Here is a 111,777-nt window from a genome sequence, read left to right on the forward strand (position 1 = left end):
TCGTAATTCGTAATGACGGGGTCGGGGGTTCGAGTCCCTCTTGCGCACCATTTAACGGTCTGAAATCTAACGTAGCCTCGGCTTATCGTCGCCGGTGCGGTTTACGCGTTGGAGAGTCTGTTCCGGTAATGGCCCGATACCACGCGGCATCCGATTGAGCGCGCGCTTGAGCAGCGGCAAGGTCTGATTTTGCCCGATAGAACTGGCTTAAGGCGAGATAGCAATCGGTGCGCGCCGGTCCGAGAGCCATCGCGGCGCAGTTTCCTTGCGCGCTCGCGACCGCGGGAAAGCTCGCCAGCAAGATTGCGACAACACTCGCGCTGCAACGTGTGATGCCGCCTGCAAAGCGGATTTCAGCTTTCTGCTCCGGGTTTTGGGTCCAAGCCGACATGCCCCCCAGCGAGAAATTCCGAGTGAGGTGGTTGAGGGAGACCGGGCTGCTGTACATTCTCGCCTCGTTGTGCGGCACAAGCCGACGGGTGCAACTCATACCACCGACGTAATCGACTTGTTCACATTCCAGGACGGAAAAATTATCGAGCTGGTGGAAGCCGCGGATAACGCATTGATCAAATGCTTCGGGGGCGTCCTGGGTTCGCCGCGAAGGCTCGCGGGGTGGCCGTTGGTAGCCTGACGCTAACTCACATTCCGTAGAATTTTGCGTGCTGCCACAAGATCGCTGGTTTCAAAGCCTTCCGTGAAGCGCGAATATGCGGCTTCAAGTACCTCTCGCGCCACGTCGGCCTTTCCCTGATCAATCCACACTCGACCAAGCGAGAGTGCTGCCTTCAGCTCCCACGTGAGAGCTGACTGCTTTCGGGACGTTTCGATGGCAAGAAGCAAGCTCGCCTCTGCTAACGAGTGCTCGGAACCAGGTCCGCTTAGCAGTATCTCGCCCCGAGCGCGCAGGAGCTCGGGTTTCCACCAATTTTCGCCGCAATGCTCCGTCCGCTCCAGCGTCCGTTCAACAAGAGATCTCGCTTCCTGAGTTGAGCCTACCTTGCACAATGCCTCTGCGAGCGAACATACAGCTGGCGTCTTCGCGCAAAGATACTGTTCGGCATCCATTGCGCCGAGCGCACGCGTCAGCAGTGCTATGCCCGACCGCGGATCATCACGAGCGAGCTCTAGTTCACCTTTGAGCGCAAGCGCAACCGCCTGATAGGCTGGAAGTGAATATTTAGCGGCTTGCTGAGTGACAAGATTGATGGCTGTCTCTACGCCTTCGAGAGAATCGCTCCTGAGAAGGATCAGAATCGAATAAACCAACGCAATGCAGTATGAAACAGGATGGTCGTACGCTGCTGCGTTATCGATCGTACGTCTGGCGATTTGGTATGCCTGGTCCTTGAATCCGCACAACCACAAACTCATGCAAAGAGTAACCTGTGCTCGTACCTGGTGGTCATAGCCAAAAGAATTCAATCGCTCGGCGGCCACCTCCTCGGCAAGCCTGAAGCCCCGCCGAGTATGATGAAGTCCAGCATACTGTTCACCTGCAAAAAAATAGGCGTTACCAAGCATCCATTCCTTGAGTACGGCTTCGGCCGTTCCTGTCAGGTTTTCGGCGACCGCCACAGCACGCTTTGCCGTGTTCAAAGCGCCAGTGATATCACCGCGGCGAACAAGCAAGTCTTTCAGACCAGCCAGAAGGTATAATTGCAGCCTGTGTTCGTTCAGCGGCTCTGACAGACCGATAGCTCGCTCGATAGCCAACGCCACCTCTTTGCTATCAGAGCGGGTAAATGTCGATGAAATTGCCCACGCTTCCAGAAGCCTGAGCTCCAGTCGTGTTTGTCCCCCCGCGCTATTCAACGCGTTTAGCGCCTTACGCGACCAATCGCGACACTCCTCCAATTGGGAAAGTCCGAGGAAAAGCGGCGCGGCCCGGGCAGCAAGTTCGCAGGCTATTGAAGCATCCCCGCCCGTTGAGAAACACCAGGACAGGGCCTTGCGAATATTGCCGATATGCGAAGCGTATGCGGCGATGGTTTCCCGGGAAAGGACGGGTCCTTCATCCAGAAGAACCTTAAGAAGGTCCGACAAATAAAGCGCGTGACGTCGCGCGATCAACCCGCTATCGCCCCTCTCGGCGAGCAAAGTCTGCGCATAGACGCGAGTCGTATCAAGAAGACGATAAAGAAAGACAGGTTCCGTTGAGGACACTGAGACGAGAGATTTATCGATCAGGCCGGCGATCGCCGTTTCGATCACGTATTCATCAAAGTTAGAATCGTTGCCTATTGCGCGGGCCGCCTCCATCGAAAATTCGCCCGCGAACACCGACAATCGACTGAGGATCACCTGCTCGTCCGCCGACAGGAGCTTGAAACTCCAATCGAGCGTGGAATACAGGGTTTGATGACGCGGCGATTCACCGCATTTGCCAGGCAAGAAAAGCTCTGCACCGACGTCGAGGAGCCTTGCAGTGCCATTAATCCCGAAACCTCCGACGCGACTGGCCACAAGCTTGATCGCCAGCGGAATACCGTCCAGGCGATGACAGATTTGGCTGACAATTGCTGCATCCGCATCACTCAATGGGACGTCATATCCGCTCGATTTCGCATCCTCCATAAACAGCTGGATGGCCGACGAAGTAAGTGCTTGCTCGGAAGTCGGGATCTGCTCGCGCGGCATATCGAGCGGTCGAAGCCGATATACGGTTTCTCCTTCAGCTCGCATTACTTCACGGCTGGTTGCTAGCAGATATACCGCAGGCGCCTCACGAAAGATTCGTGCAGATATCGCCGCAACCGTCTCAATGACGTGTTCACACCCATCGAGCAAGATCAGGCGTTTTTTGTCGGCCAGGAAGCCGCAGACGAATGCCTCAGGATCTAACCCTTGTGCTGAACATCCCAGCGCGGCAGTTAGAGTACCGAGTACTTGCTCACATTCGGTGATCGAACCGAGGTCTACAAAGCAGACCCCATCGTCTCCAAACCGATGGCGAAGTGCATTGGCGATCGCCACGGCAACGCTCGTCTTTCCTATACCGCCTGGTCCGACCACGTTGAGAAATCGCCGTGAGAGCAGGAGATCGGATAACGATTGGACCGCATCACCTCGTCCTATCAGCAGTTTTGGCCCCGGCGGAAGGTTGAGCCGTGGTATTGGGCCTGCGGAGGTGGTCGCGGTCGCGGCTTCGATCGCTTCTCGTCGAATCGGCGCTACAAAAGCGTAACCCCGGCCAGTCACATTGGCGACATAGTGGGCGTCGTTCTCGTTGCCGAGCGCTCTGCGAAGCGCAGCAACGCACACGCGAAGGGAACCTTTCTCGACCGTGCGGCCCTGCCACACTTGTTCGAGCAACACGCGGTTACTTACTGTCTCTCCCGCTTGGTCGGTCAACGCAATCAGAAGATCCAAAGCGCGGCTGCCAATAGAGACCGGTATCTCGTCTCTTAATAGGAGCCGCTGAGATTTGATTAGCCGGAACGGACCGAAAGATAACGAGTCGGAAAGCCTTTCCTCACTTTTCAATTTGCCTATCATGCTTCGCTCTCTGTTTCCCGCTCGTCTAAACGGAGAGTCTGCTCTCCTGATCATTGTAACGGAAGCTTCATCGCACGGAATAGCGGATAATTTTGTCGCGTCGTTTGGAACCAGCCCGTTCGTAGCGCCGCAGGGCTTCCTCCTGTAGTCCCACAAAATCTGTAGACATGGCCTCTGGCGAGCCATGCGAGAAATGCATTTGGGTTAAGTGTGACCGCCTGGTCGGCCATTCCGATTGCGCTTTCACAATCGTCAACGATGCACGCCGAGATTGCAGCGCCGCATGCCAGTACGCGACGAATTGATGCTGAATACCGCCGCTGCGCGCATTGATTTGCGTCAGTGGCTATTGAGAGCCTCGCACCGCTTCTGCTAGATGAGCGGCAAGTGAGGTCTCTGACGTCTCGACCCGCCAATGGCCCGCAACATCCTGCAAGATGCCGCCAACACCCTGCCGCGCATGATCATGGGCGAGCGGATGTCTTACGCCGATCTCGAAACGCTCGCGCAACGGAGCGACGGCACGCTTTCGATCGATCTGTTGAAACGCGAGGCGCGGGATATCTCGGGTGTGCTCGTGCCGCTTTTGATCGTCGATCATCTCGCCGACTGGATGGTGCATCGGCTCGGCAAAAACAGTGTTGACGTTAATGATCTTTCGCGGGCGCATCTTGCGCTCACCCTTCGCACCGACTTGGTGCCGACGGTTCGCGCGCGCGCGATCCTGTTCGACTGGAGTTGCGTGAGCGGATTCGTGCCGCGCGACGGCTCTCCCAGGCGAGGTGAGGCGAGGGGGCGCACCTGGTACGATCGCGACCGCGGCATGAAATAAAGGTGATGTCGCTCCGGACAAGTGAGCGCGAATTAGCTCCCGGTTCTTTGTGTGTTCTCGCGAGAACTGTGGTTGCGGGTCCCTGCTTTCGCAGGGACGAGAGAGAGAGAGAGAGAGAGAGAGAGAGAGAGAGTCTGCGCCCCCCCGCGTGATTTCCATCACATAAGCCGGTTTCGCATCCCCCTAGTCTCCCCGCGTCCATCAGGTCAGGACCTCAAACAGGGAGACCTCACATGCGAAAGCTCATTCTGATCTCAGCGTTGGTTTTGATTTCCGCCTCTGCGCAGGCCGGGGCCTCCCGCGGCCTGACCATGGCCGCGAACGATCCGCCCCCCGCTGCCGATCAGCCAAAGGCCACAGACGTTCCGAACGCCGAATATCCAAAGACCGAGGCGCCGCGCGCCGCAGCGCCGAAAATCGATGAACGGCCAGCTGCCGAAACGCCTTCGGCCGCGCCGCAAGCCGGTCAGGCCAGGCCGGCGCCGGACAGGAAGGCCGAAAAGCCGAAGCACAGGCGCGAATCGACCGAAGCGCGTGTGATTGACGAACTGCATCGCCACGGAATCTATTGGTAAACACCGCTGCCGCATTGATTTTGACCGGCCGGTTCTGGGATCGGCCGGTCGCGCTGGTGCGCCGGTCCGGTCGATCCTCACGCCGAATTGAGGGCGGCATCTGTGAAGCCGTTCACAGTCGAATCTTGCGATCGCCCTTAAGAATCAAAGGCGAACCCGGTCGAGGGAGACATTTCGTGGCATCACCCGTGAACAAGACCACCGGCGCCCAAGGCTTTTGGGCGTCGATTGCGCGAATCTTGCTGGTCCAAGTCCTGGTCCTGATCGCGCTCTCGGGCGCCATCGTTTTCTATGTGGACTGGTCGTCCAAAGTTGCCTTTGCCGAATTTCTTGCCACGAGCCAGCAGACGACAGGGTCAAATCCGGTGATCCACCCCATGACGTTGCAGGGACCTTGCGAACGCGGCGCGATGGCGCGCCTGCATGGCTCGGCGTGATCTCCGCGCAAACCCGTTCCAGCGTTTGTCGCGAGTTAAAACCGGTTTCCACTTTGCGCTAACGCGGCCCTTCGGGTCCGGATCATGCGCTAAGCCGCGCCAATTCCAGCTTGAGCTACTGCGAAACCGTCTGAACCACGCTGCCGACCGGTCGCGTGCTCGCGACCGGTAGCTTGATTTCCTTGATCAGCGCCTCGTCATATTCGGGCAGGGTCTGGACCGTCGTTCTCGCCTTCATCTGTACGACCTTGTAGCCGCCGGCCTTCAGGCGCCGCAGCAAGGTCGGCATCGCTTCGGCCGTATGCTTCTGGAAGTCGTGCATCAGGATGATGCCCTTGCCCTGCTTGTCGAGTTTGGTCATGACGGTAGCTACGATCTGCTCGGCGCTCTTGGCCCTGAAGTCGAAGGAATCGAGGTCACATGAAAAGATCGCGATGTTGCGCGTGCCGAGATAGGCCATCGCCGCTGGCCCGTGCTGCAATTCCGGGAAGCGGAAGAACGGCGCCGGTGCCGCGCCAAGCGCCAGGCGGACCGCGCTGTAGCCCTTCTCGATCTCGTCCTTGGCGAGTTGTTCGGTCATCTTTTTCGAATTGAGGTTCGCGTGCGACCAGGTATGGGCACCGATGGTGTGACCGGCGGCGGCCACCTGTTTGAGAATTTCCGGGTGAAAGGTCGCATGCTTGCCGATCGGGAAGAACACCGCCCTGGTGCATTCGTCGGCGAGCGCCTTGAGCACGGCCGGCGTATTGTTGGGCCACGGCCCGTCATCGAATGTCAGCACGACTTCCTTGTCGGTCAGGAAATCGAGCTGCTTGAAATGCTCAAAACCAAAGCCCGGCCCGCCGGTGGTGTCGATTTCCACGACGCGCGCCACGCCGAGCGCGTCGGGATTGGCGCATGCGGGCTTCGCCTGCACCAGAGGAGCGGCGGCGAGCTTTTCCGCAATACTGCCGGTGGTTTCGATCTCGTCGCGCGGCGCGCCTGATCTGGCCGGGTTTGCGGCTGGAGACGGTGGAAGCAGTTTGGCGGGCGCCGCGGCGATGGTCTGCGGGGTGCTGACGTGGGCGTGCCGCCCGACCGTCCAGAACCACACGGCAGTGATCACGACAGAGGCCACAACACTCGCCAGCATCAGACCTAACGCGCTACGCATGGTTACTCTTTCTTAAATATCGAGCCTGAAAAAATCGTCAGGTCATTTATCGGAAATAGTCGTTAACGACCTGCCAACGCGCCGCCTGTTCCCTTAAACACCCTGCCGTGTTCGGTATTTGCGTGCCGATCCCCGACGGGTCTTAAGTGAGCGACGTCACTGTCTGGTGGCGGAGTGACCGCCGTCACAGTCCAAAAGCCGGGGTTCATTCACCTTTCGCGCATCACCACGCGCCAACGGTTTTGGCGATAGCCAAGGGAGCCCAGGGATGACCGCACCACTCACCAGAACGCTTCGCCAGGCCGGTTTCGCGCTGGCTGCCGTTGCTGCCTTCGTTTCGTACTCGCCGACTTCGAGCTTCGCCTATACCGCCGAACAGGCGCAGATGTGCACCGGCGATGCATTTCGTCTCTGCAGCTCCGAAATTCCGGACATTCCGAAAATCACCGCGTGCATGGTCAGGCATCGCACGGATCTGAGCGCGGGCTGCCGCGCCGTGATGGATCGCGATCTGGCCCAGAAATCCAGCAACGTTGCGGCCCGATAGCGCCTGTCTTGCCGGAAGTCTCTTGCGCTGAAGCGGCTTGCTAAAGCGCGATGAATTCAGGTCGAATCGCCATCGCGCTTTAGTTTATTGTTTACGCATGATCTTTTCGGAAAACCGCTGCACACTTTGCGCTAACGCGGCCCTTCGGGTCCGGATCATGCTCAGGCGCCGGCTTGCGCGGCATCGCGCATTGACAAACGTTGCCGCAGCGGATTTTGATCGTGCGAAAGCACGATCAAAGGCACCATCAGATGTCCAGGATGCTCTTCGTTTTGCCGCTTGTTGTGGTCGCCTCATCGGCTTTGGCGCAGCAGGGCCATGACGCCTGCGCGCGCGACGTTTCGCGCCTTTGCCGGGCGGTGATCAACCAGGGCGATCAGGTTGTTTTGGGCTGTCTCAAGCAGCATCGTGGCCGGCTCAGCCGCGCCTGCGAGCGGGTTTTGACCGAAAACGGTCAGTAAATCCGGCCGCGGATTCCCGCGAACCATCCTCACTATTTCCGAAGAAACCAGGGACTCATCGGGGGATTGAACGAGTCTGATCCCGAACCCATGGCTTATTTCTCTAAATGGCTTATTTCTCTAATTCAGATGCGTGCGATCCATTGTCGGGTTCGCCAGCCTTGGCCGTGCGCGATGCCGCTGCCAGCTCACGCACTTTTGCGCGGATCGGTTCGAATGGGCCGTATCTATGCTGCTCCAGACTGAAGCCGTCGACGTAGGGGCCGTACGGAGTATCGATCGGCTTTTGGAGGCGGGTAGGAAAATCCCTGTCGAGGTTTGCCATTTGTGGCCGCTTCTGGTTGATGACATAGGCTGCCACGTCATAAGCCTCTTCATCCGTGAGCACCGGGGCGTTGAACACAGTGCCGATGGGCATGTTGTGCATCGCATAGGCCGCGGCGGTCAAAAGGCGGCTCATCCCAGCGCCAGTGTTGTAGCTGTCGGGACCCCAAAGCGGTGGGAACAGATATCCGGCGCCGGTTTGGGCGCGTTGCCCCGATCCATCTGACCGGTGGCAAGCCACGCATAGCCGAGAAAAAACCTCCGCGCCGCGGCTGGGATTAGCAGCGCGGGCAGGCTCTTTTATCTTCAAGGTGCCCGCGCCGACGAGCTTTGCGCCGTCCGGAACCCCGGTCGACAGCCAGCGCATGTAGGAGGATAACGCCCTCATCTCGCGGCCATCGAGCGGCAGCGCCAGACCATTCATGCTCCGCTCCATGCAACCATTGATACGATCCTCGAGCGTGTCGACTGCGCCTTCCCTCGCGCGGTATTGCGGGAATTGTCCCCAAATACCTATGAGCGGCATCGCATACGGCTGGGTCCCGCCCCGCAGATGGCAGTTTTGGCACGTAAGATTATTGCCCGCGAAACGTCTCGTCGGATCCGACACAGTGGGCCCGATCTCATTCGCCGTATCGGCAAAAAGTGCGTACCCGTATTTGACAAGCCTGCCGAACGGATCGTCCGCGACCGCGGCGATGTCCGGCGGTGTCCAGTGGGTGAGGTCGATGTTGCTGTCCTCTGCGATCGAGCGGCCCAAGCCCGCTACCGAGGCCGTGATGCACAAGATCGCAGTGAGCCTGAAGAGCCACGTGCGTTTCATGGCGGACTCTGCGTTGGACTCTGCGTTGAATCGGGCTCAGCGAAGCCAGCGTCGGCTGTCGCTGGACGCATCATAGGTCCGGCGCGCCGAAAATCTACCGGGACTTGTTGCGAAACCGGAGCAGGAATGAGGGCGATCTCATCTCTCCAGACCATGAGCCGGGACCGCGAGGGCTAGACTTGTACACACTACGTGCTGCCGCCGGCCGCGGCCGAGGCAATCGGCAACACCTCGCTGGCGGCGCGGTCGGGGGTGTCTTCCTTCCAGCGAACCGATCCGAATGGCCGTTCCAGCATGCGGCGAATCCGCACCTGATCGGGTCCGAGGTGAAAATCCATCGCGCGCTGATGCAGCGCGCGTTCGGATTGCGTCGAGCGATTGCGCTGGCGCAGATAATCGAGCCAGGTCGGGCAATGATAGCGTTCCGTCCAAAGCTCGGGATCGGCGATGTCGCGCGCGATCGACCAGCCATAGGCGCCATTGCGCTGGCGGCTGAGCTGCACCTCCTGCATGACGTTATGGAAAACGCGGGCATTTTCCTGCGCCACGCGATACTCGATCTCGACCACCAGCGGTCCGCTGCGCGCGGTCAGCGACAACTGCACTTCGGGGTCGGCAAGCACCGCGGCATCCTCGTTGCGCGCGCCGACGCGCGGCATATGCAGCCAGAGCCCGAGCAGCGGCGAGGCCAGCATCAGCGCGCCGGAAACCAGTAGCGCGATTTCGACGCCGACCGCGTCGGTGAGACGTCCCCAGCCCCAGCTTCCGATGGCGATGCCGCCGGCGATCGAAGCCTGAAACGCCGCGAGCGAGCGGCCTGCCACCCAGCGCGGCGCCGAAAGCTGCACGCCGATATTGAACAAGGCAACCGCAAGCATCCACACCGCACCGGCAATTACCAGCGCGGCTGCGGTCAGCACCGGCTCACGGCTCAAGCCGACCGCGGCAATGGCGCCGCCCATCGCTATCGCGCAGGCGCGGATCGCGGCCTCGCCGCTTAAGCGTTTGCGCACCTCGCCGATATTGAGCGCGCCGACCACCGCGCCCATGCCGAACGCACCCAGCATGATGCCATAGGTCTGCGCGCCGCCGTGCAGGAGATCGCGGGCGACCAGCGGCATCAGCGCCGACACCGAGCCGCCGATAATGCCGGTCACGAGCGTGCGCGCCAGAACGATCTTGATCGACGGCGAGTTCGCAATGTAACGCACGCCCGACACGATGGCGCGGTTGAGGCGCTCGCGGGGCAGCCGCGACGGCTCGCTGGTGCGGCGCCACAGGAAGAGGACGACCAGGAGCGGGATGTAAAGGATGGCGTTGGCGGCGAAGGCTGCGACCGCGCCGGCCGTCGCAACCACGATGCCGCCGATCGCCGGGCCGAAACTGCGCGCGATATTGTAGCTGATGCCGTTGAGCGCGACCGCCGAGGGCAGCGTTTCCGCCGGCACCTGCTCGGTCACCGACGCCTGCCATGCGGGACCGAACAGCGCCATTCCGCTGCCAACGATGAAGCAAAAGACAAGCAGGATTTGCGGTGTAACAAGGCCGAGCCATGCCAGCACCGTCAGCGCCGTCGCCCCCGACAGTGCGATCGAGAGCGAAACCAGCGCCACGATGCGGCGGTCATACATGTCGGCGATCGCGCCGGCCGGCATCGAGATCAGCATCACCGGCAGCATCAACGCGGTTTGCACCAGCGCGACCTTGTCGGCGGACGATGTCATCTGGGTCATCGCCCAGGCCGCGCCGACCGCCTGGATCAACAGGCCAAGATTGGAAAGCAGGCTCGCCAGCCATATCCGCCGGAAAACGGAATGCCGCAGCGGGGCTGCGACGCCTTCGGCGGCGAACATCGAGCGTTTTGATGAAGCAGTCATGTCCTCTTCCGTGGTGCCGGCCGATCAGCCGGCGTCATTTTCTTTAGCAATGCTTGAGCGAAGCCCGCTCCGGCCCGAGGGCCGTGCAGGTTGGCTCGCCAAAATACCCAAAATCGTCCGGGCGTCATATTGGCCGCCGCGATGCCTCAATCGTGATCCTCGCATGCCGGTAAGCCGGTGGTTGCACGGCTTCGTGGCTTCTGGTTTTCGGAACTGATATGCTTAGATAACGCCCGCTCCGTCGTGGCTTTTGCGAGGACGCATTTGAGCATAGCCGAATCCTGGAACATTCCACCCACGCATCAGCCGCTGGTGCCTCCGAGCCCCCCGCGCGCGCCGGAATCGATGACCGCACTCGGCCGGTTGGCGGCGCTGCGAGACAACGCCATCGCAACCTGGGGCCAGCGCGCCTACGAAGAAGATAACATCCAGGGCCGCTTCCTCCTGCGCTCGAGTTTTATTCTCAACACGCCGGATGCGATCCGCCATGTGCTGGTCGACAATTACGAGAACTACACCCGCACCGCCGCTGGCATCAGGGTGCTTCGTCCCGTGGTCGGCGAAGGCCTGCTGATTGCCGAAGGCCGCGCCTGGAAGCATCAGCGGCGGACCTTGTCGCCGGCATTTACGCCGCGCGCGGTGTCGCTGCTCGTTCCGCACATGGTTGCGGTGACCGACGAAACGATAGCAAAGCTGCAGGCGGCGGCTGGCGCGCCGGTCGATCTGCGCGAAACCATGCAGCGCATGACGCTGGAGATCGCCGGCCGCACCATGTTCTCGTTCGGGATGGAACGGCATGGAGCGACGCTGCGCAATTTCGTGATGGAATATGGCGATCGGCTGGCGCGGCCGCATTTTCTCGACTTGATCTTGCCGCTGGGCTGGCCGAGCCCTCAGGATTTTTCCCGCGCGCGATTTCGCAAACGGTGGACGCAGTTCGTCCGTCTGCTGATGGCGGAGCGCCGCGCCGCCGGGAAGAACGAGGGCGCGCCGGCGCGCGACCTGTTCGACCTGATGGATGCCGCGCACGATCCCGAAACCGGAAGGGCGTTCAGCGACGAGCAACTCGGCGACCAGGTCGCGACCATGATCCTGGCCGGCCACGAGACCACCGCGACCGCCCTGTTCTGGTCGCTGTACCTGCTCGCGCTCGATCCCTCGACGCAGGAAAAATTGGCGGCTGAGGCGCGTCGGGTCGCCGCCAACGGCAGTCTCGATGTCGAGCAGCTGAAATTCGCCCGCGCGGTTGTCGACGAAACCATGCGGCTCTATCCGCCGGTGTTTCTGATCGCACGCGCCGCCTTGGCAGGCGACACCATCGCCGGCATGCCAATCCGGAAGAACGACGTGATCCTGATCGCGCCCTGGCTATTGCACCGCCATGAAAAGCTTTGGCGCGATCCCAACGCATTCATCCCCGAGCGCTTCATGCCGCCAGCGCCGCCGCCGGACCGCTTCACCTATTTGCCGTTCGGGGTCGGCGCGAGAATCTGCATCGGTGCGCATTTTGCGCTGGTCGAGGCGACGCTCGCGCTCGCCAGGGTCATTGGCGCGTTCCGCGTCACGCTCGTGGACAAGGAGCCGGTGATGCCGGTCGGCGTCGTGACCACGCAGCCGGACCACTCGCCGATGTTCCGTATTGCTGCGCGTTGACGGGTATTGTCGGAGCTGCCGGCAATCCCCAACTAAAGCGCGATGGTTCAAGGTCGAATGATTGCGGTGCGTTGGATTATTGTTTGGGCATGAGATCGGCGCAAACGCGTTTTCGCGCTTGTCGCGACGGAAAACGGGTTTCCGCTGTTCCGGGTCATGCCATAGGCTGAAGCCATGAGCGACATAGAGGCCCAGTTTTCGGTTCTGAAGCAGACGGCCGATCCGGCCGTGACGGACGCGATCGCTGAGCTCATCGCCAAAGGCGAAGACCACGAGCTCAATCGCATCAACGCCCTGGATTTCTCCAGCCGTCGCGGTCTTGACGAAGAGCAGGTAATTTCAGCCTTCCTGCACGCCTCGCGGCTCGGCCTGTTCGATCTCACCTGGAACGTGCTCTGCCCCGGCTGCAGCGGCGTACTCGATGCGCACGACACGCTGAAGTCGCTGCGCCATGAGGACTATCAGTGCGGCCTGTGTGCCTGCGGCTACGAGCCTTCCGTCGACGAACAGGTCGAGGTCGCCTTCACCGTCAGCCCCAGGATCAGGAAGATCGCCGCGCACGATCCGAACACGCTGCCCTTGTGGGAATATTACAAGCAGGTTTTCTGGAGTTCGGGCATCGACCTTAACAGGGACACCTTCCCCTCCCTTGCCGATGAGGTGACGCTCGATGCGCTGGAACTGCCTGCCGGGGAAAAAGCGGTGCTGTCGCTGCAGCTTCCACAGCAATTCATCATCGCGTTCGAGCCGGTGACTCACTCGGCGCATTTCATCGAGGTGCAGGGTGAGCCGACCAAGGAGCGGCAGCAGCTCGCGCTGGTCTACAACAAGGCGCACCCGCCGACCGGCTCGATCAGCCTGCGACCGGGCCCTTTGCGGCTTTCGCTCGACAATCAGGCCGGCGTGCGCACGCTGCCTACCGTTTTTATCGCGGGTGAAGCGCTTCATGAAATGCTCGGCAAGCGCCGGCGGTTTCTGACCGCCAAGCGGATGCTGTCCAACCAGACCTTCCGCGACGTGTTCAAGGCCGACAACCTCAATATCGACCAGCGTCTGAAGATCACTTCCCTGACCTTTCTGTTCACCGACCTGAAGGGATCGACGGCGCTGTACGAGCGCGTCGGGGATCTCGCGGCCTTCGATCTGGTGCGCGCGCATTTTCAGGCGCTTCTGGGAATCATCTCCTCCGAGAAGGGCGCGGTGGTAAAGACCATCGGCGACGCCGTGATGGCGACCTTCGTGCGGCCCGAGCATGCCATCATCGCGGGCTTGCGGATGCGCGCCGCAATGGACGAGCTCAACGTCCAGCGCGGCAGGGACGATCTGGTGGTCAAGATCGGCATTCACGAGGGCCCGTGCCTTGCCGTCATGCTCAACGAGCGGCAGGATTATTTCGGCCAGACCGTCAATATCGCGGCCCGCGTTCAGGGCCTTTCCACATCGCAGGCGATCCACGTCACCGGACCCGTGATCGATGCGCCGGCGGTAGCCGCCATTCTGGAAAAGGAGGCGATCACGCCGATCCAGAAACAGGCAGCCCTTCGCGGCATCGCCGACAAGGTTTTGGTGTACGAAATTCCCTGACAGTCATCGTGAGAAGCGATTCAAGCTACGCTTTATGCGGGAGGCTTCCTCGCAATACCGCTTAAATTGCCGAAACGTAATCTCGCACAAGGGCGTTTGCGCATTGTGCGACTTGCGTTTTCGACTCATATATGGTGGCAAGCGGTGTCCCCGCGTACCGGCAAACCCTGGATGCGAACATCATGCTCGACGGACTACGCCAATTCATCGCCGACGTTATTTCTCCAAGCCCGAACGAGCATCGCTCATTCGACGATCGCGGATATCGTCTGGCCGCCACCGCGCTGCTGGTTCACGTCATGTCGCTCGACGGCCAGCCGTCGGAAGCCGAAAAGCGCAAACTTCACAGTCTGATCGAAAGCCGCTTCGGCCTTGATCCCGGCACCGCGGGCCAACTGATTGCGTCTGCCACGCAGGTCGAGGGCGAAGCGGTCGATCTCTACCACTTCACCAGCGTCATCATGCGTTCGGTGGACGAGGCGGGCCGGCTGCGCATTGTCGAGATGATGTGGGAATTGGTCTACGCCGACGGTCAGGTGAGCGAGTTTGAAGATAACGTCATATGGCGCGCCGCCGACTTGCTGGGCGTGTCTTCCCGCGACCGGATCGATCTCAAGCACCGCGCTGCCGCAAGCGCCCCGATTCCGAACCTCGCATCATCGTGATGCGATCTTGAAGTTCTGATCCGCCACGCCGGGCCGACGACGCCCGTTTCGGTCCATCAGGCGCGCTTCGGATTCTTCAAGAAAATAACGGCACAAGGCGGAGCGCGCGTTCGCGGCACTGCAAATGACAAAACTTTAATGTGCCTGCGGCCGCCGAAACGGTCACGCTCCAATAGCTGGTATTCGATTCTGGTGGGCGCGAGGATGCCGAAGCGCTTGCGGGCCGCTTGCATCCCGCCTAAGGCGTAGGCTCTCGCCCCGGGGAGGCGGCTATAGTTGTGTTCAAGAGCATTGAATCGTGACTGAACGGGTGACGCTGATTACCGGCGCCTCGGCGGGGATAGGCGCCGAACTGGCGCGGGTCTTCGGATCCAACGGCCATCGCCTGGCTCTGGTGGCGCGGCGGGCGGACCGTCTGTCGGCATTGGCTAAAGATATTACTGCGGTGGGGGGTAAGAACCCGATCGTGGTTCCCTGCGACCTCGAACAGACTGACGCTGGTGATCGGATCGCCGCCGCACTCACTGCCGAAGGCGTGGAAGTTCAATATGTCGTCAATAATGCCGGCTTCGGCTTGTCCGGCCATGCCGCCCAATTGGATCGCACGCAGCAGCTTGGCATGATCGCGGTCAATGTCCGCGCGGTGACCGATTTGTCGCTGCGGTTTTCCGAGCAACTGATCCGCCATCGCGGCGGCATTCTCAATGTGGCATCGATTGCAGGCTTCCTGCCGGGGCCCGGAATGGCGGTGTACTACGCCTCGAAGGCCTATGTCCTGTCGCTGACAGAAGCCCTGCGCGCCGAGCTCGGTCCGCACGGCGTGCGGGTGACGGTGCTTTGTCCGGGCCCGGTGCCGACCGAATTCCAGGAACGGGCGGGATTTAAGCCTGGATTTGATTCGACGGTGCTTAGCGTTTCGGCCGCCGATGTTGCTCGCGCCGCCTATCGCGGCTTGATGGACAACAAGCGGGCAGTGCTGCCCGGATTCGGCATCAAGGTGGTGCCGCTGATGCTGCGGCTGTTTCCCCGCGGCTTCATTCTCGCGGCCGTCTCCGGCTTTCAGCTGCGCAAGCGCTGATATGACCTCAATCCGAGGCCATTTTGGCCCGTAGCTTGCTTGTCCAAGGATCGTGTCTGGAGCTCGCACTCACCCAAAATTAACGATCACCTCGCTACCATCGCCTCCTTGGGCCTGCGAAAAGACAGCTTGATGTCGTTCCATGCCAATAACATCGCCACCGGACCTGTGTGGCGCGTTCCGGCCGGCGCCAAACCAGCCGCCGATCGCCCCTTGGCTGCCACATCCCTTCTGCCCGTGCTGATGGTCCTGCATCAGGAAACGTCGACTCCGGGCCGGGTCGGCAACGCGCTGCGAGAGCTCGGATATCCGCTCGATATAAGGCGGCCGCGCTTTGGCGATGCGCTTCCCGAAACTCTGGAGGGCCGTGCGGGCGCCGTGATTTTCGGCGGACCGATGAGCGCGAACGACGGTGATGAGTTCGTTCGCCGCGAGATCGACTGGGTCGCCGTCCCGCTGGCCGAGCAGCGTCCATTCCTGGGAATCTGTCTCGGCGCGCAGATGCTGGCAAGGCAACTTGGCGCCCGGGTCGCGCCGCATGCTCAGGGACGCGAGGAGATCGGCTATTACCCGATCCGGCCCACGGCGGCCGGGACCAAGCTGTGTCCGGACTGGCCCGATCATGTCTACCACTGGCACCGCGAGGGATTCGAACTGCCTCACGGTGCCGAATTGCTGGCGGAGGGCGGCGACTTCCCGGTGCAGGCGTTCCGGGCGGTCAATTGCTTCGGCTTGCAGTTTCATCCCGACGTGACCTACGCAATGATGCATCGCTGGACGACGCGTGGCGCGGCGCGGCTCGAATTGCCCGGCGCTCACCCGCGGCATCAACACTTCGCCGACCGCGCACAATATGATGTGGCTGAGCGCGCCTGGTTGAAGCGATTTCTCGATGGCTGGCTGAGCCTCGTGCCGGCGTCGATGATGTCACAGGCCGCGGAATAGGCGGGGGCTCTCGTAAATCTCGAACTGTGCATTGGAGACCGGCATGACGCCTGTCCTCGTCATGGCCGGGCTTGACCCGGCCATCCACGTCCTTGTCTCCTTTAGCAGAGCAAACAAGACGTGGATCACCGGGACAAGCCCGTGATGACGCCAAGTTTGTGGCGGGGATTCCATGCGCGCGTCAGATTGCTTACATGTTGAGTCCAGTTCAGCGGGCGCAAAGGACAGCGACATGACAAACGATGAGTTCGCACAATTGTTGAAGGAGTTCACGCGCTCGGCGGAATCCGGCAAAAGGCTCGCACTGAGACGCCTGAAAGTGCTGAGCGAAAATGAACCGGCCGCGGTCTTTTGAGCCCGTCGCCGCCCTTCGGGCTACGCCGGGCACGCTTCGCCCTTCGGGTTTGTCATGGCCGTGCCGCGCGAAGCCCGACGGGCGAAGCGTGGTGGAGCCAGGCGGGATCGAACCGCCGACCTCGTCATTGCGAACGACGCGCTCTCCCAGCTGAGCTATGGCCCCGTCGTGGCCGCCTCGATGAACATGGGCGACCGAGTGTGGGCGCCATTTACAATCCGCGTCAAGGTCAAGTCAAGAACGGTGAAATCGCGGGCTTTTTCGGGGCTTTTTTGCAAGGAACTTCCCTTGTTTGCACGAGGTGGAACCGATATCTAGCAGACGGTCCGATCCGCGGCCTGTCCCATCGAGCAAGCCCCACCATGCGTGCCCTTCTCGACATCGTTCTCATTGTCCTGGATCTCTATGTCTGGCTTCTGATCGCCGCGGCCATCCTGTCCTGGCTGATCGCCTTCAATGTCGTGAACACGCGCAACCAGTTTGTCGCCGCGGTGGCCGAATTCCTTTACCGGATCACCGAACCGCTGCTGGCGCCGATCCGCTCGTTCCTGCCGAATTTCGGCGGGCTCGATATCTCGCCGATCATCCTGATCCTGATCATCATGTTCATTCAACGGGTGATCACCTATTACGTCTATCCGAGTGTGTTCTGATCGCGTGCCTGAATGGCCGATCCTTAATGGCCGATCCTTGGCGTTATTCCGCCCAAGGCGTCAGTATGGCGCTTCGGGTAACCCCGCGCGGCGGCCGGGACGCTGTTGATGGTGTCGAGACCCTTGCCAACGGCCGCACCGTGCTCAAGGTGCGGGTTCGTGCCATCGCCGAAGGCGGCGAAGCCAATCGCGCGGTGACTAAACTGCTGGCCAGCGCGCTGGGCGTGCCCAAGGCGAGCGTACGGATTGTCTCGGGAGAGACCTCGCGCCTCAAGCAGGTCGCCGTCGATGGCGATCCGGAAAGGCTCGGGCAAGCGCTGCGCACGCTTGTTTCGGCGAACCAATGATGGGATCGATATGACAGCCCGGATCATCGATGGAAAACGCATCGCCGCCGAACTTCGTGCCCGCGTCGCCGACGAGGCTGGGCGGGCGCGGCGCGACCATGGGTTGACGCCCGGTCTCGCCGTCGTGCTGGTCGGCGACGATCCCGCGAGCCAGGTTTATGTGCGTAGCAAGCACAGGCTGACGCAGGAAGCCGGCATGGCCTCGTTCGAGCATGTGTTGCCGGCGGACGTCGCGCAAGACGAACTGCTGGCGCTGATCGCCCGGCTTAACCGCGATCCCCTCGTCCATGGCATTCTGGTGCAATTGCCGTTGCCGAAGTCGCTCAATACCGAAGCAGTGATCAACGCCATCGACCCCGCGAAGGATGTCGATGGCCTGCATCCAAACAATGCCGGGCGCCTGGCGAACGGATTTGCGGCGCTGTCGCCTTGCACGCCGCTCGGCTGCATCATCCTGACCAAAAGCGTTCACGCCTCGCTTCAAGGCATGAATGCGATCGTGATCGGCCGCTCCAACCTGGTGGGACGGCCGCTCCTGCAGTTGCTGCTCAATGAGAACGCGACCGTGACGATCGCGCATTCGCGTTCGCGCGAACTGGCCACGCTGTGTGCGCGCGCCGATCTGGTCTATGCCGCCGTCGGCAAAGCGGAAATGGTGCGCAGCGACTGGATCAAGCCGGGCGCCACCGTGATCGATGTCGGCATCAACCGGCTGGTCGATGCCGACGGCAAGGCCCGCCTGGTCGGCGATGTCGATTTTGCCGAAGTGTCGCAAGTCGCCGGTGCCATCACGCCGGTGCCGGGCGGCGTCGGCCCGATGACGGTGGCCTGTCTTCTGGTCAACACGCTGCGCGCGGCCAGCGCCATTGCCGGATTGCCGAAGCCGGCGGTGTGAGAGCCGTCGTTCCGGGGCGCGAGCAAAGCGAGCGAACTATGGTGCGCGATTGCGCACCTGAGAACCTCGAGATTCTCTGATGTGCAATTGCACACCACAGTTCGATGCTCTGCATCGCCCCGGAATGACGGCTAGAGCCGTTTCGGTTCTGATTGAATCAGAACCGAGGCTCTGATCTTTTGTTTTGACGCGTTTTCTTCACGCGAACCGGTATCCACTTCGCTCGAAAACGCTATAGGCCATCACTTCTTCCCGCGCGCGATGCCGTCCGCGATCAATTGATGCGCTTCTTCCGCATCGCCCCAGCGCAGCACCTTCACCCATTTCCCGGGTTCGAGATCCTTGTAGTGCTCGAAGAAATGCCGGATCTGCTGCAGCGTGATGTCGGGCAGGTCGCTATAGGTCCTCACCTTGTCGTAGCGCTGGGTGAGCTTGGAGGACGGCACCGCGATGATCTTCTCGTCGCCGCCGGCCTCGTCTTCCATCAGCAGCACGCCGACCGGCCGCACGCTCATCACCGCGCCGGGAACGATTGCCCTTGTGTTGGCGATCAGCACGTCGCAAGGGTCGCCATCGTTCGAAAGCGTGTGGGGAATGAAGCCGTAATTACCGGGGTATCGCATCGCGGTGTACAGGAAACGGTCGACGACGAGCGTGCCGGCTTCCTTGTCGAGTTCGTACTTGATCGGTTCGCCGCCGACCGGCACTTCGATGATCACGTTGACCTCGCGCGGCGGATCGACCCCGATCGAGATGGCGTCAATGCGCATGGCTCGCCTCCCACAAGGTTTTTGGTCTGATTCCGCCCCGAAGCTCGAAAGGTTTGAGGCGGCCTGTTTGCGCCACCCCGCGTTAGCTTCTCTCAAAAAAATCCGGATCGGGCGTGCTTCGAACGATCGAAGTTTTAATTGGTCCAGGCGAAGGCGACCTTATCGAGCGACTTCGGCCCGAATTTCTCCGAGGAACGCGCCACCATGCGGCCACCGAGCGCGCGGTAAAACTCGGTCGCAGCCTCATTGTCGGAAAGCGCCCAGATCACCATGCTCTTCAAGCCGCTCTGCAACAGGTCACGCCTTGCGGCGGTGAACAGCCGCCGACCGAAGCCGAGGCCCTGAAATTCAGGCCGCAGATAGAGCTCGTAGATTTCGCCTTCGAAATGCAGGCTGCGGGCGCGGTTGCGGCCGTAATTGGCATAGCCGGCGATCTTGTCGCCGAACACGAGCACGCTCACGCGGCTGCCCTTGCGGATCGCGCTGTCCCACCATTGCGGACCGCGCCGGTTGATCAGCTTCTCAAGCTCCGCGCCGGGAATGATGCCCTGATACGCCGAACGCCAGGCTTCGTCATGGGTGGAAGCCACCGCAGCCGCGTCCGCAGCTTTGGCCGGTCGTACCTCGATCAGGGTTGTGCTCATGTTCGGATCAAAGCAAGTCGGCGCGTCGGCTTCAAGGTCTATCGTTAATTATCGGTTAACCTGTGGATTTTCTGCATCAGTTTACCGACCGAACTGTGCCGAAAGTGGACAGACCGATGGCGTTGCGGCATTTGGCCGGGCGCCGCCGGGGCTTGCCGGGAATTTGACAGCCTGTGCAGGGTTGTCGCCTTCACCAAAAAGGCCGTCTTCACCAAAAATTGCACCGATTGATTCGGCGCTGATGGAGGGGTTCGCGACCACCCGGCTGTGGGCACAATTTGCAAAAGTGTCCGCGGCAATGGGAAGCGAATGTTAGAATCGGCCCATTCCGAAGTTCACAACCGTGGCGGGCAAGGTTCATGGCATCCTTAAAAGCGTTTTTCCCCTTGGCCTTGCTTGGGTTGGTTTGGGCGCACGCCGCAGCCGCACAAGCGCACCTCGGTCCGCAGGGGGCAGAGGGCGAACCCAATCGCGAACAGCAATGGCTGGTGCCGTCGCCCGACCCGAGCCTCGCCGCGCATGCGGTATTGTTTCGGCCGCCGGGCGAGGGACCTTTTCGCCTGGCAGTGATTGCCCATGCCACGACCCAGAACGTGCTGCGTCGCGCCCAAATGCCGCAGCCGGAATACCGCGCGCTTGCCGCGTGGCTGGTGGCGCGAGGCTTTGCCGTTCTGGTGCCGGAACGTCCGGGCCATGGTGCAACCGGCGGAAAATATTTCGAGGACCAGGGCGGCTGCGACGAGGCCGACTATTCCCGCTCGGGGCGCGCCACCGGCGAGGAAATAGCGGCGGCGCTGACCTATATGCGGGAACAGTCCTTGATCCGGCAGGATGGTGCGGTCGTGGTCGGGCATTCGGCCGGCGGCTGGGGTGCGCTGGTGCTGGCAGCCGGCGATCCGGCTGCCATTTCCAACATCATCGTCTTCGGCGCGGGCCGCGGCGGTCACGCCAACGACTTCGAAAATCAAATCTGCGCGCCGCACACGCTGATCGCGGCGGCCGGCGAGTTCGGCCGCACCGCGCGCATTCCCGTGACCTGGCTGGTGGCGGCCAATGACAGTTATTTCTCGCCGCAGTTTTCCAGGAAACTCGCCGACGCGTTTCGCACCAGCGGCGGAAGGGTCGATTTTCGGGTGCTGGCGGCCTCGGGCAGCGAGGGCCATTGGTTGCCGGAGACGGAGGCCGGCGTCAAAAGCGCAAGTGCGGAGCTCGATCGCGCGCTCAAGCTGCGCACGCGCGGCGCGGCCGCCAAGTGATGACGGCCTATTTCCTCATCAAATATTTGCACGTGCTTGGCGCGATCGTCATTCTCGGCACCGGGATCGGCATCGCCTTCTTCATGCTGATGGCCCATCTCAGCGGTGACAGAACATTCATCGCGCGCACGGCAGCTACAGTCGTGATCGCGGATATCGCGTTCACCTTGAGCGCGGTGATTCTGCAGCCCATTAGCGGCGGGATATTGATGGCATTGTCGGGAACGAGCTTGGCCGAGCACTGGCTTCTGGCTTCGATCGCCCTCTATGCGCTCGCCGGACTGTTCTGGATTCCCGTGATTTTCATGCAGATCGAGATGCGCGACCTCGCCCGCGCCGCCGCGACAAAGCACGAGCCCTTGCCGAAGCGCTATTTCGAGGTGTTTCGCCGCTGGTTTGCCTTCGGCATTCCGGGTTTCGGCTCGGTGATGGTCATCCTCTGGATGATGATCGCCAAACCAGATTTTTGAGCAAGCCGGCATGGTTGGGACCAAAAAAATTCTTGTGCTCGGCGCCTCCGGCCTGATCGGGCGCTTTGTCACCGACGATCTGCGCGCGCGGGGTTTTCATGTGGTTGGGGTTGCGCGGCGCTTCTCGTCTTCGCAAGCCGCCGGCGCCGACGATCTGGAGATGCCCCTTGTTGCGATGGATTCGGGCGCTTTGGCGCGGCTGATCGATACCCACGACATTGACGTCGTCGTCAATTGCGTCGGTCTGTTGCAGGATGTGCCGGGCAGCGATGTCGGCGCCGTGCACCGCGATTTCGTCGCGCGGCTGGTGCGGGCGATCCGCGAAAGCGGCCGCTCGATCTACCTTGTGCACATCTCGATCCCGGGCGAAGTGGTCAGCGACCGCACCGACTTTGCCACCACAAAACGCGAGGCCGAGCGTCTGATCGCCAGTTCCGGGATTCCTGGCGCGATCCTGCGGCCGGGTTTTGTCATCGCACCTGCCGCTTACGGCGGCAGCGCCATGGTGCGCGCGCTCGCAGCACTTCCGTTTCAACTTCCCGCCACCGAATCAGGGGTGCCATTCCAGCCGGTGATGGTCGGAGACATCTCCGCGACCATCGCCTTTCTTGCCTCGCGAGAGGGCGGCGACAAGAGCACCGACGCCGTGGTCTGGGATCTCATGCAGCAAGAGCCCGTCACGCTCGGCGGCGTCATCGATTCATTTCGCTGCGCGCTTGGTACAAAGGCTTTGCCGCGCATCACCATTCCCGCCTTCGCGCTCGATCTCGGCGCCAGACTCGGCGATTTCGCAGGCCGGCTCGGCTGGACGCCGCCGATCCGAAGTACCGCGCTCGCCGAATTGCGGCGCGGCGTCCGCGGCGATCCGTCGGCCTGGATGGCGGCAACCAATATCGTGCCGGCGGATGCCGTGCGAGCGACGGGCCTTCGCGGCGCGACCATCCAGGACAAATGGTTCTCCCGCCTCTACCTGATCAAGGCGCTGGTGATCGCAAGTCTCGTGGTGTTCTGGAGCCTCTCCGGCTTCATTGCCCTGTTCGTCTCTTACGATGCGGCTACCGATATCCTTCGCAGCCACGCCTTTCCGCCCGCGCTGGTCGCGCCGATCACGGTCCTTACCAGTGTGATGGATATCACGATCGGTGCGCTGATCGCCTTTCGGCGCACTGCGGCATTCGGTTTGATCGCGGGCATCGCCGCGTCTTTCGGCTATATGATCGCCGCCGCGATCCTGACGCCGGATCTGTGGATCGAGCCGCTGGGAGCGCTGGTGAAGACCGCACCCGCGGTCGTCCTGATGCTGGTCGCGCTTGTGACGTTGGATAACAGATAACAGGATATGAAGCATGTCCTCGGGCTTGACCCGAGGGTGGGTGCCGGCTCGCGTGAAGAAAACGCGTCAAAATAACGGGTGATCACGATGCGCCCATGGCCCGACGACGACGTGATCCTCTATGACGGTGTTTGCGTGTTCTGCTCGCGCTGGGTGCGTTTTGTAGCCGCGCGCGACAGGGAGCGGCGCTTTCGCTTCACCGCGATTCAGTCGCCCTACGGCACGCGGCTCGCGCGAGCGTATCGCATCGATCCGCAGGATCCCGACACCAATGCCGTGATCCATGGCGGCGTCGCCTATTTCAAATCCGACGCGGCGCTGACGGTGCTGGGTCTGTTGCCCGGCTGGAGCTGGGTGCGCGTGTTGTTCGCGGTGCCAAAATCCCTGCGCGACGCCATCTACAACCTGGTCGCGCGCAACCGCTACCGGATTTTCGGGAAGTATGAGGCGTGCTTTGTGCCGGATGCGGAGTTCAGGGACCGGGTGATGGAGTAGCGGGTGGCAGAGAAATAGACCTCGACAATCGCACAATCCAGGGTGATAGTGGCTGACATTTCAATCGGTAATATTTCAATGTCCGAGATCGCTGTCCCGTCACAGACTGTTCCGGGGCCTGGAGCTGTCGACAAGATTGAACCACCAGTGCGCCGCACCGCAGTGCTTGTGGTGCACGGCATGGGCAGTCAGCGGGCGCTGGACACAGTCCGCGGGGTCATCAATGCGGTATGGCTCGACAAGGACACTGAGCCCGGCCCGAACGACAAGCGCTACTGGCTGCATCCGGAACGCAAGAGCGACGATTTGGATCTGTCAGTCCTCACCACCAATGAGGTTCCAGGCACCGTCGACAAGCGCAGTGTCGATTTTCACGAACTCTACTGGGCGCATCTGATGAGCGAGACGCGGGCGGTCGCGGTCTTGCTCTGGTTGTTTGAGCTCGTGCGCAAGGGGCCACGGCTCAAGCGCGGCATGCGCGCGCTGTGGTGGGGCGCGACGATCTTTTTGTGTTTGCTGGTGCAGTCCGTGGTGCTTCTCGTTCTGCATGGGATACTGCTGTTGCTGGGCAATCCGCCGCTCATCGATGACAAGGTTCAATTCGCCGTCACCAAGGGGGCGAGCTCGATCTTCCTGTGGAATCATCCCTATCACGAACCCGAAGCCTTGCTGCTCGCGCCTTTCTTCGTGCTGTTCATGGCGGCCACCTTTGCTGTCTTCTTTGCGGCCTCGCGCGGGGCCTGGAAAATCCTGGTGGGCGCCGTGGTTCTGGCAGCGATATCCGGAGCGATTTTCTATACCGGCATTGCCCATGAGACCCTCGCCTGGCTGACGTCCCTGTTCCTGCCGATCCTGATTTCGCTGTGTGTCGCCGCGATCGCCATGGGCAGGTGGGGTGCGATCGCAATGATGGCCACCTACCTGCTCTCATCGGGCTTTTTCGTGCTTTACCTGAATGCACGATATCTCTTCGATTGGAGCGGTCTCAAATCTGCGGGCAATATCTTTGCACTAAACGGCGGGCCGTTCTCCGACATCCTGCAGCACGGCTGGATTTTCTGGAGCCTGAACGAGCGCTACAGCGCGGTGATCGCATTCGCCGTCATACTCTTGTACCTCGCGCTTTATGCCTTGTTCCTTCAGCCCTATCTCGGCGATGCGGCGCGATATTTTCGTGCTTCGCCAGGCAATGTGCTGGTCAGGCGAGAAATTCGCAGGCAGGCGGTCGAAATGCTCGACACCTTGCACAAGTGGGGCACCTACGACCGAATTGTTGTGGTCGCGCATAGTCTGGGGACGGTGGTTGGCTACGACATGCTGCGTGCCTATTTCAGCAGGGTCAACAACCGTCTTCCTCGCTCCGATCTTCTTGAACCGGAGTTCTCCCAGCTCGACCAGCACGATCCGGAAAACCCTTCCGGCGCGATCACGAGCCAAGCCGAATTCTGCGCGAAAGGACGCGCCCTGATCGGAAAAATCGCGGCAGAAACCATCAACAGTCCGACCCCCGCCAATCAAAAGCTCCCGACCTGGCTGGTCACGGATTTCGTCACGCTGGGCAGTCCGCTGACCCACGCGTACTATTTGATGTGTGACGGCAGTACGGAGGAGAAACTTGTCGACGATTTTCATCGCAGGGTGAAGCAGCGGGAATTTCCCGTTTGCCCGCCGAAAAAACAGGATGGGGATGGGCTGCTGTCGTTCACGAACCCGAACACCAGGCGAAAAGAGTTTCATCATGCCGCGCTGTTCGCAATGACTCGTTGGACCAACCTGTTTTTTCCGATGAACCAGATGTTCTGGGGTGATGCGATTGGCGGCGCCCTCAAGGACATCTTCGGCCGCTATATTGGGGATACTCCGGTCTCTACCGTGAGCCCCGCGGCCCCCAGGTTCTTCACCCATACGGCCTATTGGAAGACCAGCTGCCCCGATGGACGGGCTGCGCCGCACATTGTTGCCTTGCGGCAGGCAGTGGATCTCGAGGACGTCTAGTCGCGCGCAACCGCTGCCGGATTTTCGGGAAGTACGAGGCGTGCTTCGTGCAGGATGCGGAATTCAGAGACCGGGTGTGAGAGCGACACAGAACGCGACGAGCGGTGTTCTTGGATCACTAATCCCAACAAAATTGGTGCTCCATTCACCACGAAAGCATTCGCTTGCCCACCACCGTTCCAAAGAATGTTTTAAAACTGAGGACATTACTGTGACGCTCGTATTCGGTTTCTTTCGATTTTTTCAAGTGTTCAGGGACCACAAGGATAATTCCCATGGATTCCATTTCCTCGATCGCGTTCGCAGCTATGTTTTCATCAACAGTGCCGAGAAAGAGTTCACAACCGTGCATCTCCCGTTCGACCTGCTTCCACCGCTCGCGCAGCGTGGTCTTCGCGCTTAAAATTAAACCCCGGTCCTTACCTTTTCGAGGTTTGGCAAGGTGAGCAAACGACGGAAGGACAAAGTCTGGTCGCTTGCGAGCTTGGATCACTACTTGCTTCCCGAAGGGGACTTTCCCGTCCAAAAGCATACGTTCAATGTGGTGTTCAAAGGACACTCCGGCACGGGCTTTGCGCTGCTGACCAGCTGATAGCATGTAGCGATCAATCTCGGGCAGGCGATCAACGAGTGCGTGGATAATGCTGGCGATTGGGGGGGCCTGGAACGTCTCCAAGAACAATTCTAACCAGCCCAACTGCCCTTTCGCGAAGCTGGTAGCTGCGAAAAAGATCCCATTCAATCGCTCGACTGATTTCCCGAAGGGCGTCGCCCGGCGCCTCCATGTCAAACGGGTTTAAATCACTCCGAGCATGTTTCCTCAGATAAGCGTCTCGCGCCTCACCGGCCAGTGCCACACGGTAATCTCCTAGTCCAATCGGAATTCACTATCCTTTCCGCCGGTGTCGCCCGAAAATCGCGACTTGGCCGCATCGAGCTCTTTTTGGAGCGCTCGAAAGATCTTCTTGGCGTCTTCGTCGGTGTACTCGTAGGCGCTTCTGTTCGCGAGGTTCCCGATCAACCGCACGTCCTTGATCGCGCGGTTCACTCGCGCCTCAGCCAACTCCACGAATTTTTTCCGCTTGTCGCGCAAGGCGTGCTCCCCAGCCCCCTTTTTTTGCCAGCGCGGGAGCCTTCTGTCAACAATACTTCGCAAATATATGCGAAATATCACGAATGTGTTTGGATGCGCTTGTTATAAATAGTTGACTTTTAAAGGAAAATCATCGTAGGTGATCGGTTCGGCTTGGTAGCAAAGACGTCCCAGCCGGGCCGAGCTTCGCATCTACAAGCGCCCCCATCACCTCCCGCGCCGCCCTCTCCCCCGAATCCTTCGCTCCATGGGCGGTTGAGAAAAAATTCGGCGAAGTCGCTTCGCCCGCAAAGAACAGGCGGCTGTCGACGGGAGCTGCGAGCGCGGCGCGCATCCCGGCGTGTCCGGGCAGCGCATGCGAATAGGAGCCGCGGGCGAACGGGTCTTGAGCCCAGCGCGATTCGGCAAGCGGCTTGAGCCGACGGCGGTAGTCCGAACCAAGCATCGCCACGATCTCGTCGATGGCTTCTTCGGCGAGCGCGCCTTCGCCGGCCTCTTCCAGTTCGCGCGCGAAACGCCCGCCGAAAAAGCCCTCGATGCAGGGCTGCCCAAAGGGACGCAGATGATAGGCGCCCATCGCCGTGCGCATGGTGGCGCCGCGCAAATTGCCGTCCACGGGCAGATCCTCAGGCTTATCCAGCGCCAGCGTCACCTTGTCGGCGAGCCCGAGCGGCAGGGCGCGCGCGGCATCGACCTTCGCAGGCAATGCCGGGTGGAAACGGATCGCCTCGTCCGCGATCAGGTTGGTCGGCACCGTGACGATCACGCGGCCAGCAGAAAGCACGCCCTTTGAGGTCTCGATCCGCACGCGCGTGCCCGAATGGTCGATCAGCGTGACTTCGGTTTTCAGCGCCAACGGGCAGGGCGCGCCATAGGCGGCCATCAGTGCGCCGTAGCCCTCCCGCACCCGCCAATTGAGCCCGGTGTCCTCATAGGCGTCCATGTCGAGGATCGAAACACGATCGAGCTCGGTGCCATTGATATAGGTCGAGATCGCATCGATCATCTCGTTCCAGCGGTTACCCGGTTCAAGACAGGCATTCGCTGGGCCGTCGCGGCCGCTTTTCGCGGCTTCCTCGGCGCGTTCGTAAAAGGCGTCGATCGCACGCATGAATTCGCGGCGCTGCTCGGGCGGAAAGACCGCATCAAATCCCCGCTCGCGCCACGGCGGACGGTTTTTGTCGATTTCGAAATTCAATTCTTCCGCAACCGCGACAAAGGAATTCTTGTCCGCCGAATGCAGCCAGCCGCAGCCGACGTCGAAGTTGATTTCGGGCGAGGGCATGATGGTATGACCGCGTCCGCCGACGCGGTCGCGCGCTTCCACGACCAGCAGCGAAAGACGGGAATTCTCCAGCGCACGCGCTGCGCCAAGGCCGGCGGCCCCGGCGCCGATAATGGCTACATCGACTTCGGAAGGAAGGGGCATGGTTAAAGTGTAGGGGGCGAATGGTGAGTGGCGAACAGCGAGTAGGTAAGACGCTCTTGCTCTATTCGCCACTCCCTATTCGCCATTCGCCACTTGCCTACGCCACCGCCTGCCTGGCCTTTTCGGCGCGCTTGCGGTCATTGGCATCGAGAAACTTCTTGCGCAGCCGGATCGATTTCGGCGTCACCTCGACCAGCTCGTCGTCCTCGATATAGGCCAACGCTTTCTCCAGCGTCATTTTGATCGGCGGCGTCAGGCGCACTGCTTCGTCCTTGGCGGTAGTGCGGATGTTGGTGAGCTGCTTGCCCTTGAGCACATTGATCTCAAGATCGTTGTCGCGGGTATGCTCCCCGACGATCATGCCCTTGTAGACCTTCCAGCCGGGCTCGATCATCATCGGACCGCGATCCTCCAGCTTGAACATGGCGTAGGCCACGGCCTCGCCCTGGTCATTGGAGATCAACACGCCGTTGCGCCGGCCCTGGATATCGCCCTTGAAGGGCGCATATCCATGGAACAGCCGGTTCATGATCGCGGTGCCGCGGGTGTCGGTGAGCAGTTCGCCCTGATAGCCGATCAGGCCGCGGGTCGGCGCATAAAACACCAGCCGCAAGCGATGGCCCCCGGAGGGGCGCATCTCGATCATCTCGGCCTTGCGTTCGCTCATCTTCTGCACGACCACGCCGGAATGCTCCTCGTCGACGTCGATCACGACTTCCTCGATCGGCTCCTGCCAGCCGCCGGTGGTCTCGTCCTGCTTCAAAACGACGCGCGGACGCGACACGCTGAGCTCAAAGCCCTCGCGACGCATGGTCTCGATCAGGATCGCGAGCTGCAACTCGCCGCGGCCCGAAACTTCCATCGCATCCTTGTCGGCGGATTCGGTCACGCGCAGCGCGACGTTGCCTTCGGCTTCGCGCAGAAGCCGATCGCGGATCATGCGGCTCGTCACCTTGTCGCCTTCGGTGCCGGCGAGCGGTGAATTGTTGACGATGAACGACATCGACACTGTCGGCGGATCGATCGGCTGCGCCTTCAGCGGCGTCTCGACGGTGGGATCGCAGAAGGTATCGGCCACGGTGCCCCTGGTGAGGCCGGCAATGGCGACGATGTCGCCGGCCTCGGCCTCCTCCAAAGGCGTGCGCTCGATGCCGCGGAACGCGAGGATCTTTGTCAGCCGTCCCTGCTCGATCAGCTTGCCGTCGGCATGGAGTACCTTGACGGTCTGGTTCGGCTTGATGCTGCCGGAGGTGATGCGGCCGGTGATGAGGCGGCCAAGATAGGGGTTGGCCTCCAGGATGGTGCCGATCATTCGGAACGGCCCGTCCTCCACCGTCGGCGGGGCGACGTGGCGCAGGATCAGGTCGAACAGCGGCTGCATGCCCTTGTCCTTCGGGCCCTCCGGGCTTTCCGCCATCCAGCCCTGCTTGGCCGATCCGTAGAGAATCGGAAAATCGAGCTGCTCTTCGCTGGCATCGAGCGCGGCGAACAGGTCGAATACCTCGTTGATGACCTCGGTTGGGCGCGCGTCGGGGCGGTCGACCTTGTTGATGACCACGATCGGCTTCAGGCCGACCTTGAGCGCCTTCGACACCACGAACTTGGTCTGTGGCAGGGGGCCTTCGGCGGCGTCCACCAGCACCAGCGCGCCGTCCACCATGTTCAGAATACGCTCGACCTCGCCGCCGAAATCGGCGTGGCCGGGCGTGTCGACGATGTTGATGCGGGTGTCCTTCCACTGCACCGAGGCCGCCTTGGCCAGAATCGTGATGCCGCGCTCGCGCTCCAGATCGTTGGAATCCATCGCGCGCTCAACCACGCGCTGGTTTTCACGAAATGTGCCGGATTGCTGCAGCAGGCGATCGACCAGCGTGGTCTTGCCGTGGTCGACGTGGGCGATGATGGCGACGTTGCGAAGCTTCATGGGTCACTTCTTGTTCGATCTCGACAATGGTCTTGGCGCGATCTCGCGGGAAAACCGGGACCTTTGCCTCGCGATGACGCTTTAAAAAACCTGAATTTCGGTGAGGCTCTTGCCAAAAAGGAAGCCCGGCCGAAGCGACCGGGCACGCCTTTACTAGTTGCGACGCAATATAGTCAGGAATTGCCGGGAAACAATGGCTTGTTTCGGGTTTGGTTAGCCGATTTTGACCCAAAACAGCCGTGAGTTACGCAACGTTGGACGTTTCTGTCGGGTAGACCCCGCGCAATACTTCCTCAAAGTGATTTTTGACGTTTTCGTTACACAGGCAGGCTCGCTTCTGCAACGCCTCTCGGTTGCGGACCAGAATCGAGCCGCGGCGGGTCTCCAGCACGCCCTCGCTCTTGAAAATCTGGATAACCCGGCTGGCATAGCTGCGGCCGACGCCCAGTAACGTGGCGAGTTGCTCATGCGTCAGCGGCACGACATTGTCGCCGTTGGTGCGTTCCATGGCCGAGATGATCCACTTCGCCGTGCGCTGCTCGATCGAATGGGCCGCGTTGCAGGCGGTCGACTGAAACATCTGGGCCAGCAGGCAATCGGCATATCGCGCAAACACATTGCGCAGCGAAGGCGAGGTGGTTTTCGCCTCATCCAGCCTCGCGATGGGCAGGCGCACAAACGGCCCGCCGAATTTGACGGTCATGCGGGTATAGGCCGGCAGGTAGCCGAGACTGACGATTCCGCCAACCGCGCCCTCGCGGCCGACAAGAATGGTCTCGACGTCGCGGCCATCCTCGCTCGCGACCAGATAGGAAACGAGGCTGGCGCCGCAGGGAAAATGGACCGTGTCGACATCGTCGCCGGGATTGTAGAGCGGCGTGTTGGACCGGGCCTCTTCGCGCACCAGATGCGGCGCGATCAGCGCGAAGTCGCCGGCGCTGAGCCGGCGCAAGAGATTGTTGCACGGCCGATCGGCGCCGTTGCCAGCGTGCGACGTCATTCGGAGTCCCTTGGGTTTGCGGTCCTCACAATAAGCGCTCAACCTTCGGCGGTTCCGTCTACTAGTGCACAGACAAACGCCTGAGGCAGTGGGAAGGTTTCGCCAGAGGAACCTGCTAGAATGCGTTTCTTTCATGCCTTTGGTCGGAACTTTTGCCAGTCCCCAAGATGAGTTCATGGATATTTTGAGCGATCGCCTGCCCGACGACGTGCTGATCGTCGAGGACGACCCCATCATCGCGCTCGGTTTTGAAGATACGATTGTCGGCTTCGGCGTCAGCGTGGTCCGCACCGCCGCTAGCGTCAGCCAGGCACTGAAGATGATTGAAGAGCGTGCGCCGGAGTTTGCGCTGCTCGATGTCGCATTGGTCCGGGAGATGAGCTTTGAGATCGCCGAGCGGCTCGATGCGCTCGCAATTCCGTTCGCCTTCGTCACCGGATACAGCGCCGATGTGAAGGTCCCCGTGGCGTTTACGGAACGGCCGCGATTGCCCAAGCCCTGCACGGCCGATGCGTTGTTGGCTGTGTTGAAAAGCTATCGCCTGGCGCAGTGATTGAACTGGAGATCGGAATTTTGAGCCTTACGCCGGGTCGAGCGTGGTCGACCACAGCGCAACGTCGGCGCGATCACGCAGCGTCACCGTCATCTGGCCCGTTGCGCCGTCGATCCTGACGTGACCGAAGAACTGCATGTTGGCGGAGGGCGGCAGGTTTGGTTTGTCGACGCCGGCGGCTTTGACGAACCTGACTTCCGGTCCGAAGGTGTTGTCGAGTTCGTTCGGCCCAAAAGTTCCCGCGTTCAAGGGACCAGCGACAAACTCCCAGAACGGCGTGAATTCCTGGAATTGCGCCTTGTCGGGGTTGTAGAAATGCGCTGCCGCGTAGTGCACGTCCGCCGTCAGCCACACCGTGTTGGTGACGCCCGCATTCCTGATGAAGCGCAACAGGTCGGCAATCTCGAGCTCGCGACCGCGCGGCGGGCCGTCGCCCTGCGCGAACGCCTCCGAACCTCTCTTGTTGGCGGCGTCATCGTACACGATCAGGCTGAGCGGCATGTCGGAGGCAATCACCTTCCATGTGGCGCGTGAGTTCAACAGGCCGCATTTCAGCCAATGCAACTGATCCGGCCCGAGGAAATAGCAGTCGGGGCCGTAACTGGCCTGCAAATTGGGACCGTTCGGCCCGCGATAGCTGCGTTCATCGAGCATGAACACGTCGAGATGCGGCCCATAGCCCAGCGCGCGGTAGACCCGCCCGGGCTCAACAATGCTCTCGCGCATCGGATACATTTCGTGGAAGGCGCGTGCCGCCCGCGCGGCCAGCAAATGGATGTCGCGAACCTTGTAGGCCTCGGGAAGTTCCTTCGATGGCGACCAGTTGTTGGTGACCTCGTGGTCGTCCCACTGCACGAAGATCGGCACCTCGGCGTTGAAGGCGCGCAGGTTTTCATCGAGTAGATTGTACCTGTGCGCGGCGCGGAATTCATCGAGCGTCTCGGCGACCTTCGCCTTCTCCGGGATGGTGAGGTTTCTCCAGAGCTTGTCATCTCGCAATTTCACCTCGGACGAAATGATGCCGTCGGCATAGATGGTGTCGCCCGAATGCAGGAAGAAATCGGGTGCGTGCTTGCGCATGGTGGCAAAGGTGACCATGCCGCCATCATCCGGATTGATGCCCCAGCCTTGTCCGGCTACATCGCCGCCCCACACAAAACTGACGTCGCGGCGATCGGCGGGCGCGGTGCGAAAACGGCCGGTGATCGCCTCGCTTAAAATGTCGGGATGGGAGAGGTCGCGGAATCTGACGCGGTAGAAGACATCCTGACCAGCGGGCAGGTTTTCGACCAGCATCTTTGCCGTGAAGTCGCTCTCCGGCAGCGCAGCGATCGGCGGCAATGCCCGGCAATCGCGAAACGACTCCGTGGTGGCGACCTCGACCATCATCTGCGAGGGCCGGTCCGCGCGCGCCCATACCACGCCGCCATCGGTCCCGACATCGCCGGACTGCACGCCATGCGTGATGATCGGCCGGTCGGCGGCGCGGCTGAGATACGGCATTGCCACGGTGGCGATCGCGCCGGCGGCCGTGCGAAAAACGTGTCGGCGGGAAATCCTGCGCGGGATCGTCATGCGGAGGTTCATATCGCTCAAAATTCGCGGGAAGATCGCGAGACAGGGTTAAAGGGAAAATGTGACGATGCGATTGCAGAAGGCACGATTGCAGAAAATGCGCCGGCCCTGATCGACTATAACGTTCCGGTCGCGCGGAACTGGGCGCTCGCCCGTTGCAGATTTTGCGGCATTTGCAGCAACAGCGCCTTGCGGTCGGCGACGGCGTGATGGAATTGTTCCAGCGCGATGTTGAACGAAGTCAGCGCGCCCTCTTCGATGGCGCCGTGTTCGAAGCAATGCAGTGTATCGCGCAGGATACCGTCCGCCTCAGACTGCATCTGATCGAGTTCCTCGAGCGAATCGGAGCGGCGGGCGCTTGCGATCATTTCCAGCAGCCGTTCGCGAAGCGTCGAGTTGTTGTTGCGTTCGTCCTTTTTAAGATAGCCGGCAAACCACGCGCCGACCGAGCCCATCGCGGAAAGGGCCATCAGCCCCCACCAGATGAAGTCGCTGTAGCGATCAAGGAACGTCTTCTCCTCGCCATCGACGAAGGCCGCAGCTCCCGGATGCACGGGGATATAGGCATCCTTGTCGGTATCCGGTGTCTCGATCTTCGCGGCCAGCGGGAATTCGGCCACCAGGTTCTGGCGGATCGCAAATAATTGCCGCGTGAAAGCCGCAACCGTGGTTTCCGAAAGATCCTTGCGCGCCACGATGTGGTGCGAGAAGCTGATGGTCTTCACTTCCTCTTCGGGGCGGTCAGGCGAGCCGCCAAAGGCGCCGGCTGGAATTTCCGAGGACTCGTACATCGGGTGATTCTGCGCAATCGCCTCGGCCGAATCGATGGCGAGGAAGGTCGGAGAATGACCGTCGCGCGTCGATGCCGCGATCGCTTCGATGGTGATCTTGCTGTTGACGGGACCTGCGGCGAGCCAGGCGTCCGCCTTCTGGTTGCGAATGGCGTCGGCAGCCTCGGTAGTGGGAAACTGGACGACTTCGACCTTGTTCGGATCGACGCCATATTGCTGCAGGATCACCTTGAGCAGGTCGACATTGGCCTGGGTACGGCCGATCACGCCGACCCGTCGTCCCGCGAGCTGCGCGATCTTGGTGATTTTCGGGCCCGACTTCTTGCCCTTCATGGCTGCAGGCACCCAAAGCACCGCCACATTCTTGCGCAGCGTCGCCACGGCTTGCGCATTTTTCGGAACGTTGAGGTCGCCGCGGATAATGGCGAGATCGGCCTTTCCTTCGGCAAGCGCCTCGGCGCTCGCGGTGGCGCCCTCGGTCTGAATGGGCCGCAAACGGATCTGGCTGTGGGACTGGGCGGCAAAGGCCTGGGTCAGGGCCTGGACGACCCTGAGATCGTCGCTGTTGGCCGGACCGACCGCGATGCGCAAGCTCACCGGCCGCATCGCAAAGTAATATCCCGCCGCGAGCGTACCGATGATCGCGAGGGTTCCCGCAATCGCGATCAGCATCCCGCTCCGCCCCGATGGACGGGAAGGCGGCGGCTTCGGCGCCTCGGCGAGGTCAAGACTGCTGGTCATCGATCGAACAACAACGCCTTCAGGTCCAATTTTCGTCTGCCGGGATGGTTATATCGATATTGTAACAAATTTCGCACCGCCGCGTAGTGACATCCCCGTCATGGTTACCGGGAGCTTCGAAAAGCGCCTTTTTGAGCCGGCATGAAGTCCGCGACGGCCTGCAGCGGCCGGACCATCTCTGGGTGATATGGTAAGTTTAGGGTCAAAGAGGAGGCAATTATGGCGGAACGGCTGTCGGCCGAGGCAAGAAAAGCGGCCCTGAGGGGCTTGCCGGGTTGGACCGAGGTGGCGGACCGGGAGGCCGTCGCGCGAACCTTCATGTTCAGGGATTTCAACGAGGCATTCGGGTTTATGGCGCGCGTGGCACTGGTTGCCGAAAAACGCGACCACCACCCGGAATGGCGCAACGTCTACAAGACGGTGGAGGTCGTTCTGGCGACGCACGATGCGGGCGGCGTCACTGCGCGCGACATCGAACTTGCCAAGGCGATGAACGCGATCGCGGCGCAGCTCGGCGTTCCCTGATTTGCGTTCTTGCCGATGTCTTGAAGGTCAGGGGTGAAATGCCCAGCTATCTGCGTGGGCCGTGAAGGTGGGCCAAGGGGTTTTTCGGCTGGAAATCGCAAGCAGGATCGGCGTGGCGGGGTTCAGGGAGCCAGGCGATGATATCGGGACATACCGTTGGATTTGAGCCTGCGGACGAGTTGGCGAAAGATCCGGAAAGCGTGCGCCGCCGCTTCTGGATCAAGTTCAAGCGCGTGATGTCAAAACTGCCCTTCGCAGAAGATTTGCTCAGTGCCTATTACTGTGCGTTCGACAAGGAGACGCCGCGCCACGTCCAAGCGGCGCTCCTGGGTGCGATCGCCTATTTCGTCCTGCCGTTCGACTTCATCCCCGACATGCTGCCGGTGCTCGGCTTCACCGACGATGCGGCCGTGCTCGCCACCGCGATTCGCATGGTCGCGACCCATATCAAACCGGAGCATCGCGACGCCGCCCGCGCCGCGCTGAGGCGAGGCATCGAGCCGGAGATCTAGGCGCAAGCCGTGCCGAGGCGATCCGACGGAGGTGAGATCGTCGGGGAGCCGATGCTGGCCATTTTCCCGATTGGCGATAATCCCGCGCAGATGAGGTGCAGGCGAACGGAGCGCCTTGCATAAGCCCGTAAAGAAGCCGGGGTGATTCACCCCGGCTTCTTGCGTCCTGCAAGTATCTCCCGTCCGCCTATCGCTGTCTTGGCGACACCTGGGCGCGGGCGTTTTGTTCGGCTTCCCAGGCCTTGTACTGCTTGAACAGGGCTTCCTTGTCGGTGTCGGCGAGCCTTCCTGACGCCGAGCTCTGCCTCAGGAATTCGTCGAACCTGTTGCGCGCGACCGGCTCAATCCCGTGAGAATCAAGCCACTGCTTGGCGGAGGGCAGACGCTGCCAGTCGGCAAGCGGCGCCGACAGCGACACCTCCCTCCACTTCGGATGGAAGGGCGGATTCTGGAACTGCGGGAATTTCGTGAAAAACGCATCCACGAACAGGGAGAGCTTGCGGTACCGGTCGGTGTTCGGCGCCCAGTTGTAGGCGGCGAGCACGGCGGGAACTGCGATGGTGTCTACCTTCTCGCCCTCGGCGATCAGGTTCGGATAGTCCTTCGAGGTCAAGGTCGCCGGCAGGTAGTCGCCCTGCAGCGGTTTCGAATAGTCGACCGTCACGAGATGGAAGCGGTCGTCCTTGAAGTTGCTCACCGACTTGTACGGCTTGCCGCCGCAGACGATGACGGCATCGATTTCGCCGTTCTTCATCTTTTCCATAGCGATGCGCTGCTCGATATAGACGACGTTCGGTTTCATGCCGAGCCGCTCGAACACGGTCAGCGCGGTGACGAAGGTGCCGCCATTGGGAAGATCGACGCTGATAGTCTTGCCGTCGAGATCCTTCAGGCTCTGGATCGACTTCGAAGCCATCACGTGCAGCTCTTCGTTGTAGAGCTTGGTCACGTAGGTGAATTGCTTCTTGATGTCCTTGGCGAAGCCTTTTCTTTCGAGATAGTCGAGCGTGTCGGCTCGCACGATCCCGAGGTCGACGCCCTGCAGGAACAGGATGTCTGCGACGCTCTGCACCGAGCCGCGCCCGACGATCGGAAGTACGCGCAACTTGTTTCCGTCGTCGAGCACGGAGGCAAGGTCAGCCCCAAACTGCACATAGGTGCCGCCGATCGTGCCCGAGATCAGCGTCACCGTGTTCGCGTTCAGCGCCTGCTTTGTGGCAGCCGATCCGAACTGAAAGATCGCCTTGAGGCTGTCCGAAACTCTGGCCGGGTCGTAAACGCCTTCTTCGGCCCGGGCCGCGAAGCCGCAAGCCATCAACGTGGCAGCGAGTGCCAATCCAATCAAACGTCGCATTTTGCTGGTCCCTGGTTCGAAAACTTTATTGCAATTGGCTGAGCCGCCGCTGAGCATCCGCCGAGCCGAGCTGCGCGGCCCGCTGATACCAGGTGCGCGCCAGCACCGGATCGGTGTTGATGTTGCGGGTGTCCTGCGTTCCCAGCACCGAGGGATCGTAAGTCTGCGCCAGCATCAGCGCCGCGCTCGCCTCCTGCGCCTCCGCTGCACGTTCCAGCAACAGGCGGGCGGGCGGGATGTCACCCGAGGCCAGCAGGGCCCTCGCCCGCGTCATCAGAGTGGCGAGTTCGTCAGGGGCAAGCCTTCTTGGCGGCGGTACGGCGACGACCGGCGGAGCTGCGGCTGCTTGCGGAGCCGCGGCCGGTGGCGGAACTGCGGCCGGTGGCGGAGCCGCGGCTGCGGGCGGAGCGGCGGCGACGGTGAGCGGAGCTACGGCGGCCACCGGAGCGGCGGTTTCCGCCGGGGCGACGTTCTGTTGTGCCGCCCTGAGGGCAACGGCAATTTCGTTGCGCGTCGGCGGCTGATTTGAAGCCGGCGAAGTTGCGCGCGCGCTAACCGCCGGTTGAACTTCGGCGGCCGTTGCGGCGGCCGATCGGGAATCCGACGTGCCGATCAGGGAAGCGGTTGCGTTGGCAAACACGGTGAAGGGGTTCTTCACCGTGACGGCGGTGAAGGCGGCCACCGATGCCGCGATCGCCAGGATGCCGGTCTTCAACAACCGCGATGACGTGCTTTTCCGCGCGCTTCCGAATCTCGGCCCCCTCGCGGATCCCTCGGGTCCGGACAGAAAAAGAGGAACGGAATCGTCAGGGAGGAATTCTTCCCTCGTCACGATCGATCGTGTGGGATGGTAAGACCGCAGCTGTGAACCGAACTCGTCGAGGTCGACTGGCTCGGCATACTGGTCGTCGTAGTACCGCTGATCGTACGGATCGTCGTGCGGACCGTACCTGGTGTCCTGCGCCATAGGATGCCTCCCGCTACAAACGCAACTTCGGGCATACCGGCTTTCGTTTCTCGATGTTCTTGGTGCCCAGCCGCCCGCTACTCAGCCCTTAGACTCGCATTTTGAATCCGTCCAAAAAGCGACAATCACCGGTTGGATTTAGGAGATATCTTGATTTCATTTGGGCAATATCGTGCAACCAGCCGGTCGGATTGATGACAAACTGATGACATTTGACACAATCTGGGACAGCCCGACCCTGTCCCTGATCTCGGCGAGGCCTGCGAGGCGTCCTGTTCAGGGATGCAGGATCACCTTGCCCATGGCTTTGCGGCCGGCAAGTACCTTCAGCGCATCAGCGGTTTGTGCCAACGGGAAGGTGCGGTCGACATGGCAGGAGATCTTGCCTTCCGCGGCCCATTTCACGAGCTTTTCCAGATTGGCGCGATTCTTGTCCGGATTGAGGCGCGCCCACGCGCCCCAGAACACGCCGCGGATATCGCAGCCCTTCAACAGCGCCAGGTTGAGCGGCATTTTCGGGATGTCGCCCGCGGCGAATCCGATCACCAGAAAGCGGCCTTCCCAAGCTATCGAACGCAGCGCGGCCTCCGCGTAAGCGCCGCCGACGGGATCGAAAATGATGTCGACCCCCTTGCCGCCAGTAAGCCTTCGAAGGCCTTCCTTGAGGTCTTCCTTGCTATAGTTGAGGCCGAGCTCGGCGCCATGGGCCTTGGCGAATTCGAGCTTTTCATCCGAAGAGGCGCAGGCGATCACCTTCACACCGAGGTGCCTGCCGAGTTCACATGCAGCCAGACCCGTGCCGCCAGCTGCGCCCAGCACCGCCATCGTTTCGCCGGGCCTGACCCCGGCGCGGTCTTCCAGCGCATGCAAAGCCGTGCCGTAAATAATGATGATGCCGGCTGCGCGGTCGAAATCCAGATTGTCCGGAATCTTGACAATGGTACCTGCCGGCAGCGCGATCTTTTCACGCGCTCCGTTGTGACCGCACGAAGCCATGACGCGGTCGCCGGGCTTGAGCTCCGTCACGCCTGCGCCAACGCTTTCGACGACGCCGGCGACTTCCGCCGACGGCGAAAACGGGAAGGGCGGCTTGATCTGATATTTGCCCTGGATCATCAGCAGGTCGAAAAAATTCAGCGCGGCGGCCTTGATTGCGATGACGGCCTCACCGGGCGCAGCTACGGGGTCGGGCACCTCGGTCAGAACGAGATCGTCGGGGCCGCAAAATTGCGAACAGAGAACGGCTTTCATGGACACACCTGATGAGGTTCGAACGCGCCAGTGGAATCGATTCGACGTTCGCAGCCGTGCTGATCGCGAGTTCGAAAAGCGAAAGTCAAATCCGTTGCCTGCCGGGATGGAATGCGAATGGTGAAATCGGACGACCAGCCAACAGGCTCCATACTTCATGCCGGATTTGAGGCCGCTTCACAATAGAAGGCGGTGAATCCGAACTGTCGCGGTTGGCCAAACTGCCTTCACAATCAGACATTTACCCGCTATCCAAAGGGATCGTTACCGTTCTGTGCCGGGCCATCTTGCAGTCACAATGATGAGGGACCAGATTTGGCGATGTCCGTACGGCGAATGCTGACAGTTGCAATGGCGGGTGCGCTGATGTGCGGGGTAGCCAGCCTTGCACATGCGCAGAACGCGTCGCCGAAAACCACCAAGCCTGCGGCGGCTACGCCGCAACCCGCACCTGCACCCGCAATCGCAGGTGGCGCCGAGCCGACGCTGATCGGCCAGTTCGGCACCTGGGGCGCCTACACCGCAACTCCGAACGGAAAAAAGGTGTGCTTCGCGCTGGCCAAACCGGCATCGTCGAAGACCAATCCGCCGAATCGGCCGCGCGATCCCGCTTATGCTTTCGTTTCCTCGCGTCCGTCGGAGAAAGTCATCAACGAAGTCTCGATTATGATCGGCTATGCGCTGAAACCCGGCTCGGAATCGACCCTTGAGGTCGGGGGCGCTTCCTACGCTATGTACGGCCAGGGCGACGGGCTGTGGATCAAGAATGCCGCCGAAGAAGAGCGAATGGTCGATGCCATGCGCAAGGCTGCCGACGCCACGGTCAAGGGCATCTCGGCCAAGGGCACCGAGACTACCGACGTCTTCTCGCTGAAGGGGCTTTCGCAAGCGCTCGACCGGCTGGCGCAGGATTGCAGGCGATAGAGCATGGTTCGGGATCCGAAAGACCCGGTCAGCGCATAATGGAAACTGGTTTTTTGGAACAGGAGCAGACCGTTGCGCTCCGGCCTCTTCACAACTTCAAGTTCACGGCTTTTGTACCTTTCCAGCCACCCCGGGAAGGCCTATCTGATGCGCCATGAATGAGACGATGACAGCCACTCCAGCACAATCCGGCGCCACCGCCAATGCGCCGCTCGAAAAGATCGCGCTAGAATCCTACGTGCCGCCGGCAAAGCCTTCGCTGGTCGGCCTGTCGCGCAGCGAGCTTGCCGACCTTCTGGGCGAGATCGGTGTGGTTTCCGCGCAGCGCAAGATGCGCGTGCAGCAGCTGTGGCACTGGACCTATGTCCGCGGCGCACCGCAATTTGCGGACATGACGAGCATTTCCAGGGAAATGCGCAAGCAACTCGAACAGCATTTCACCGTCGCGCGACCCGAGGTCGCCGCCGAGCAGATTTCCAGCGATGGCACCCGCAAATGGCTGTTGCGCCTGCCAAGCGGCGACAAGCTCGAGAGAGCGCATGAAGTCGAGTGCGTCTATATTCCGGAGACCGATCGCGGCACGCTGTGCGTTTCATCGCAGGTCGGCTGCACGCTGAATTGCTCCTTCTGTCATACCGGAACGCAGCGGCTGGTGCGCAACCTCACCGCGGGCGAGATCGTCGGCCAGATCATGGTGGCGCGCGATCGCCTCAACGACTGGGCCGACCGCGACACGCCGAACGGCGGCCGCCTCATCACCAACGTAGTAATGATGGGGATGGGCGAGCCTCTTTATAATTTCGAGGCGGTGCGCGATGCGCTGCTGATCGTGTCGGACAATGAGGGCATCGGCATCTCCCGCCGCCGCATCACGCTGTCGACCTCCGGCGTGGTGCCGAACATCGTCCGCACCGGGGAAGAGATCGGCGTCATGCTGGCGGTTTCGCTGCATGCTGTCCGCGACGAATTGCGCGACGAGCTGGTGCCGCTGAACCGCAAATATCCGATTGCCGAATTGCTGCAGGCTTGCCGAGACTATCCCGGTTGCTCCAACGCGCGCCGCATCACCTTCGAATATGTCATGCTCAAGGGCGTCAATGATTCGCTTGAGGATGCCAAACTTCTGGTGAAATTGCTGAAGGGGATTCCCGCCAAGATCAACCTGATCCCGTTCAACCCGTGGCCGGGCACGCGGTACGAGTGCTCGGACTGGGAGCAGATCGAGAAATTCTCCGAATACATCTTCAACGCCGGGTACTCCTCGCCGGTGCGTACCCCGCGCGGCCGCGACATCCTTGCTGCATGCGGCCAGCTGAAATCGGAAAGCGAGAAATTGTCGGTGCGCGAGCGGCAGGCGCTGCGCGCGATGGCGATGACGGATTAGAAACATGACTTCGGCGTCATGGCCGGGCAAAAGCGCGAAGCGCGTCTTCGCGCCAGATGTCCCGGCCATCCACGTCCTCACAGGTCTGGCCGAGTAAGACGTGGATGCCCGGGATGAGGCCGGGCATGGCGGTGATGGGCCGGTGGTCTTGTTAACGGATTGATGATGGCACTGATCGGCCGCCTGTTCGTCATTCTCTTCGGCTTCTTCGCGGCCTGCCTGGTCGCGGGAGCGGTCGTGGTCGGCGCGATCATGTTTCCGGAATTCAGCGATCTCGGTGCCGGCCCGGTAGACCCGGGCGCGCTGAACGTCCTGTTCGGCTTCGGCTTCATCTTCGTCAGCGGCTTTGCGCTCGTGCCGGCATTGATCGTGGTCTTGATCACCGAGGCCTTCAATATAAGGGGTGTGCTGACCTACGCGGTCGGCGGGGGTCTGGTCGGTCTGGCGTGCTATCTCGGCCTTGTTCCGTTCGACCCGGCTACGTTGAGCTTCGAGGGTATCGTGCGCCGCCATCTCGAAATCCTGACCGGGGCGGGCATCGTCGCCGGCGTGGTTTACTGGATGATCGCGGGCCGCAATGCCGGCCTGTGGCGGGAACCGCCGCCCCCGCTGCGCCAACCGCCGCCATTGCCGTCGCATTCGCCGCCGCGATCGTGAACAGGCGTGCAATGCCTTTTCAATGCGAGGCGTCTCGGCTAAACCCCGCGCCATGAACCGGACCGGATTGATCATCGCGCTCATGCTCGCGCTCATCGTCGGATTGCTGTTTGGAATCCATCCCGAACTCGATTTGAAGCTTGCCGCGTGGTTCTACGATTCCTCCAGTCGCACCTTCCCGTTGAAGCTCAACACGCTCGCGGCGATCGCGCGCGACGGCGCGATGTGGATCGCCTGGGGCCTGGCGCTACCGGCGCTCGTTGCATTGCTCGTGAAGCTGGCGCGGCCGGACCGTCCGCTCCTGATGTCGGGTCGCGCGGTCGTCTTTCTGCTGGTCACGCTTTTTCTTTCCGCGGGTCTTCTCACCAATTTCACGTTCAAGAGCTATTGGGGCCGCCCGCGCCCGGTGGTGGTGACACAATTCAACGGTGATCAGCCGTTCGTGCCGTGGTGGGACCCTCGCGGCCGCTGCGAACGCAACTGTTCGTTCTTTTCCGGCGAAGGCGCGACCGCGTTCTGGACTTTCGCGCCGGCGGCGTTGGCGCCGCCCGCATGGCGGCCGCTCGCCTATGCCGCGGCGACGCTGTTTGGCGTGACCACGAGCCTGCTCAGGATGGCCTTCGGCGGGCATTTCTTCACCGACGTGGCCGCCGCCGGGCTGGTCACGTTCCTGGTCGTTTGGCTCGCGCACGGCTTCATTTACCGCTGGCCCTCGACCCGGCTCTCGGACGCCGGCATCGATGCGGCGCTGACGCGGCTGGCCTGGCCCGTTTACCGGGCGACGCAGCGCTGGCGCGGCCGCGATATCGGCGAAAAGCCGTCGGTGTAAGCGACTTCATCGCGCCAGCCGTGATTAACTAATGGCCAGGGCTGGTGGAGGACCACCGGCGAATGTGATATCGCGCTACCTAAGCCGCATGCGGCATCAGCAATTCGACCGATTGGAAGCTCCATGAGCACGATTCTGAAAAGCCTGCCCAAAGGGGAAAAAGTCGGCATCGCTTTCTCTGGCGGCCTCGACACCAGTGCGGCGCTGCTTTGGATGAAGCAAAAAGGCGCGCGCGTCTTTGCCTATACTGCCAATCTCGGCCAACCTGACGAGGCCGACTACGACGAGATTCCGCGCAAGGCGCTGGAGTTCGGCGCCGAAAAGGCCCGACTGGTGGATTGCCGAAGCCAATTGGTCCACGAAGGCATTGCTGCCATCCAGTCCGGCGCCTTCCATATCTCCACCGGCGGCATCGCCTACTTCAACACCACGCCACTCGGCCGTGCCGTCACTGGCACGATGCTGGTGTCGGCCATGAAAGAGGACGGCGTCAACATTTGGGGAGATGGCTCGACCTTCAAAGGCAACGATATCGAGCGGTTCTATCGTTATGGCCTGCTGACCAATCCGGACTTGAGGATTTACAAGCCCTGGCTCGACGCGCAGTTCATCGACGAACTGGGCGGACGCGCGGAAATGTCGGCGTTCCTCACCGCCAACGGATTCGATTACAAGATGAGCGCCGAAAAGGCCTACTCGACCGACAGCAATATCCTCGGTGCAACCCACGAGGCCAAGGACCTCGAGCGGTTGGACAGCGGCATCAACATCGTCAATCCCATCTTGGGCGTGCCGTTTTGGCGCGACGCCTGTGTTGTCAAGGCCGAAAAGGTCGCCGTGCGTTTCCTGGAGGGCCAGCCTGTTGCGCTCAACGGCGAGAGGTTCACTGATCCGGTCTCGCTGTTTCTGGAGGCCAACGCGATCGGCGGTCGACATGGCCTTGGCATGAGCGACCAGATCGAGAACCGGATCATCGAGGCCAAGAGCCGCGGCATTTATGAGGCCCCGGGCATGGCGCTGCTGCACATCGCCTATGAGCGCCTCATCACCGGAATCCACAACGAAGACACCATCGAGCAATACCGGATCAGCGGTCTGCGGCTTGGCCGGTTGCTGTATCAGGGGCGGTGGTTCGATTCTCAAGCCCTCATGCTGCGCGAAACCGCGCAGCGTTGGGTGGCTCGCGCCATCACCGGTGAGGTCACGCTCGAGCTGCGACGTGGCAACGACTATTCGATTTTGCGCACCGAGAGCCCCAATCTGACGTATCAGCCCGAGCGGCTGAGCATGGAGAAGGTGGGCGATGCGGCGTTCACGCCGGCGGACCGCATCGGCCAGCTGACAATGCGCAACCTCGACATTGCCGACACCCGCGACAAGCTCGACCTCTATGCAGAAACGGGCTTGCTGTCGATCGGGGAAGGCTCAGAGATATTCAAACTAGACAGCGACAAGGAGTGATCCGCGCACTCTCCTCCATAGCGTTTTCGAGCGAAGTGGAGACCGGTTCGCGTGAAGAAAACGCGTAAAACAAAAGAGTAGAGCCCGGTTTTGATTCTATCAAAACCGATAGGCTCTAGTGGTCCCGGACAAGGTTTGTAGGGTGGGCAAAGGCGCGAGGCGCCGTGCCCACCATCTCGACAGGCGATATCCTGAACGGTGGGCACGCGTCGCTTTGCCCACCCTACAAGCGACCGCAAACAAAAATGGCCGGAATCGCTCCCGGCCATTTTGCGTTTGATGGCTTTCGACTCACCGCGGCGGCGCGATGCCCGGAGGCGGCGGTGGCAGCGCTGCCGCGCCGCCGTTGAGCAATGGCGTGATGCGGCGGACGGTGACGCGCCGGTTGATGCGGCTCGGCCCGTCGGTCTGCTCCTTCAGATATTGTGCGCCGTAGCCCTGCGAGGTCAGGTTCTCCGCCGGCACGCCGAATTGCTGGGTGAGCAACTCTGCCGCCGACTCGGCGCGCCGGTCCGAGAGCGAAAGGTTGTCGACGGGGTTGCCTACCGCGTCGGTGTGACCCTCGATCAGGAACACCTCGCGCGGGTTTCGCGCCATTGCCCGATTGAGTCCGTCGGCGATCACCTGCAGGCGCGCCGCCTGATCCGGCGGAATGTCCCAGGAGCCGGTTTCGAAGTTGATGGTGTTGAGATCGATGCTCGGCATCAACTGGCGCACGGTCGGGCTATAGCGGATTTCGTCCAGCGAATAGCGCCGGTCGATCCGGTCGACCGGCGGTGCTTCCAGCGTCTCGTAGATCAGCTCCGGCGCCGCCACGTCGGCTTCCACGATGTAGCGGTTAAAGGGAATCCGGATGATCGGCGGAGGCAAGTCGACATAGAAGCCGCCGACGGCGCGAGGATCGCGGTAGCTGTTGTCGATGATGATGATCTCCCGGCCTTCGCGGTCGCGCCGAATCCGGCGCACCAGCTGTCCGTCGCCGCCGACCACGTTGATGATCTGCGAACCATCGGGACGGATCACGACGGTACGCGTCTCGCCGCCGACCCTCTCGGTGCGGATGTCGCGCGCGCCGAAGCGGAAGCGGTCCTCTTCGTTGTGGCGGATGAACGACTGGCCGGTCGGGTCGACCACGATGACACGCCCCGGTTCGGTGAAGACCTTGCGGCCGCCCTGGTCGGTTTCCTGCCTTTGGCCACGGAAATCCTCCAGCCGGCGCGGGCCCTGCGGCGCCGCGCCCGGGGCCACGGGAGTCATCGCCTGCGCTGGCGGCGGGGGCGGTGGAATCGGCGCCGTCACCGTTGGCGGCGGTGGACGGCGTGCCACCGGAGCGCCTCCCGGCGGCAACGCGGTTTGACCTCCGGGAGCGGCCGGAGCGGCGCCCGGCGCCGGAGTGGCCGGCGCCGGAGTGGCCGGAGCTGCGTTCGGCGCAGGAGCTGCCGGAGCGGGCCGCGGCGAGGGGGCTGCCGGCGCCGGGGTTGGTGTCGGCGCTGCGGGCGCAGGTCCGGTGCGTGGCGGTGGAGGCGGCGCAGTCGGGCTCGCGGTTGGCGCGGCCGGTGCCGGTCCGGTGCGCGGCGAAGGTGGAGGCGCAGTTGGCGCAGGGGTCGGCGTCGCTCCACCCGCGGGCGGTCGCTGTGACGGCGCAATCTTCTCCCGCTCCATTTCCCTTTCCCGCTCCTGCTGTATGGCAGGTCCTGCCGGTGGCTTCGGAGCAGCAGGCGGCGCCGCCGCTGGAGGCGGCGGGGGCGGCGTTGGACGCGAAGGCGTTGGTGCCGCAGGCGGGGGGACATGTTGTGGTGCCGCAGCCGGCGGTGGCGGCGGCGACGGCCGCGCAGCAGGAGGCGGAGCCGCCGGAGGTGCCGGTCGCGCCGGTGGCGCGGCCTTGGGTGCTTCCTTGGGCGCTTCCTTCGGCGGCTGCTTGGGCTTTCCATCGGGGCCGACTTCCTCCCTGGCCTGCGCGACGACCAGTGGCGTGGTCTGTGCGTGCGATGGAGGCGCCGTGAACTGCAGGGCTGAAAGAGCTGTCGTGGCAAGCAGCAGAGACGAAAGTTTTGTCATGATAATTTGGGTCCTGGAAGGATTCTTGGCAGGGTGCAAACGCTAGCGTGCCGGATCGCCAGTCGATCAACAAACAAGGGTTAGGCCGGATTGTGGCGGCCTTCAAACGAGATTTTGCATTTATTTGCCATGGCGCGAGCCGCAGAAGCGCGATTATTCATGACGCGTTCACATCACCAATCAAATCGAGGTTCCAAATCGCCTATCGGGCATAAGATTGCGATCGGACGGCGCTAACGAATGCTCGGATATCGGTTGCGGGTGATGGCGTCGTCGGCCCCTGCGGTCCGCGCACCGGAAATTCGTCGGGCGCGCGCGATGGCAGTTCGTCGGGCCGTGCAGGCGCGTCTGGTTCCTGCGCCGGGGGCGGCACCTCGGGGCGAGGGTTTCCCGGCGGGCTCTCTGGCGGCGGCTCCGTCGGTTGTCCCGGCTTGAGTGGCGGTTCTTCGGGTGGGTCGATCGGCATGTTCTGCGCTTTGCGGAATTTCGGGCATCGTGGTGCCGAGCCAATTGCGCCGAACTGATAATGTTCCCTCCGCGGGCGGCCTCAGAGCATGATCCGGACCCGAAGGGCCGCGTTAGCGCAAAGTGGAAACCGGTTTTCCGAAAAGATCATGCTCAAACAAAGAGAGATAATGATGCGATTCCCACTTAATCGCATCATGATCTAGAGGCGCACCAGCATCGCGTTGCTGCGGTTTCGGCGGCTTTCCGAATAGCCGATCGAGCGCATGCCGGCGATGCAATCCTTCAGCCATTCGTTGCGCGACAGGTGTTCGATCACCACCGCGCGCGGCCAAAGGCTTGGCGGTGCTTCGGCGAAAAAACCGGTCAGCACGCGATCCTCAAATCCCTCGACGTCGATTTTCAGGGAATCGACATGATCGACGCCGGCTTCGACAAGGATGCGCTGCAGCCGCAGCGAAGGCACCTGGATCGCGCTGCCTCGTTCCTCGTTCGATACGACGCGGCTGGCCGCGAGATTGTCACCGTCGGTGCCGATCATCAACACGCCATCGCAAGCACCCGCCGCAGCGGCCACGATGTGAACATGCGCCAAGCGCGAGGCGGCACGGTTGAAGGCGAGCCTTGCAAGGGTGACGGGATGCGGCTCGATCGCGATCACCGTTCCGGACGGACCGACATGGCGGGCCATGACCATGGCGTAGGTGCCGACATTGGCGCCGACGTCGACGAATACGCCGCCACCGCGCGTGTTCGCCCGCAGAAAATCCAGCTCTTCCCGATTGTAGTCGGGATTGAACAATGCGCCACGCTCGGTGGCGCTTGTCTGGTGGTACAGGCGGAACGACGCGCCATGAAAATGCACGTCGATCGGTCCTGCGCGCAACCGGTCGATCAGCCGCGACAGCATCGGGCGGAACACGCCGCGTCTTACCCGCAGGCGATGCACCATCGCGATGATGGCCGCTTGCGCGCGCGTCGGCGCGAACGCACCGAATGGCGGAAAGGCCGGATCGTTGGCCGGAGCCGTGCCTGGAAGCAGGGGTGCGGTCAAAAACGTGCTCGTTGAATACCGCATCTTGATAGCCGAGTTTTGCCTGCCACTCCAACGACGTGCGATTGCAATCGCGCCCGCGGCTGTGGCTTTCGTTTCCTTGGTTATGTCTGAGGCTTCTGCCGGAAGCGCTGGGAACAGACACTGCCGATCAGACCAAGGGTCATCGACGGTGCGCCGGTGCCATTCGAATCCTCGGCGTTGAATTGGGTGACGATCCCTTCCGGCGACGTGACGACGCTGATCCTGCAAAATCGCGGGTCGTCGGACATCGAGCCGGGGGTACGGCCGTCGCCATAAAGACCTGCATGACCGGTGTAGGATGTCTGGTTGCCCGGCAAGTCCGCTGCGGAAAATTCCCAGACATAGGTCATTTGATCGTTGTCCATCTTCTTGCGCCCGGTCGGCTTGCCGAAGCGGGCAACGACGGTGTCGACATTCTGCCCGACGAATTGATCGCCGGGCCGATTGGCGGTAGCCGCATCCTGCCCCGATGTCCAGCAGCCGCCAAGCGCAACGCACGCGGCGACGATCGTCAGAATTCGCATCTTGGTTGTTCCTCGCCGGCCGGATACTTTCTCAACCGCAAGGCGGGAGCAAGGCAATTTCGCCTGTTGCGCGGGCCGCACTCGCACCGGATCGCGGTACGCTTGGCGACGCCATGCAAAGGCTGCAGCGCAAATTCAAATCGTTTTACGCTCGAGCGCAAGCAAGCGGGGCGCTGTGCCCTCACATCTGCCGCTCAACCAGCTTGAGCTTGAGTTCGGCGATCGCCTCGGAGGGATTGAGCCCCTTCGGACAGGCCTTGGCGCAGTTCATGATGGTATGGCAGCGATAAAGCCGAAACGGGTCCTCGAGATCGTCGAGCCGCTCGCCGGTGGCCTCATCGCGCGAGTCGGCGACCCAGCGGGTGGCCTGCAGCAGCGCAGCCGGTCCCAGGAAGCGTTCGCTGTTCCACCAATAGCTCGGGCAGGAGGTCGAGCAGCAGGCGCAGAGAATGCATTCGTAGAGGCCGTCGAGCTTTTCGCGATCCTCATGGCTCTGCCGCCATTCCTTTTGCGGCGTCGGCGAGCTCGTCTTCAGCCACGGCTCGATGGAGGCATATTGCGCGTAGAAATTGGTCAGGTCGGGCACCAGGTCCTTGACCACGGGCTGGTGCGGCAGCGGATTGATCTTGACCGCGCCGTCCTTCACATCGTGCATCGATTTGGTGCAGGCCAGCGTATTCTGTCCATCGATGTTCATCGCGCATGAACCGCACACGCCTTCGCGGCAGGAGCGGCGGAAGGTCAGCGTCGGATCGATGTTGTTCTTGATCCAGATCAGTCCGTCGAGCACCATCGGACCGCAATCGTGAGTGTCGACGAAGTAGGTGTCGATGCTCGGATTTTTGCCGTCGTCCGGATTCCAGCGATAGACCTTGAATTCGCGCGTCTCGGTGGCGCCGGCCGGCTTTGGCCAGACCTTGCCGCCGCTGATCCTTGAATTTTTCGGAAGTACGAATTCAACCATTTCTCTAACCTTTCGTCATTCCGGGACGGTCCAAAGGACCGGACCCGGAATCTCGAGATTCCGGGTTCGATGCTTTGCATCGCCCCGGAATGACGGAATCCTAGTCCCTAATACACCCGCGCCTTCGGCGGGATGTACTGAACGTCGTTGGTCATGGTGTAGTCGTGCACCGGACGGTAGTCGATCGCGGTGTTGCCGCTCTCGTCGATCCAGGCCAGCGTATGCTTCATCCAGTTCTTGTCGTCGCGCTCGGCGAAATCCTCGCGGGCATGGGCGCCGCGGCTCTCGGTACGGTTAGCCGCCGAGTCCATCGTTACCACGGCCTGGACGATCAGATTGTCGAATTCCATCGTCTCGATCAGGTCGGAATTCCAGATCAGCGAACGATCGCTGACCGAAATGTCGCTGATCCCGCCATGTACCTTGTGGATCAGGTTGTGTCCCTCCTGCAGAACCTCGCCGGTACGGAATACCGCGCAATTGTTCTGCATCACGTGCTGCATGCTTTCGCGCAGCCTGGCCGTCGACGTGCCGCCGGACGCATGGCGATAATGATCGAGCCGGCCGACCGCCTTGTCGGCCGAACCGGACGGCAGTTCCGGCTGTTTGCCGTTCGGCGTCAGCTTTTCGGCGCAGCGTAGCGCAGCGGCGCGGCCGAACACCACGAGGTCGATCAGGGAGTTGGAGCCGAGACGGTTGGCGCCGTGCACCGAAACGCATGCCGCCTCGCCGATCGCCATCAAGCCGGGCACGACAGCGTTTTCGTCGCCGTTCTTCTTGGTCAGCACCTCGGCGTGATAATTGGTCGGGATGCCACCCATGTTGTAGTGCACGGTCGGCAGAATCGGGATCGGCTCGCGCGTGACATCGACATTGGCGAAGATTCGCGCCGATTCCGAAATGCCCGGCAGCCGTTCGTGCAATACCTGCGGATCGAGATGGTCAAGGTGCAGGAAGATATGATCCTTCTTCTTGCCGACACCGCGGCCCTCGCGGATTTCGATGGTCATGGCGCGCGAAACGACATCGCGGGACGCCAGGTCCTTGGCCGAAGGCGCATAGCGCTCCATGAAGCGCTCGCCTTCCGAATTGACGAGGTAGCCGCCTTCGCCGCGGGCGCCTTCGGTGACAAGACATCCCGCGCCGTAAATGCCGGTCGGGTGGAACTGAACGAACTCCATGTCCTGCAGCGGCAGACCGGCCCGCAGCGTCATTCCGCCGCCGTCGCCGGTGCAGGTGTGGGCCGAGGTGCAGGACGCATAGGCCCGGCCATAACCTCCGGTGGCAAGAATGGTGGTCTGCGCGCGAAAACGGTGCAGCGTGCCGTCGTCGAGTTTGAGCGCTATGACGCCGCGGCAGGCGCCCTGATCATCCAGGATCAGGTCGATCGCAAAAAACTCGATGTAGAACTCGGCGGCGTGGCGCAGCGCCTGGCCGTACATGGTGTGGAGCATGGCGTGGCCGGTTCGATCGGCCGCGGCACAGGTGCGCTGCGCCTGGCCCTTGCCATAGTCCAGCGTCATGCCGCCGAACGGCCGCTGATAGATCTTGCCGTCCTCGGTGCGCGAGAACGGCACGCCCCAATGTTCGAGTTCGTAAACGGCGTCGGGCGCGTTGCGCACCATGTATTCGATCGCGTCCTGGTCTCCGAGCCAATCGGACCCCTTGACCGTGTCGTACATATGCCAGCGCCAGTCGTCCGGATGCATGTTGCCGAGCGCCGCCGAGATGCCGCCTTGCGCGGCCACCGTGTGCGACCGGGTCGGAAATACCTTGGTGATGCAGGCAGTGCGCAGGCCGGCTTCGCTGCAGCCGACCACTGCGCGCAAGCCGGCGCCGCCGGCCCCGACCACGACGACGTCATAAGTGTGATCCTCGATCGGATAGGCGCGGCCGTTGGTGGCGGGGCCCCCGCTGCCATTCACCGCATTGCCGTTTCCGCCTGCGGCCATCGGCTACACTCCGGATGACAGTTTGAGGATGGCGTAGATGGAGGCCAGCGCCACCGCAAACGAGAAGAAATAGTTGGCCATGATCGCGACCAACTTCACCGTCTCCTGGTGCACGTAATCCTCGATCACTACCTGCAGGCCGATTCTCATGTGCCAGCTGCTGGCGACGATGAACAATAGCAGGATGATGGCGACGACCGGGGACCCGAGAATTTGGGCGGCACCGGCCTGATTTCGGCCGAGCAGCATCATGACGACCACGACGACGGGCACCATCAACAGCGCCATGGCAACAGCGGTGATGCGCTGGCGCCAGAAGTCAGACGTGCCGGAATGCGAGGCGCCGAGATTGCGGACACGGCCAAGCGGGGTGCGCATCGACTTTGCCGCCTCGCCGCCAGGTGCGGTCATCGTCCGCCTCCGACCACATAGGCGATGATCCAGAGCAGAACCGTGAGCGAGATGCCGCCGACCAGTGCGCCCCAGGTCAGGGCTTCGCGTTCGTTCGCCTTGAAGCCGTAACCGAGGTCCCAGACGAAATGCCGGATGCCGCTGAGCAGATGATGCAGCAGCGCCCAAGTATAGCCGAACACGATCAGCCGGCCGAGAAAGCTGGAGGTAAAGGCCTGCACGTGGGCATAGGCGGCCGGCCCCGAGGCGGCGGCGATCAGCCACCATGCCAATAGCAGCGTCCCGAAATACAGGGCGATGCCGGTAGCGCGATGGACGATGGACATCGCCATCGTCAGGGTCCAGCGGTAGGTCTGCAGGTGCGGGGAAAGCGGTCTTTCGATCCTGGCGGTCATCGGCGGCTTTGACGGTTTTTCGGGCCTCCGCTGGCCCTTCAAGGCACCGCGGTAGACAATTTCTATTTACGAAGTGGAAACACTGAGCGCAATGGTGAAATCCGATGTCTGCGAACTTCGGTTCATAGCTTCAGATGAGCCTTGCATTCCTGCAGATTGACAACATCCCGGCGAGCTGTTGGCTGGTATACCTGAAGCACGATTCATGAACGCGCCAAGCAAAAGCTCGCGGCGGGAGGAAAATCGGGGATGGCCGTCGGATTCAACGTCTCCGAGCTTCTCGAACTGGCAATTCTGCTGGTGGCGGTAGGTGCGCTGTCGGGATTTCTCGCAGGCGTGTTCGGAATCGGTGGCGGCGCGATCCTGGTCCCGGTGTTCTACGAATGCTTTCGGCTCGCCGGCGTGCCGCTCGAGGTTCGGATGCCGCTGTGCGTCGGGACCTCGCTTGCCATCATCATTCCGACCTCGATCCGGTCCTACCGCGCCCATCACGCCCGCGGCGCGGTGGACATGGAGGTCGTCCGCATTTGGTGGCTGCCGGTCCTGACCGGTGTCCTCACCGGCAGCGTGATCGCGCGCTACGCGCCGGAACGTCTGTTCAAAATCGTGTTCGTGATGGTGGCCTTCAGTGCGGCGGCGCGGTTGTTATCGGCAAAAGTGGACTTCAAGCTCGGCGACGACCTTCCAAAGGGGCCGTTGATGAGAATTTACGGCTATGTCGTCGGGCTCCTCTCTACGCTGATGGGTATCGGTGGCGGGCTGTTTGCAAATATCCTGATGACGCTCTACGGCCGGTCGATTCATCAGGGCGTCGCGACATCGGCGGCGCTGGCGGTCCTGGTCTCGATTCCCGGCGCGCTCGGCTATATCTACGCAGGCTGGCCCGTGGCCGCGCATTACCCGGATGTGCTGGCACTGCAGTTGCCGTTTGCAATCGGCTACGTCTCGCTGATCGGAGCGGCGCTGGTGATGCCGACCAGCCTTTTGGTCGCGCCGCTCGGCGTGAGCGCCGCGCACGCGATGTCCAAACGCACGCTGGAACGTGCCTTTGGTGTTTATCTCCTGATCGCCGGCAGCCGGTTCGCGATCAGCCTGATGTAGCCAACACGGCGCAACTCGAAAATCCGTCCAGTTGTAACGAGCGAAGGATAATACTCTTCATTGAATTCCGCATCGTTTCGGATAAGGATCGCAATCGAGAGCGCGGGTGAGCCTCGTAGGGTGGGCTGAGCGAAGCGAGCCCCCCACCGTCTACCTTGCACCTACATTTGGATTTAGTGGGCACGGCGCGGAGCGCGCCTTTGCCCACCCTACGCAGCATTGGCCGAGATAACGAGGAGGGAGCTATTTCGTGTAAATCTTCGCATAGGTATTGCGCAAAATATTCTTCTGCACCTTGCCCATGGTGTTGCGCGGCAACTCGTCGACGATAAAGACGCGCTTGGGCATCTTGAATTTTGCCAGCCGCCCGTCCAATGCCTTCAAAACCAAGCTTTCATCGACCCTGGCGTTCTTGTCGCAGACCACCACCGCCGTCACGCCCTCGCCGAAATCGGCATGCGGCACGCCGATCACGGCGGACTCGATCACGCCCGGCATGGCGTCGATCTCGCTCTCGATCTCCTTCGGGTACACGTTGAAGCCGCCTGAGATCACGAGGTCCTTGCCGCGGCCGAGAATGTGCACATAACCCTGGGCGTCGATCTTGCCGATATCGCCGGTGATGAAGAAACCGTCATAGCGGAATTCGGACTTGGTCTTTTCCGGCATTCGCCAATAGCCCTTGAACACATTGGGTCCCTTGACCTCGATCATGCCGATTTCGTCGCGCGCAAGCTCCTTGCCGGTCTCGGGATCGGTGACGCGCACCGAAACGCCCGGAAGCGGATGGCCGACCGCGCCGGCGACTCGCTCGCCGTCGTAAGGGTTGGACGTGTTCATGTTGGTCTCGGTCATGCCGTAGCGTTCGAGCACGGCGTGGCCGGTGCGGGCGAACCATTCGCGATGGGTTTCGGCCAGCAATGGTGCCGAGCCCGAAACGAACAGCCGCATGTGTCTGGTGGTTTCCTTATTCAGCGCCGGGTTCTGCAGCAGGCGGGTATAGAAGGTGGGCACGCCCATCAGTGCGGTAGCGCGTGCCATCAGCTTGATAATGAGATCGGGATCGAACTTCGGCAGGAAGATCATCGAGGCACGCGCGAACAGCGTGACATTGCTCGCCACGAACAGTCCGTGGGTGTGATAGATCGGTAGCGCGTGGATCAGCACGTCCTTGTCGGTGAAGCGCCAATAATCGACCAGCGTCAGCGAATTCGACGCGAGATTGTCGTGCGTGAGCATGGCGCCCTTGGAACGTCCTGTCGTGCCGGAGGTGTAGAGAATGGCCGCGAGATCATCGTCGGCGCGCGGCACGGTGACAAATTCCATTCGCGCCTTGTCGGCGGCTTGCGTCAAGGATCCCTTGCCGTCGGGCCCAAGCGTTTCGACCCTGGCGCCGACCTTGGCTGCGATGGCTCCGATGCCTGCGGCCTTCGACGGGTCATAGACCACCAGCGAAGGTTCGGCATCGGTAATGAAATATTCGAGTTCGTTGAGCGTGTAGGCGGTGTTGAGCGGAAGATAGACCGCACCGGCACGCACAGTCGCGAGATAGAGCACAAGCCCGGTCACCGATTTCTCGGTTTGTGCGGCGACGCGGTCTCCGGGCTTGACGCCGCGATCTACCAGCACATTGGCGATTCTCCCCGCACGCGCGATCAGGTCGCCATAGCTGATGCGCTTGCCCTCGACCGTTTCGATCGCAACGCGGTTCGGATCGTCGAGCCTGTCGAACAGGCGGGAAAACAAATTGGCGCTCATGATGGTCTTGTGCTGCGCGTTCATGCATCATCCCAGTCGGCGGGAGCGGCGTTGGGTGCCGCATCATCACACATTCGTCGGGGCTTCACTACCAAAGAGGCCCTTCGCAAAGCAATGGAGACAGTCTGCATGTCAAATAGCGGGAAACGCCTGGCCTGGGTGACCGGCGGCAGCAGCGGGATCGGCTAAGCTGGCGCCGAGGCGATCGCCGCAGATGGCTGGATCGTGATCGTTTCGGGGCGCCGGAAGGATGCGTCGTCAGCCCGACCTGGAACCGAGGTTTTGTTCAGCCGCCGGCGAATCGGGACTAGCCGGCGTCAGCACCCTAAACTCCGGGCTTGGCTGGCCGAAGCTTTGAGAGTGGCGAATTCTACAATTTCCTGAACAAGTCGCTGCCCGTCAATCGCTGGACACCTTTGTAGATCAAGACCCACTTGGTCGGCATCTGTGAACCGATCACTCGGCCTTTCCAGGTCGTAACCGTCTGGCAGTTTGTGAAATTGACGACAAAGGTAATGGCCCCGTTTGGAAGAATGGTGCCTGTCGCCGGATACGGAATGTTCTGGCATTGAAATCCGGCGGCGCGGTTGATGAACCAGCCATCAAATTGATTTCCATTCACGAACCCGACGTTCAATGTCGATGTCCTCTGGTTTTGCCAGGTAGAGAACGGCGGAAGAACCTGTGCGGACGCTGCCAACGGGGTCAGCAGCAAAATTGCGAGCGCGAGAAAAATCTGCGAACCGAGTTTCATCATCTTGCGATCTCCTGCTTGAGGGGCGAGAAGCAAGTATTATCGCGAAAGTAGTCTCACATGAAGATGTTATTATAGGTTGTGATTCGATTTGTGCAGGCCGGGTCCCGACACGGTGCAAAAGCCGGAAAGTTTCAAAGGGGCGTAAATTTATTCTCTGAAACGCGCGCCAAACCCTCCCGTAGCTCGGCCCAACAGCGACGCTGTCAAGTCACTAATGGCCCCGCGTTACTGTTGCCTCCATCGCCGGCGAATTGCCGGCACCGCAATCAATCGGGAGATGTTTTCATGTCCAAGCGTATTGCACTTTTCACCGCCGCTGCCTTCGGCGCATTGGCTCTGACTGCAACGATCCTCACCCCTGTCAACGCGCAGGAAAAGACCGTCATGGTCGGCGGCGCCGCGATGTTCCCCTCCAGGAACATCATCCAGAACGCTGTGAACTCGAAAGACCACACCACGCTGGTTGCGGCCGTGAAGGCCGCCGGCCTCGTCGAGACGCTCGAAGGCAAGGGGCCGTTCACCGTGTTTGCGCCGACCAATGCCGCCTTCGGCAAACTGCCGGACGGCACGGTCGACAATCTGGTGAAGCCCGAGAACAAGGCGACCCTGACCAGGATCCTCACCTACCATGTGGTCCCCGGAAAACTTGAGGCTTCCGACTTGAGCGACGGCAAGAAGCTCAAGACCGTCGAAGGCGAAGAGCTGACCGTGAAGAAGGCCAACGGCAAGGTGATGATCGTCGATGCCAAGGGCGGCACCGCCACCGTCACGATTTCGAACGTCAACCAGTCGAACGGCGTCATCCATGTCGTCGACACCGTGCTGATGCCGGCATCGTAATTTTGCGACCCGCGAGCCGGCAAAACCCGGCTCGCTTTTTTGTGAACGCACAGCGGAACCTGCAACAACTCGTTCAGTCCGGTAGTAACGAAGTTCCGGTTTTCGGCGTATAAGGGTGCATCTGCTTCAGCACAGGAAGGGTCATGTCGAGCCTTGCAGCCACTGATGAGCCCACGGCTACCGCCCCGATCAAGGTCCTTCAACCGGCCTGGGTTCGGACCATGCATTGGATCAATGCAGTCGCGATGATCCTGATGATCATGTCCGGATGGCAGATCTACAACGCCTCGCCGTTGTTTGGATGGTTGCGCTTCTCGCATTCGATCACGCTCGGCGGCTGGCTCGCGGGCGCGCTGCTCTGGCATTTTGCAGCGATGTGGCTGTTGATGGTCAACGGCCTAGCTTATCTAGTTACCGGCTTTGTCACCGGGCGCTTCAAGCGAAAGTTGTTGCCGATCAGCGCCGGCGGCGTGATTTCGGACACCAGGGCGGCGCTGACCGGCAAGCTGTCGCATGAGGACTTGAGCAAGTACAACCAGGTGCAGAAGCTGCTCTATGCCGGCATCATCGCAACCGGCGTCATCGTCGTGCTCTCGGGACTGTCGATCTGGAAGCCGGTGCAGTTTCAGTACCTGACAGCATTGTTCGGCGGATACGACATCGCGCGCTACGTGCACTTTTTCGGCATGTGCGCGATCGTGGCGTTCCTGGTGATTCACATCGCGCTGGCGGTGCTGGTACCAAAAAGCCTGCGCGCGATGATCATCGGCCGCTGAGGAGAAAAAGTCATGGGCAGAATTCGCAAGCTTCTGATCCCGGGCGTCGACAAGAAGTTGCTGGTGCGCGACGCGACGAAGCTGATGCCGGATCCGTCGCGCCGGCGTTTTCTCGCCGGCGGCGCGAGCCTCGGCGCGCTGACGCTTCTGACCGGCTGCGACGTCCTGGACAGCTCTTCTGCGGAGGAGTTGCTGAGGAAGGTTTCAAAATTCAACGACGCCGTGCAGTCGCTGATGTTCAATCCCTATGCGCTGGCGCCGGAGTATCCGGAAAGCGCCATCACCAAACCGTTTCCGTTCAACGCCTATTACGAACTCGACGATGCGCCCGAGGTCGACGGCAAGGACTGGAAACTGGAGGTGCGGGGCCTCGTCGAAAACAAGAAGTCATGGACGCTGGAAGAGCTCTACAAGCTGCCGCAGGTCAAGCAGGTGACGCGCCATGTCTGCGTTGAAGGCTGGAGCGCGATCGGAAGCTGGACCGGCACGCCGCTGCGCGATTTCCTCAAGCTGATAGGCGCCGATACACGCGCCAAATATTGCTGGTTCCAGTGCGCCGACAAGGAGGGTTACAACTCGCCGCTCGACATGCAGAGCGCGTTGCACCCGCAAACCCAGATGACGTTCAAATTCGGCAATGAAATCCTGCCCCGCGCCTATGGCTACCCGATGAAGATCAGGGTGCCGACCAAGCTCGGGTTCAAAAGTCCAAAATATGTGATTTCGATGGAAGTCACCAACGACTACAAGGGCGGCTACTGGGAAGACCAGGGCTACAATTCGTTCAGCGGGAGCTGAGCGAGCGCAATCCCTCACCCCACCCCTTTTCCCGGTTGAGAAGGGGCTTAACCGATCAGGACCAGCGCCACGCCGGCGACCGTCATTACCGTGCCGGCCACGATCTGTGCGGTGATCCGCACATTCCGCAGCATGATGGCAGTGAGCAAGACGGTGAACAGCGGATAGACCGCGGCCAATGGGGCGACCAGGGTGATCGGCCCATGGCGCACCGCGGCGAACAGGGACAACACGCTCAAGCCGTTGCAGATGCCGGTAATTGCAAACCAGCGCCGGCCGCGCCAGGGGACGGCCGCGATCACACTTCCCTTGCGGACGCGTTGCACCATCAAGACGACGAACGAGGAACTGACATAGCCGATCAGGCAGGCCCAGAGCGGGCTCGGCCAAACCTGAAGTCCGAGTTTCACAACCGGTGGCACCACTCCGCGCACCAACGCAGCGCCCAGCGGCAAAAGCAGCGCGAAACTTCGCCAATGGCCGAGGTCTGGCGAACGACTGAGCGAGACGGTCACTGCGCCGACCACTGCGACCACAAGCCCGATCAGCTGGAACAGCTGCGGCGGCTCATGCAGCATGATCAACGCCAGCGTGACCGAGAACAGGGGCGCAAGATTGCCAAGCGTCGAGGTGATGACCGGACCCAGCGCACGGTTTGAGGCGAAGGTCAGGAACGTCAGCATCGCCGGGAATACGAGCCCGATGCCGGCGAAGATCGGCCATCCGCGCGGGACCACGGGCTCGCCTTGCAGGATGATGGGTGACAGCAACAGGAACAGCAGGGTGAAGGAAGGCAGGCTGATCGATGCGCCGGTGATAGGTTCGACGTCGCGCAATCCAAATTGCGTGGTGACGAGGCCCAGGCTGAGGAGAAAGGCGGAGGCAAAGGCAAGGAGGATAGCCAGGGTCATCGGGTGCGTCTTCGCCTTCCCCTTCTTGCCGCGTTGGCCCGGGCTTGTTCGTCTTGCACCATTCTTTACTCAGGCGAGCCTGCTTGCCAATCCGCATCTGGCGCATTAGCACTCCGCGCGCACCCGCTATTTCCCAAAAAAGGCATTCCGGTCATGGCAACCCATAAGCTGCTGCTTCTCCCCGGCGACGGTATCGGCCCCGAAGTGATGGCGGAGGTGAAGCGCCTGATCGACTGGATCAACGCGCAAGGCATTGCTCACTTTGCGACCGAGCAAGGTCTCGTCGGCGGCGCCGCCTATGATGCAAGCCGACAAAGCATCACGGATGCGACCGTGGATCAGGCCAAAGCCGCCGATGCCGTGATCTTCGGCGCCGTCGGCGGTCCCAAATGGGACGGCGTGCCTTACGAGGCGCGGCCTGAAGCCGGGCTGTTGCGGCTGCGCAAGGATCTCGGCCTGTTCGCCAACCTGCGTCCCGCGGTCTGTTATCCCGCGCTGGCGGAGGCTTCGAGCCTGAAACGGGAAGTGGTCGAAGGCCTCGACATCATGATCGTGCGCGAACTCACCGGCGGGGTGTATTTCGGCGAGCCGAAAACCATCACCGATCTCGGCAATGGCCAGAAGCGCGCGATCGACACGCAGGTCTATGACACCTACGAGATCGAGCGTATTGCCCGCGTCGCCTTTGATCTGGCGCGCAAGCGCCGCAACAAGGTGACCTCGATGGAAAAGCGCAACGTCATGAAATCCGGCGTGCTCTGGAACGAGGTCGTCGGCCAGGTGCATGCGCGCGAATACCCAGACGTGCAGCTCGAGCATCAGCTCGCCGATTCCGGCGGCATGAATCTGGTGAAATGGCCGAAGCAGTTCGACGTGATCGTGACCGACAATCTTTTCGGCGACATGCTCTCGGATATCGCGGCGATGCTGACCGGCTCGCTCGGCATGCTGCCGTCGGCTTCGCTCGGCGAGATCGACGTGAGGTCCAAAAAGCGAAAATCACTGTTCGAACCGGTGCACGGCTCGGCGCCCGATATCGCGGGCAAGGGTCTCGCCAATCCGATCGCGATGATTGCCTCGTTCGGAATGGCGCTGCGCTACTCCTTCGAAACGGGCGCCCTCGCCGACAAGGTGGATGCGGCGATCGCCGCCGTGCTCGCGACGGGCCTGCGCACCGCCGACATCAAGTCGGAAGGAACAACCGCGGTATCGACCGCACAGATGGGCGAGGCGATTGTGAAGGAACTGCAGAAGCTGCACGCTTGAGCGGTGTAACGGCAGATATGTCCCTGCGTTCGCAGGGACAGCCCATCAAGTCCGTCCCAAAAAGTTCGGCGCTCAGTACAGCGGGAATTTCGTCGGGCCTGGAGGCACGTCCGACGGCGGGTCGAGCGGCTGGCGATCGATCGGGCGGTTGTTGTTCTCGCGGGCGAACGTCGGGTATCCGATCGGCGGCGGGAACGCGTAATCCAGGAACTTGCGGTCGCCCGGCAAGACCTCGGTGCCGGCGTCAAGCCAGGAGCGCGTGGTGACGTAAATGCGGGTGTGCGGCCCCTGCTGATACACCACGTTCGGCCCTCTCGGCCCATAATAGGGCCGGCCGCGATCATCCAGCTGGCGCTTCGCTGCCTGCTTCGGTGGAGTGGGCTGCGTCTGCGCACCGGCGTCGAAGCCGACCGCAACCAATGCGATCGCGGCAAACAACACCGCAGCCTTGTTCGCGGCTTGGATTTTGAAGGTCATCAGGTCCTCATGGGGCAGGCGAGAGCGGCATTCTAACGGTCGAACGTGGCCTCACAAGGTCAATCGGGCCACACTGGGTCAGAATAATGCTCACGCGGTCAAAAAAGCGCATGACGACCAGCATTTTGGCACCAATGCCGAGACAGGGCGGCTGTCCGGGTGCCGGTTGCGCCGGCGACCAGTGCCAGGTTCTGAGACAGACCTTTCGCCACCAGGCTCCTCCGCAAAATCAGCTTGCTGTCAGCTCGACCAGAAGATCTGTTAAACCTTTGACTTAATAGAACAATTATGGATCGGCGGTGACGATCCGGCATTGGAGGGACATCGACCCCCATTCACTTCCGGAAATTCAATGCCGATCATGCAAGAAGCGGCGAAACTCCCTACATTGCCGTTGACGCAGGCATTCACATTGTCTTGACGGCTTTTCTCGCATAGAAGCGCTGCCTCTTGTCTTTTCCCTGAAGGATGGGCGGAGGCAATTTTCTTCGGAGAGTGAACGATGGGTTACAAAGTCGCGCTGGTCGGAGCGACCGGCAATGTCGGGCGGGAGATGCTCAACATTCTCGACGAACGTAAATTCCCGGCTGACGAGGTGGTGGCGCTGGCGTCACGCCGCAGCACGGGCGTCGAAGTTTCGTATGGCGACCGCACCCTGAAAGTCAAAGCGCTCGAGCACTACGATTTCGCCGATGTCGATATCTGCCTGATGTCGGCGGGCGGCGCGGTGTCGAAGGAATGGTCGCCGAAGATCGGCGCTACCGGCGCCATCGTGATCGACAATTCGTCGGCGTGGCGGATGGATCCGGACGTGCCGCTGATCGTGCCCGAAGTCAATGCGGACGCGATCACGTCGTTCGCCAACAAGAACATCATTGCCAATCCCAACTGCTCGACCGCCCAGCTCGTGGTCGCGCTGAAGCCGCTGCACGACAAGGCGGTGATCAGGCGCGTCGTGGTTTCGACGTACCAGTCGGTTTCCGGCGCTGGCAAGGAGGCGATGGATGAACTGTTCTCGCAGACCAAGGCGGTCTACACGAGCAGCGAACTGATCAACAAGAAATTCCCCAAGCGCATCGCCTTCAACGTGCTTCCGGAGATCGACGTATTCATGGAGGACGGCTACACCAAGGAAGAGTGGAAGATGATGATGGAGACCAAGAAGATTCTTGATCCCAAAATCAAGCTGACCGCCACTTGCGTGCGGGTGCCGGTATTCGTCGGCCATTCCGAAGCCGTCAGCATCGAATTCGAGAATCCGATCTCAGCCGACGAGGCGCGCGAAATCCTTCGCAAGGCGCCGGGTTGTCTCGTGATCGACAAGCACGAGCCCGGCGGCTACGTCACGCCTTACGAGGCCGCGGGCGAGGATGCGACCTATGTCAGCCGCATCCGTACCGATCCCACCGTGGAAAACGGCCTCGTTCTGTGGTGCGTGTCGGACAATCTGCGCAAGGGCGCCGCCCTGAACGCGGTGCAGATCGCCGAATGTCTGGTCAACCGCAAGCTGATCAGCGCCAAGAAAAAGGCGGCATGAAAAGATTGGCGAGTGGTGAGTAGCGAATGGCGAATGGAATTCCCTATTCGCTATTCGCCACTCCCTATTCGCCCACTTCCTGGCTCGCGCTGCGAAATTCCTTGGCGTCCTTGTCGAGCACGAACAACGAGCCTTCGGCTACGCCAAAATAGGCACCGTGCAGGTTCAACTCGCCGCGGCCGACCTTCGTTTGCACAAACGGGAACGTCATCAAGTTCTCGAGGCTGCGGAAAACGGCTGCCTTTTCGATTCTGACGGTGAAGTCGGCCATGGACTCGTGGTCGCGCTGCTCGACTTTTTCTCCCGGCTTGACGAACATCGACATCCAGCGGCCGATGAAATCTCCGGGCGACAACGGCTCGATCTTGTCGATAAAGGCGCGAATGCCGCCGCATTGCGCATGGCCGAGCACCACCACGTGTTTGACGCGGAGAGCGTTGACGGCGTATTCGAGCGCCGCAGAAACACCGTGCGTGCCGCCGTCGGGTGCATAGACCGGAACCAGATTGGCGACGTTGCGGACCACGAACAGCTCGCCCGGGCCCGCATCGAATATCACCTCCGGCGAGACGCGCGAATCGCAGCAACCTATCACCATCACTTCCGGAGACTGGCCGCGCTCGGACAATTCGCGATACCGCGATTGTTCGGTCGGCAGCCGTTGCGAGGCAAAGGTTCGATATCCGTCAATCAATCTTTGCGGGAACGGCGACATGCGAATGGCTGACCCATGCCTGGTTGCTGGAACAAGGCTTCCGGGTGAAAGCCCGGGGTGTTAAAGCATGAACCGCCAAGGCAGGCACCGGTTTTTCTTGAACCGTCGTGCCCAAACAACAGCCAGCGACAGAATGCGTCTCGACGACGTCGAACCGCCTTTGGCGCGCAGGTTCCGTGAATTTCGAAGGGAAAGAATCAATGATCCGTCCGCGCCGCAGCCTCCTGTTCATGCCCGGATCGAACCCACGCGCGCTGGAAAAGGCACGCAATCTTCCCGCCGACGGTCTCATTCTCGACCTGGAGGATTCGGTGGCGCCGGAGGCCAAGGGGCTGGCGCGCGACCAGATCGCGAAAGCCATCGCGGCAGGTGGTTTCGGCAAGCGCGAAGTCCTGGTCCGCACCAACGCGCTGGATTCGCCGTGGTGGATGGACGACATCACCATGGCTGCGCAGGCGCGGCCCGACGGCATCCTGGTTCCGAAGATTTCCAGCGTCGAGGACCTCGGCAGGATCGCCCGGTGCCTGCTCGATGTGGACGCTCCCGCCTCGATTGCGGTCTGGACGATGATCGAGACCGCACTTGCGGTACTGCATGTTGAGGAACTCGCGGCCTCGCGCAACGTCGAGCCGCGGCTAGCCGGTTTCATGTTCGGGCCGAATGATATCTCACGCGAGACACGGATTCGCATGCAGCCGGGCCGTGCGACGATGTTGTCGATGATCACGCATTGCATTCTGGCCACGCGCGCTTACGGCCTCGAAATTCTCGACGGCCCGTACAGCGATTTCAGCAATGTCGATGGTTTCGCGCAGGAATGCACCCAGGCGCGCGACCTGGGGTTCGACGGCAAGACTTTGATCCATCCGGGCCAGATCGCGGCCTGCAATGCCATCTTCACGCCGCCGGCCGAGGAAGTAGCCCAGGCCCGCAAGATCATCGCGGCCTTTGAACGCCCGGAGAATGCCGCGCGCGGCGCGATTTCACTGGACGGCCAGATGGTGGAGCGGCTGCATGCCGACATCGCAAGGCGCACAATCGCGATCGCGGATTCGATCGCGGCGGTCACGCAGCACTAAATGCACGGGTGCCGCCCGATAGGGGGAGGAATTTCTATTTCCTTAACTCCAATTGCTCGATGGTTGGCGCGTTGAGGCAATACTGCCGATAGTGTTCGGCCGACGTTCCTTCAGCAAGATCGCGATCGCATTCGCGCTTGTGGCCGCATAACGCGCAAACGCGCTCCATGTCGTGCAGCACCATGGGCTCGACACGCGCCAGATCGGCCTCGCTGATGCCAAGCGCCTTGAGCAGTTTCGGCAGTTCGTCGGCCGCATGAGGTCCCTGACGGACCAATTCATCCAGATCGGCCGGAGAGAGCCGCAGATCGCTTGCGATGCGGTTAAACTCCGACGCGTCGAGGTGGCGCATCTCGCTTAGCTCCTGACGGTGTTTGAGCCATTCGCTGAACGTATGCGTCAATCGTTCAACGACTGAAAGGGAATGGTCCTGGGGGGTCATCGAGGGTGCTCCGGCGTCAGCGGGAATTTGCGCATTATGGACGGCGCCTGGACCGACCATCGTTGCGCTGGATCAAACGTGCGACGCCTTCCGAGGCGGGCTATGGTCGGCCGCCAAAGCGCTCTGCTGCCCAGGCATGCAGGCTTCCAGGAATTGGGAGTTGATTGCCGCGGCCCTTCGGCGAGATGTGAAAGCCGAAAACTTCCGGGTCGGCGATCAGTGCCGAAAAGCTGCGGGGTTTGAAGAACAGCTTCGGTTGGGAATGCACCGCATAGAAGGACTTCTTCGGCAGCGCGTGGCGCAATTCGTCTGCGCGACGGGCCAGCGCCGTCAGCGCCGCGGGACCATACATGGCGACGCGGGTATCGGCGATCCGGTTCAATCCGCGCCATTTCCGAAGAGCAAACGTGACGCGATGCCGCAGCGCGAGCCAGTCCGGCATCAATTCATCCTGTTGCATCAGGGAAATGAACGCTGTGACGATCGAATCGCATGGGGGAAGATAGAGCACCGAGTTGCCAAGCCGGTGCGACCGCTCCCAGGCGAAATACGGTTTTGCCGGATCGATTTCGACCGCCTTGAGCAGCAGCACGTCGGCGTCGAGCCACAGGCCTGCGTTTGCGGCCATCAGCCGCATTCGAAAAAAATCGGCAAACTGCACCATGGTCCAGTCGCTCCAGCCGTCGGGTCCACTCGGGCGCAGCCGTTCGGCGAAAGTGTGGGACAGAATGGCCTCGGCCTCGGCATTGCCGACGCCTTCGGGCAGTTGGGCCAGCGGCTCAAAGCTGTAGACGGTCACCTTGTGGCCGGCCGCCACCTGCGATCGCAGGCAGCACCTTCTCAGCGCATCAAGCGGGCCCTGCCAGAAGGTGACGATATCGGGCCGCAAGCGCCGCGACACAGCGTTTTCAAGCGAAGGGGAAAGCGGTTCGCGTGAAGAAAACGCGTCTGACAAGTGTTTTTAAGCCCAGGCTCGCTCGGTTTTCGCCTTGGCCTCGTAAGCATCGATCGAGGCCTTTTTCTCCATCGTCAGGCCGATATCGTCGAGCCCGTTCATCAGACAATGCTTGCGGAACGGATCGATTTCGAATTTCACCGTGCCGCCGTCGGGTCCGCGGATTTCCTGATTGGCGAGATCGATGGTCAACGTCGCATTCGCGCCACGCTCGGCATCGTCGAACAATTTGTCGAGATCGTCCTGGGTGACGCGGATCGGCAGAATGCCGTTCTTGAAGCAATTATTGTAGAAAATGTCGCCGAACGAGGTCGAAATCACGCAGCGGATGCCGAAATCGAGCAGCGCCCACGGCGCGTGCTCGCGGCTGGAGCCGCAGCCGAAATTGTCGCCGGCAACCAAAATTTTGGCGTTGCGATAGGCCGGCTTGTTGAGGATAAAATCCGGATTGTCGCTGCCATCGTCCTCGTAGCGCTGTTCCGAAAACAGCCCCTTGCCAAGGCCGGTGCGCTTGATGGTCTTCAAATACTGCTTGGGGATGATCATGTCGGTATCGACATTGATGATCTTCAAGGGCGCAGCGACGCCTTCCAGCGTGGTGAACTTGTCCATCGATCGCACTTCTTGCCTGGAATTGAAAAAAGCGTTGGCTGCGCTTTTTTATCGCGATTGCCGCCGCCAATAAAGCGCAAATCCCTATTCAACGGCTGCTTCGATGGCAGCCATGTCGTCATCGGAGAGCCCGAAATGATGGCCGATCTCGTGGATCAGCACGTGGCGGACGACGTGGCCCAGCGTTTCGTCGTGTTCGGCCCAGTAATCGAGGATCGGTCGCCGGTAGAGCCAGATCATGTTGGGCAGCCGCGCGATATCTCCATGGCTTTGATGCGGCAGGCCGACGCCCTGGAACAGTCCAAGCAGGTCGAATTCGCTTTCGGCGCCCATCTCGTCGAGGACCTCGTCGGTTGGAAAATCATCGACCCGTATGATCACCCCCGCGCACAAATTGCGAAAGGTCTTTGGTAGCCGAGCGAAAATGTCATGCGCCATGGCTTCCATTTCGGCGAGGGAGGGCGCTTTTGCTGAGGTCCACATTGCGCCTGTTTTAGAGCACTCCTGGAACGGGTGGGAACTGGTTTTCTTCCCCCGTCGCGAAAGGGCTCCTTGTACAGTTGACGTTGCCTCGGCAATCGGAGACCGTAGACCGATACTCGATCGTGATACGATTAAGTGGAATCGCATCACGATCTCATCTCTTTGTTTGAGCATGATCTTTTCGGGAAACCGGTTTCTGATCATGCTCCAGGTTTGGGGGAATCTCGATGCGCCATCGCACGGCGGCAATATCGGTGGTTTTCGCAGGGATTCTGTCTCTGGCCGGCCCTGAAGCCGTGGCGCAGACCGCGCCCGCGCCTGTGCGGGTGGCGCAAGCGCAGCCGTCCGCCGATCCACTGCTCACCCCGCCGGTTCGACGTCCGCCGAAGCGGGTTCGCATTTATGTCCCCGATCATTGGCAGCCGGACGTCATTCCGCGGTATTTTCCGGGGTCGAATGCGGTGCGGGTGTGCAACGCGACCTATGTGCAGGAGTATCGGCCGAGCGGCACGGTGATCGTGCCGCACATGACCTGCGTCTGGCGCCCGGGTTAGAGCCCTTCAACTCCCTCCCCCGCAAGCGGGACAGATGAACCCAACCAGTACAACGAGCCATTCAAACTCAAATCATTCCGCCCTAAAACCAATCCTTCAGCTTCCATTCCCTCAGCTTCCAGGGCGTGAGCGTCTCCAGCCGCCACTGGACCCAACGATCCGGCGGCCAATGGCTGAGACGCGAGGTCTCCTTGACCACCTTCTTGACCGCGCGGGGCATGACGCGGCGGTGCCGCTGCTTGGTCGCCTCGCTGATCATATCGACGAATTCGGGCTTGTCGGCCATGGCTATTTCCCTCGGCATCGCCGCGCTGGCGTGGCCCGACAAGTCTGCTCTCAACTGCTTAACGACTCCCTTCCCCGATGCCTCGATTTGAGTACAGGCGCAGTAAACGCGAAATGGCTTAGGTCGAACGGCCGTCGCGCTTTAGTTTATTGTTTGCGCATGATCTCCGCGCAAACGCCTTTTCGCGTTTGTCGCGAGGGAAAACCGCTACGCACTTCGCGCTAACGCGGCCCTTCGGGTCCGGATCATGACTAATGCCAGTCTCTGATATCGACGAAATGCCCGGCAATTGCCGCCGCGGCCGCCATGGCCGGAGAGACCAGGTGGGTCCGCCCCTTAAAGCCCTGGCGGCCCTCGAAATTGCGATTCGAGGTCGAGGCGCAACGTTCTTCCGGCTTCAGCTTGTCGGGATTCATGGCGAGGCACATCGAGCAGCCCGGCTCGCGCCACTCGAAACCGGCCTTGATGAAGATCTTGTCAAGCCCTTCCGCTTCGGCCTGCGCCTTCACCAGTCCCGAGCCCGGCACGATCATCGCGTTGACGTTGCCGTTGACCGTTTTTCCCTCGGCGATCCTGGCGGCTGCGCGCAGGTCCTCGATCCGGCCGTTGGTGCAGGAGCCGATAAAGACGCGGTCGAGCCTGATTTCGGTGATTTTGGTCCCCGGCTGCAGGCCCATATATTTCAACGCGCGATGCTTGGAGATGCGCTTGGCCTCATCCTCGATCTTGTCCGGATCGGGCACGAAGCCGGTGACGGAGGCGACGTCTTCCGGCGAGGTGCCCCAGGTCACGATCGGCGGCAGCTTGGCCGCGTCCAACCTGATCTCGTGATCCAAATGCGCGCCCTCGTCGCTGCGCAGGCTTTGCCAGTAACGCATCGCGGCTTCCCAGTCCGCGCCCTTGGGTGATTTCGGGCGGCCCTTGAGGAACTCAAACGCTTTCTCGTCGGGCGCGATCAGGCCGGCCCGGGCGCCGCCTTCGATCGACATGTTGCAGACGGTCATGCGGCCTTCCATGGACAGCGCACGGATCGCCTCGCCGGCATACTCCAGCACGTAGCCGGTGCCACCTGCGGTGCCGATCACGCCGATGATGGACAGAATGATGTCCTTGCCGGTGACGCCTTCGGGCAACTTTCCGTCGACGACCGCGCGCATGTTCCTGGCTTTTTTCTGGATCAGCGTTTGCGTTGCCAGCACGTGCTCCACCTCGGAGGTGCCGATGCCGTGCGCGAGCGCGCCGAACGCGCCGTGCGTCGAGGTGTGGCTGTCGCCGCAGACGATGGTGGTGCCGGGCAGCGTAAAGCCCTGCTCGGGACCGATGACGTGCACGATGCCCTGACGCTGGTCGAACTCGTCGTAATATTCGATGCCGAATTCCCTCGCGTTTTGCGCCAACGCCTTTATCTGCTCGGCGCTTTCGGGGTCGGGATTGGGCTTGGATCGATCGGTGGTCGGGACATTGTGATCGACCACGGCCAGAGTCTTTTCCGGCGCGCGAACCCGTCTTTTCGTCGCGCGCAGGCCTTCGAAGGCCTGTGGGGAAGTCACTTCATGGACCAGATGGCGGTCGATATAGATCAGGCAGGTCCCGTCATCGGCCTCGTGAACCAGATGATCGTTCCAGATCTTGTCGTACAGGGTTATCGGTTTGGACATGAGCTTCATGCTCCGGGAAATATCTCGTGAGAACTAAGGCGCTGATCAGCGCGAACGGAAGGTGCGGCGCTAGCCTGGTCAGGCGCGCGCAAGCTCCGACGTCGCCGAAGTCGCAAACCGTCCGAAGAAGCGGCCGGGCAGCCGTGATCGATCGTCGATGATTACTCGACGGAGCGCTGCGGCCTTGCTGGTCTGATCTGGAACCATGCCGGGTTTTAACATGATGCGCATGATCGCGACAATCAATCGATCATCCAGCGATCGTCCCCACAGGCATGAAAAAAGCGGGGTGCCACCGGCACCCCGCTTTGGTCAAACTGGCATGAGGCGAATTACTCGCCGACGGCGGCCGAGCGCTCCGACTTCTCGACAATGCGGGCCGATTTGCCACGCAAATTGCGCAGGTAATAGAGCTTGGCGCGGCGCACCTTGCCGCGGCGCACCACCTTGATCGAGTCGATCATCGGCGACATCACGGGGAACACGCGCTCCACGCCTTCGCCATAGGAAATCTTGCGCACGGTAAAGCTCTCATTGAGCCCGGCGCCGGAACGGCCGATGCACACGCCTTCATAGGCCTGCACGCGGGAGCGGTCGCCTTCGACCACCTTGACATTGACGATCACGGTGTCGCCCGGTCCGAAGTCCGGAATATCCTTGCCGGCGGACATTTTTTCGAATTGCTCTTTTTCGAGCTGTTGAATGAGGTTCATTGCAATCTCCATCGGCGGCGCGCCCCAGCCGCGAAACGTGCGCGGGCTGCGCAAATGTTCATTTATCCTGCGCGGATTTGGCGCTCCTATACGGCAAAGGCGGGGCGTTGTCACCCTTTGGTCGTGTTTTTTGGCAGCTTCTGGCCGCTGTTTTTGGCCGCCCAGAGGTCCGGCCGGCGCGTTTGGGTGAGGGCTTCGGCCTCCGCGCGGCGCCAGGCGGCCACCCTGGCGTGGTCGCCCGAGGTCAGGATTTCGGGGATGGAAAGTCCCTCGAACTCCTGCGGACGCGTGTATTGGGGGTATTCCAACAGGCCGTCGGCGAAGCTTTCCTCCTCGCCGGAAACGGGTTTTCCCATCACCCCGGGCAAAAGCCGGACACAGGCCTCGATCAGCACCATCGCGGCGATTTCCCCGCCCGAAAGCACGTAATCGCCGATCGAAACCTCTTCCAGGGCGCGCGCCGCGATCACCCGCTGGTCCACCCCCTCGAACCGGCCGCAGACGATTAGGGGACCCGGGCCGCCGGCGAGTTCCACCACACAGGACTGGGTCAACGGCCGACCCCGCGGGCTCATCAACAGCCTTGGTCGGTTTTCTGGCCGATCCGGTACGTTTTCGGCGGCGTCGATCGCCGCTGCGAGCACGTCGGCCCGCAGCACCATGCCCGGACCGCCGCCCGCCGGAGTGTCATCGACGCTGCGGTGGCGGTCGGTGGCGGAATCCCGGATATCGCGCGCTTCCAGAGCCCAGAGGCCGGAGGCAAGCGCCTTGCCCGCCAGGCTCATGCCGAGCGGTCCCGGAAACATCTCCGGAAACAGGGTCAGCACGGTCGCGCGCCAGGGTGAGAGGTACGTCATCGCATCTCTGTTCTTGTCGTCCCGGACAAGTAAGCGCGATCCGGGACCATGAGCACCGCTGCCTATTTTGCGAGGGCTGGGCCAATCAACTTAGCCAATTCCACACGGCCTGCGGTCATGGGTCCCCGCTTTCGCGGGGATGACGGGAAGGACATTCGCCTGGCTCGTCGCCCTCGATCTCTCCGGGCAACACGATCACCACGCGTCCGCCGGCAAGATCAACCGTCGGCACAACGGCGTTCGAGAACGGCAGTAGCATCGTCGCGCCTGCCGGCGGCGCGATCTCGATGATGTCGCCGGCGCCGAAATTGTGGATCGCAACGACGCGGCCGAGTCGCTCATCCTGCGCGGTGACGGCGGCAAGCCCGATCAGGTCGGCATGATAATATTCGTTCTCGTCGGTCGTCGGCAGTTTTTCGCGCGCGACATAAAGCTCGAGGCCGTTGAGACGTTCCGCCTGCTCGCGCGTCGTGATGCCTTTGAGCGTCGCGACCAGGTGATCCTTGACCTCGCGCGCGCTCGTCACTTCAAACTGGCGCGCGCCGTCTTTGGTCGAAAGCGGGCCGTAGCGTTTCACGGCCAACGGGTCTTCCGTGAACGTCCACAGCTTCACCGCGCCGCGCACGCCGTGTGCGGCGCCGATCCGGGCGACGCAGACCGTTCGTTCTACCCTCTCCCCTTGCGGGAGAGGGTGCCCGATATGCGGAGCATTTAGGGCGGGTGAGGGGGAATTTGTCGGTGACGGCCTGGCCTCCTCACCCGGCTCACGCTGATCGCGCTCGCCACCCTCTCCCGCAGGGGGAGAGGGTAACCGCGCCGAAGCATTCGGAGGCTTGTGCTTGCTCACTCGCGGCGTTCGAAGCTACGCCGACTTGGCGGCGGCTTCAGCCTGCGCCTTGCGCTCCTTGCGCGGCACCGCCTTTTTCGGATTGTTGCGCGCAGTGCGCTTCACGACGCCGGCGGCATCGAGGAAACGCGTCACGCGATCCGATGGCTGCGCGCCCTTGGCGAGCCAGGCCTTGACCTTGTCCATATCGAGCTTCAGCCGTTCGGCGTTCTCCTTGGGCAGCAGCGGATTGAAGTGGCCGAGACGCTCGATGAAGCGGCCATCGCGCGGGAAGCGGGAGTCGGCGACGACTACGTGGTAGACCGGGCGCTTCTTGGTGCCGGCACGAGCGAGGCGGATAACGACGGACATTTGGTTCTCCTTTGGATTAGCGCCCGTCATCCCGGGATGGTCCGACGGACCAGACCCGGAATCTCGAGATTCTCAGGCTCGCAATTGCGAACCAAAGTTCGCGCTTCGCGCGTCCCGGAATGACGGACAGTGAGAGTGAGGGTGAAAAAATCATTTCTTCTTTCCCAACGGACCGAGCCCGGGCAGGGTCGGCTTGTTGCTTAAGCCGGTAAGCCCCGGCAGATTCGGCAAGCCCGAGCGCAAGCCGGCGGGAATGTCTTTCGGCAACGCGGGCATGCCACCTGCGCCCGCGCCGCCCGGCATTTTGTCCGCGAGCGCCTTCATCTGTTCGGGTGACGGCGTGCCGCCGCCGAAGCCCATCGCCTGCGCGATGCCGGCCAAAGGGCCGCGTTTTCCCGAGCCCATAGCCTTCATCATGTCGGCCATGTTCCGGTGCATCTTGAGCAGCTTGTTGAGGTCCTCGACCTTGCCGCCGGCGCCGGCGGCGATCCGCTTCTTGCGGCTGGCCTTGAGGATGTCGGGGTGTTTGCGTTCCTGCCGCGTCATCGAATCGATCAGCGCGATCTGGCGCTTCAAAATTCTGTCGTCGATCCCCGCATTGGCAATCTGGTTCTTCATCTTGGCGATGCCGGGCATCATGCCCAGCAATCCCGAAATGCCGCCCATGTTCGACATCTGCAGCAATTGTTCGCGCATGTCGGACAGGTCGAACTGACCCTTTCGCATCCGCTCGGCGGTGCGCGCGGCTTTTTCCGCATCGATATTGGCCGCGGCTTTTTCGACCAGCGACACCACGTCGCCCATGCCGAGAATCCGGCCCGCAATCCGGCTTGGGTAAAAGTCCTCCAGCGCGTCGGTCTTTTCGCCAGTGCCGATCAGTTTGATCGGCTTGCCGGTGACCGCGCGCATCGACAGCGCCGCGCCGCCGCGGCCGTCGCCGTCAACGCGCGTCAGCACGATGCCGGTCAGGCCGACGCGCAGGTCGAACGCGCGCGCCAGATTGACCGCGTCCTGGCCGGTGAGCGAATCGGCAACCAGCAGCACTTCATGCGGACTGGCGGCGGCTTTGATCTCGGCCGCCTCCGTCATCATCTCTTCGTCGAGCGTGGTGCGGCCTGCGGTATCGAGCAGCACCACGTCGTAGCCGCCGAGCTTGCCGGCTTCCAGCGCGCGCCTGGCAATCTCTGTGGGCCTCTGGCCGGCGACGATCGGCAAGGTCTGGATGTCGAGGTCGCGACCGAGCACTGCGAGCTGTTCCATCGCCGCCGGCCGATAGATGTCGAGCGAGGCCATCAGCACCTTGCGCTTGTCGCGCTGGGCGAGGCGGCGGCCGAGTTTCGCGGTGGTGGTGGTTTTGCCCGAGCCTTGCAGGCCGACCATCATGATCGCAACCGGCGGCACCGCGTTGAGATCGAGGTTCTGGCCCTCGGAACCAAGCGTGGCGATCAGTTCGTCATGGACGATCTTCACCACCATCTGGCCGGGCGTGACCGACTTGACGACGGTGGCGCCGATCGCCTGCTCGCGCACCTTTTCGGTGAAGCTGCGGACCACCTCGAGCGAGACGTCGGCCTCGAGCAAGGCGCGGCGCACCTCGCGCATCGCCGCATCGACGTCGGCTTCCGTCAGCGACCCGCGCCGCGTCAGCCGATCGAGAATGCCACCAAGCTTTTCCGACAGATTGTCGAACACTATCTTCTTCCTGCTGCCTCACCCTGAGCAGCAGGCGCGAGCCTGCGTCTCGAAGGGTTGCCACTACCTCTAGCCTCATCCTTCGAGACGCCGCTTTCGCGGCTCCTCAGGATGAGGGATATTCCAAACAATTTTGCGCCCGAGGGCGCACAGCGCTGTCGGGCGTTGGCCTCCGGCATCTGGGGACCGGTCGGCGGGTCGAAAAGGACGTCTTTTCGAGAAGTTGCGCGGGTTAAACGCCGCCGGGGGCGAAAAGTCAAGGAAAGTCCAGCCGAAATGGCAACTTCGTGAAGCGCGTGGAGCCTCCCTGCCCTTGCAGAACAGACATTTTTGTTGCCAATCGTCGCCATGGGTTCTCAAGGCAAATCCTACGATGGACCGCCATCCGATCATTTCGATGGCAGGCTGTTCTTCGACCCCGACGGGGTTCCGCCGAAATCGCTGCGCGATGTGCTGCGCTGGCAGTTCGGGGGGGACCGGCAACGCGAGATCTGGCCCAAATGGGTGCCGAGCCCGCATGCCGATACTCCGCCGCAACGTGTCAACGGCGACAAGGTTCGGCTCTCCTTTGTCGGTCATGCGAGCTGGCTGATCCAGACCTCGGGCAAAAATATTTTGGTCGATCCGGTGTGGTCGGAACGCGCTTCGCCGGTGCGATGGGCCGGTCCGAAGCGGGTCAATGATCCCGGCATCGACTTTTCAGCCCTGCCGCCGATCGATGTCGCTCTGGTGTCGCACGGCCATTACGATCATCTCGACATCGCGACGCTGTCGAAACTCGCGGCGAAATTTTCCCCGCGCATCGTGACTCCGCTCGGCAATGACGCGACCATGCGCCGCGCCAACTCTGCGCTTCGCGCCGAGGCGTTTGATTGGCATCAAAGCGTCGAACTCGGTGGCGGGTTGGCGGCGACCCTGGTGCCGACCCGGCACTGGTCGGCGCGCGGATTGTTCGACCGCAACAGGGCGTTGTGGGCAAGCTTTGTGCTGAAGACGCCAGCCGGCAAGATCTACGTCGTCTGCGATTCCGGTTACGGCGAGGGCAAGCATTTCCGCCGCGTCCGTGAGACACACGGCCCGCTGCGGCTCGCGATCCTGCCGATTGGCGCCTATGAGCCGCGATGGTTTATGCAGGATCAGCACATGAATCCTGCCGATGCGGTCAAGGCGCTTGCCGATTGCGGCGCCGAGCGGGCGCTCGCGCATCATCACGGCACGTTTCAGTTGACGGATGAAGCAATCGACGCGCCGGTCAAGGCCCTGCATGCGGCACTCGACGAGGCGAAGATTCCGCACGAGCGCTTTGTGGCGCTCAAGCCGGGGCAGGTGGTGGAGATACAATAGCGGTATTTCCGTCTTGTCGTCCCGGCCTTGAGCCGGACCCATAGCCACCGCGGCTTCTTTCCGAAGAGAGCTGACGCCATTCGCGCGCCAGACACGACGGCCTGTGGTTATGGGTCCCTGCTTTCGCAGGGACGACAGTTTCAAAGGGTCTCACTGCGCGGGCTTGATCGCCCAGGACACGCTCACGCTCAGCTGGAGTGTCTCTTCTCCTTGCGCGATTGGCGCCTGTTCCGGCGCGGCCGCCATTCTGCGGAACACGATCGGGGCGGGCGCGCCTCCTTCGGAGATGGCAAGCGGCGCGCCAAGCGTGACGCCGGCTGCCCTGGCGTAGATCTCCGCCTTGCGACGCGCGTCCGCGATTGCCTGTTCGCGGGCGTCGTCGAGAAGCTTAGAGGCCTGCGACACCATGAAGCTGATCCCGCCGATATCGTTCGCGCCGGCGCCGACCAGCGTGTCGATCACATTCGCGACCTTGGTGACGTCGCGCAGGCGGATGGTCACCCGGTTGGTGGCGCGATAGCCAGTGATGGTCGGAGGTCCGCCGGGGCGGCTCGGTGCGCTCTGCGGCTGCAGCGACAGTCGCGAGGTCTGGTAATCCTTCTCGTCGATGCCGGCACTCTTGAGTGCCACCAAAACCTTGCCCATTGCCAGATTGTTGGCATCCGACGCCTCGCGCGCCGTCTTGGCTTCCGTGGTAACGCCGGCATCGATCTGTGCCAGATCGGGAGGGACCGAGATCCGCGCTTCGCCGGTGACGGAGATCACCGAAGGCGGCTCCGTCTGCGCGTGCGCCGGCGCACCGATCAGAATAGCTGCGGCGAGGACGACAGCAAGCGCAAGCGAGCGTGGAGCGCGGTGCCTCACGGCTCTCATTTCAATGGCACGTAGACATTGATCACCAATTTGTCCTCCGCCGTTTTCAGGGGGTCGGTGATGTACTCCTCGATAAAAGTGTCTTTCGCCTCCAGCTTCTTGTCGTCGAGGTGATTGGTGATGGCCTCGTAAGTGTTGTCCATGTTCTCGTATGATCCGCGATGGACAAACTTAAGCGCCTTGCCTTCGGGCGATTTGCCCATGCTCATTGCTTTGGCCAGATTTTTCGGCTCCTGATCGACCGGAATCTGCGCCTGATAGGAAAATCCGGTATCGTCGGTGGAAGTGTAGACGATCATCGAATTGCCGGATGACTTGATGCCCTGCTTGTCGAGGAATGTCGACACGGTCTTCAAGGACTCGAGCAGCGTGTCGAACGCCGTGTCCCAGTTGGCCGTGCCCTTGACGAGGACCACCGTTTTTGGCGTCAGCGTAATCTCCTCGCCAAAGGGGTCGGCGGTGCGGACCGGTGCGGGTCCACCCGGCGAGGGCGCCGGGGTAGCCGAGGCCGCAGGGGTGGGCGAGGAGGCTGGCGCTGGTGTTGCCGAAGCTGCCGGCGGCGTAACCGTCGGGCTGGCCGACGGATTTGGGGCAGGTGTCGGGGAGGCCGGTGCCGAGGCGGCGGGTGCAGAGGGCGTCGGCGATTGTGCCAGCGCGGTGGTGGCGAAGTTTAGCGAAATCGCGGCCACCGGGACCAATGCGACCATGGCAAGGCGGAAACGACGGGGGCGGCTCATCAGGTATTCTCCGTAAAGTCGTTCGGCAGGGCGCCAAGGTCCCCGGCTCAAGCGTCAGGGTGGATTCGGCAAATCACATGCGAACATCCGATGCTAACACGCCCGCTCGGCTTTCGTCGCCTGTCAGATATTCATGGGCCTCCGTGGCCGGCAAAGGCTCCCGACACAGATTCACCACACTGGCCGATCCCTCACCAGAGCTCCGATTCCGAAGTTCGCAAGCAGTTGTGGCGACCCCAGATGCGAACTTCGGAATCAAAGGAGCTCCAGCATCTTGTTGATTTGAGTAGCGGCTTCGAATTTGAGTTCCTGTCACGAACTTGCCGCGATACTGATAGGACCTTCAAATTCGCCACACTAGTCAATCTCCCGTCATTGGCCATATAAGGCAGGCACGAACCGGGATCCCGATGAGCGCGCTCGCCAACCACAGCTTTTCCAAGATGAACGGCATCGGCAACGAGATCGTCGTCGTCGATCTGCGCGACAAGGCCGGCGTCGTCACGCCGGAGGAAGCCCGCGCGGTGGCTTCGGCCAAGGGTGTTCATTTTGACCAGCTGATGGTGCTGCAGCCGGCGCGCCTTGCCGGCACCGAGGCCTTCATCCGCATCTACAACAACGACGGCTCGGAATCATCGGCCTGCGGCAATGGCATGCGCTGCGTGGCTCGCCGCCTGTTCGAGGCCAGCGGCCAGACGGAAGGCACCTTCGAAACCAAAGCCGGTCTGCTGAATTGCTGGCGTAAAGGCGATCTCTACACCGTCGACATGGGGCCGCCGAAATTCGGCTGGAAGGACATTCCGCTCGCCGAGGAATTCCGTGACACGCGCTATATCGAGCTGCAGATCGGCCCAATCGATGCGCCGGTGCTGCATTCGCCTTCCGTGGTCAGCATGGGCAATCCGCATGCGATCTTCTGGGTCGACGACGTCGACGCCTTCGATCTTTCGCGGTTTGGCCCGCTCCTGGAAAATCATCCGATCTTCCTGGAGCGCGCCAATATCACGCTCGCCCACATCGTCGATCGCGATCACATCACCATCCGCACCTGGGAGCGTGGCGCCGGATTGACCAAAGCCTGCGGCTCGGCGGCTTGCGCTGCGGCGGTGGCGGCGGCGCGGCTCAAGCGCGCCAATCGCACGGTTGAGGTCAGCCTGCCCGGCGGCGAGCTCGGAATCGAGTGGCGCGAGCGCGACGATCACGTGTTGATGACGGGTACGGCGACCTTCGAATATGAAGGCCGGTTCGATCCCGCGCTGTTTGCGTCATGAGCGTCGAAGTCCTCACCTTTGGCTGTCGCCTCAACGCCTTCGAATCCGAGGTGGTGCGCGCCAAGGCCGAGCGCGCGGGGCTTGCCGACACCGTCGTCATCAACAGCTGCGCCGTCACCAACGAAGCGGTGGCGCAGGCGCGCCAATCCATACGCCGGCTGAAACGCGAACGCCCGGACTTGCGCATCGTCGTCACCGGCTGTGCGGCGCAGACCTCGCCTGAAATGTTCGCCGCGATGGAAGAGGTCGATAGGGTCGTCGGCAATCACGACAAGATGCAAGGCGAAACCTGGCACAAGGCGCGCGCGGCGCTTCAGGCAGCGGAACCATTCGGCATCGAGGCCAGCGAAAAGATTGCGGTCGCCGACATCATGTCGGTCAGGGAGATGGCACCGCATCTTCTGCAGGGATTTCAAAAAGCCCTGCCGCGGGTGTTCGTGCAGGTGCAGAACGGATGCGATCACCGCTGCACCTTTTGCATCATTCCGTTTGGCCGCGGCAATTCGCGCTCGGTGCCGATGGGCGCGGTGGTCGAGCAAGTCCGCAACCTGGTCGAGCACGGCCATGCCGAGATCGTGTTGACGGGCGTCGATCTGACGAGTTACGGCGCGGATCTGCCTGGAGCTCCGAAACTCGGCCAACTGACCAGGCAGATCCTGCGGCACGTGCCGGAATTGAAGCGGTTGCGGATTTCATCGGTCGATTCGATCGAAGTCGACCGCGATCTTCTCGATGCGATCGCAGGCGAGGACCGCCTGATGCCGCATCTGCATTTGTCGCTGCAGTCGGGCGACGATTTGATCCTCAAGCGGATGAAGCGCCGGCATTCCCGAAAAGATGCGATCGATTTTTGCGCGCTGGTGCGGCGCTTGCGGCCCGACATCGTGTTCGGCGCCGACATCATTGCGGGTTTTCCGACCGAAACCGAGGAAATGTTCGCGCGCTCACTCGATTTGATCGACGAATGTGACCTGACGTTCCTGCATGTCTTTCCGTTTTCGCCGCGACCAGGCACGCCGGCTGCCAAAATGCCGCAGGTCGCAAGCGCTGCGATCCGGGAACGCGCCGGGACGTTGCGGGCTGCGGGGGAGGCCGCGTTGCGGCGGCGACTTGCCTCCGATATCGGCGCAACGAGGCGGGTCCTGATCGAAAGCGCAAAGCAGGGCCGCACCGAGCATTTCCTCCCTGTCGCGATCAGTAGCGGGAAGATCGGCGCTGTCGAGAGCTTCGTCGTCAAGGGAAGCGATGGGGCGCGGCTGACGGTGTGACGAGTCACTCCCCGTTCCAGCCGCAGACCTTGAGGCGTTCCCACATATCTGAAGGCGCCGGCGCAGTCACTCGCACCGCCTCCTTGTTCCGGGAAATCGGAATCACGATCTCGCGGGAATGCAGATGAAGGCGCGGGCCACCAAAGCGCGGCGCGTTGCCGTAAATGTTGTCACCGACAATCGGCCAGCCCTGAGCTGCCGAATGCACGCGCAGTTGATGGGTGCGGCCGGTGACGGGCTCGAGTGCCAGCCATGCCAGCTCATTGCCGCGTCCCATCACCTTCCAGTTGGTGACCGCCGATTGCCCCTGCGGGTCCGGCTTCTGCCACCAGCCTCGTTCGGCATTGAGGCGGCCGAGCGGCATATTGATGGTACCTTCGTTCTCGGCCGGGCCGCCTTCGACCACGGCCCAATAGGTTTTCGAAATCCTGCCATGCTTGAACAATAGACCGAGCGACGCCGTTGCCTTGCGGTGGCGCCCGAGCACCAGACAGCCTGAGGTCTCGCGGTCGAGCCGGTGGGCGAGAACCGGCGGGCGCGGCAGGCCAAACCGCAACGCGTCGAAGGAGGACTCGAGATTGGCGCCCCCCTTGGGGCCGCGATGCACGGGCAGGCCTGCGGGCTTGTCGATCACCAGCATGAGCCCATCGCGATGGAGGACGCGGGCCTGGATTTCCGCCGCGGTCAGTTCGGGAACCTCGATGGTGGCGTCAAGGCTTTTGTTCGAGTGGAGTGGATTTGACATTCGCTACCCCACTAGCCGCAAGCTCGAAAAGCGAATGTCAAATCCAAAGCTCCACTGGCAACATTATATCTGCTAGTGGTCCTCTGATTCCAGCATTCGCAAAGGTGCTTGCTGAGGCGGTGTGCGAATGCTGGAATCGGACCGCTAGACCCGAAACGGCTAACACACCTCGTGTAGCAGGCACCAGATTGATATGAACGATACTACTTCCGAAAAATCCAAAATAAGCTGGTGGCGGCGGCTTTCGAGTGGCTTAAAGCGCACTTCGAGCTCGATCGGCACAGCGGTGGCCGATCTCGTCACCAAGCGCAAGCTCGACCGCGCCATGCTCGACGATATCGAAGACGTGCTGCTCCGCGCCGATCTCGGCACCGAAGTTGCTGCCCGCGTCGCTGCATCCGTTGGCGTCGGTCGCTATGACAAGTCGATTTCGGCAGACGAGGTGAAAAGCGTGGTCGCGGCCGAGGTCGAAAAGGTGCTTGCGCCGGTGGCAAAGTCCCTTGTCATCGACGAGACGAGAAAGCCGTTCGTCATTCTCGTGGTCGGCGTCAATGGTTCCGGCAAGACCACGACCATCGGCAAGCTCGCCGCAAAGTTCTCCGCCGAGGGCCGCAAGGTGATGCTGGCGGCCGGGGATACTTTTCGCGCAGCCGCCATTGATCAATTGAAGATCTGGGGCGAACGAACCAAATCGCCCGTCATCGCCGGCGCGCAGGGCTCGGACTCCGCAAGCCTTGCCTTCAACGCGCTGTCGGCGGCGAAAGAGGGGAAGCTCGATGTGCTGCTGGTCGATACCGCGGGCCGCCTGCAGAACAAGTCCGAATTGATGAAGGAACTTGAAAAGCTCGTTCGCGTCATGCGCAAGGTCGATGACACCACGCCGCACGCGGTGCTGCTGGTGCTCGACGCCACGGTGGGACAAAATGCGCTCTCGCAGGTAGAAGCGTTTCACCGCACCGCAGGTGTCACCGGACTTGTCATGACAAAGCTCGATGGCACCGCGCGCGGCGGCATTCTGGTGGCTTTGGCGGAAAAGCACGCCTTGCCGGTGCATTTCATCGGGGTCGGTGAAGGCATCGAGGATCTCGCGCCTTTCACCGCGCGGGATTTCGCGCAGGCCATCGCCGGCATCGAGGCATGATCCTGAAAGACACCGATCGGGTTTCGATCAAGAAAAAAGCGTGAGCCAATAATGGACAAGACCCAGCCGCATCCGCTGTTCAAGCTAGCGACCGAACTCGGGCCTCTCCTGGTGTTCTTTGTCGCGAACGCCAAATTCCACCTTTTCGTCGCCACCGGCGCCTTCATGGTGGCGGTGGTCGCAGCGATGGTCGCTTCCTATGTGGTGACGCGGCACGTGCCGCTGATGGCACTGGTCAGCGGCACCATCGTCATCGTGTTTGGCACGCTTACGCTGGTTTTGCACGACGAGACCTTCATCAAGGTGAAGCCCACCATCATCTATGGCCTGTTCGCCGCCATTCTCGGCGGCGGGCTGCTGTTCGGCCGTTCCTTCATCGCGATCCTGTTCGATCAGATGTTCAATCTGACCCCGCCTGGCTGGCGCATCCTCACCCGGCGCTGGGCCCTGTTCTTTCTCGGGCTGGCGGTCCTGAACGAAATCATCTGGCGCACCCAGAGCACCGATTTCTGGGTGGCGTTCAAGGCATTCGGCGTGATTCCGCTGACGATGGTTTTTGCGGTGACACAGATGCCGCTGATCAAGCGCTTCCACCTCGAGCCGGCCTCGCTGGAAGCAAGCGAGGCGGCGGAAGGCGATGTGAGCAAGGGATGAGACACCACACCGGTCATTCCGGGGCGCGAGCATCTTAGCGAGCGAATCCGGAATCTCGAGGTTCCCCGATGCGCAATTGCGCATCTGAGGTCTGGTCCTGCCGGACCATCCCGGAAATGACGACTACGTCGTCACTTCAGCGCCTTGTCGATCTCGGATTTCAAAACCGTGTTGAGATTGTCCGGCGTCACCGGACCGACCAGCTTGTAGACGATGGTTCCTTCGCGCCCGACGATGAAGGTTTCCGGCACGCCATACACGCCCCACTCGATCGAGGCGCGCCCATTGGCATCGACACCGACAACGCCAAAGGGGTTGCCGTAGCGGCCGAGAAAGCGGCGGGCGTTGTCGGCGGAATCCTTGTAGTTGATGCCGACGATCTGCAGCCTCTCGTCATGGCCGAGCTCGGTCAGAAGCGGCGCCTCGTCATGACACGGCACGCACCACGACGCCCAGACATTGACGATGCTGACCTTGCCTTTGAAGACGGCAGGATCGAGTCCCGGCACCAGCGCGCCTTTGTTGACGAGCCCATCGAGCGGCGGCAGGACCGTCTGTGGTGCCGGACGGCCGATCAGCGCGGATGGAATACGCGACGGATCGCCGCTGCCGAGCCGAAACCAGAAGATCGCGGCCAGCGCAGCGAAGGCGATGAGTGGTGCGGCCATCAGCCAGCGCGATCTCTGCGGCGCGCCGTCAGTCGTCGAGTTTTCGCTCATTTCAGATCCGTTGCACTGCGACCGGAGCGCCTCAGCACGCCTCCGGCTTCAAGTTCGTGCAGTTGTTGCTTCTGGCGACGATAGTCGACCGCGATCCAGGCAATCAGCATCGCCACGACCGCGGCCACCAGCAGATAGGAAGTTACGATGAAATTTGCGTAGGGGCCAAGTGACATCGCGTTCATGCCGGGCGCCGAGTGCTCTGCGCCACCTGCATCATCTGTAATGTGCGCACCCGGCGGCGCAAAATCTCGTTGCGCATCGCCGCCAGATGCAGCGTGATGAACAGGAACGAAAACGCCACCGCCATCACCAGAAGCGGGATCAGGAAGGCGCGGTCCAGCGCAGGCCCGCCCATCCGCATCACCGAGGCCGGCTGATGCAGCGTGTTCCACCAGTCCACCGAGAACTTGATGATGGGAAGATTGATGGCGCCAACCAGGGTCAGGATCGCCGCCGCTCGCGCAGCGCGCGATTGATCCTCCACCGCGCGCCACAGCGCGACCAGTCCGAGATACATCAGGAACAGGATCAGCACCGAGGTCAGCCGCGCATCCCATTCCCAATAAGTGCCCCACATCGGCCGTCCCCACAGCGAGCCCGTCACCAATGCGAGAAAGGTGAAAGCCGCGCCGATCGGGGCGGCGGCCTTTGCCGCGACATCCGCCAGCGGATGCCGCCATACCAGGGTGCCGAGCGCCGCCACGCTCATTACGCCCCAGACAAACATCGACAGCCAGGCGTTCGGCACATGAATGAACATGATCTTCACCGTAGCGCCCTGCTGATAGTCGTCGGGCGCCATCGCCGATTGATAAAGCCCGATCGCGAGCAGGATCGCGGTCGCTGCCGCAAGCCACGGCAGCGCACGGGTGGCGAGGGAGAGGAACCGGGTGGGGTTGGCAAGATCGATCAGCGTCATGGGCATCCTGTTAACGGTCGCGGCTGTTGCAGGCAATCAGCACGAAGGTTTTCCGCTAATGGTCTGATTCTAACATTCGCCCCCTTCTCAGCGGTCACTTTGCGAATGTTAGAATCGAATGACCATTAGCAAATATATGGCTTTAGTGGAGTTTGGGATTTGACGTCCGCTTTCCAAATTTGCGGCTGGGGTAGCGAATGTCAAATCCACTCCGCTAGAGTTGATCGGCATCAACTCGCGCATGATCGGACAGCGCGCGACCGTTCGGACTGGCAATCATCTCCTATCAATCCAATCCGTGCCGCAGGCTTGCGGCCGCCGCGAAAGGTCCAACGACAAGGCTGACCAGCGACAGCGCGCACAAAATCGAAAATGGTGCACCGAATGACAGCGGTTCCGTGATCGCGGCTTGCGAAGCGGCCACGCCGAAGATCAGCACGGGAATCGACAGCGGCAGCACGAGCACCGCAAGCAGGAGCCCGCCGCGACGCAGCGTCACCGCGAGCGCCGCGCCGATCATGCCAGTGAAGGTCAGCGCCGGCGTGCCGGCCAGCAGGGTGAGCGCGACGGCCGACGTCGGTGCGGCGTCCAGGTTGAGCAACAATCCCAGTACTGGCGTTGCGATGATGAGCGGCAGTCCGGCGGCAAGCCAATGGGCCAGCGCCTTCGCCGCGCAGGCCAATTCGAGCGGAGTGCGGCTCATCACGATCAGATCGAGCGAACCATCCTCGTGATCGGCCATGAACAGGCGATCGAGCGTCAGCAGGCTCGCCAGCAGCGCCCCCAGCCAGAGGATCGCGGGCCCCAGCCGCGCCAAAAGCGCAAGGTCGGGGCCGACGGCGAACGGCATCAGCACCACGACGCTGAGAAAGAACAGGACGCCGATCAGCGCGCCGCCGCCGACGCGAAGCGCGATCCTGATGTCTCTGCGGATCAATGCGGCAAGCGCGGTCACGAGGCGTCCCCGATGCGAAGTTCCCGCGCGGCGACGCCGAGCGGGATGTGGGTGGCGGCGACGATCAGCCCGTCGCCCGCCAGATGTTCGGCCATCAGGGCGGTGAACAGGGTTTTTCCGGTCGAATCGAGCGCATTGGTCGGTTCGTCGAGCAGCCAGACCGGCCGCCGCACGGTGAGTAGCCGCGCGATCGAAAGCCGCCGGCGCTGCCCGGCGGACAGAAAGGAAGCCGGCGAATGCGCCGCATGATCGAGCCCCACCTTGGCCAGTATCTCGGCCGGATCAAAGCTCGCTCCGCCAAGAAAATCCCGCCAGAAAGCGAGATTTTCCAACACGCTCAGTGCCGTTTTGAGGGCGTCGCGATGACCTAGATAATGGGATTGCTCGGCTAGGGTCAGTTCCGCATCGCCGCCTTCCAGACCGATCGATCCGGCGAATGGCGCCAAAAGGCCCGCAATCAGGCGCAATAATGAGGTCTTGCCCGACCCGTTCGGGCCGACCACCGCGAGCGCTTCGCCGGAGGCGGCCTCGAAATCGAGGCCCGAAAAAACCTCCCGGCCACCTCGCACACAGCAGACCTCGCGCCCCAAGAGCCGCATCTTGCCCCTTCGCGGCGCTTCCGGAAATTCGGGGCACCGCATCATCAGATGTTTACAGGCAGCGCATTGCTGCAAAACCCTTACCGGTGTGGCGGCGAAGCTTGAAAGATTCTATAAACCGGAACTCCAAGCAGCGCACAATTTGCAGCTGCAAGCCGATCGGCCAAGCCTCTTGGCCGGTGCTATAATACCCTGCCGTAAACGACAATTCTGGGATTGCCTCACATGACCTCGCTCGACAGCTTCAAATGCCAAAAAACCCTGAAGGTTGGCGCCAGGACCTACGTCTATTACAGCCTGGCCGCCGCCGAGAAAAACGGTCTGAAGGGAATCTCCAAGCTTCCCTATTCGATGAAGGTGCTGCTGGAAAACCTCCTGCGCAATGAAGACGGACGCACCGTCAAGAAGGACGACATCCTCGCGGTCTCCAAGTGGCTGAAGAAGCGCGCGCTCGAACATGAAATCGCGTTCCGCCCGGCACGGGTATTGATGCAGGATTTCACCGGCGTTCCGGCGGTGGTTGATCTTGCGGCCATGCGCAACGCAATGCAGTCGCTCGGCGGCGATGCCGAGAAGATCAATCCGCTGGTGCCGGTCGATCTGGTCATCGATCATTCGGTGATCGTGAACTTCTTCGGGGACAACAAGGCGTTCGCCAAGAACGTTGTCGAGGAATACAAGCAGAACCAGGAGCGCTACGAATTCCTGAAGTGGGGTCAGAAGGCGTTTTCGAACTTCTCGGTGGTGCCTCCCGGCACCGGCATCTGCCATCAGGTCAATCTCGAATACCTGGCGCAAACGGTGTGGACCAGGAAAGAGAAGATGACGGTCGGCAAGAAGACCGGCACGTTCGAGGTCGCTTATCCGGATTCACTGGTCGGCACCGATTCGCACACCACCATGGTCAACGGGCTCGCCGTGCTCGGATGGGGCGTCGGCGGCATCGAGGCGGAAGCCTGCATGCTGGGCCAGCCGCTGTCGATGTTGCTGCCGGAAGTGGTCGGCTTCAAACTCAAGGGTCAGCTCAAGGAAGGCGTGACTGCAACGGACCTGGTGCTGACGGTTACGCAGATGCTGCGCAAGCAGGGCGTGGTAGGCAAGTTCGTGGAGTTCTTCGGCCCCGGCCTCGATCATCTGTCGGTCGCCGACAAGGCAACCATCGGCAACATGGCACCGGAATATGGCGCGACCTGCGGCTTCTTCCCGGTCGATGCCGCGACCATCGATTATCTGAAAACCTCCGGCCGCAAGGCCGACCGCGTCGCGCTGGTTTCGGCCTATGCCAAGGCGCAGGGCCTGTTCCGAACCGCGAAATCGGGCGATCCTGTCTTCACCACAACGCTGACGCTCGATCTTGGCGATGTCGTGCCCTCGATGGCTGGCCCGAAGCGGCCCGAAGGCCGCGTCGCGCTGCCCGCGGTTGCGGAAGGTTTCACCACCGCGCTTGCAAGCGAATACAAGAAGGCAGCCGATGCCGACAAACGCTATGCGGTGGAAAATCGCGACTTTGATCTCGGCCATGGCGACGTCGTGATCGCGGCCATCACTTCCTGCACCAACACTTCAAATCCGAGCGTTCTGATCGGAGCCGGGCTGCTCGCCCGCAATGCGATCGCCAAGGGATTGAAGGCAAAGCCCTGGGTCAAAACCTCGCTTGCTCCCGGCAGCCAGGTCGTCGCCGAATATCTCGCCAATTCCGGATTGCAGAGCGATCTCGACAAGGTCGGCTTCAATCTGGTCGGCTTCGGCTGCACCACCTGCATCGGCAATTCCGGTCCCTTGCCCGAAGAGATATCGAAGGCGATCAACGATAATGGGATCGTGGCCGCTGCCGTGCTGTCGGGCAATCGCAATTTCGAAGGCCGAGTCAGTCCGGACGTACAGGCCAATTATCTCGCCTCGCCACCCCTGGTGGTCGCTTTCGCACTGGCCGGCACCGTCAGGAAGGATCTTGCCGTCGAACCGATCGGAAACGGCAAGGACGGCAAGCCTGTTTTTCTGAAGGATATCTGGCCGACCGCCAGGGAGATCAACGCGTTCACGAAGAAATTCGTGACCGCGACGATTTTCAAGAAGCGCTACGCCGACGTCTTCAAGGGCGACACCAACTGGCGCAAGATCAAGACGGTCGAGAGCGAGACCTATCGCTGGAACATGAGCTCGACCTATGTGCAGAACCCGCCCTATTTCGAAGGCATGAAGAAGCAGCCGGAGCCGATCGCCGATATCGTCGATGCGCGCATTCTGGCGATGTTCGGCGACAAGATCACCACCGACCACATATCGCCTGCGGGCTCAATCAAGCTGACTTCTCCGGCCGGAAAGTTTCTGAGCGACCACCAGGTCCGCCCCGCCGACTTCAATCAATACGGTACCAGGCGAGGCAACCACGAGATCATGATGCGCGGCACCTTCGCCAATATCCGCATCAAGAACTTCATGCTGAAGGGCGCCGACGGCAACATTCCCGAAGGCGGCATGACCAAGCACTGGCCCGACGGCGAGCAGATGTCGATCTACGACGCCGCCATGAAGTATCAGGCCGAGCACGTGCCGCTGGTGGTCTTCGCCGGTGCCGAATACGGCAACGGATCCTCGCGCGATTGGGCCGCGAAGGGCACGCGGCTGCTCGGCGTCCGCGCTGTGATCTGCCAGAGCTTCGAGCGTATCCATCGCTCCAACCTTGTCGGTATGGGAGTCCTCCCGCTCACCTTCGAGAATGGCACGTCGTGGCAGTCGCTCGGGCTGAAGGGCGACGAGACCGTGACCATCAGGGGGTTGCAGGGCGACCTGAAACCGCGGCAAAAATTGACGGCGGAAATCGTGTCCGGTGATGACTCATTGCAGCGCGTTTCGCTGCTGTGCAGGATCGATACGCTCGACGAACTTGATTATTACCGCAACGGCGGCATCCTGCATTACGTATTGCGCAGATTGGCCGCGTAATTGTGATCACGGGCTCACCGCGAAGTGAGTAGCGAGGACAGGGAAGGCGGCCTAAGAAGGTCGCCTTCGCTCGTTTGAAGGCCGGTGTAGCCGATCTGAAGCCCCTGCACCACGAGCGGCGAATTGTTCAGGGATCTCAGATCGACAGCCGGCACTGGAAACATCAACTTCGCCAAAGGTGTTGGTGAGACAGATCGCGAACCTCGGACAGTGGGCGGCAACGGGCTCCTGAGCCGTTCAACGGCGAGAAGTGTTAACGGCAGCAACGCAGATATTCTCGGTACGGTATGGCAGCAATCATGGGCTACAACTCCATTTCGCGGTGGTCGGGCGCGATCGGCGTCTGCGCGATGGTGGCCATGATCCGGCCGGCCGCCGCCGAACCTCGCGCGGTGGTGGAGCTCTTCACCTCGCAAGGCTGCTCGTCGTGTCCGCCCGCTGACAAGATCATCGGCGAGCTTGCCAAGGATCCGACCGTGATCGCGCTGAGCATGCCGATCGATTACTGGGATTATCTCGGCTGGAAGGATACGCTGGCGGATGCTCGCTTCAGTGCCCGTCAGAAAGCCTATTCGCTGGCCCGCGGCGATCGCGACGTCTACACGCCGCAGGTGATCGTCAACGGCTCTGCCCATGTGGTCGGCAGCGACCGCGCCGGAATCGAGGAAGCGATCGGCGCCACCAGGAAGGCGGACGCCGTGATGTCGGTGCCGGTTGCGCTGGCGCTGGCGGGCAAGCAGATCACGGTGTCGGTCCCGGCCTCGAACAAGGCCCCGACCGCCGCGCGCGGTGAAATCTGGATCTGTTCGATCTCCAAGGCGGTGCCGATATCGATCGGCCGCGGGGAGAATCGCGGGCGAGAGCTCATCTACTACAACGTCGTTCGCAGCCTGCTCAAAGTCGGTGACTGGAACGGCAACGCCGCGAGCTGGACCGTGCCCCTGGAAAATCTTTCTCGCGAAGGCATCGACGGCGCGGCGGTGTTCATCCAGGATGGAAGCCGCGAGCGGCCGGGCCCGATGCTGGGCGCCGCCTATACATCGCTTCACTAAAGCGCGATCAGATCGGGTTGAATCGTCATCGCGCTTTAGTTTTTTGATTGAGCATGATCCTATTCGGAAAACCGCTGCACACTTTGCACTAACGCGGTCCTTCGGGTCCGGATCATGCTTTAGGATTTATCTGCGGGCCCGCAGCGACTGGCGCCCGGCGGCAATGGCTGGACCGCGCTGACACATGGCGCGCTATTGCCGCTATTGCTTCGTCATCACGAACTTGCCGACACCGTCCACATAAGCCTGATAGCTGCCGCGGATGGTCTTGCTGTCCTTGGACGCAATTCCCTGCATTCGAATATCCCACTTCGGGCAAACGATCTGAAACGCCACATGCTGATTTGACGCGAGATAATTGCCGGTGAGCGAACAGCTTTCCTTGTCGTCATTTTGATAACTGCCCGAAAAGCGTCCGTTGTTGTTGGCGAGCTTCATGTCATTCTTCGAGGTGTTGGACCAGGTTACGGTCCAGCTTCCTGTGAGATCGTCCGCGCCGGCCCGGGCGACGCCCAATCCCATGAATGAAGTCAAGAACAGGACGGTCAGAGCCGCCAGGAATTTCCGCATCTTCATCCCCTGATCTGCAAGGCTGCCGTCAGACGCCGGACGAGTCGAACGTCCGACGATAGCACCCATTTTTAAAAGTGCGATTGCCGGTCGCCGTATCTCACCTGTTTAGTTGTGACTTGAGAGCGGCTCGGCCACGCTCATGTGCCGACTCGATGTCGGAGAAATGCCCGGGTTTGAATCGGCGCGACAGGCGAGGGATTTTGCTGATGCGTCCGCCGCCGAAGTCGAACAGCAGCGTAGCGGGTGCCTGAAAAAGAAAAAGGACCAACTCGCGTTGGCCCAGTAGGGGATAATCTGTACTGCGATAGACCCGATCCCTGCGACCCCGGGGGGCTGGGGGCTGAGGAATCCGGTATCGAAAGGACCGGGCCAACGCAGTGTCTCCTTGTCGCAATTCAGCAGGGCGGTCGATGGGCGGAAGTGGGGCGGCATTATGATTCCTGCTAACGATGATGTGACGGTCCGCGCGACCCAAGTGCGACCGAATATACCTCGGGTACAGGGAACAATTCCTCGCGCCGTGGCGCCCGCAACCCCACGGTCCCTCTTGCGGCGGAGGTCGGTCGGCGCAATCATGTCGTCCGGATGACAGGAGCAGCGCGATGAGTTCGACATTGGAGGAAGCCGATCCAAGTGAGGCCCGCGCAGTGGCGCGCCACGCCGCTGCGATCGCCTTGCCAAACCGTGTGACGTTCAATCGTTTCGAACTCAATCGCATCCTGGATCTGTATGGGCGTATGGTCGCCGATGGCGAATGGCGTGATTATGCCATCGATTTCATGCGCGACCGCGCGGTGTTCTCGATATTCCGGCGCGCTTCCGAAGTTCCGATCTACCGCATCGAGAAGGACCCGCGCCTGGCGCGCAAGCAGGGAATCTACAGCGTGATCTCGGCGACCGGCCTGATCCTGCGCCGTGGCCACGAGCTAGAACGCGTGCTGCTCGCAATCGACCGCAAGCCGGCGCTGGTCTAACCGGTCCGCAAAGCCCATTCCGGACCGAGACAGCTCGTTCTGGAACACCCCGAGATTGCTCGCCCGTCGTTGCTTGCGAGAGGAATCCGCGGTCGGCCGTGCGTGCCGCCCTAAAATGGCGCCGTTGATTCAATCGCCTTCCGATGTGCCCGGTATGGTGCGCCCACCCTCGCCGAGTGCAAGCTGCATCATCACCGTGTCGAGCCAGCGGCCGAACTTGAAGCCAACGTCAGGGTGGGTTCCGATCATCTGAAAGCCGCATCTTGAATGCACGCCGATCGACGCGGCGTTGGCGGAATCGCCGATCACCGCGATCATCTGACGAAAGCCGCGCGCCTCGCAATCGGCGATCAGCCGTTGCAGCAATTTTTGTCCAATGCCGCGTCCCTGGATCGCGGGCCGCAAATAGATCGAATTCTCGACCGTGAAACGGTAGGCCGGCCGCGGCCGGTAGGCACCCGCATGGGCGTATCCGACCGCGCGGCCGTCGAGCACCGCGACCAGATAAGGGAAGCCATCGGCCGTCAGCGCGTCAAAGCGACGCGTCATTTCGGAAAGGTCTGGCGCGGTGAGTTCGAAGGTCGCCGTGCCGAAACGGACGGCGTGTTCGTAGATTTCGGTGACGGAGGGCAGGTCGGCAGCAGCGGCCGGCCTGATTTCAAGCGAAGACAATTCAAGCGAAGACATGGCACAAAGATTATTTTTGCCCATCGCAAAAGGAAAGCCCCGGCGACGGGCCGGGGCTTTGATGGTTCCGCTTCCGCTGCGAGAACGATCAGTCGCGCTGACCGAGCAACTGCAGGAGCAGCGTGAACAGGTTGATGAAGTTCAGATAGAGCGACAATGCGCCGGTGATCGCCGCACGTTCCGCCACGTCGCCGCCCTGCTGGGCATAGCCATAGATGTATTCGTTCTTCAGCCGCTGGGTATCCCAGGCTGTGAGGCCCGCGAAAACCAGCACACCGACCACCGACACCACGAATTGCAGCATCGTCGAGGCGAGGAACAGATTGACGAGGCTTGCAATGACGACGCCGAACAGGCCCATGATCAGGAACGAACCCATTCCGGTCAGGTCACGCCGCGTCGTGTAGCCATAAAGGCTGAGCGCGCCGAAGGTGGCGGCGGTGATGAAGAACACCCGCACGATCGAGGTGTGGGTATACACCAGGAAGATCGAGGACAGCGAAATGCCCATCAGCGCCGAAAACACCCAGAACAGCATCTGGGCGGTCGCGGGCTGCAGCCGGTTGATGCCGGCGGAGATCACGAACACCATGGCGAGCGGCGCCAGGATGAACAGCCATTTCAGCGGGCTCACGAACATCGCGTAGCCGAAGGGCGTCAGGAACGCGTTGCCGATCTTGGCGGCGGCTCCCGACGGGTCGTTGGTCACGGCCGCCATGTAGATTCCGAGCGCCGCGAGGCCGGTGATGGCCAGCCCGATGCTCATGTAGTTGTAAATGCGCAGCATGTAGGCGCGCAGACCGGCGTCGACGGTCGCGGCGTCAACCCGCCCGGCGGCCCGGCCGAAAGGAGAGGCATAGTTACGGTCTAGGTCCGACATGGTCGAATTCCTGTTGTTGGTCCGGCGGGAGCGCAAGGAACCTTGCGACGCCAGTTGGAAAATCTATCCCAGATACCACGGAATGCTGACATTAATTTTGCGTCATCTAACAGCATCTGGCACTGGCTGATATCTGGGAAACTAACACAACCACTGCAAGCCGCCATGCGCGGCTGAATGTCGCTCCGCGGAGGGGATCCCGGGCCGAAGCCCGCTTTTTTACGAAATCTTTATACTACAGGTTTCGCAAAACCGCGGCTGGCTTCTGGTTCAGGGCCAGGAGTGTTCCCACAAGTCCCAGCCCCACGGTGACGAAAAGCGCCGCCGCTACCACCGCTGCAGCGCTTCCGGCTTGCCAGACGAAGCTCAGGGTCATCAGCCGGGTCACAATCAGCCAGGCTGCAATGGAACCGGTAGTGACCCCGAAAACAGCGGTCGCCAGTCCGATCAACAGGTATTCCAGCGCGTAGGCGCCGAGCAGGCGCGCCCTGGTGGCGCCCAGAGTCTTGAGAATGACGGCATCGTAAACGCGATGCCGATGGCCGGCCGCGAGGGCCCCGCCCAAGACGAGCACGGCCGAAATCAGCGTGACTGCACTGGCTCCGCGGATCGCCAATACGAGATTGGTGACGACCGTGCCGATCGTTTCCAGCGCCTCGCGCACCCGAACGGTCGTGACCATCGGGAATGCGTCGGCCACCAATTTGATGATCGCCGGGTCGTTTGCGGAGTTCGGACGGGCCTCGGTCAGGGTTGCGATATGCGTATGCGGCGCGCCTCTGAAGGCATTGGGCGAGAACACCAGCACGAAATTGATGCCAAGCCCCTGCCAGTCGATCGTGCGCATGTTGCCGATCCTGGCCGGAATGTCGCGGCCGAGGACGTTGACGACGATTTCATCGCCGAGCTCGAGCTTGAGGCCGTCGGCGATCTTTTTCTCAATCGATACCAGCGGCGGCCCGTCATAATCCGGGCCCCACCACTTGCCTTCGACGATCTTCGATCCCTTTGGAATATCGCCGGTTGCGGTGAGGCCGCGGTCGCTTTGCAGGACCCATTCGCTGTCTGTGGAAGGCTTGAGCTCTTCCGCACTCACGCCTCGCGCCGCGACGATCCGCCCGCGCAGCATCGGCACCTCTTCGACCGTTGAATCCGGCATGGCTCGTTTCAGGAAGGCGTCGAAGCGGCCGGCATCGTTCGACGGAATGTCGATGAAATAGAATGACGGGGCGTGATCCGGCAGTGCCGCCAGGAATTGACGCCGCAGGTTGCCGTCGATTTGCGTGATCGTGACCAGCACGGCAAGGCCCAGACCCAGTGATATCACCACCGAGGGCGTCAGCGCGCCCGGACGGTGGATATTCGCAATCGCCAGCCGCAGCATGGTGAATCGCGTCCGGGGCAGGCGGCGTGCCAGCGCCATCAAGCCCAAGGCAATTCCGCGCAATACGGCAAAGACTGCGATCGACGACACCACGAACACGGTGGCGACGCGCTTGTCGTAAGCCAGCCCGACGATCATCGCGATCAGGAACGCGATCACGAGGGCCATCAAGGCGAGATAGCGCCAGCGCGGGCGACGCCATGGGCTCGCCACGGCTTCGCGGAACAGGGCTGCTACCGGCACGTCATGCACGCTTCCAAGCGGCCAAAGCCCGAACGCGAGCGCGGTCAGGAGGCCGTAGACCAGCGAAAGTGCGAGTTCCTCGACATGCAGGGCGGGCACGACCGGCAACGGCAACAGCTTGCCGAACACGTCGACGATGATGAAGGGCAATGCCGCACCGACACCAAGGCCGATCACCGAGCCGATGATCGAAAGCACGATCACCTGCGTCAGATAGATCGCAAAGACGTCCCGCCCCGTGGCGCCCACGGCCTTGAAGGTGGCGATCACGTCACGGCGCCGGTCGATGTGGCTCTTGATGGCGTTGGCCACGCCAACGCCGCCGACCAGGAGCGCTGCAAGGCCAACCAGTGTGAGAAACTGGGTGAAGCGATTGATCGTGCGCTCCAGCTGCGGCGAGGCGCTGTCGCGGGTGCGAATTTCCCAGCCGGCTTGCGGCAGCGCGCCTCGCGCATCGTCGGCAAGCCGGGCCGCGCTGCGGTCGCTGCCGGCGTTGTCCGGGAGCCTCACCCGATAGGTCCAGCGCACCAGGCTGCCGGGTTGCAGCAATTGCGTGGCCCGAAGCCCTGCCTCGCTCACCAGAAATCGCGGGCCGAAACCGAGGCCGCCGGCGAGCTTGTCCGGCTCGGCGCTGTCAATGCTGCGGATCTCGAAAGTCGCGTTGCCGACATGGACGCGGTCGCCGACCTTGAGATCGAGCCGGGCCAGCAGGGTCGAATCGGCGGCCGCGCCGAACGCCCCGTCACGCTCGGCCAGCAAACCGGCCATCGGCATTTTCGGCTCGAGCGCAAGTTCGCCCAACATCGGGTAGGCGCCGTCGACCGCCTTGATTTCGACCAGTGCCAGGCGGCCGTCGCCGGCGCGCGCCATGCCGCGCAGCGTCGCTATGGCGGAGACGTCACCGCGGGAGCGGAGAAACGCGATTTCGTCGGGTTTGGCTTCGCGCTGGAACAATGAGAACGCTACGTCGCCGCCGAGCAGCGTGCGGCCCTCCCGTGCCAGCCCTTCGCCAAGGCTGGCCGCGACCGAGCCGACGCCTGCAATCGTCATCACACCGAGCGCGATGCAGGCGATGAAAACGTAAAAACCACGCAAACCTCCGCGCAATTCGCGGACAGCAAAGCGCAACGGCAGCGATGCAGGGCGGCCGCGGTAAACAGGTTCGGCGATGGTGGTCATGACCCGGTATCTCGTTCGGCGACCTGGCCGTCGATCCGGCCCGAGCGCAGCCGCACCACGCGGTCACAGCGCTGCGCCAGCGAGGCGTCGTGGGTCACCAGCACCAGCGTCATGCCGCGTTCGGCATGTTTGGTGAAGAGCAAGTCAACGATCTGCTTGCCGGTCGCTTCATCCAGATTGCCGGTCGGCTCGTCGGCGACCAGAATGGCGGGGTCGGGTGCCAGCGCTCGCGCCAGGGCCACGCGTTGCTGCTCGCCGCCCGACAGTTGCGTGGGATAGTGATGCAGCCGGTCGCCAAGACCGACGGATGCCAATTCTTCCGCCGCGCGCCGACCGGCGTCGGGATTACCCGCCAGCTCCAGCGGCACCGCGACGTTTTCGAGCGCCGTCATGGTGGGAATCAGGTGGAACGACTGGAAAACGATGCCCACCTCGCGGCCGCGAAAGCGCGCCAGCGCGTCCTCGTCGAGGGCATTGAAGGGCGTGCCGTTGACCACCACCTCTCCACTGTCCGGACGTTCCAACCCCGCCATCACCATCAGCAGAGTGGACTTTCCCGAACCTGATGGTCCAATCAGGCCGATCGCCTCGCCCGACGCCACTCGAAGGCTGATGTCCTTGAGAATGTGGACACGCGCTGCGCCCGTGCCGAGCGAGAGATTGACGTTGGAGATGGAAATGGTTTCCGGCTTGATGACGGTCAACGACGAGGGTTCGATGAGACTGTCCATGGCTATAGTGCCCGCATTTCCGAAGTTCGCAATCGTGTGCTGCGACCCCGTGAACGAACTTCGGAAAGCAAAGGGCACTATCAGATTTGTTAATTCCAGTGCCGCTTTCCGATCTGAAATTCCTGATTCGAGGTTGCAGCAGGCAGTGCAGGAATTTCAGATCGGCGGCACTAGCTCATATGGTAGTTCACGCAGTGTGGTCGAGGGCCTTTTGCCGAAGTTCATGCACATGATCGTGTGGGGCTCCATGCTGATCCTGGCACTATCGGGATTGGAACCGGTCTTTGCTCAATCCGCGGCCGCGATCGCCACGCGGCCCATCAATATGGTCGTGCTGGGTGATTCCTTGAGCGCGGGATATGGCCTTGCGGGCGCTGACGCATTTCCGGCCAAGTTGCAAAAGGCCTTGAAGGCCAAAGGGATAGATATTGAGATGACCAACGCCGGGGTGTCCGGCGACACCGCCTCCGGCGGCCGCGACCGGCTCGATTGGTCGGTGCCTGACAAGACCCAGGCCGTGATCGTGGAGCTTGGCGCCAACGATGCCTTGCGCGGCATCGATCCGGCGGTCACCCGCGCCGCGTTGACGGAGATTGTAACGCGGCTGAAGGGACGCGGGATCTCCGTTCTGTTGTGCGGGATGCTCGCGCCGCCGAATTATGGCCGCGACTATGCGGACAGCTTCAACGCGATCTATCCCGATCTCGCCAGATCCACGGGCGTCCCTCTCTATCCTTTCTTCCTTGAGGGCGTCGCCGCCGACGCCAGGCTCAATCAGGCCGATGGCATGCATCCGACGCCCGAGGGTGTCGACATCATCGTCAAAAACATCCTGCCTACCGTGGAGGCATTTCTTGGCACGATATCCAGGCAACCGAGCTGAGGAGCGGGCATCGATAACCCTAATGCGATGGATTTGCAGGAGCTTTCCGATCTGTTAACCGCTGATGCTTCGCAGAGTCACATAACTACGCTAGAAATTGGTATCGGTGATTCGTTGCCGGGCCTACAGGGCATGGTCTGCTGTCCATGGCGCCGTTTCCGGGTCAAATCCGGAAACAGCCCGTTCAGGACCATGCTTCAGCATCGGGAGTCCTAACGATGCCGCGTCTGTTCACGGGATTGGAAATTCCCTCCGAGATCGCTCAGACACTCTCCTCACTGCGTGGCGGCTTGCCCGGGGCCCGCTGGGTCGATCCCGAAAATTATCACGTTACCCTGCGTTTCATCGGCGACATCGATGGGGCGGCGGCCAACGAGATCGCTTCGATGCTGTTTCGGGTCAACCGCAAGCCGTTCGAAGTGGCGGTGCAGGGGCTCTCCAGCTTTGGCGGCAAGAAGCCCCGCGCGGTGGTCGCAAATATTGCCCCAAGCCGGCCGCTGATCGAACTCCAGGCCGAGCTGGAGCGGCTGATGCAGCGGATCGGACTCGATCCCGAGGGACGGAAATTCACCCCGCACGTGACGCTGGCGCGCCTGCGCGATGCCTCTACGCAGGATGTGGCGGATTATCTTTCGGTACGCGGCTATTTTCCGGCCCGAGTGTTCACCGCCTCGCGCTTCGTGCTGTTTTCCTCGCGCGCCTCGACCGGCGGCGGACCTTACGTGGTCGAGGATTCCTACGCGCTGAGCGCGTGAGACAGGTGGCTAATTCCGTACCGGAACATTCCCGCGATGCAACGCGCAGCTGGCGCGGGAAGCATCCTGCGGCGGCGGTGTTAAAGGGTCTGGCGTGCTGCATACCTCGCTGGTAGCGGGGCATAAGGCCCGCCGACTGAAATAACCCCGCACCATTTCCGGCTTGCAATTTTCGTCAGTTTGGGGCCGTAGGAAGGGCCATGCCTTCTCCCCCGTCCCTCTCGTTCCGTGCCCACTACCAGGCCCTCGTCTCGTCCGGCGCGATCGAGCCGGACGCCGCCCAGGAAGCTGTCGCCGCAGCCTTTGGCGATCTTGAGCAGCGGCTTTCCAGCTACAAGCCGCTTCGCAAGCAGGGCCTGTTCGGCCGGCTGTTTGCCGACAAGGACGAAGCGCCGCCGCGCGGTCTCTACGTTCATGGCGACGTCGGACGTGGCAAGACCATGCTGATGGATCTGTTTTTCCAGCAGAGCCCGGTCGAGCACAAGCGCCGCGCCCATTTTCACGAATTCATGGCCGAGGTGCATGAGCGGATCTATGGCTACCGCCAGGGCATCGCCCGCGGCGAGATTGCAGACGGCGACGTGATCGCGTTGACCGCCGCCTCGATTTTCGAGCAGGCCTGGCTGTTGTGCTTCGACGAATTCCACGTCACCGACATTGCGGATGCGATGATTCTCGGCCGTCTGTTCGCCAAACTGTTCGAACTCGGCACCGTGGTCGTCGCAACTTCCAACGTCGCGCCCGACGATCTCTACAAAGGGGGTCTGAACCGGGCATTGTTCGTCCCTTTCATTGCGCAGATCTCGGAGCATATGCAGGTGCTGCGGCTCGATGCGCGCACCGATTTCCGGCTGGAAAAACTCGCCGGCGTGAAAATGTGGCTGGTGCCGCCGGATGCGGCAGCCGCTTTCGCGCTCGACGATGCCTGGGTCAAGATGACCGGCAACACGCCTTGCAAGCCGCGCGACATCCCGATCAAGGGTCGCGTCCTCCATGTGCCGTGCTCGGCGCACGGCGTTGCGCGATTTTCCTTTGCAGATATTTGTGAAACGCCGCTCGCTGCATCGGACTACCTCCGGCTCGCACGCGACTATCACACGATCATGATCGACCGCATTCCGGTCATGGACTATGCCGAGCGCAACGCCGCCAAGCGCTTCATCACCCTGATCGACACGCTCTACGACAACCGCGTGAAGCTGATGGCTTCCGCGGAAGCCAACCCGGCTGCGCTGTACGTCGCAACCGAAGGCAGCGAGGTAAGCGAATTCAAGCGGACTTCGTCAAGGCTGATCGAGATGGGCTCCGAATCCTACCTGGCGCTGCCGCACGGGCACAAGGATTCCGAGGCGAGCGGCGTCAGCACCGGTTTGGTGGAGACGTAATTCCCGTCATTCCGGAGCGCGCGTGCGCGCGAAGCCGGAATCCAGATGTTTTGGCCCGAGATACCAGGTTCTCGCGGCGCCTGTCATCGGGCGCGCGTTCGCGCGACCCGTTGCCGAGCCCCGGACTCCCGCACGACAATTGAACACGCCCCGGCTTGAACGGTTCGGTCGAAAGGGATAACCAGCCAATTAAGATCATGATGCGATAAAGTGGAATCGCATCATGATCCCATCTCTTTGTTTGAGCATGATCTGTTCGGAAAACCGGTTTCCACTTTTCCGGATCATGCTCTAACATCGCTTCCACCCCCTCCTTCCGTTCAAAGGACAGATTTCCCATGGCGCGCGACAAGATTGCTTTGATTGGCTCCGGTCAGATCGGCGGAACGCTGGCCCACCTCATCGGCCTCAAGGAACTGGGCGACGTTGTGATGTTCGACATTGCCGAAGGCGTGCCGCAGGGCAAAGCACTCGATATCGCGCAATCTTCGCCCGTCGACGGGTTCGACGCGCATTTCACCGGTGCCAATTCCTATGAAGCGCTCGACAACGCCAAGGTATGCATCGTCACCGCCGGCGTGCCGCGCAAGCCCGGCATGAGCCGTGACGACCTTCTGAGCATCAATCTGAAGGTGATGGAGCAGGTCGGCGCCGGGATCAAGAAATACGCGCCCGACTCCTTCGTCATCTGCATCACCAACCCGCTCGACGCCATGGTCTGGGCGCTGCAGAAGGCTTCCGGCATGCCGCACAAAAAGGTGGTGGGCATGGCGGGTGTGCTGGACTCCGCGCGCTTCCGCTATTTCCTTGCCGACGAGTTCAACGTCTCGGTGGAGGACGTCACCGCCTTCGTGCTGGGTGGCCATGGCGACACCATGGTGCCGCTGGTGCGCTACTCCACGGTCGCCGGCATTCCGCTGCCCGATCTCGTCAAGATGGGCTGGACTTCTCAGGCACGGATCGACGAGATCGTCGACCGCACCCGCAATGGCGGCGCCGAGATCGTCAATCTGTTGAAGACGGGCTCGGCATTCTACGCGCCTGCGGCGTCCGCGATCGCGATGGCCGAGAGCTACCTCAGGGACAAGAAGCGCGTGCTGCCATGCGCCGCCTACCTCAATGGCGAATACAGCGTGCGCGACATGTATGTCGGTGTGCCGGTCGTCATCGGCTCGAAAGGTGTCGAGCGGATCGTCGAGATCGAACTGTCCGGCAAGGATCGTGAAGCCTTCGACAAGTCGGTCAGCGCGGTGCAGGGTCTGGTCGATGCCTGCAAGAAGATCGCGCCGGACCTGCTTGGCCGCTGACGGGTGTAAAAAACCGGCGGCCGATGGTCCGGTCGATCTTCGGTCGCTCGAATTCTGCGGATTGGCGGCGGCCCGGTCGCAGGCCGGGACTCGGGATTGGCCAAGGCGTTGGAATTTATGATGATTTCAGATTTGCGCTTAGCGTGGCATATGGTATACCAACGCCAAAGCTGAAACCGCTAACGATTTGAGCGCACAGGGTTCGGGGAGCGTCCGCATGAACATCCATGAATACCAGGCCAAGGCACTTCTGAGCGAGTTCGGGGTGGCGATCTCAAAGGGTGCGCCCGTTCTGCGGGCTTCGGATTCCGAAGCGGCCGCGAAGATGATTCCGGGGCCGGTGTGGGTGGTGAAGAGCCAGATCCATGCGGGCGGCCGCGGCAAGGGCAAGTTCAAGGAAGCCTCCGCCGGCGACAAGGGCGGCGTCCGCATCGCCAAATCGGTCGCCGAGGTCAACGAATTCGCCAGGCAGATGTTGGGCGCAACCCTGGTCACGGTGCAGACCGGGCCACATGGCAAACAGGTCAACCGGCTCTACATCGAGGAAGGCTCCGATATCGACAAGGAGTTCTATCTCTCCATCCTCGTCAATCGCGAAACCTCCGAAGTATCTTTCGTGGTGTCGACCGAAGGTGGCGTCAATATCGAAGACGTCGCGCACTCGACGCCCGAGAAGATCGTGACCTTCTCGGTCGATCCGGCCACCGGCATCATGTCCCATCACGGCCGCACGGTTGCCAAGGCGCTGAAACTGTCGGGCGATCTCGCCAAACAGGCGGAACGGCTGGTGGCCCAGCTCTATGCCGCCTTCATCGCCAAGGACATGGCGATGCTCGAAATCAACCCACTGGTCGTCACCAAACAGGGCCAGCTGCGGGTGCTCGATGCCAAGGTATCGTTCGACGACAACGCGTTGTTTCGTCGTCCCGAAATCGCGGCACTGCGTGATGAGACCGAAGAGGACGCCAAGGAAATCGAGGCCTCCAAATACGACCTCAACTATGTCGCGCTCGAGGGCACCATCGGCTGCATGGTCAATGGCGCGGGGCTTGCCATGGCAACCATGGACATCATCAAGCTCTACGGCATGGAGCCGGCGAATTTCCTCGATGTCGGCGGTAGCGCCACCGTCGACAAGGTGGCTGCAGCTTTCAAGATCATCACCGCTGATCCGAACGTGAAGGGAATTCTGGTCAACATCTTCGGCGGCATCATGAAATGCGACGTGATCGCCGAGGGTGTGGTTGCCGCGGTGAGGCAGGTCGGCCTCAAGGTACCGCTGGTGGTGCGGCTCGAAGGCACCAATGTGGAAGCTGGCAAGAAGATCATCAGCCAATCCGGCCTCAACGTGCTGTCGGCAGATGATCTCGACGATGCCGCGCATAAAATCGTCAAGGCCGTCAAGGGAGGGTAAGGCAATGCCCGGAGACCGTCTCGCCGCACCGACGCCGCTGGAAGAGCATCGCAAACTTGCGGTTTTTGCCGGCGAATGGGCCGGCGAAGAGATGGTGAACCCCTCGCGCTGGACCGAGGGCGGGCCGGCGACCTCGCATGTCGTGGCCCGCGTCGACCTCAACGGCTTTTACCTCGTTCAGGACGCGCGCCAGACCCGGGACGGCAAGGAGACCTTCGCCACCCACGGCGTCTTCACTTACGACCGCGAAGACCGGCTCTACAAATTGTTCTGGTACGATTCGCTGGGCTATTACCCGCCCTCGCCCGCCTCCGGCGGCTGGACCGGCAAGTCGCTGATCCTGGTGCGCGGCTCGCTGCGCGGCAACGCGCGCCATATCTACGAAGTCATCGACGACAACAGCTACTCGATGAAAATCCAGTACTCGCCGGACGCGGAAGGGTGGGCCGACGTGCTTACCGGCGTCTACCGGCGGATTCACCAGAGGTAAGAAATGATCCGTTGGGGCACCATCCTAATTGGCGCGTGGCTTCTGCTCGATGCAGCGCATGCAGAGGATGGCACCACAAAATCCCATCGGGCCTTTGCCGCGATATGTTCGGCGGCGGTCGACGGCAAGCCGGATATCGGATTGATCGCGACCTCCGTGGAGATGGAAGCTGCCGGGGGCATGAAGGATGCGGCGGTCACGGTCGGGCGGTCGAGCATTCGAGTTTTCAATTCGTCTCAAACCAAGCAGAACATCATCATCACGACCACCACCTATTCCGATGCGCAGGAAACCGAATGCAAGAGCACGGTCCAGGTCCCAGCTTTGCGCGCTGAACTCGAAAGTTTGGCGCAATCACTGAAGTTGGAAGGTGGTTTCTTTCAGAGTGCTGCGGTTATCACTGGAAGATGGAAGAAACCTGGAAATATGCCGCCCGTTTTTGTCACCATGTTGAGCACCGCCTCCTCGACGGTGCTGAGCATGCAGCGAATAGATCTCGCCGTCTCGGGCCCGGAAATGAAAAGGTTCCTAAATGCGAAGATAGCTCGAATACCCCTCGCGGGCGCGCCGAAATCCAGAAACACCGTCAGAATCGCCGAAAAGGTAAATTCGAAATGTCCGTCCTGATCGACAAGAATACAAAAGTCATTTGCCAGGGTTTTACAGGCAAGAACGGCACGTTTCACTCGGAAGCCGCGATGGCTTACGGCACCAAGATGGTCGGCGGCACCTCGCCCGGCAAGGGCGGCTCGACCCATCTGGGCCTTCCGGTATTCGACACGGTTACTGAGGCGCGCGAGAAGACCGGTGCCGATGCATCCGTGATCTATGTGCCGCCGCCGGGTGCAGCGGATGCGATTTGCGAAGCGATCGATGCAGAAATCCCGCTGATCGTGTGCATCACCGAGGGCATCCCGGTGCTCGACATGGTGCGGGTCAAGCGCTCGCTGAGCGGGTCGAAGTCGCGCCTGATCGGCCCGAATTGCCCCGGGGTCATGACGGCCGGCGAATGCAAGATCGGCATCATGCCGGCGAACATCTTCAAGCCCGGCAATGTCGGCATCGTGTCGCGCTCGGGCACGCTGACCTATGAAGCCGTGTTCCAGACCTCGCAGGTGGGTCTCGGCCAGACCACGGCCGTGGGCATCGGCGGCGACCCGGTCAAGGGCACCGAATTCATCGACGTGCTGGAGATGTTTTTGGCCGATCCCAAAACCACCTCGATCATCATGATCGGGGAAATCGGCGGGTCGGCCGAGGAAGACGCCGCGCAATTCCTGAAAGATGAGGCCAAACGCGGCCGCAAGAAGCCGATGGTGGGCTTCATCGCCGGTGTCACAGCCCCGCCCGGGCGGCGCATGGGACATGCCGGGGCGATCATCTCGGGCGGCAAGGGCGACGCCGGCTCGAAGGCCGCGGCGATGGAATCGGCGGGAATTACCGTCTCTCCGTCGCCTGCGCGGCTGGGAAAGACGCTTGTCGAAAAATTGAAATCGTAATTCAATTTTTCGTTCTTTTCAGCGCGATAATTCGCACTAGATAGGGTAAGGGTCTTTTTCCCGCTGGCTCGGTCTTTCGGGCCGGCCGCCGCGCTGTTTTTCATAGCGCGAAGTGAAAATCAGCAGGACGCTCCCATGTCTCGCCAGGATGCGAACGCCGCCTTTGCCCTCTCTTCTTTTTTGCAGGGCACCAATGCCACCTACATCGACGAGATTTACGCCCGCTACGAGAATGATCCCGCCTCGGTCGATACCGAGTGGCAGGAGTTCTTCAAGAGCCTGAAGGACACGCCGGCCGACGTCCGCAAGAATGCGGAAGGACCGTCATGGGGACGGAACAACTGGCCATTGACGCCCCGCGACGAGCTGACGTCCGCGCTCGACGGCAATTGGATCGAAGTCGAAAAGGCAATCGGCACGAAGCTTGCGGCCAAAGCGCAGGTGAGGGGTGCGGAACTGACCGCCGCCGACGTCCATCAGGCCACCCGCGACTCTGTGCGCGCCCTGATGCTGATCCGCGCCTACCGGATGCGCGGTCATTTCCACGCCAGGCTCGACCCGCTCGGCATCGAGGCGCCGCGCGACCGCGAAGAACTCGATCCGCGCACGTATGGTTTTACGGAGGCCGATTTCGACCGAAAAATCTTTCTCGATCACGTGCTGGGTCTCGAATACGGAAGTTTGCGCGAAATCGTCGCGATCTGCGAGCGCACCTACTGCCAGACGCTCGGCGTCGAATTCATGCACATCTCCAACGCGGCGCAAAAGGCCTGGATCCAGGAGCGCATCGAAGGGCCGGACAAGGAGATCTCCTTCACTCGGGAGGGGCGGCGCGCGATCCTCAACAAGCTGGTCGAAGCCGAGGGTTTCGAGAAATTCTGCGACCTTAAATTCACCGGTACCAAGCGCTTCGGTCTCGACGGCGCCGAATCCCTGATTCCGGCGCTCGAGCAGATCATCAAGCGCGGCGGCAATCTCGGCGTGAAGGAAATCGTCGTCGGCATGCCGCATCGCGGCCGCCTCAGTGTGCTGACCCAGGTGATGGGCAAGCCGCATCGCGCGCTGTTCCACGAATTCAAGGGTGGCTCGGCCAATCCCGACGCGGTCGAGGGCTCCGGTGACGTCAAGTATCATCTGGGCGCGTCGTCGGATCGCGAATTCGACAACAACAGGATCCATCTGTCGCTGACCGCCAACCCGTCGCATCTTGAAATCGTCGATCCGGTGGTGCTCGGCAAGGTGCGCGCCAAGCAGGACCAGCACGGCGATCCGCCGGACATGCGGATCTCGGTGCTGCCGCTGCTGATGCACGGCGATGCCGCGTTTGCCGGCCAGGGCGTGGTGGCGGAATGTTTCAGCCTGTCCGACCTCAAGGGCTATCGCACCGGCGGTTCGCTGCACTTCATCGTCAACAACCAGATCGGCTTCACCACCTATCCGCGCTATTCGCGCTCTTCGCCGTATCCGTCCGACGTGGCGAAGATGATCGATGCACCGATCTTCCACGTCAACGGCGACGATCCCGAGGCCGTGGTGTTCGCGGCCAAGGTCGCGATCGAGTTTCGGCAGAAATTCCACAAGCCCGTCGTCATCGACATGTTCTGCTACCGCCGCCACGGTCACAACGAGGGCGACGAGCCGGCTTTCACCCAGCCGGTGATGTACAAGAAGATCGCCTCACATCCGAGCACACTCGAAATCTACGCCAGGCGGTTGGTCGGCGAAGGCGTCGTGACGGAAGGCGAGGTGGAAAAGGCCAAGGCCGACTGGCGCGCGCGGCTTGACGCCGAGTTCGAGGCCGGCGCCGGCTACAAGCCCAACAAGGCCGACTGGCTGGACGGCAAATGGGCCGGTTTCAAGATCGCCGACCAGGAAGAAGACCCGCGCCGCGGCGTCACCGGCGTCGACGTCGCGGTCCTCAAGGATATCGGTCGCAAGATCACCAAGGTGCCGGACGGCTTCCGGATTCACCGCACCATCCAGCGCTTCCTCGACAATCGGGCCAAGGCGATCGACAGCGGGCTGGGCATCGACTGGGCGACCGGCGAGGCCCTGGCGTTCTGCACGCTGTTGCAGGAGGGCCATCACGTGCGGCTGTCGGGGCAGGACTCCGAGCGCGGCACGTTCTCGCAACGCCATTCGGTATTGATCGACCAGGAGGACGAGAGCCGCTACACCCCGTTCAATCATCTGACCGGCGATCAGGGTCACTTCGAAGTCATCAATTCACTGCTGTCGGAAGAAGCGGTGCTCGGCTTCGAGTATGGCTATTCATTGGCGGAGCCGAACGCGCTGGCGATGTGGGAAGCGCAGTTCGGCGATTTCGCCAACGGCGCCCAGGTCGTGTTCGACCAGTTCATTTCCTCGGGCGAGCGTAAATGGCTGCGCATGTCCGGTCTCGTCTGCTTGTTGCCGCATGGCTACGAAGGGCAGGGACCCGAGCATTCCTCCGCGCGGCTCGAGCGCTACTTGCAGATGTGCGCGGAAGACAACATGCAGGTGGTTTATCCGACCACGCCGGCCAACTACTTCCACGTGCTGCGCCGACAGCTTCATCGCGAAATCCGCAAACCCTTGATCATGATGACGCCGAAGTCGCTGCTTCGGCACAAGCGCGCGATCTCGCGGCTTGACGAACTCGGCCAGGGAACGACGTTCCACCGTATCCTCTATGATGACGCCCAGATGCAGCCGGGTGAGAACCTCAAGCTGGTGGGCGACGACAAGATTCGCCGTGTCGTGCTGTGCTCGGGCAAGGTCTATTACGACCTTTACGAGGAGCGCGATAAGCGCGGTGTCGATGACATCTATCTGATGCGTGTCGAGCAGCTCTATCCGGTGCCGTTGAAGGCGTTGGTGGTCGAACTCGGCCGCTTCAAGAACGCCGAGGTGGTCTGGTGCCAGGAGGAGCCGCGCAACATGGGCTCGTGGCACTTCATCGAGCCCTATCTTGAATGGGTACTGAATCAGGTCAACGCGCCGAACAAGCGACCGCGCTATGCCGGGCGGGCAGCTTCGGCTGCGACCGCCACCGGTTTGATGTCGAAGCATCAGGCGCAGCTCAAGGCGCTGCTCGACGACGCGCTGAACTGAAATGTACCGACGTTGTCATGCCCGCGCAAAAGCGCGAAGCGCGTCTTCGCGCTAGATGTCGCGGGCATCCACGTCTTAGTTTTGAACGCTGATCAAGGCGGGGATGGCCGGGACAAGCCCGGCCATGACGCAAGGGGAATGAAATCATGACTGAAATTCGGGTGCCGACGCTCGGTGAGTCCGTGACCGAAGCGACCATCGGCCGTTGGTTCAAGAAGGCGGGCGACGCTGTCGCGGTCGATGAACCGCTGGTCGAACTCGAGACCGACAAGGTCACGATCGAAGTGCCATCGCCTTCGGCCGGAACGCTCGGTGACATCGTCGCCAAGGATGGCGAAACCGTCGCGGTCGGCGCGCTGCTCGGGCAGATCAATGACGGCGCCGGCGCCGCTGCCAAGCCGGCCGCAGCGCCTCCGAAGGCGGCGGCGCCGTCGCCGCCTCCCACTGCTGCGCCCGCGCCCGCCGCCAAGGCTCCGCCTGCGGACGCCCCGCTGGCGCCGTCGGTGCGCAAGCTCTCCGCCGAAAGCGGCATCGATGCCTCAACCGTGCCCGGCTCGGGCAAGGATGGCCGCGTCACCAAGGGCGACATGCTGGCCGCGATCGAGAAGGCCGCCTCGGCGCCTACGCCGGTCAGTCAACCGGCAGCATCGGTGCAGGTCCGCGCACCTTCTCCGGCCGACGATGCGGCGCGCGAGGAACGCGTGAAGATGACCCGGCTGCGCCAGACCATCGCGCGGCGGCTGAAGGATGTGCAAAACACTGCCGCCATGCTCACGACCTTCAACGAGGTCGACATGAGCCACGTCATGGCGATGCGGACGCAATACAAGGACGTGTTCGAGAAGAAGCATGGCATCAAGCTCGGCTTCATGGGCTTCTTCACCAAGGCCTGCGTTCAGGCGCTCAAGGACATCCCCGCCGTCAACGCCGAGATCGACGGCACCGACCTGATCTACAAGAATTACTACCACGTCGGCATTGCGGTCGGCACCGACAAGGGCCTTGTCGTGCCGGTCGTGCGTGACTGCGACCACAAGTCGATCGCCGAGATCGAGAAGAGCATCGCCGATTTCGGACGGCGCGCCCGCGACGGCCAGCTCAAGATCGATGAGATGCAGGGCGGCACCTTCACCATCACCAATGGCGGCATCTATGGTTCGCTGATGTCGACGCCGATCCTGAACGCGCCGCAATCCGGCATTCTGGGCATGCACAAGATCCAGGAGCGGCCGATGGCGATCGGCGGCAAGGTCGAGATTCGCCCGATGATGTATCTGGCGTTGTCCTACGATCACCGGGTCATCGACGGCAAGGAAGCGGTGACCTTCCTGGTGCGCGTGAAGGAATCCCTCGAAGATCCGGCGCGGCTGGTGCTGGATTTGTGAGGTAAACGTGGCGTTTGGACCCAACCCCCCGCCGATCCAGGCGCACATCTGTGTCAAGGGCGGCACGGATGCGATCGCGTTCTACAAAAAGGCCTTCGGTGCCGAATGTCCGTTTCATGCGCTTGCCGAAGACGGCAAGCGCGTGATGCACGCAAACATCGAGGTGTTCGGCGGCGAAGTCATGTTGCATGACGAGTTCCCGGAATTTGGCGGCGGCGTTCTCTCGCCTTCGAGCCGCGGCGGGGCAAGCGTGACGATCTCGATCAACCTTCCCAAGCCATCGGACGTGAACGCCGCAATCGCACGGGCCGAAGCGGCAGGCGCCAATGTGGTGCTGCGTGCCGAGGACACATTCTGGGGCGCCCGGTACGGTCAAATTCAAGATCCCTTCGGGCATATCTGGGCGTTCAACGCGCCTTTGCAGGAGACCAATCCGTGACCGACAAGGTTGTGATCGTCACCGGCGGCAGCCGCGGCATCGGCCGCGCCACCGCGCTCGCCGCCGCCGAGCGAGGCTTCAGGGTTTGCATCGGCTATGCCAGCAACGAAGCCGCCGCCAGGAGCGCTGTCTCCACCATCGAGGCGAAGAAGGGCAAGGCAATGGCCCAAAAGTGCGATGTCGGCAGCGAAAAGGATATCCTCGCGCTGTTCAAGGCGGCTGACGGATTCGGGACGCTCCGAGCGCTCGTCAACAATGCCGGCATTGTCGGGACAACTTCGCGGGTCGACGAGATGTCGGCCGAGCGCATCCAGCGCATGATGGAAGTCAACGTCACCGGCAGCATTCTCTGCGCCCGTGAAGCAGTAAAGCGGATGTCGACCCGGCACGGCGGCAAGGGCGGGGTCATTGTCAACCTGTCATCGGTCGCGGCGAAACTCGGCTCGCCCAACACCTATGTCGATTACGCGGCCTCCAAAGGCGCGATCGATTCCTTTACCCTCGGGCTCGGATACGAAGTTGCCGGCGAGGGCATTCGTGTCGCCGCGATCCGGCCCGGACTCATCGACACCGAAATTCACGCCTCGGGCGGCGAGCCCGATCGCGCGCATCGGCTCAGCCACATGGTGCCGATGAAGCGCGTCGGCACCGCCAGCGAGATCGCGAACGCCATTGTCTGGTTGATGTCGGATGAAGCGTCGTATGTGACCAGCGCCATCCTTGACGTCTCGGGCGGACGCTAAATCATGATGCGATGTGGAATCGCATCATGATCTCATCTCTTTGTTTGAGCATGATCTTTTCGGAAAACCGGTCTCTACTTTTCCGGATCATGCTCTAAAGCAACAGGACTTCAATCATGGCGGCTTACGATCTTGTTGTCATCGGCACCGGTCCCGGCGGATACGTCTGCGCGATCCGCGCGGCGCAGCTCGGCATGAAGGTCGCCGTGGTTGAAAAGAACGCCACCCTCGGCGGCACCTGCCTCAATATCGGGTGCATGCCGTCGAAGGCGCTGCTGCACGCTTCCGAAATGTTCGAGGAAGCGGCGCACTCCTTCGCCAAGATGGGTGTCAGCGTTCCCGCGCCGAAACTCGACCTGCCTGCGATGATGAATTTCAAGCAGCAGGGCATTGACGGCAACGTCAAGGGCGTCGAGTTCTTGATGAAGAAGAACAAGATCGACGTCATCACCGGTAACGGCAGGATACTAGGCACCGGCAAGGTCGAGGTATCGGGCAAGGACGGCAAGACGCAAACCGTCGAAACCAAAAACATCGTCATCGCCACCGGCTCGGACGTGGCGCAGCTCAAAGGCATCCAGATCGACGAGAAGCGCATCGTGTCCTCGACCGGCGCGCTTTCGCTCGAGAAAGTGCCCGGAAAACTACTGATCGTCGGCGCCGGCGTGATCGGGCTCGAGCTTGGCTCGGTGTGGCACCGGCTGGGCACGCAGGTGACGGTCGTGGAATTTCTCGATCGCATTCTGCCGGGCATGGATGGCGAGGTCGCGAGGCAATTCCAGCGCCTCCTCGAGAAGCAGGGGTTTGCGTTTCGGCTGGGCACCAAGGTCACGGCTGTCGAGGCTTCCGGAAAGACGCTCGTCGCCCAGATCGAGCCTGCGGCAGGCGGGGCTTCGGAGAAGCTGGAAGCCGATGTCGTGTTGGTCGCCATCGGCCGCGTTCCCTACACCGATGGCCTCGGCTTGAAGGAAGCCGGCGTCGCACTCGACAAGCGCGGCCGCGTGCAGATCGATCAGCACTTTGCCACCAATGTGAAGGGCGTCTATGCGATCGGCGACGTCATCGCGGGTCCGATGCTCGCGCACAAGGCCGAGGACGAAGGCGTTGCGGTGGCGGAAATCCTCGCCGGACAGGCCGGTCATGTGAACTACGACGTTATCCCAGCGGTCGTGTATACCACGCCGGAAGTGTCATCGGTCGGCAAGACCGAGGAGGAGCTGAAGGAAGCCGGCGTCGCCTACACATCAGGTAAATTTCCGTTTACTGCCAACGGCCGCTCCAAGGTCAACCAGACCACTGACGGATTCGCGAAGATTCTCGCAGATGCGAAGACCGACAGGGTGCTTGGCGTGCACATAATCGGCCGAGAAGCGGGCGAAATGATCCACGAAGCTGCCGTATTGATGGAGTTTGGAGGTTCTGCCGAGGATTTGGCACGAACCTGCCATGCCCATCCGACTCGCTCGGAAGCGGTGAAAGAAGCCGCGCTTGCAGTTGGCAAACGCGCAATCCATATGTGATTATTGCCCGGCAGACACTGGGCCGGAATGACCGTCATGCGCCGCCTCCTTCAGCCGATCTGGGTCCTGCTTGCGGTCATCTTCTTGATCGAAGCCTGGCTGTGGGATCACCTCGAGCCGATCGTGGCCTGGGTGGTGGACAGGATCCCGCTGCGCGACTTCAAGCATTGGCTGGCCGAGCGCGTCGACACGCTGTCGCCGTCAATGACGCTGATCGTCTTCATCGTTCCGGTGATTCCGTTATTCCCGTTGAAGCTGATCGGCCTGTGGCTGCTCGCCAATGAATATTGGATGAGCGCGATCTTCACGATCCTGTTCGCAAAATTCCTCGGTGTCGGCGTCACCGCCTTCGTCTTCGACGTGACGAGGCCGAAATTGCTGGAGATGGGATGGTTCGAAAGGCTCTATGAATTCATCCTGGACGTCCGTGCCAGGGCGAACGCGCTGGTCGAGCCGATCAAGCGCCGCATCATCGAGATTTTGCGCGGCGATGCCGACGGTTGGTCGTCAAGGATGCTGCGGCTGATCCAGCGCTTCCGCAAAAGCGTGCACGAAGCGCGCTGATTGCAGGCCACACGAAATCTCACAACGCCAGATGCAGGGCGTGCGGGGCGAATAATCCGAGCGCGGTAAGGCCAAGACCGGCCAGGGTCAAAAGGCCCGCGATCCAGGCAAGCGCGAAAATGCCGGTGATGATGGTCGCCGACGCCAGCACGATCGCGATCTGGAAGGCAGCCGAGCCGAGTTCGAAGTGGTGATATTTCGCAGTCGCCAGGTCGCGTTCGTGCTCGGCATGCTTGGCGCGTTCGGACAGTTGCTCGGTGCCTTCGCCGGTTTCGGGCTCCGAGCGGTAGCGTGCGGCGGTTTTCTGCCATTCCTCGATCTGCTTTTGCGCCGCCGTCTTGGCGGCATCGTCACCCGTGACGCCGAGGCCGAGCTTGGCCGCATCCGCCGCCGTCTGCACCACCGTGCGGCGGATGCTCTTGGCCTGAAAGAATGCCCAGAGGTTCGAGGCTTCGACGTTCTTTGCGATAGATTCG

At 61.6% G+C, this 111,777-nt stretch carries 111 protein-coding genes, 1 tRNA gene and 2 pseudogenes (1 of these 114 only partly in view); 59 read left to right on the forward strand and 55 right to left on the reverse strand.

Features of this window, described 5'->3' with window-relative positions:
* Positions 1-82: 82 nt before the first annotated feature.
* Entirely contained in the window at positions 83-448 is a 366-nt protein-coding gene (locus VNX23_RS17025) for a hypothetical protein (RefSeq protein ID WP_325631879.1), read from the reverse strand.
* Between the two features lie 12 nt (positions 449-460).
* On the opposite strand from VNX23_RS17025, the gene VNX23_RS17030 reads away from it, so the two are divergent.
* Positions 461-634, forward strand: a complete 174-nt coding sequence (locus VNX23_RS17030; RefSeq protein WP_325631880.1) for a hypothetical protein — start codon at positions 461-463, stop codon at positions 632-634.
* Between the two features lie 2 nt (positions 635-636).
* On the opposite strand, the gene VNX23_RS17035 is transcribed toward VNX23_RS17030, so the two are convergent.
* Positions 637-3,498, reverse strand: a complete 2,862-nt coding sequence (locus VNX23_RS17035) for an ATP-binding protein (RefSeq protein WP_325631881.1) — start codon at positions 3,496-3,498, stop codon at positions 637-639.
* A gap of 415 nt (positions 3,499-3,913) precedes the next feature.
* On the opposite strand from VNX23_RS17035, the gene VNX23_RS17040 reads away from it, so the two are divergent.
* The 3 genes from VNX23_RS17040 to VNX23_RS17050 all read left to right on the forward strand — a co-directional run bounded on the left by VNX23_RS17040 (position 3,914) and on the right by VNX23_RS17050 (position 5,342).
* The gene (locus tag VNX23_RS17040) at positions 3,914-4,330 is read left to right on the forward strand and encodes a hypothetical protein (protein WP_325631882.1); all 417 of its coding nucleotides are present in this window, start codon (positions 3,914-3,916) and stop codon (positions 4,328-4,330) included.
* Positions 4,331-4,563: 233 nt separating this feature from the next.
* Positions 4,564-4,905: a hypothetical protein gene (locus VNX23_RS17045; RefSeq protein ID WP_325631884.1), complete on the forward strand. Its 342-nt coding sequence runs from the start codon at positions 4,564-4,566 to the stop codon at positions 4,903-4,905.
* 176 nt (positions 4,906-5,081) lie between these two features.
* Positions 5,082-5,342 carry a hypothetical protein gene (locus VNX23_RS17050; protein WP_325631886.1) on the forward strand — a complete coding sequence of 87 codons (261 nt, stop codon included), beginning with the start codon at positions 5,082-5,084 and terminating at the stop codon, positions 5,340-5,342.
* A 115-nt stretch (positions 5,343-5,457) separates the two neighbouring features.
* Here VNX23_RS17050 and VNX23_RS17055 read toward each other — a convergent pair whose 3' ends face one another.
* Entirely contained in the window at positions 5,458-6,495 is a 1,038-nt protein-coding gene (locus tag VNX23_RS17055) for a polysaccharide deacetylase family protein (RefSeq protein ID WP_325631888.1), read from the reverse strand.
* 268 nt (positions 6,496-6,763) lie between these two features.
* On the opposite strand from VNX23_RS17055, the gene VNX23_RS17060 reads away from it, so the two are divergent.
* Positions 6,764-7,042, forward strand: coding sequence for a hypothetical protein (locus VNX23_RS17060; protein WP_325631890.1), 279 nt, complete (start codon positions 6,764-6,766; stop codon positions 7,040-7,042).
* A gap of 251 nt (positions 7,043-7,293) precedes the next feature.
* On the forward strand, positions 7,294-7,503 hold the full coding sequence (locus tag VNX23_RS17065) for a hypothetical protein (protein WP_325631892.1): 210 nt from the start codon (positions 7,294-7,296) through the stop codon (positions 7,501-7,503).
* A 112-nt stretch (positions 7,504-7,615) separates the two neighbouring features.
* Here VNX23_RS17065 and VNX23_RS17070 read toward each other — a convergent pair whose 3' ends face one another.
* Positions 7,616-8,587 (reverse strand): c-type cytochrome, encoded by a 972-nt coding sequence (locus VNX23_RS17070; RefSeq protein ID WP_325631893.1) that lies wholly within the window; start codon positions 8,585-8,587, stop codon positions 7,616-7,618.
* Between the two features lie 251 nt (positions 8,588-8,838).
* Complete coding sequence (locus VNX23_RS17075) at positions 8,839-10,527, reverse strand: MFS transporter (RefSeq protein WP_325631894.1); 1,689 nt, start codon at positions 10,525-10,527, stop codon at positions 8,839-8,841.
* A 264-nt stretch (positions 10,528-10,791) separates the two neighbouring features.
* Here VNX23_RS17075 and VNX23_RS17080 point away from each other — a divergent pair, with 264 nt between their 5' ends.
* The 6 genes from VNX23_RS17080 (at position 10,792) to VNX23_RS17105 (ending at position 16,807) form a co-directional block, all read left to right on the forward strand.
* On the forward strand, positions 10,792-12,180 hold the full coding sequence (locus VNX23_RS17080; protein WP_325631896.1) for a cytochrome P450: 1,389 nt from the start codon (positions 10,792-10,794) through the stop codon (positions 12,178-12,180).
* Positions 12,181-12,354: 174 nt separating this feature from the next.
* Positions 12,355-13,764, forward strand: a complete 1,410-nt coding sequence (locus VNX23_RS17085; RefSeq protein ID WP_325631898.1) for an adenylate/guanylate cyclase domain-containing protein — start codon at positions 12,355-12,357, stop codon at positions 13,762-13,764.
* 182 nt (positions 13,765-13,946) lie between these two features.
* Positions 13,947-14,429, forward strand: a complete 483-nt coding sequence (locus VNX23_RS17090) for a TerB family tellurite resistance protein (RefSeq protein WP_325631900.1) — start codon at positions 13,947-13,949, stop codon at positions 14,427-14,429.
* Between the two features lie 298 nt (positions 14,430-14,727).
* Complete coding sequence (locus VNX23_RS17095; protein ID WP_325631902.1) at positions 14,728-15,507, forward strand: SDR family oxidoreductase; 780 nt, start codon at positions 14,728-14,730, stop codon at positions 15,505-15,507.
* Between the two features lie 132 nt (positions 15,508-15,639).
* Positions 15,640-16,452 carry a glutamine amidotransferase gene (locus VNX23_RS17100; protein WP_325631904.1) on the forward strand — a complete coding sequence of 271 codons (813 nt, stop codon included), beginning with the start codon at positions 15,640-15,642 and terminating at the stop codon, positions 16,450-16,452.
* Between the two features lie 232 nt (positions 16,453-16,684).
* Entirely contained in the window at positions 16,685-16,807 is a 123-nt protein-coding gene (locus tag VNX23_RS17105) for a hypothetical protein (protein WP_325631905.1), read from the forward strand.
* An 89-nt stretch (positions 16,808-16,896) separates the two neighbouring features.
* Here the strand turns inward: VNX23_RS17105 and VNX23_RS17110 are convergent.
* Positions 16,897-16,972: transfer RNA gene (locus VNX23_RS17110), tRNA-Ala, on the reverse strand.
* Between the two features lie 197 nt (positions 16,973-17,169).
* Here VNX23_RS17110 and VNX23_RS17115 point away from each other — a divergent pair.
* The 3 genes from VNX23_RS17115 to folD are packed head-to-tail and all read left to right on the forward strand — an operon-like array spanning position 17,170 to position 18,702.
* Entirely contained in the window at positions 17,170-17,460 is a 291-nt protein-coding gene (locus VNX23_RS17115) for a YggT family protein (protein ID WP_325631907.1), read from the forward strand.
* Between the two features lie 26 nt (positions 17,461-17,486).
* Positions 17,487-17,807 carry a DUF167 domain-containing protein gene (locus tag VNX23_RS17120; RefSeq protein WP_325631909.1) on the forward strand — a complete coding sequence of 107 codons (321 nt, stop codon included), beginning with the start codon at positions 17,487-17,489 and terminating at the stop codon, positions 17,805-17,807.
* Between the two features lie 10 nt (positions 17,808-17,817).
* Positions 17,818-18,702, forward strand: coding sequence for a bifunctional methylenetetrahydrofolate dehydrogenase/methenyltetrahydrofolate cyclohydrolase FolD (gene folD, locus VNX23_RS17125; protein WP_325631911.1), 885 nt, complete (start codon positions 17,818-17,820; stop codon positions 18,700-18,702).
* A gap of 242 nt (positions 18,703-18,944) precedes the next feature.
* On the opposite strand, the gene ppa is transcribed toward folD, so the two are convergent.
* The gene (ppa, locus tag VNX23_RS17130; protein ID WP_325631913.1) at positions 18,945-19,472 is read right to left on the reverse strand and encodes an inorganic diphosphatase; all 528 of its coding nucleotides are present in this window, start codon (positions 19,470-19,472) and stop codon (positions 18,945-18,947) included.
* A 134-nt stretch (positions 19,473-19,606) separates the two neighbouring features.
* A complete protein-coding gene (locus VNX23_RS17135; RefSeq protein ID WP_325631914.1) occupies positions 19,607-20,116 on the reverse strand; it encodes a GNAT family N-acetyltransferase in 510 nt (169 codons plus the stop codon).
* 359 nt (positions 20,117-20,475) lie between these two features.
* Here VNX23_RS17135 and VNX23_RS17140 point away from each other — a divergent pair, with 359 nt between their 5' ends.
* From VNX23_RS17140 to VNX23_RS17160, 5 genes are all read left to right on the forward strand, one after another.
* Positions 20,476-21,372: an alpha/beta hydrolase family protein gene (locus VNX23_RS17140; protein ID WP_325631916.1), complete on the forward strand. Its 897-nt coding sequence runs from the start codon at positions 20,476-20,478 to the stop codon at positions 21,370-21,372.
* A complete protein-coding gene (locus tag VNX23_RS17145) occupies positions 21,372-21,842 on the forward strand; it encodes a DUF2269 domain-containing protein (RefSeq protein ID WP_325631918.1) in 471 nt (156 codons plus the stop codon). The genes VNX23_RS17140 and VNX23_RS17145 overlap by 1 nt, the downstream gene beginning before the upstream one ends.
* Before the next feature lie 10 nt (positions 21,843-21,852).
* A complete protein-coding gene (locus VNX23_RS17150) occupies positions 21,853-23,175 on the forward strand; it encodes an SDR family oxidoreductase (RefSeq protein ID WP_325631920.1) in 1,323 nt (440 codons plus the stop codon).
* Between the two features lie 87 nt (positions 23,176-23,262).
* Positions 23,263-23,670: a thiol-disulfide oxidoreductase DCC family protein gene (locus VNX23_RS17155; RefSeq protein WP_325631922.1), complete on the forward strand. Its 408-nt coding sequence runs from the start codon at positions 23,263-23,265 to the stop codon at positions 23,668-23,670.
* 78 nt (positions 23,671-23,748) lie between these two features.
* Positions 23,749-25,665 carry a hypothetical protein gene (locus VNX23_RS17160; RefSeq protein WP_325631924.1) on the forward strand — a complete coding sequence of 639 codons (1,917 nt, stop codon included), beginning with the start codon at positions 23,749-23,751 and terminating at the stop codon, positions 25,663-25,665.
* 145 nt (positions 25,666-25,810) lie between these two features.
* Here VNX23_RS17160 and VNX23_RS17165 read toward each other — a convergent pair whose 3' ends face one another.
* The 5 genes from VNX23_RS17165 to VNX23_RS17185 all read right to left on the reverse strand — a co-directional run bounded on the left by VNX23_RS17165 (position 25,811) and on the right by VNX23_RS17185 (position 31,111).
* The gene (locus tag VNX23_RS17165) at positions 25,811-26,407 is read right to left on the reverse strand and encodes a type II restriction endonuclease (RefSeq protein WP_325631925.1); all 597 of its coding nucleotides are present in this window, start codon (positions 26,405-26,407) and stop codon (positions 25,811-25,813) included.
* 126 nt (positions 26,408-26,533) lie between these two features.
* Positions 26,534-26,713: a hypothetical protein gene (locus VNX23_RS17170; RefSeq protein ID WP_325631927.1), complete on the reverse strand. Its 180-nt coding sequence runs from the start codon at positions 26,711-26,713 to the stop codon at positions 26,534-26,536.
* 175 nt (positions 26,714-26,888) lie between these two features.
* A complete protein-coding gene (locus VNX23_RS17175; protein WP_325631929.1) occupies positions 26,889-28,187 on the reverse strand; it encodes an NAD(P)/FAD-dependent oxidoreductase in 1,299 nt (432 codons plus the stop codon).
* A 97-nt stretch (positions 28,188-28,284) separates the two neighbouring features.
* Positions 28,285-30,111, reverse strand: a complete 1,827-nt coding sequence (typA, locus tag VNX23_RS17180; protein ID WP_325631931.1) for a translational GTPase TypA — start codon at positions 30,109-30,111, stop codon at positions 28,285-28,287.
* Positions 30,112-30,355: 244 nt separating this feature from the next.
* Positions 30,356-31,111, reverse strand: a complete 756-nt coding sequence (locus VNX23_RS17185; protein ID WP_325631933.1) for a Crp/Fnr family transcriptional regulator — start codon at positions 31,109-31,111, stop codon at positions 30,356-30,358.
* A gap of 175 nt (positions 31,112-31,286) precedes the next feature.
* Here VNX23_RS17185 and VNX23_RS17190 point away from each other — a divergent pair, with 175 nt between their 5' ends.
* Positions 31,287-31,664, forward strand: a complete 378-nt coding sequence (locus VNX23_RS17190) for a response regulator (protein WP_325631935.1) — start codon at positions 31,287-31,289, stop codon at positions 31,662-31,664.
* Between the two features lie 27 nt (positions 31,665-31,691).
* On the opposite strand, the gene VNX23_RS17195 is transcribed toward VNX23_RS17190, so the two are convergent.
* On the reverse strand, positions 31,692-33,239 hold the full coding sequence (locus VNX23_RS17195) for an alkaline phosphatase D family protein (RefSeq protein ID WP_414643024.1): 1,548 nt from the start codon (positions 33,237-33,239) through the stop codon (positions 31,692-31,694).
* 116 nt (positions 33,240-33,355) lie between these two features.
* Positions 33,356-34,702 (reverse strand): TAXI family TRAP transporter solute-binding subunit, encoded by a 1,347-nt coding sequence (locus VNX23_RS17200; RefSeq protein WP_325632069.1) that lies wholly within the window; start codon positions 34,700-34,702, stop codon positions 33,356-33,358.
* Positions 34,703-34,981: 279 nt separating this feature from the next.
* Between VNX23_RS17200 and VNX23_RS17205 the strand changes: the two are divergent.
* Positions 34,982-35,296, forward strand: a pseudogene (locus VNX23_RS17205) (4a-hydroxytetrahydrobiopterin dehydratase); the annotation flags it as partial.
* A gap of 137 nt (positions 35,297-35,433) precedes the next feature.
* Positions 35,434-35,808, forward strand: coding sequence for a YkvA family protein (locus VNX23_RS17210; RefSeq protein WP_325631940.1), 375 nt, complete (start codon positions 35,434-35,436; stop codon positions 35,806-35,808).
* Between the two features lie 187 nt (positions 35,809-35,995).
* Here VNX23_RS17210 and VNX23_RS17215 read toward each other — a convergent pair whose 3' ends face one another.
* The 3 genes from VNX23_RS17215 to VNX23_RS17225 form a co-directional block, all read right to left on the reverse strand.
* Positions 35,996-37,162: a TAXI family TRAP transporter solute-binding subunit gene (locus VNX23_RS17215; protein WP_325631942.1), complete on the reverse strand. Its 1,167-nt coding sequence runs from the start codon at positions 37,160-37,162 to the stop codon at positions 35,996-35,998.
* 25 nt (positions 37,163-37,187) lie between these two features.
* Positions 37,188-38,129, reverse strand: a complete 942-nt coding sequence (locus tag VNX23_RS17220; protein WP_325631944.1) for a hypothetical protein — start codon at positions 38,127-38,129, stop codon at positions 37,188-37,190.
* Between the two features lie 276 nt (positions 38,130-38,405).
* Positions 38,406-39,380: an NADPH:quinone oxidoreductase family protein gene (locus VNX23_RS17225; RefSeq protein ID WP_325631946.1), complete on the reverse strand. Its 975-nt coding sequence runs from the start codon at positions 39,378-39,380 to the stop codon at positions 38,406-38,408.
* Positions 39,381-39,701: 321 nt separating this feature from the next.
* Between VNX23_RS17225 and VNX23_RS17230 the strand changes: the two genes are divergently transcribed.
* The 5 genes from VNX23_RS17230 (at position 39,702) to argG (ending at position 44,635) form a co-directional block, all read left to right on the forward strand.
* Positions 39,702-40,304, forward strand: a complete 603-nt coding sequence (locus VNX23_RS17230) for an invasion associated locus B family protein (protein WP_325632071.1) — start codon at positions 39,702-39,704, stop codon at positions 40,302-40,304.
* A gap of 166 nt (positions 40,305-40,470) precedes the next feature.
* Positions 40,471-41,688, forward strand: coding sequence for a 23S rRNA (adenine(2503)-C(2))-methyltransferase RlmN (gene rlmN, locus VNX23_RS17235; protein WP_325631948.1), 1,218 nt, complete (start codon positions 40,471-40,473; stop codon positions 41,686-41,688).
* A gap of 165 nt (positions 41,689-41,853) precedes the next feature.
* Complete coding sequence (locus tag VNX23_RS17240; RefSeq protein WP_325631949.1) at positions 41,854-42,345, forward strand: hypothetical protein; 492 nt, start codon at positions 41,854-41,856, stop codon at positions 42,343-42,345.
* 52 nt (positions 42,346-42,397) lie between these two features.
* Positions 42,398-43,174, forward strand: a complete 777-nt coding sequence (locus VNX23_RS17245; protein WP_325631950.1) for a phosphatase PAP2 family protein — start codon at positions 42,398-42,400, stop codon at positions 43,172-43,174.
* A 123-nt stretch (positions 43,175-43,297) separates the two neighbouring features.
* Entirely contained in the window at positions 43,298-44,635 is a 1,338-nt protein-coding gene (argG, locus tag VNX23_RS17250; RefSeq protein ID WP_325631952.1) for an argininosuccinate synthase, read from the forward strand.
* Positions 44,636-44,926: 291 nt separating this feature from the next.
* On the opposite strand, the gene VNX23_RS17255 is transcribed toward argG, so the two are convergent.
* The 7 genes from VNX23_RS17255 to sdhC all read right to left on the reverse strand — a co-directional run bounded on the left by VNX23_RS17255 (position 44,927) and on the right by sdhC (position 52,482).
* Positions 44,927-46,693, reverse strand: coding sequence for an OmpA family protein (locus VNX23_RS17255; RefSeq protein WP_325631953.1), 1,767 nt, complete (start codon positions 46,691-46,693; stop codon positions 44,927-44,929).
* A gap of 667 nt (positions 46,694-47,360) precedes the next feature.
* On the reverse strand, positions 47,361-48,236 hold the full coding sequence (locus VNX23_RS17265) for an FkbM family methyltransferase (protein WP_325631957.1): 876 nt from the start codon (positions 48,234-48,236) through the stop codon (positions 47,361-47,363).
* 80 nt (positions 48,237-48,316) lie between these two features.
* A complete protein-coding gene (locus VNX23_RS17270; protein WP_325631958.1) occupies positions 48,317-48,760 on the reverse strand; it encodes a hypothetical protein in 444 nt (147 codons plus the stop codon).
* Positions 48,761-48,941: 181 nt separating this feature from the next.
* Positions 48,942-49,724, reverse strand: a complete 783-nt coding sequence (locus VNX23_RS17275) for a succinate dehydrogenase iron-sulfur subunit (protein ID WP_325631959.1) — start codon at positions 49,722-49,724, stop codon at positions 48,942-48,944.
* A 107-nt stretch (positions 49,725-49,831) separates the two neighbouring features.
* The gene (sdhA, locus tag VNX23_RS17280; protein ID WP_325631961.1) at positions 49,832-51,676 is read right to left on the reverse strand and encodes a succinate dehydrogenase flavoprotein subunit; all 1,845 of its coding nucleotides are present in this window, start codon (positions 51,674-51,676) and stop codon (positions 49,832-49,834) included.
* Between the two features lie 3 nt (positions 51,677-51,679).
* Positions 51,680-52,054 carry a succinate dehydrogenase, hydrophobic membrane anchor protein gene (gene sdhD / locus VNX23_RS17285; protein ID WP_325632072.1) on the reverse strand — a complete coding sequence of 125 codons (375 nt, stop codon included), beginning with the start codon at positions 52,052-52,054 and terminating at the stop codon, positions 51,680-51,682.
* A gap of 29 nt (positions 52,055-52,083) precedes the next feature.
* Positions 52,084-52,482 carry a succinate dehydrogenase, cytochrome b556 subunit gene (gene sdhC / locus VNX23_RS17290; protein ID WP_325631963.1) on the reverse strand — a complete coding sequence of 133 codons (399 nt, stop codon included), beginning with the start codon at positions 52,480-52,482 and terminating at the stop codon, positions 52,084-52,086.
* Between the two features lie 249 nt (positions 52,483-52,731).
* Here sdhC and VNX23_RS17295 point away from each other — a divergent pair, with 249 nt between their 5' ends.
* Positions 52,732-53,583 carry a sulfite exporter TauE/SafE family protein gene (locus VNX23_RS17295; protein WP_325631964.1) on the forward strand — a complete coding sequence of 284 codons (852 nt, stop codon included), beginning with the start codon at positions 52,732-52,734 and terminating at the stop codon, positions 53,581-53,583.
* A gap of 243 nt (positions 53,584-53,826) precedes the next feature.
* Here the strand turns inward: VNX23_RS17295 and VNX23_RS17300 are convergent, their stop codons facing one another.
* A complete protein-coding gene (locus tag VNX23_RS17300) occupies positions 53,827-55,341 on the reverse strand; it encodes a malonyl-CoA synthase (protein WP_325632074.1) in 1,515 nt (504 codons plus the stop codon).
* 129 nt (positions 55,342-55,470) lie between these two features.
* On the opposite strand from VNX23_RS17300, the pseudogene VNX23_RS17305 reads away from it, so the two are divergent.
* Positions 55,471-55,596 (forward strand): annotated as a pseudogene (locus VNX23_RS17305) (oxidoreductase); the annotation flags it as partial.
* 115 nt (positions 55,597-55,711) lie between these two features.
* Here the strand turns inward: VNX23_RS17305 and VNX23_RS17310 are convergent.
* A complete protein-coding gene (locus tag VNX23_RS17310) occupies positions 55,712-56,098 on the reverse strand; it encodes an avidin/streptavidin family protein (protein ID WP_325631966.1) in 387 nt (128 codons plus the stop codon).
* A 285-nt stretch (positions 56,099-56,383) separates the two neighbouring features.
* On the opposite strand from VNX23_RS17310, the gene VNX23_RS17315 reads away from it, so the two are divergent.
* The 3 genes from VNX23_RS17315 (at position 56,384) to VNX23_RS17325 (ending at position 58,512) form a co-directional block, all read left to right on the forward strand.
* A complete protein-coding gene (locus VNX23_RS17315) occupies positions 56,384-56,938 on the forward strand; it encodes a fasciclin domain-containing protein (protein WP_325631968.1) in 555 nt (184 codons plus the stop codon).
* A gap of 143 nt (positions 56,939-57,081) precedes the next feature.
* The gene (locus VNX23_RS17320) at positions 57,082-57,714 is read left to right on the forward strand and encodes a cytochrome b/b6 domain-containing protein (RefSeq protein WP_325631969.1); all 633 of its coding nucleotides are present in this window, start codon (positions 57,082-57,084) and stop codon (positions 57,712-57,714) included.
* Positions 57,715-57,726: 12 nt separating this feature from the next.
* On the forward strand, positions 57,727-58,512 hold the full coding sequence (locus tag VNX23_RS17325; RefSeq protein WP_325631971.1) for a molybdopterin-dependent oxidoreductase: 786 nt from the start codon (positions 57,727-57,729) through the stop codon (positions 58,510-58,512).
* A gap of 47 nt (positions 58,513-58,559) precedes the next feature.
* Here VNX23_RS17325 and VNX23_RS17330 read toward each other — a convergent pair whose 3' ends face one another.
* Entirely contained in the window at positions 58,560-59,423 is an 864-nt protein-coding gene (locus VNX23_RS17330; protein WP_325631974.1) for an EamA family transporter, read from the reverse strand.
* 153 nt (positions 59,424-59,576) lie between these two features.
* Here VNX23_RS17330 and leuB point away from each other — a divergent pair, with 153 nt between their 5' ends.
* Entirely contained in the window at positions 59,577-60,689 is a 1,113-nt protein-coding gene (gene leuB / locus VNX23_RS17335) for a 3-isopropylmalate dehydrogenase (protein WP_325631975.1), read from the forward strand.
* 72 nt (positions 60,690-60,761) lie between these two features.
* Here the strand turns inward: leuB and VNX23_RS17340 are convergent, their stop codons facing one another.
* Positions 60,762-61,166, reverse strand: coding sequence for a hypothetical protein (locus VNX23_RS17340; RefSeq protein WP_325631976.1), 405 nt, complete (start codon positions 61,164-61,166; stop codon positions 60,762-60,764).
* 502 nt (positions 61,167-61,668) lie between these two features.
* Between VNX23_RS17340 and VNX23_RS17345 the strand changes: the two genes are divergently transcribed.
* Positions 61,669-62,703: an aspartate-semialdehyde dehydrogenase gene (locus tag VNX23_RS17345; protein ID WP_325631977.1), complete on the forward strand. Its 1,035-nt coding sequence runs from the start codon at positions 61,669-61,671 to the stop codon at positions 62,701-62,703.
* Between the two features lie 64 nt (positions 62,704-62,767).
* On the opposite strand, the gene VNX23_RS17350 is transcribed toward VNX23_RS17345, so the two are convergent.
* A complete protein-coding gene (locus VNX23_RS17350; protein ID WP_325631978.1) occupies positions 62,768-63,418 on the reverse strand; it encodes a carbonic anhydrase in 651 nt (216 codons plus the stop codon).
* A 200-nt stretch (positions 63,419-63,618) separates the two neighbouring features.
* On the opposite strand from VNX23_RS17350, the gene VNX23_RS17355 reads away from it, so the two are divergent.
* Positions 63,619-64,497: a CoA ester lyase gene (locus tag VNX23_RS17355; RefSeq protein ID WP_325631980.1), complete on the forward strand. Its 879-nt coding sequence runs from the start codon at positions 63,619-63,621 to the stop codon at positions 64,495-64,497.
* 34 nt (positions 64,498-64,531) lie between these two features.
* Here the strand turns inward: VNX23_RS17355 and VNX23_RS17360 are convergent, their stop codons facing one another.
* From VNX23_RS17360 to VNX23_RS17375, 4 genes are all read right to left on the reverse strand, one after another.
* Positions 64,532-64,939: a hypothetical protein gene (locus tag VNX23_RS17360; protein WP_325631982.1), complete on the reverse strand. Its 408-nt coding sequence runs from the start codon at positions 64,937-64,939 to the stop codon at positions 64,532-64,534.
* A 100-nt stretch (positions 64,940-65,039) separates the two neighbouring features.
* Entirely contained in the window at positions 65,040-65,828 is a 789-nt protein-coding gene (locus tag VNX23_RS17365; protein WP_325632075.1) for a hypothetical protein, read from the reverse strand.
* A 72-nt stretch (positions 65,829-65,900) separates the two neighbouring features.
* The gene (gene leuD, locus VNX23_RS17370) at positions 65,901-66,506 is read right to left on the reverse strand and encodes a 3-isopropylmalate dehydratase small subunit (RefSeq protein WP_325631984.1); all 606 of its coding nucleotides are present in this window, start codon (positions 66,504-66,506) and stop codon (positions 65,901-65,903) included.
* Positions 66,507-66,590: 84 nt separating this feature from the next.
* Positions 66,591-66,989, reverse strand: a complete 399-nt coding sequence (locus VNX23_RS17375) for a metallopeptidase family protein (protein ID WP_325631985.1) — start codon at positions 66,987-66,989, stop codon at positions 66,591-66,593.
* A gap of 227 nt (positions 66,990-67,216) precedes the next feature.
* On the opposite strand from VNX23_RS17375, the gene VNX23_RS17380 reads away from it, so the two are divergent.
* A complete protein-coding gene (locus VNX23_RS17380) occupies positions 67,217-67,543 on the forward strand; it encodes a hypothetical protein (RefSeq protein ID WP_325631987.1) in 327 nt (108 codons plus the stop codon).
* 82 nt (positions 67,544-67,625) lie between these two features.
* On the opposite strand, the gene VNX23_RS17385 is transcribed toward VNX23_RS17380, so the two are convergent.
* The 7 genes from VNX23_RS17385 to ffh all read right to left on the reverse strand — a co-directional run bounded on the left by VNX23_RS17385 (position 67,626) and on the right by ffh (position 73,947).
* Positions 67,626-67,829 (reverse strand): hypothetical protein, encoded by a 204-nt coding sequence (locus tag VNX23_RS17385; protein WP_325631989.1) that lies wholly within the window; start codon positions 67,827-67,829, stop codon positions 67,626-67,628.
* A 251-nt stretch (positions 67,830-68,080) separates the two neighbouring features.
* Positions 68,081-69,487, reverse strand: a complete 1,407-nt coding sequence (gene leuC, locus VNX23_RS17390) for a 3-isopropylmalate dehydratase large subunit (protein WP_325631990.1) — start codon at positions 69,485-69,487, stop codon at positions 68,081-68,083.
* 332 nt (positions 69,488-69,819) lie between these two features.
* Positions 69,820-70,200 (reverse strand): 50S ribosomal protein L19, encoded by a 381-nt coding sequence (rplS, locus tag VNX23_RS17395; protein ID WP_325631992.1) that lies wholly within the window; start codon positions 70,198-70,200, stop codon positions 69,820-69,822.
* Positions 70,201-70,310: 110 nt separating this feature from the next.
* Positions 70,311-71,057 (reverse strand): tRNA (guanosine(37)-N1)-methyltransferase TrmD, encoded by a 747-nt coding sequence (trmD, locus tag VNX23_RS17400; RefSeq protein WP_325631994.1) that lies wholly within the window; start codon positions 71,055-71,057, stop codon positions 70,311-70,313.
* A gap of 115 nt (positions 71,058-71,172) precedes the next feature.
* Positions 71,173-71,757, reverse strand: a complete 585-nt coding sequence (gene rimM / locus VNX23_RS17405; RefSeq protein ID WP_325632077.1) for a ribosome maturation factor RimM — start codon at positions 71,755-71,757, stop codon at positions 71,173-71,175.
* A 162-nt stretch (positions 71,758-71,919) separates the two neighbouring features.
* Complete coding sequence (gene rpsP / locus VNX23_RS17410) at positions 71,920-72,255, reverse strand: 30S ribosomal protein S16 (protein WP_325631996.1); 336 nt, start codon at positions 72,253-72,255, stop codon at positions 71,920-71,922.
* Positions 72,256-72,405: 150 nt separating this feature from the next.
* On the reverse strand, positions 72,406-73,947 hold the full coding sequence (ffh, locus tag VNX23_RS17415; RefSeq protein ID WP_325631997.1) for a signal recognition particle protein: 1,542 nt from the start codon (positions 73,945-73,947) through the stop codon (positions 72,406-72,408).
* 348 nt (positions 73,948-74,295) lie between these two features.
* Here ffh and VNX23_RS17420 point away from each other — a divergent pair, with 348 nt between their 5' ends.
* Positions 74,296-75,291 (forward strand): MBL fold metallo-hydrolase, encoded by a 996-nt coding sequence (locus VNX23_RS17420; RefSeq protein ID WP_325632079.1) that lies wholly within the window; start codon positions 74,296-74,298, stop codon positions 75,289-75,291.
* Positions 75,292-75,441: 150 nt separating this feature from the next.
* Here the strand turns inward: VNX23_RS17420 and VNX23_RS17425 are convergent, their stop codons facing one another.
* Both VNX23_RS17425 and VNX23_RS17430 read right to left on the reverse strand, forming a co-directional pair.
* On the reverse strand, positions 75,442-76,164 hold the full coding sequence (locus VNX23_RS17425; protein WP_325631999.1) for an SIMPL domain-containing protein: 723 nt from the start codon (positions 76,162-76,164) through the stop codon (positions 75,442-75,444).
* Entirely contained in the window at positions 76,161-76,901 is a 741-nt protein-coding gene (locus tag VNX23_RS17430) for a GyrI-like domain-containing protein (RefSeq protein WP_325632001.1), read from the reverse strand. Before VNX23_RS17430 ends, VNX23_RS17425 begins: the two co-directional genes overlap by 4 nt.
* Positions 76,902-77,311: 410 nt before the next feature.
* Here VNX23_RS17430 and dapF point away from each other — a divergent pair, with 410 nt between their 5' ends.
* A complete protein-coding gene (gene dapF, locus VNX23_RS17435) occupies positions 77,312-78,172 on the forward strand; it encodes a diaminopimelate epimerase (protein WP_325632003.1) in 861 nt (286 codons plus the stop codon).
* Complete coding sequence (gene mtaB, locus VNX23_RS17440) at positions 78,169-79,440, forward strand: tRNA (N(6)-L-threonylcarbamoyladenosine(37)-C(2))-methylthiotransferase MtaB (protein ID WP_325632004.1); 1,272 nt, start codon at positions 78,169-78,171, stop codon at positions 79,438-79,440. Before dapF ends, mtaB begins: the two co-directional genes overlap by 4 nt.
* A gap of 4 nt (positions 79,441-79,444) precedes the next feature.
* Here mtaB and VNX23_RS17445 read toward each other — a convergent pair whose 3' ends face one another.
* Positions 79,445-80,185, reverse strand: coding sequence for an RNA pseudouridine synthase (locus VNX23_RS17445; RefSeq protein ID WP_325632006.1), 741 nt, complete (start codon positions 80,183-80,185; stop codon positions 79,445-79,447).
* Between the two features lie 193 nt (positions 80,186-80,378).
* On the opposite strand from VNX23_RS17445, the gene ftsY reads away from it, so the two are divergent.
* Together ftsY and VNX23_RS17455 are read left to right on the forward strand one after the other, a co-directional pair.
* Positions 80,379-81,326, forward strand: a complete 948-nt coding sequence (gene ftsY, locus VNX23_RS17450; RefSeq protein ID WP_325632007.1) for a signal recognition particle-docking protein FtsY — start codon at positions 80,379-80,381, stop codon at positions 81,324-81,326.
* 51 nt (positions 81,327-81,377) lie between these two features.
* Positions 81,378-81,980 (forward strand): septation protein A, encoded by a 603-nt coding sequence (locus tag VNX23_RS17455; RefSeq protein ID WP_325632009.1) that lies wholly within the window; start codon positions 81,378-81,380, stop codon positions 81,978-81,980.
* Positions 81,981-82,111: 131 nt separating this feature from the next.
* Here VNX23_RS17455 and VNX23_RS17460 read toward each other — a convergent pair whose 3' ends face one another.
* The 5 genes from VNX23_RS17460 to ccmA form a co-directional block, all read right to left on the reverse strand.
* On the reverse strand, positions 82,112-82,699 hold the full coding sequence (locus VNX23_RS17460) for a DsbE family thiol:disulfide interchange protein (RefSeq protein WP_325632011.1): 588 nt from the start codon (positions 82,697-82,699) through the stop codon (positions 82,112-82,114).
* Positions 82,696-82,875, reverse strand: a complete 180-nt coding sequence (gene ccmD / locus VNX23_RS17465) for a heme exporter protein CcmD (RefSeq protein WP_325632081.1) — start codon at positions 82,873-82,875, stop codon at positions 82,696-82,698. Before ccmD ends, VNX23_RS17460 begins: the two co-directional genes overlap by 4 nt.
* Positions 82,876-82,880: 5 nt before the next feature.
* The gene (locus VNX23_RS17470; protein WP_325632012.1) at positions 82,881-83,621 is read right to left on the reverse strand and encodes a heme ABC transporter permease; all 741 of its coding nucleotides are present in this window, start codon (positions 83,619-83,621) and stop codon (positions 82,881-82,883) included.
* Between the two features lie 286 nt (positions 83,622-83,907).
* Positions 83,908-84,576: a heme exporter protein CcmB gene (gene ccmB, locus VNX23_RS17475; protein WP_325632014.1), complete on the reverse strand. Its 669-nt coding sequence runs from the start codon at positions 84,574-84,576 to the stop codon at positions 83,908-83,910.
* Complete coding sequence (gene ccmA, locus VNX23_RS17480; protein WP_325632016.1) at positions 84,573-85,175, reverse strand: heme ABC exporter ATP-binding protein CcmA; 603 nt, start codon at positions 85,173-85,175, stop codon at positions 84,573-84,575. Before ccmA ends, ccmB begins: the two co-directional genes overlap by 4 nt.
* 225 nt (positions 85,176-85,400) lie before the next feature.
* Here ccmA and acnA point away from each other — a divergent pair, with 225 nt between their 5' ends.
* Both acnA and VNX23_RS17490 read left to right on the forward strand, forming a co-directional pair.
* Complete coding sequence (gene acnA / locus VNX23_RS17485; RefSeq protein ID WP_325632018.1) at positions 85,401-88,121, forward strand: aconitate hydratase AcnA; 2,721 nt, start codon at positions 85,401-85,403, stop codon at positions 88,119-88,121.
* Between the two features lie 299 nt (positions 88,122-88,420).
* The gene (locus VNX23_RS17490; protein ID WP_414643025.1) at positions 88,421-89,173 is read left to right on the forward strand and encodes a DUF1223 domain-containing protein; all 753 of its coding nucleotides are present in this window, start codon (positions 88,421-88,423) and stop codon (positions 89,171-89,173) included.
* Between the two features lie 201 nt (positions 89,174-89,374).
* Here VNX23_RS17490 and VNX23_RS17495 read toward each other — a convergent pair whose 3' ends face one another.
* Positions 89,375-89,743, reverse strand: a complete 369-nt coding sequence (locus VNX23_RS17495) for a hypothetical protein (protein ID WP_325632021.1) — start codon at positions 89,741-89,743, stop codon at positions 89,375-89,377.
* 605 nt (positions 89,744-90,348) lie between these two features.
* Between VNX23_RS17495 and VNX23_RS17500 the strand changes: the two genes are divergently transcribed.
* A complete protein-coding gene (locus tag VNX23_RS17500) occupies positions 90,349-90,720 on the forward strand; it encodes a DUF2794 domain-containing protein (RefSeq protein ID WP_325632022.1) in 372 nt (123 codons plus the stop codon).
* Positions 90,721-90,849: 129 nt separating this feature from the next.
* Here VNX23_RS17500 and VNX23_RS17505 read toward each other — a convergent pair whose 3' ends face one another.
* The 4 genes from VNX23_RS17505 to VNX23_RS17520 all read right to left on the reverse strand — a co-directional run bounded on the left by VNX23_RS17505 (position 90,850) and on the right by VNX23_RS17520 (position 95,824).
* Complete coding sequence (locus VNX23_RS17505) at positions 90,850-91,392, reverse strand: GNAT family N-acetyltransferase (RefSeq protein WP_325632083.1); 543 nt, start codon at positions 91,390-91,392, stop codon at positions 90,850-90,852.
* A 103-nt stretch (positions 91,393-91,495) separates the two neighbouring features.
* Entirely contained in the window at positions 91,496-92,287 is a 792-nt protein-coding gene (locus VNX23_RS17510; protein WP_325632023.1) for a Bax inhibitor-1/YccA family protein, read from the reverse strand.
* A gap of 235 nt (positions 92,288-92,522) precedes the next feature.
* Positions 92,523-95,093 carry an ABC transporter permease gene (locus VNX23_RS17515; protein ID WP_325632025.1) on the reverse strand — a complete coding sequence of 857 codons (2,571 nt, stop codon included), beginning with the start codon at positions 95,091-95,093 and terminating at the stop codon, positions 92,523-92,525.
* Positions 95,090-95,824, reverse strand: a complete 735-nt coding sequence (locus VNX23_RS17520) for an ABC transporter ATP-binding protein (protein WP_325632026.1) — start codon at positions 95,822-95,824, stop codon at positions 95,090-95,092. The genes VNX23_RS17515 and VNX23_RS17520 overlap by 4 nt, the downstream gene beginning before the upstream one ends.
* A gap of 223 nt (positions 95,825-96,047) precedes the next feature.
* Here VNX23_RS17520 and VNX23_RS17525 point away from each other — a divergent pair, with 223 nt between their 5' ends.
* From VNX23_RS17525 to VNX23_RS17590, 14 genes are all read left to right on the forward strand, one after another.
* Entirely contained in the window at positions 96,048-96,707 is a 660-nt protein-coding gene (locus VNX23_RS17525) for an arylesterase (protein WP_325632027.1), read from the forward strand.
* A gap of 218 nt (positions 96,708-96,925) precedes the next feature.
* Complete coding sequence (thpR, locus tag VNX23_RS17530; RefSeq protein WP_325632029.1) at positions 96,926-97,462, forward strand: RNA 2',3'-cyclic phosphodiesterase; 537 nt, start codon at positions 96,926-96,928, stop codon at positions 97,460-97,462.
* 200 nt (positions 97,463-97,662) lie between these two features.
* A complete protein-coding gene (gene zapE, locus VNX23_RS17535; RefSeq protein WP_325632030.1) occupies positions 97,663-98,847 on the forward strand; it encodes a cell division protein ZapE in 1,185 nt (394 codons plus the stop codon).
* Positions 98,848-99,185: 338 nt separating this feature from the next.
* Positions 99,186-100,154, forward strand: a complete 969-nt coding sequence (gene mdh / locus VNX23_RS17540) for a malate dehydrogenase (RefSeq protein ID WP_325632032.1) — start codon at positions 99,186-99,188, stop codon at positions 100,152-100,154.
* Positions 100,155-100,371: 217 nt separating this feature from the next.
* Positions 100,372-101,568, forward strand: a complete 1,197-nt coding sequence (sucC, locus tag VNX23_RS17545) for an ADP-forming succinate--CoA ligase subunit beta (protein WP_325632034.1) — start codon at positions 100,372-100,374, stop codon at positions 101,566-101,568.
* Positions 101,569-101,572: 4 nt separating this feature from the next.
* The gene (locus VNX23_RS17550; protein WP_325632035.1) at positions 101,573-102,058 is read left to right on the forward strand and encodes a DUF1579 family protein; all 486 of its coding nucleotides are present in this window, start codon (positions 101,573-101,575) and stop codon (positions 102,056-102,058) included.
* 3 nt (positions 102,059-102,061) lie between these two features.
* Positions 102,062-102,685 (forward strand): hypothetical protein, encoded by a 624-nt coding sequence (locus VNX23_RS17555; RefSeq protein WP_325632036.1) that lies wholly within the window; start codon positions 102,062-102,064, stop codon positions 102,683-102,685.
* Positions 102,673-103,557, forward strand: coding sequence for a succinate--CoA ligase subunit alpha (gene sucD / locus VNX23_RS17560; RefSeq protein WP_325632037.1), 885 nt, complete (start codon positions 102,673-102,675; stop codon positions 103,555-103,557). The genes VNX23_RS17555 and sucD overlap by 13 nt, the downstream gene beginning before the upstream one ends.
* 135 nt (positions 103,558-103,692) lie before the next feature.
* Entirely contained in the window at positions 103,693-106,650 is a 2,958-nt protein-coding gene (locus tag VNX23_RS17565) for a 2-oxoglutarate dehydrogenase E1 component (RefSeq protein ID WP_325632039.1), read from the forward strand.
* A 146-nt stretch (positions 106,651-106,796) separates the two neighbouring features.
* A complete protein-coding gene (gene odhB, locus VNX23_RS17570) occupies positions 106,797-108,035 on the forward strand; it encodes a 2-oxoglutarate dehydrogenase complex dihydrolipoyllysine-residue succinyltransferase (RefSeq protein WP_325632040.1) in 1,239 nt (412 codons plus the stop codon).
* 7 nt (positions 108,036-108,042) lie between these two features.
* Positions 108,043-108,474, forward strand: coding sequence for a VOC family protein (locus VNX23_RS17575; protein WP_325632041.1), 432 nt, complete (start codon positions 108,043-108,045; stop codon positions 108,472-108,474).
* Positions 108,471-109,217, forward strand: coding sequence for an SDR family oxidoreductase (locus tag VNX23_RS17580; protein ID WP_325632043.1), 747 nt, complete (start codon positions 108,471-108,473; stop codon positions 109,215-109,217). Before VNX23_RS17575 ends, VNX23_RS17580 begins: the two co-directional genes overlap by 4 nt.
* 116 nt (positions 109,218-109,333) lie before the next feature.
* Positions 109,334-110,737 carry a dihydrolipoyl dehydrogenase gene (lpdA, locus tag VNX23_RS17585; RefSeq protein ID WP_325632045.1) on the forward strand — a complete coding sequence of 468 codons (1,404 nt, stop codon included), beginning with the start codon at positions 109,334-109,336 and terminating at the stop codon, positions 110,735-110,737.
* Positions 110,738-110,764: 27 nt separating this feature from the next.
* The gene (locus tag VNX23_RS17590; RefSeq protein ID WP_325632046.1) at positions 110,765-111,301 is read left to right on the forward strand and encodes a hypothetical protein; all 537 of its coding nucleotides are present in this window, start codon (positions 110,765-110,767) and stop codon (positions 111,299-111,301) included.
* Between the two features lie 19 nt (positions 111,302-111,320).
* Here the strand turns inward: VNX23_RS17590 and VNX23_RS17595 are convergent, their stop codons facing one another.
* Positions 111,321-111,777: the 3' portion of a DUF4337 domain-containing protein gene (locus VNX23_RS17595; RefSeq protein ID WP_325632047.1), read on the reverse strand. 137 nt of this gene lie beyond the right edge of the window; only the last 457 of its 594 coding nucleotides appear in the window; the start codon falls outside the window, past its right edge; the stop codon is at positions 111,321-111,323.

The sequence above is a fragment of the Bradyrhizobium sp. genome, from assembly GCF_035570375.1.
In the GTDB taxonomy this organism is placed as follows: Bacteria; Pseudomonadota; Alphaproteobacteria; order Rhizobiales; family Xanthobacteraceae; genus Bradyrhizobium.

What these genes read in the sequence shown, in the direction of transcription:
- VNX23_RS17520 (WP_325632026.1), bottom strand. Translation starts at nt 95,824, where the DNA reads ATGGACAGTCTCATCGAACCCTCGTCGTTGACCGTCATCAAGCCGGAA.
- VNX23_RS17245 (WP_325631950.1), top strand. Translation starts at nt 42,398, where the DNA reads ATGAACCGGACCGGATTGATCATCGCGCTCATGCTCGCGCTCATCGTC.
- VNX23_RS17195 (WP_414643024.1), bottom strand. Translation starts at nt 33,239, where the DNA reads ATGACGATCCCGCGCAGGATTTCCCGCCGACACGTTTTTCGCACGGCC.
- sucC (WP_325632034.1), top strand. Translation starts at nt 100,372, where the DNA reads ATGAACATCCATGAATACCAGGCCAAGGCACTTCTGAGCGAGTTCGGG.
- dapF (WP_325632003.1), top strand. Translation starts at nt 77,312, where the DNA reads ATGAGCGCGCTCGCCAACCACAGCTTTTCCAAGATGAACGGCATCGGC.
- VNX23_RS17040 (WP_325631882.1), top strand. Translation starts at nt 3,914, where the DNA reads ATGGCCCGCAACATCCTGCAAGATGCCGCCAACACCCTGCCGCGCATG.
- VNX23_RS17325 (WP_325631971.1), top strand. Translation starts at nt 57,727, where the DNA reads ATGGGCAGAATTCGCAAGCTTCTGATCCCGGGCGTCGACAAGAAGTTG.
- VNX23_RS17495 (WP_325632021.1), bottom strand. Translation starts at nt 89,743, where the DNA reads ATGCGGAAATTCCTGGCGGCTCTGACCGTCCTGTTCTTGACTTCATTC.
- VNX23_RS17340 (WP_325631976.1), bottom strand. Translation starts at nt 61,166, where the DNA reads ATGACCTTCAAAATCCAAGCCGCGAACAAGGCTGCGGTGTTGTTTGCC.
- VNX23_RS17265 (WP_325631957.1), bottom strand. Translation starts at nt 48,236, where the DNA reads ATGCGGTATTCAACGAGCACGTTTTTGACCGCACCCCTGCTTCCAGGC.
- VNX23_RS17225 (WP_325631946.1), bottom strand. Translation starts at nt 39,380, where the DNA reads ATGAAAGCCGTTCTCTGTTCGCAATTTTGCGGCCCCGACGATCTCGTT.
- VNX23_RS17220 (WP_325631944.1), bottom strand. Translation starts at nt 38,129, where the DNA reads ATGGCGCAGGACACCAGGTACGGTCCGCACGACGATCCGTACGATCAG.
- VNX23_RS17275 (WP_325631959.1), bottom strand. Translation starts at nt 49,724, where the DNA reads ATGGTTGAATTCGTACTTCCGAAAAATTCAAGGATCAGCGGCGGCAAG.
- ppa (WP_325631913.1), bottom strand. Translation starts at nt 19,472, where the DNA reads ATGCGCATTGACGCCATCTCGATCGGGGTCGATCCGCCGCGCGAGGTC.
- VNX23_RS17145 (WP_325631918.1), top strand. Translation starts at nt 21,372, where the DNA reads ATGACGGCCTATTTCCTCATCAAATATTTGCACGTGCTTGGCGCGATC.
- VNX23_RS17090 (WP_325631900.1), top strand. Translation starts at nt 13,947, where the DNA reads ATGCTCGACGGACTACGCCAATTCATCGCCGACGTTATTTCTCCAAGC.
- rplS (WP_325631992.1), bottom strand. Translation starts at nt 70,200, where the DNA reads ATGAACCTCATTCAACAGCTCGAAAAAGAGCAATTCGAAAAAATGTCC.
- typA (WP_325631931.1), bottom strand. Translation starts at nt 30,111, where the DNA reads ATGAAGCTTCGCAACGTCGCCATCATCGCCCACGTCGACCACGGCAAG.
- acnA (WP_325632018.1), top strand. Translation starts at nt 85,401, where the DNA reads ATGACCTCGCTCGACAGCTTCAAATGCCAAAAAACCCTGAAGGTTGGC.
- VNX23_RS17425 (WP_325631999.1), bottom strand. Translation starts at nt 76,164, where the DNA reads ATGAGAGCCGTGAGGCACCGCGCTCCACGCTCGCTTGCGCTTGCTGTC.
- sdhC (WP_325631963.1), bottom strand. Translation starts at nt 52,482, where the DNA reads ATGACCGCCAGGATCGAAAGACCGCTTTCCCCGCACCTGCAGACCTAC.
- VNX23_RS17270 (WP_325631958.1), bottom strand. Translation starts at nt 48,760, where the DNA reads ATGCGAATTCTGACGATCGTCGCCGCGTGCGTTGCGCTTGGCGGCTGC.
- VNX23_RS17430 (WP_325632001.1), bottom strand. Translation starts at nt 76,901, where the DNA reads ATGAGCCGCCCCCGTCGTTTCCGCCTTGCCATGGTCGCATTGGTCCCG.
- VNX23_RS17380 (WP_325631987.1), top strand. Translation starts at nt 67,217, where the DNA reads ATGCGCCATCGCACGGCGGCAATATCGGTGGTTTTCGCAGGGATTCTG.
- VNX23_RS17115 (WP_325631907.1), top strand. Translation starts at nt 17,170, where the DNA reads ATGCGTGCCCTTCTCGACATCGTTCTCATTGTCCTGGATCTCTATGTC.
- VNX23_RS17045 (WP_325631884.1), top strand. Translation starts at nt 4,564, where the DNA reads ATGCGAAAGCTCATTCTGATCTCAGCGTTGGTTTTGATTTCCGCCTCT.
- VNX23_RS17550 (WP_325632035.1), top strand. Translation starts at nt 101,573, where the DNA reads ATGCCCGGAGACCGTCTCGCCGCACCGACGCCGCTGGAAGAGCATCGC.
- VNX23_RS17360 (WP_325631982.1), bottom strand. Translation starts at nt 64,939, where the DNA reads ATGACCCCCCAGGACCATTCCCTTTCAGTCGTTGAACGATTGACGCAT.
- rlmN (WP_325631948.1), top strand. Translation starts at nt 40,471, where the DNA reads ATGACAGCCACTCCAGCACAATCCGGCGCCACCGCCAATGCGCCGCTC.
- rpsP (WP_325631996.1), bottom strand. Translation starts at nt 72,255, where the DNA reads ATGTCCGTCGTTATCCGCCTCGCTCGTGCCGGCACCAAGAAGCGCCCG.
- mdh (WP_325632032.1), top strand. Translation starts at nt 99,186, where the DNA reads ATGGCGCGCGACAAGATTGCTTTGATTGGCTCCGGTCAGATCGGCGGA.
- VNX23_RS17470 (WP_325632012.1), bottom strand. Translation starts at nt 83,621, where the DNA reads ATGACGCTGATCGATCTTGCCAACCCCACCCGGTTCCTCTCCCTCGCC.
- VNX23_RS17515 (WP_325632025.1), bottom strand. Translation starts at nt 95,093, where the DNA reads ATGACCACCATCGCCGAACCTGTTTACCGCGGCCGCCCTGCATCGCTG.
- sdhA (WP_325631961.1), bottom strand. Translation starts at nt 51,676, where the DNA reads ATGGCCGCAGGCGGAAACGGCAATGCGGTGAATGGCAGCGGGGGCCCC.
- VNX23_RS17375 (WP_325631985.1), bottom strand. Translation starts at nt 66,989, where the DNA reads ATGTGGACCTCAGCAAAAGCGCCCTCCCTCGCCGAAATGGAAGCCATG.
- sucD (WP_325632037.1), top strand. Translation starts at nt 102,673, where the DNA reads ATGTCCGTCCTGATCGACAAGAATACAAAAGTCATTTGCCAGGGTTTT.
- VNX23_RS17565 (WP_325632039.1), top strand. Translation starts at nt 103,693, where the DNA reads ATGTCTCGCCAGGATGCGAACGCCGCCTTTGCCCTCTCTTCTTTTTTG.
- VNX23_RS17200 (WP_325632069.1), bottom strand. Translation starts at nt 34,702, where the DNA reads ATGCTGATCGCGATTGCGGGAACCCTCGCGATCATCGGTACGCTCGCG.
- VNX23_RS17310 (WP_325631966.1), bottom strand. Translation starts at nt 56,098, where the DNA reads ATGATGAAACTCGGTTCGCAGATTTTTCTCGCGCTCGCAATTTTGCTG.
- VNX23_RS17300 (WP_325632074.1), bottom strand. Translation starts at nt 55,341, where the DNA reads ATGAGCGCCAATTTGTTTTCCCGCCTGTTCGACAGGCTCGACGATCCG.
- VNX23_RS17085 (WP_325631898.1), top strand. Translation starts at nt 12,355, where the DNA reads ATGAGCGACATAGAGGCCCAGTTTTCGGTTCTGAAGCAGACGGCCGAT.
- VNX23_RS17350 (WP_325631978.1), bottom strand. Translation starts at nt 63,418, where the DNA reads ATGTCGCCGTTCCCGCAAAGATTGATTGACGGATATCGAACCTTTGCC.
- VNX23_RS17230 (WP_325632071.1), top strand. Translation starts at nt 39,702, where the DNA reads ATGTCCGTACGGCGAATGCTGACAGTTGCAATGGCGGGTGCGCTGATG.
- VNX23_RS17075 (WP_325631894.1), bottom strand. Translation starts at nt 10,527, where the DNA reads ATGACTGCTTCATCAAAACGCTCGATGTTCGCCGCCGAAGGCGTCGCA.
- thpR (WP_325632029.1), top strand. Translation starts at nt 96,926, where the DNA reads ATGCCGCGTCTGTTCACGGGATTGGAAATTCCCTCCGAGATCGCTCAG.
- VNX23_RS17385 (WP_325631989.1), bottom strand. Translation starts at nt 67,829, where the DNA reads ATGGCCGACAAGCCCGAATTCGTCGATATGATCAGCGAGGCGACCAAG.
- VNX23_RS17355 (WP_325631980.1), top strand. Translation starts at nt 63,619, where the DNA reads ATGATCCGTCCGCGCCGCAGCCTCCTGTTCATGCCCGGATCGAACCCA.
- leuC (WP_325631990.1), bottom strand. Translation starts at nt 69,487, where the DNA reads ATGTCCAAACCGATAACCCTGTACGACAAGATCTGGAACGATCATCTG.
- VNX23_RS17255 (WP_325631953.1), bottom strand. Translation starts at nt 46,693, where the DNA reads ATGACAAAACTTTCGTCTCTGCTGCTTGCCACGACAGCTCTTTCAGCC.
- VNX23_RS17060 (WP_325631890.1), top strand. Translation starts at nt 6,764, where the DNA reads ATGACCGCACCACTCACCAGAACGCTTCGCCAGGCCGGTTTCGCGCTG.
- VNX23_RS17295 (WP_325631964.1), top strand. Translation starts at nt 52,732, where the DNA reads ATGGCCGTCGGATTCAACGTCTCCGAGCTTCTCGAACTGGCAATTCTG.
- VNX23_RS17420 (WP_325632079.1), top strand. Translation starts at nt 74,296, where the DNA reads ATGGGTTCTCAAGGCAAATCCTACGATGGACCGCCATCCGATCATTTC.
- VNX23_RS17120 (WP_325631909.1), top strand. Translation starts at nt 17,487, where the DNA reads ATGGCCGATCCTTGGCGTTATTCCGCCCAAGGCGTCAGTATGGCGCTT.
- VNX23_RS17460 (WP_325632011.1), bottom strand. Translation starts at nt 82,699, where the DNA reads ATGAGCGAAAACTCGACGACTGACGGCGCGCCGCAGAGATCGCGCTGG.
- VNX23_RS17140 (WP_325631916.1), top strand. Translation starts at nt 20,476, where the DNA reads ATGGCATCCTTAAAAGCGTTTTTCCCCTTGGCCTTGCTTGGGTTGGTT.
- VNX23_RS17100 (WP_325631904.1), top strand. Translation starts at nt 15,640, where the DNA reads ATGTCGTTCCATGCCAATAACATCGCCACCGGACCTGTGTGGCGCGTT.
- VNX23_RS17320 (WP_325631969.1), top strand. Translation starts at nt 57,082, where the DNA reads ATGTCGAGCCTTGCAGCCACTGATGAGCCCACGGCTACCGCCCCGATC.
- VNX23_RS17155 (WP_325631922.1), top strand. Translation starts at nt 23,263, where the DNA reads ATGCGCCCATGGCCCGACGACGACGTGATCCTCTATGACGGTGTTTGC.
- VNX23_RS17345 (WP_325631977.1), top strand. Translation starts at nt 61,669, where the DNA reads ATGGGTTACAAAGTCGCGCTGGTCGGAGCGACCGGCAATGTCGGGCGG.
- VNX23_RS17160 (WP_325631924.1), top strand. Translation starts at nt 23,749, where the DNA reads ATGTCCGAGATCGCTGTCCCGTCACAGACTGTTCCGGGGCCTGGAGCT.
- VNX23_RS17175 (WP_325631929.1), bottom strand. Translation starts at nt 28,187, where the DNA reads ATGCCCCTTCCTTCCGAAGTCGATGTAGCCATTATCGGCGCCGGGGCC.
- VNX23_RS17500 (WP_325632022.1), top strand. Translation starts at nt 90,349, where the DNA reads ATGAGTTCGACATTGGAGGAAGCCGATCCAAGTGAGGCCCGCGCAGTG.
- ccmD (WP_325632081.1), bottom strand. Translation starts at nt 82,875, where the DNA reads ATGTCACTTGGCCCCTACGCAAATTTCATCGTAACTTCCTATCTGCTG.
- zapE (WP_325632030.1), top strand. Translation starts at nt 97,663, where the DNA reads ATGCCTTCTCCCCCGTCCCTCTCGTTCCGTGCCCACTACCAGGCCCTC.
- ccmA (WP_325632016.1), bottom strand. Translation starts at nt 85,175, where the DNA reads ATGCGGCTCTTGGGGCGCGAGGTCTGCTGTGTGCGAGGTGGCCGGGAG.
- odhB (WP_325632040.1), top strand. Translation starts at nt 106,797, where the DNA reads ATGACTGAAATTCGGGTGCCGACGCTCGGTGAGTCCGTGACCGAAGCG.
- VNX23_RS17510 (WP_325632023.1), bottom strand. Translation starts at nt 92,287, where the DNA reads ATGTCGGACCTAGACCGTAACTATGCCTCTCCTTTCGGCCGGGCCGCC.
- VNX23_RS17025 (WP_325631879.1), bottom strand. Translation starts at nt 448, where the DNA reads ATGTACAGCAGCCCGGTCTCCCTCAACCACCTCACTCGGAATTTCTCG.
- argG (WP_325631952.1), top strand. Translation starts at nt 43,298, where the DNA reads ATGAGCACGATTCTGAAAAGCCTGCCCAAAGGGGAAAAAGTCGGCATC.
- ftsY (WP_325632007.1), top strand. Translation starts at nt 80,379, where the DNA reads ATGAACGATACTACTTCCGAAAAATCCAAAATAAGCTGGTGGCGGCGG.
- VNX23_RS17240 (WP_325631949.1), top strand. Translation starts at nt 41,854, where the DNA reads ATGGCACTGATCGGCCGCCTGTTCGTCATTCTCTTCGGCTTCTTCGCG.
- VNX23_RS17215 (WP_325631942.1), bottom strand. Translation starts at nt 37,162, where the DNA reads ATGCGACGTTTGATTGGATTGGCACTCGCTGCCACGTTGATGGCTTGC.
- VNX23_RS17555 (WP_325632036.1), top strand. Translation starts at nt 102,062, where the DNA reads ATGATCCGTTGGGGCACCATCCTAATTGGCGCGTGGCTTCTGCTCGAT.
- VNX23_RS17135 (WP_325631914.1), bottom strand. Translation starts at nt 20,116, where the DNA reads ATGAGCACAACCCTGATCGAGGTACGACCGGCCAAAGCTGCGGACGCG.
- VNX23_RS17490 (WP_414643025.1), top strand. Translation starts at nt 88,421, where the DNA reads ATGGGCTACAACTCCATTTCGCGGTGGTCGGGCGCGATCGGCGTCTGC.
- trmD (WP_325631994.1), bottom strand. Translation starts at nt 71,057, where the DNA reads ATGACGTACCTCTCACCCTGGCGCGCGACCGTGCTGACCCTGTTTCCG.
- leuD (WP_325631984.1), bottom strand. Translation starts at nt 66,506, where the DNA reads ATGGACAAGTTCACCACGCTGGAAGGCGTCGCTGCGCCCTTGAAGATC.
- VNX23_RS17185 (WP_325631933.1), bottom strand. Translation starts at nt 31,111, where the DNA reads ATGACGTCGCACGCTGGCAACGGCGCCGATCGGCCGTGCAACAATCTC.
- VNX23_RS17445 (WP_325632006.1), bottom strand. Translation starts at nt 80,185, where the DNA reads ATGTCAAATCCACTCCACTCGAACAAAAGCCTTGACGCCACCATCGAG.
- mtaB (WP_325632004.1), top strand. Translation starts at nt 78,169, where the DNA reads ATGAGCGTCGAAGTCCTCACCTTTGGCTGTCGCCTCAACGCCTTCGAA.
- VNX23_RS17055 (WP_325631888.1), bottom strand. Translation starts at nt 6,495, where the DNA reads ATGCGTAGCGCGTTAGGTCTGATGCTGGCGAGTGTTGTGGCCTCTGTC.
- VNX23_RS17315 (WP_325631968.1), top strand. Translation starts at nt 56,384, where the DNA reads ATGTCCAAGCGTATTGCACTTTTCACCGCCGCTGCCTTCGGCGCATTG.
- lpdA (WP_325632045.1), top strand. Translation starts at nt 109,334, where the DNA reads ATGGCGGCTTACGATCTTGTTGTCATCGGCACCGGTCCCGGCGGATAC.
- VNX23_RS17065 (WP_325631892.1), top strand. Translation starts at nt 7,294, where the DNA reads ATGTCCAGGATGCTCTTCGTTTTGCCGCTTGTTGTGGTCGCCTCATCG.
- VNX23_RS17105 (WP_325631905.1), top strand. Translation starts at nt 16,685, where the DNA reads ATGACAAACGATGAGTTCGCACAATTGTTGAAGGAGTTCACGCGCTCG.
- VNX23_RS17590 (WP_325632046.1), top strand. Translation starts at nt 110,765, where the DNA reads ATGACCGTCATGCGCCGCCTCCTTCAGCCGATCTGGGTCCTGCTTGCG.
- VNX23_RS17035 (WP_325631881.1), bottom strand. Translation starts at nt 3,498, where the DNA reads ATGATAGGCAAATTGAAAAGTGAGGAAAGGCTTTCCGACTCGTTATCT.
- folD (WP_325631911.1), top strand. Translation starts at nt 17,818, where the DNA reads ATGACAGCCCGGATCATCGATGGAAAACGCATCGCCGCCGAACTTCGT.
- VNX23_RS17150 (WP_325631920.1), top strand. Translation starts at nt 21,853, where the DNA reads ATGGTTGGGACCAAAAAAATTCTTGTGCTCGGCGCCTCCGGCCTGATC.
- VNX23_RS17525 (WP_325632027.1), top strand. Translation starts at nt 96,048, where the DNA reads ATGCACATGATCGTGTGGGGCTCCATGCTGATCCTGGCACTATCGGGA.
- sdhD (WP_325632072.1), bottom strand. Translation starts at nt 52,054, where the DNA reads ATGCGCACCCCGCTTGGCCGTGTCCGCAATCTCGGCGCCTCGCATTCC.
- VNX23_RS17330 (WP_325631974.1), bottom strand. Translation starts at nt 59,423, where the DNA reads ATGACCCTGGCTATCCTCCTTGCCTTTGCCTCCGCCTTTCTCCTCAGC.
- VNX23_RS17455 (WP_325632009.1), top strand. Translation starts at nt 81,378, where the DNA reads ATGGACAAGACCCAGCCGCATCCGCTGTTCAAGCTAGCGACCGAACTC.
- VNX23_RS17210 (WP_325631940.1), top strand. Translation starts at nt 35,434, where the DNA reads ATGATATCGGGACATACCGTTGGATTTGAGCCTGCGGACGAGTTGGCG.
- VNX23_RS17190 (WP_325631935.1), top strand. Translation starts at nt 31,287, where the DNA reads ATGGATATTTTGAGCGATCGCCTGCCCGACGACGTGCTGATCGTCGAG.
- leuB (WP_325631975.1), top strand. Translation starts at nt 59,577, where the DNA reads ATGGCAACCCATAAGCTGCTGCTTCTCCCCGGCGACGGTATCGGCCCC.